Consider the following 109,062-nt stretch of genomic DNA (forward strand, 5'->3'; position numbering starts at 1 on the left):
CCATACTAAAAGTACGATGCCTAAAACGATTAATATTATTCCAATTGTTCTGCTCATGATAGTTTTTTTGTTAAGAACAACTAAAGGGTAATGAATGTTTTAGCTACTTAAAATGTGTAATAAAGTTAGCTTTCTTGAGTAATGAGAGTTATAGGTTATCTAATTCGTTTTCATTATTCTACTTCAAAGAAATCGGCTAATCCTCCTAAATAGTATTCATCAATTCCGCTTGTAAAATCATCATAATCTTCGTCTGGAATATTGGTTTGAACAAATTCTAAAGAAGTTCCTTTTTTATCAGCATGAAGCTTTATGGTAACGATAGAAGGTTCGTTATCATCGCCAAAATACCATTGTTGCACAATTTTCCTTGGTGCATCAAACTCAATGTTTTTACCTACAATATCGCCGTCCCAGAACGAAAATTCTGTTCCTTCTTCTTCAGTAAATTCAACCTCGGCACCGGTCCACAATTGTATGCTTTGCGCTTTGGTTAAGGCAAGATATACCTCTTCGGGAGGAGCAGGGAGTGCGTAGTATTTCTTAAAAGTCTTCATTATTTGAATGCGTTTAATCCAGTTACGTCCATACCAGTTATTAACAAGTGCACATCGTGTGTTCCTTCGTAGGTTACTACCGATTCTAAGTTCATCATGTGGCGCATAATTGGGTATTCCCCTGTAATTCCCATTCCACCAAGCATCTGACGAGCATTTCTAGCAATAACTAAAGCAATTTCAACACTATTTCGTTTCGCCATCGATATTTGTTCGGCAGTAGCTCTATTTTCGCTTTTTAACACCCCTAAGCGCCAAACCAATAATTGTCCTTTCGTAATTTCGGTAATCATCTCTGCTAGTTTCTTCTGTTGCAATTGAAAACCACCGATAGGTTTCCCGAACTGAATACGTTCTTTAGAATACCGTAGTGCCGTATCATAACAATCCATTGCTGCTCCTAAAGCACCCCAAGCAATGCCATAACGGGCTTGATTTAAGCAGCCAAGTGGACCTTTTAATCCTTTAATGTCTGGAAAAATATTTTCTTTCGGCACTTTCACATTGTCGAACACCAATTCGCCGGTTGCCGAGGCTCTTAGACTCCATTTTCCATGGGTTTCGGGTGTACTAAATCCTTCCATGCCGCGCTCTACTACCATGCCTCTAATTTTTCCTTCATCATCTTTTGCCCAAACCACTGCAATATCGGCAAATGGCGCATTAGAAATCCACATTTTTGCGCCATTTAATAGGTAATGATCACCTTTATCTTTAATATTGGTAACCATTCCGCCAGGATTAGAGCCGTGATCAGGTTCTGTTAAACCAAAGCAGCCCATCAATTCTCCCGTGGCCAATTTAGGAAGGTATTTTTTTCGTTGTTCTTCAGTTCCGTAAGCATAAATTGGGTACATCACCAATGAACCTTGTACCGAAGCTGTAGATCGAATGCCTGAATCGCCACGTTCTAATTCTTGCATTATGATGCCATAGGCGGTATAATCTAAGCCAGCACCACCATATTCTACAGGAATAGTCGGGCCGAAAGCGCCAATTTCTCCTAAACCTTTAAGTAAATGCTTCGGAAATTCTGCTTTTTGGGCACAATCTTCGATTATTGGACTTACCTCTTTTTTAACCCAATCTCTTGCCGATTGGCGGATGAGTTTATGTTCTTCAGATAATAATTCGTCTATAAGATAATAGTCTGGGGCTTCGTAAAGGTCTTTCTTGGCTGATTTACTCATATTTTACACTATATTTGGTTTATATGTTGCTCATCAAAGGTAATAATTTTAACCCCTATTTAAATTAAATGTTTACACAAACTGTCGCGCTTAAAGATGTTAGTTGTTACGCCTTTCATGGCTTTTATCCTGAAGAACAGTTAACAGGTAGTCATTTTTTAGTAAGTATTGAAGTAACTTTTTCTCCGGCTAACGAAACGGAGGATTTGCAAAAGACTGTTAATTATGAGGTGATTAATGCTGTTATTTTAGAAGAAATGAAGAATACCCAGAAATTATTGGAGACGGTAGTTAAAAATATGATGGATAAGATTTTAATTGCCTACCCGTTTTTGCTAACTGCAGAAGTGGGCATACGGAAATTGCATCCGCCGATGTTAGGAGAGGTTGGTAGTTCATTTGTGGGATTAAAGTATGCTAATTAGCTAATTCCCGAATTTACAAATTCGCTAATTATAGCTGCTCGAACGCAATCATTTTATTTCTTTCCTTATCGGGAATGTTAGCCGGTTTTTTTGTGCTGTAGTCGAAAGCTACGCAGATAGTTTTTCCTTTACTGCAGGTAATTTCTTTTCCATTAACGTTTTTCACGATAAGATATTCGAGATCGAAACTGGAGGTGCCAATTCTAGACGTACGCACGTACATGCTCACGTTGTCATTTAGTAAGATAGGGGCGATGTAATCGATAGAGGCTTGGCCAATTACAACTCCGGTTTTATGCCAGTCCCAGTTTATGGCGTGCTCCCAGTATTTAGTTCTTCCTATCTCCATGTATGTAAAATAGACGGCATTATTCACATGCCCCATCATATCTAAGTCGGCGAAACGCATTTCGATAGTTGTTTTATACTTAAAACTGTCGATGTGACTAATAATTACTGACTTATTGTCATTTGATTTTTCTTTTTTACGCCAAAATGTCTTAAAAAACATAGATTTTACGATTGGAATACGATTTGAATAGGAACAATTATACTTTAAAAAATTAATTAATAGGAGAAAATAAAGATGACTTTAGTAAAATTTAACAACAAAACCAGAAACACAGCACCTTACTTTAACAATGTTTTCGACTCTTTGTTTAGTGATGCATTAAATAAAAATTATGGGGTAAATAAAGTACCTAACGTGAATATTTACGAAGGCGAAACCGAATATAAAATCGAATTGGCAGCTCCAGGTTTAACGAAAGAAGATTTTAAAATCGATCTTAAAAAAGATAATCTTTCAGTTTGGGCAGAGAAAAAAACGGAGGAAGGCGCAGTTCAAAAAGACTATAGCCGCAAAGAATTCGAGTACAGTTCATTTGCAAGATCATTTGTATTGCCAGAAGGGGTAGATGCAGATAAAATTAGTGCAGAATATGTAAATGGGATATTAAACATCACCATTGGCAAAAAGGACGATGCGAAATTAACGCATAAAGAAATTGTAGTTTCATAGGCTACAAGTTTGAGTAAATAGGTTTGATTTTTCCCGAGAGGGATTTCCCGGATGGGAGAGAGTTTAAGGTTGATAGGGGCGCATCTAAAGATGCTGCCCTTATTTTTTGTCATGGTTATATTCAAATCCAAATCGTATGGCATCTTCAAGTATAGCGAGGTTAATGTCGCTTAACTTTTTAAATTTAATGCAATAGCCTGTTACGCTCGCTTTTCCAATTGAATCTCCATAGGCTTTTTTTAGATGTTCCTTATCATCAATACCTAGGATATAAATAGAGATTCCGCTTGAATTTGCGCTTAACCCAATTCGATAAAACACTTTGGTTTTTTTATCGGCATAATGTATGGTGTAAAAGCCATAACCTATGTTTGGATTTGAGACAATTTTGCCCGTATCGTCTTTACCATCTAAAAACCATAGTTTGCAGCTTGGTAAAATGTTAAGAATTAACTCGTGTAGGGTGTACAGATCAGTACGTTTTGGTTCGGCTATGCTTTTGATGTAATGTTCGATGTTTTCCTTAATGCTCATGTGAATCATTCCTTAAAGTGTTTAGTTATTCATTATTGGTTGGTAATAAAGTATAATTGCCCCACTTTTGAAGGTTTTCGTTTTTATTAACTTAAAGATAGTGCTGTTGTGTACGTTTTCAAATAGTTGTAATCCCTTTCCAGTAATCACAGGATGTACGCAAAGTTGGTACTCATCAATTAGGTTAAGTTTCATTAACTGGATAATTAAACTCCCACTGCCTATAAGAATGTCTTTTCCGGGTTCTTTTTTGAGCGACGATACGTGTTCTTCAAGGTTGTTGTTTGCCAGCGTTGCAGTTTTCCAATTTGTTATGGTTTGATCGGTGGGCTTTAGTGTATGCGAAAAAACAATTTTTGGGATTTTGTCCATCACAAATGCAAAGTCGTCCATAGATTTTTCGCCCGAAGGCTTTATAACTAAATCTTGCCAGAATTGCATCAGCTCATACGTTATCCTGCCATACAATATAACACCAGCGTTACTTAACAGTTCGGCATAATGTTGATGTATTTCTTCATCGGCCAATCCGGCTCTATGATCGAAATTTCCATCGATGGTCATGTTAATTGCGGCAATTATCTTTCTCATAGTTTGGATTTAATATAGTTTATTCTTTCGAAAAGCAAGGTAATACTTGTTCTTTAAAATAAGGTTCTTGGTTTACCCAAAACATATAGTTCACTTTCAAAAAATCTTTTGCAAATGCTTGCAGCATGGGAACAAGATTTTGTTGTGGTTTATTTTTTGAATCCTCTTTTTCATTACCTGTTTTGCCAAAGTAATTGCCATCCTGCACTGCAATTCCAATCGGAACGGTATAATTGGCTTCGTGCATTAAGGCTAGCGCATGGTTTAGTTGGCCTTTTCGTGTAACCATTAAATCTGGCCCGCCTAATCCAACGCCAATTTCTTCCCCATATTGATATAAGCTACGAAGATAACCTTTATCGTCCCACGGCAACCATTCTCCAGGCATAAAATTGGCGTAAATCAGGGTTGTTGTAGAGGGAAATACTTTTTTTAAGGCAAGCATATTTTCTTTTAATCCAGCTACATAGCCACGATCAGAAAAGCTCGGATCTATTTTTTTATTTACATCTATTGCAGTTTCTTGAAGATTTATGCCCGCTATTTTTCCATCAACTTCTTTTCCTAATGCCAGCAGCAGTAGCGCAAATCGTTCTCGTACATTTTTGTTCCAGCGTTTTGCAATCCATCCGCTAGGTTTGCCCGAATCATCTCGGCCCATTACCGCACCACCTCCATATTCATCAGTAAATAAATAATCTGGAATTGCTTTATAGTTTGGATTAAAGGTAACATCTTGCAGCTGAACAAATAGCTCTTTTCCATACTTTTTAAGATAAGCCATATCTTCCTTTAAAATTGAAAAGTCGTATTTCCCTTTTTGTGGTTCAAAATCTCTCCACGAATACATAATTTGAGCTCCTTTAAAGCGTGGATGTAAAAGAAAGGGATGATTAATGATCAGTTCTCTGTCTCTCGAGAAGTATACGAAGTGTTTTATATTGTCTTTTGCAATCGGACAAGGCGCGTTTACATATTTTTTATACGCATTTGCATAACGTTCGCTTTGATTTGGCTGTTGTGCGGCAGCCCCGATAGACAGCGCAGTAAATGAAAGAAATACGATTAGCTGTCTGCCTTTCATGTTAGGAATTTTAGGGCTGTTGACGTAAATGGCACTGCTGGATTATAGATGGGTACATGCTCACCGCCTGGTATTATCCATAACGTTGCATTCGGTATTGCGCGACTGATGGTTTCAGGGATTTCGACCGGAAAAAATTGATCGCATTCCCCATGCACAATTAAGGTACGGGCCGTAATTGTCGATAACCTTTGTTCAGTGAAATTCATATCATCGAAATTTTCGGCGAAGGCATTAAAGTTTGAAAGGAGTTGATGGATTTGTTCTTCACCACGTTTTGCGCATTCTCGATACATGTTTATCACCTCTTGAGGCATGGTATTAAAAGAAGCCCTGCGCATAATGGCCCTTGCCTGATCTGGGAAATGAGAAGTTGTGCTAATCAATACCATTTCTTTAATACGTTTCGGTTCACTTGTAGCCATGTGTAGTAAAACCATCCCTCCGGTGCTCATTCCCATGGCCGAGAATTCATCAATTTCCAATTTGTCGAGTAAGCCAAATACATCATTTGCCGCTTGGCCATGCGTAAATTTTCCCTCAGGATTGGTAGAATAGCCATGTCCTCGCAAATCTATACTAATAAGTTTGTAGTGTTCCGAAAGTTCAGAGATAAAAGGATGCCAGTTCTGCGAGCAACCACCAAAGCCATGCAAAAGCACGAGGGGTTTTCCACTTCCGTATTCCTCGTAATACATTTCTATGTTTCCAACTTGGATGGAATGACCTTTAGCATTAGTTTGTTTTGGGGCGTAGGTATTTGGCATTACATTTCCTATCTATCTACCGTATAATTTAGTTCAGTTACCCCCGAATTAAATTGTTTAGTGCTAAGTAATTTTAATTTTATTTTGTCTTTAATATCTGTAAACAATGGAATGCCCTCGCCAAGAATAATTGGATTAACAAATAGCCAATACCCATCGATTAGATTCAGTTTCATCAGTGAATGTGTAGCAGTGGGGCTACCAAAAACTAAAATGTCTTCGTTCCCGCCGTCAACTAATTGTTTTATTTGGTTTATAATGTCTGAAATGTCGTCGTTAATAATTTTTGTATTGCTTAAGTCTTCTTCATTCAATGTTTTTGAGAGCACAATTTTTTGCACTTTTGCATACCATTTTGAATGTTCGATGTCGTGATTGCTTGCCGTCGGACTATCGCCTGCCGTAGGCCAGTAATTCTCCATCATCTGATAGGTTACTCTTCCGTACAATGCTGTGTTGCCTTTACTTATCCGTTTGCCTACATGTTCAAAAATTTCCTCATCAACGGTAATCCAGTTCATTTCTCCATTTGGTCCTGCCACAAAACCGTCGAGCGATATGTGCATAAAAGATATTATTTTTTTCATCTGTATAAATTATTAATACTTGGCTTACTGATTTTCATTTGTATTAATGAGCTCGTAAACTCGGTTTGTTTTCAATAGTGATGAAGCTATCATGATTTATTTTTCACCTGTGTTTATTTTATTTGGTGTTCAAGAGCTCACCAGCTCGGGTCATTTCACTTTGTGATTTTGAAAATCATGATGGTCTCATGTGGTATGGTGTTTTTTAGTTTGTTTTTTCGACATTAAGTTGTTCGGCTAATCCGATGAGGAGCCCTTCTATTCCCCGAATATAGCAGAGGCGATACACGTCGCCAAACTGAACCACTTCTCCAACAAGTACAGCGCCGTGTTTTTCAAGTCGGGACAGCAATTCGTCGAGGTTGTCTACCCTAAACATGATTCGGAGGTAACCTAAGGAATTCACTGGGGCAGTTCTATGATCTGCTATCGTTTGAGGGGTTAAAAATCGAGAAAGTTCAAGTCGCGTATGGCCATCGGGTGTAACCATCATGGCAATTTCTACGGTTTGATTACCCAATCCGGTTACTTGGCCGGCCCATTCCCCTTCAACCATCATTCTGCCTTCGAGCCTAAGCCCTATTTCTTCAAAAAAGGAAATTGCGTTGTCGAGCGATTCGACAACGATGCCTACATTGTGCATTTCAATTAATTTACTTTTGTTCATGGGCTTACAGGGCTAGTTTGGGAAAGTGTTAATGTAAAAATACTAAAATTAGGGTTTTGTGTGTCTGTCTCTTTCGATTTTACAAAATTTACTTTCGTCAATAGTTTAGTGGAGTTCAGATTTTCGTTATGCGTAAAAGCTACAATTTTATGAACTTTCAACGTTTGAAAAGCATAATTTATCACGACTTCGATTGCTTCTTTCATTATTCCCTGGCCTTGAAATTTTGTCAAAAGTTCATATCCAATTTCACAACTATTTTTCTCGATTGAAAAGTTATAGAGGCAAATTGTTCCAACGAATTTTGTTGTGCTTGTTAAGCTAATTGCCCAATAGATGGCATTGTTATTTTTAACGTTCTCATCAATCATGTTGATGAAGTTTATGGCTTCATCAACTGTCTGGCTTGGTGCTCGCCCAAGATATTTGTTTACTTCAGCATCAGAACGTAGTGCAAATACATCCTGTTGGTCGTCAACTAACAATTGCCTGAGGGTTAACCTTTCAGTTTTTAAAGTAGGAAAAGGCGTGAAATTTCTGTTTACCATCTTTATTAGTTATGGAGGTCAAATTATTCGTCGTTTTTAAGTGTTAAAAGCTTATCTAGTTGGTTTAAAGTTGCGGTAAAGCCTTCTTTGAAGCCCATTTCGATCATTTTTTCCATACGTTCAAGCGATTCATTAAAAATAGTAATACTTACTTTAGTTATTCCATTTTCTTCACTGAAAGTGAGATTCCATTCTGAACCTGGAAGTTGGGCATTTTCATGTTCGTCTGCGAACGCATTTAAGAATTTGAAATTGGTTTTTGGGTTGATGGAAGAATATTTCTGAATAGCCCAATTCTCATGTCCTTCGGGGCTTACCATGGCATAAAATCGTCGTCCGCCTACTTCAAAATTCATTTCTTTAGTTTTCGAGGCATAAGGTTTGGGTGCCCACCATTGATCGAGAATTTCGGGTTTTGTGAAGGCGTCCCATACCAATGAAAGTTCTGCGTTAAATTCCCTGTTTATTAATGCTGTTTTTGTTGATTTGTTGAGTGTAAAGTCAAGTAGGTTGTTCATTTTTTTTGTTTTTTAAGGGTTAATAATACGTCGTCTAGTTGATTAAATCGGGTTTCCCAGATTTTTTTGAATTGTTCAATCCATTTATCCATTTCTTTCATCTTTTCAATTTCAAGAGAATAGTAGATTTCTCTACCTTGATGTTCTTGTTTTACCAGGTCGCATTCGGTTAAGATGCGGAGGTGTTTAGAAACCGCTTGTCGCGTGGTGTTGAAGTTTTCGGCAATGGCATTTGGTGTCATGGCCTGTACTGCAATTAAGACCATTATAGCCCGTCTTGTGGGGTCGGCAACTGCTTGAAAAATATCTCTGCGCATATTAGTTTATTTAAGTTCTGAAAGTATCAACTTTTTCTGTTTAAGCGTGTTGGTCATTGCCTTTTCTCTAACTTTAGGATCATTACTATTGATGAGATCAAAATATTCTACAGGTACCACTTGCCACGATAAACCATATTTATCTTTACACCAGCCACAAGATCCTTCTTCACCACCGTTTGCGGTTAGTGCGTTCCAATAATAATCTACCTCAGCCTGGTCTTTGCAATTAATAACAAAGGATACCGATTCGTTAAATTTGAAGTATGGACCTGCGGCAAGGATGTTAAACTCTATATTTCCTATTTCCATAACCGCTGTTTCGAATGTAGAAAGGCCACCTTGTTCTTTTGCTTGGGGTGGATTTTTGTATTGGCGAAATTCTTTCATTTTACCATTTTTGAAAATAGAGAGGTAATAATTTACTACAGCTTTGGCATCTTTATCTACCCAGAGGCAAGGCGTTATTTTTTGCGTAATCTTATCCGTTTTTTTTGTTAACGTTTGATGGGAGAGGGTGTCGTTATTTTTGCGGGTATTTTGCTGAGAATTCCCGCAACTCATAAGAAGTGCTATCACAATAGCGGTTAAAAATTTGAGGGTATACTTTTTCATTTTTTTATTTATTTAATGTTGATAATAAGTTGTCTAATTCTTTTAATGTCATTATGAAGCCTTCTTTAAAGCCCATTTGAATTATCATTTCCAGGTGAGCAAGTGTTTTATTTTTTATGATGATACTAACCTTTGTAATTCCATTTTGGTTACTAAAATTCAATTCCCATTCTGAAGTTGGCAATTCGGTATTGATATTTTCGTCTTTGTCGGTAAAAGAAGACAACCATCTTATTTGGGTTTTGGGATGTATTGAAGTGTATTTTTTCAATCCCCAATATTCTTGTCCTTCAGGCCATATCATGGCATAAAATCTTCGACCGCCTACTTCAAAGTTCATTACTTTGGTTTTTGAAATCAACGGCTTAGGGGCCCACCATTGGTCGAGGATTTCTTGTTTTGTGAAAGCATCCCATACCAATGAAAGTTCTGCATTAAATTCTCTAGTTATGAATACTGAATTGGTTGCTTTGTCTACTGTAAAGTCAAATTGTAAATTATTCATATTTATAGCTGTTTATTTATATATGCAACTAATCGATTGCAAATATACACGCAACTTTTCGGTTTCACAAATTTTTTGATAAATTTTTTTAAGTTTTCTAGAAATGTTTTATAAGGTGTTGCTGCTTTTCTTATCCATAGTTATAAATAAGAGATCGCCAAAGTCGTTTTGACAGTGTGTCTGTATTTGCTCGAATTCGTTGTTATCAAGGTCATTTTTAAGTTTTTTCAACCCTTGTTTACTTCGTTAAGGTTTGCTAATGATGAAAACGATGAGATTCCGTTTCGGATGCGTTCGTCGAAATAGCATTCGGGTTTATTTTTACCAACATATAAAAAACAGTCTTTGAGGTCGTCTTTGATAAAATACTTTTCAATGCCACTAATTTTTAGTTTTGCTTCGTCCGCTGCTTTTTTTATCCTATTGAGCGAGGGCATTTGAGCAATGGAAGCATTAAGCATTTTAGGAAAATAATGGTTGAGCTAATATAGGAACCCTTGTTATAAGCAGTCTATTCGCCTTTAATGAGTTCGTCTATTTCTTCTTTGAGCTTCGGAAGATGATTAGTCAATACAGACCAAATGTTTTCATCTGAAATATTATCGTAAGCGTGAATAACCTGATTTCTTAAGCCAACTATTGATTTCGCGTTTGTTATTTTTAAAAGGAATGCACTATCCCTTGTCAGAATCCTATTTATTGCCTCGCCAATAATTTCAAGTCTCTTTCTACCGCTCTCTTAAGCATAAGATTTTGGCGATATGCAAAGAAATCCTTAGGTTCTTCGAGAAAATATCCGTCAATTTCTTCTATAGCAATTTTTATATCATAAAGCCATTTTAAAATTCTCTCATCCATAAACAAGTTCCTTTGATCTGTTTATTGATCTGATAAGAATTGGATTTTTTAACGTTTGCTCTTCAACAAGGTCAATTTCTCGTCCAAATAAATTCTTTAGACTCTCTTTAAAATCGAAATAGTTGTCAAAGTATTCTTTTAATTCAATTGATTTGAATTTTACGAGAAAGTCTATGTCACTTTTAGCATTGAAGTTTGAATTAAGAGCAGAGCCAAAAAGATACATCTTGTCCACATTGTAGGTGTTACAAAGTTGATTTAGACTTTCGATATGGTTGTCAATTAATTTCATTATTCAAATTTAGCGAAAAATTATTTATGAATGTTTGGTGTTGCAATTTTAACGCAATAAAGGTTTGCGCCGTGGTGGATATGCGCCCAGAATGACCGCTAACGCCCCGGGGCTTGGCGACAGTTGGCGGTTACGATAAATTCATTAAAAGATTGGGAAGGTGAAAAAGATTTCCCGCCAATTTAGCCAAACCCTTGTTAGTGGCAGTGGCTATTTAATGGTAAGGGAAATTTTTCGTCCTAAACCGATTTCCAAAATTCTATAAAGTGTTGAAAGTTGGATGTCGCTATGCCCATTTTCAATTCTTGAAATGAAACTTTTCTTAGTTCCAGTTTTTGTAGCTAATTGCTCTTGGGTCATCTTGGCCAACCGTCTTTCCTCTTTTATCACTTCGCCAATTGCAAAAGCCTTCGCTTTAATTTCAAAATCAGTTCTTTTTTCTGAGCCGATTGGTCCATATTGAACATTCAAATGTTCTTCAAAAGTTGTTACATTTTTGTACTTTTTATCCTTGTTTTCCATTTCTTTTTTCATTTAAATAATCAGCCTTGATCCTAAGTGCCTTTTCAATTTCCTTCGTTGGTGTCTTTTGAGTCTTTTTCTGAAAACCATTGAAGAGAACAACAATTTTTCCTTCGTCAAAACAACAGAAAATTCTATAAATGTTACTTTTCAGTTCAATTCGAACTTCATAAAGTCCGTCAGTTCCCGACATGTGCTGAAAGAATTTTTTTGGCACCCGTTCAGTAACAGTTATCAGAAATAGAACCTGATCAATTTTCTCTTTGACCTTATCTGGCTGCTCTCTGAAAAAGTCAAGAAAGTAGTCCTTATAATATATCAATTTTCTGACTGGTTCCATTTTCAAAGTTAACTAATAATGGAACAAAACGCAAATGAAATTTGTAATAAGATATGTTATGACACCACGGTGGGTATGCGCCCTGCATCGCACCTAACGTTCCGGGGCTTGGCGCAAGTTGGCGGTTACGATAAATTTTTAAGGCGGTAGAAAGTTTGTAGATTATTCACCGCCAATTTCGCCAAACCCTTGTTGGTGGCAGTATGGGCTATAGTTCGATAGATATTTTAACCTTTCCACCAAGTCCCTTTTCTACAATGTCAAATAGGGTTTTTAAAGTCAGATTGCTTCCGTTGTTTTCAATCCTAGAAATATATTCACGTTTCCTGTCTACTAGTTCTCCAAGTTCGCTTTGGGTTAAGTGTTTATCTTCTCTTGCCTTGCGCAGCATCAGACCAATTTTAAAACTTGCAAAATCTCTGTCAAGTTCGTCTCGTCTTTCCGTTCCCTTTTTTCCGTAGACTGTATCTTTGACTTCTTTCCAGCTTTTAGTTTCCATTTTTCTTATTTTTTTGTTCGTAGTATTCTGCCATTAGGCGCAATCCCTTTTCAATTTCGTTTTTTGGTGTTTTCTGTGTCTTTTTCTGAAATCCGTTTAATAGGATAACCAATTTGTCATTATCGAAGAAACAGAACACTCTCCAAATATTGGAACCCAATTGGATCCGTGCTTCGTAAAGTCCATCAGTCCCAACAAGAAATCTAAGATAATTCGATGGCACACGTTCAAGAGTTTCGATAGCTTCGATAATTTTGAATATCTTATCCTGAACTTTTTTAGGCTGTTCAAGTAGGAATTTTTCAAAGTAATCCTTAAAAGCTATAACTTCTCTGACCTTCATGAACAAAGGTAACTTATAAGTTACTACTAAACAAATTTATTTTCAATGGAAGGTGGGAATGGAGTATGCGTTTTGCATTGCCACTAACGCCCCGAGGCTTTACGAAGTTGGCGGTTACGTTAAATTTACTAAAAACTGTGAGGGTTGAAGAGGATTTCCCGCCAATTTTGCAAAACCTTTGTTAGGCGTATTTAATATATGATTTCTTTATTCGCCCTCAAGCCATAAATGACCATCTTCTTTTACATATATTATATAGCGATTATCAATTAAATCAATATTATCGATCCAGTCTTTAATTCTATATCTTTTTGATTGGGGAACAGGCATTTTCAAACGACTAACAACATTATCTGTATCAATAATGCTCTTATAAAAATACATTTCTAATTGATATAAAGCCCCAAGGGCATCCAGAATATTTTTTTGGTTTGCTTTTTTGTAATTTTCAATTCCGTTATTTGTTAATGTTCTTTTATGTTTTAAGTCATTATAATCTTTCCACCAATCTGGTTTTTTGTTTTGTTTCCAATTGACAAAAGGCTTCAATTCTATATTTTTTGAAAAAACTATAATTTCATTTGAAAAATCTTGAAGATTGAGATTTATAATATCTTTGTATTTTCCAATATTTCCATCATTTACTGTAAAACTATACCATTGATTATATTCAATAAATTCTTTAAAAACAACATCAATTTCGCTACAGATTGAAAATAATATTTTCATATAGGTTATCGAAAAAGTATTAGTATTCTGTGGATCGACAGGAATTATTTTTTCAATAGAAGTAAAGTCTTCCTCAAGTGCTAAGAAATAATCCCAAAATTTTATTTTAAAATCTTCTTTATTGTTAATCATATCTTTAATATTGATTTTTATTTAAAACGCTATGGTATTTTAAAGATTTAAACTTTTCAGATAGTAATTTCCCATTTTTTTGAGCTACTGAAATAATACTTTTCGTATTAGCCTTCTCAACTATTTCCTTTATTTCAGGAGTTAATGATACTAAGTCTTTATAAAGGTCAAGATTTTGCTCTATCACTTTGAAAGATTCATTGCGTGTTCTTTCAGCGGTTTCATTACGAATTTTACTTATAACTTGTTGAAATTCAAAGTGTGTTTCATCTGTAGCTTTGAGTAGATAAGTGCATTCTGAAAAATCGGAATTTTTATTGTATAATTCACTTCCACTTACTCCTGAATTAACATGTAGTTTAATCGAATAGATTGTTGAGCCTAAACTATCATCGAAATTAGAGCCACTAGAATTGTCGTTCAAGTCATAAACCACATCTTTATAATATACATTTAATAGAAATAAGGCACATGTCACATCAATCAAATATTTTATGTTTCCGAAGTTGATGGAGTTACCTCTATCATGCTTCAAGTTTTGATATGCATTATTCCATGTATAAGTTAATCGTTGAGAGCCTGTTCTTTTTTCAGTTTTTAAGAAAGGCCTAACTTCTTTTTTTGTTACAAAGCAGTTATAAGAACTGATCAATACAATTTTATCTTCTAAATTCCATAATGAATTCAGATAATGTAGCGCATCTTCATCATAGCGTATGTTATTTATTTTTGTTCCTTCGTAAAGTTTATATAATTCTTTTGATAGTGATTCTATTTCTGTGGAAGACCTTAAAATTAAGTCAGTTATCTTAGAAGAATATACATTTAACTGAAAGTCGTCAATATGTATTGCAAACATTAGATTATTAAATTCACTCTCTATATTTTTATATACTGGCCAATATATATTGCTGTTCATTGTTATGATATATTAAATGTTATTGATAAATCTACACAACTTTATGGCATTTAAAAATTATCCGATTTTATCCGTTTATCCTCCGTCTAGCAAAAATCTAGATCGCATCTTTATGATGCGTGTTTCACTGGAGAAGTCCAGTTAATTTATATATTTACCATATCCAGGCGAGCAGTTGAAAGTACTGTAGTTTTTCCGTACTCCGGTGATACACGCGGCGACCTGGACTTTTATTTTTTTACAATGCGTGTATCAAAAAATCAAGAAGTATTGGGTTTAATCCCAAAAACCAAAAAAATCATTCAAGAACTCCAACCAAACAAAATCTGTAAATGTGGTGCTTGTGAGCCAAGAAAACCCAAACTTCCTGAAGGAGTGAGGCGGTTAAAAATTCAACCAAAACACATGCAGTACACCTGGGCTACGGCTGTTGTACCACAAATATTATTACAAGGTGAGTGGTTACGTAAAACATGTTTTGAATACAACAACAACGTAATTATTACCCAAGAGGAAGGAAAGCTAATTATTGAGTTGGAGAAAGAGAATTAGATTAATCTGTCGGGCGATTGCCCGACAGATTAATAAAACTTGAAAGGTTTTGCAACTTGAGGTGTATGCGCCCAGAGTTACGCCTAACGCCCCGGGGCTTGGCGCAAGTTGGTGGCTACATTAATTCCTATGCGATATAACAGGTTGTATTTGAATTTCCGTCAATTTCGCCAAACCACCTGTTAGGCGTATTAATAATTTTTATTTTTAATGTTCTCAGCTACCTTATCCAACGTTTTTAATTTTTTATCAAGTATTTCTTTCTCGGATTTTGATAAACTATCGAGATTTAAATCTAGAATTTTATTTACACGCAAATCCGATTCATTTTGAACGAAATCATCCATTTTTTCAACATTAATAAGAACATCATTAGAAATTATTTTTTCTAAAAATATTTGATAATACACTTCATTTATTTTGAGGCTTGAAAATTCTAGTCTGCGTTTTTTTTCTAGAGTTAAAAAAGGTAAAAATTGATCTATCTTTTTTTGTACTTCTAATAAAATTTCACGTTCTATTTTGGCAGCTTTTTTAATTAGCACTATTGATGTTTCATCTGATTGCATACGATATTCTATGGGTCATTGTATGATTTTATATTTTTGAATTTTCATTTCTAATCTTATAATAAATTCTGAGTGATTGTTGAAATTTGTTAATCTTCTTGAAATGTTGATGCCTCATTGAAATCTTTGTATTAAGATATTCAAAAAGATAATCAAGAAGCACTGCAGTAGTTATTAGACTTCCAAGAAGCAATATTCCATTAACACCTTTGACTTTAATGGTAATTAGATAAATACTTCCTGTTATACATACTCCGTAAGTAAAAATTATTCTTATAAATTCAAACTGAAATCTCTTATTATATTCTTTGAATTCTGTTTCAGAGATGTCAAAGTCTTTTGGTTCTGGATGAGGATAGTTCTTGCCAAATCTTTTTGTATATGGATAGTCTTTATGCGTTTTGACATAATTGTCTAGTTTCTCTATGTACGGGTATAATTTTTGGAGACCAGTAAACAAAATCCCACCTGTAAACAACCCAAGAATATAACCAAATGTTATTCCAATTTCACCAATATATTTTTCGGATAATAAAGCTACTCCGATCGTAACCCCAATGATCGCTAGCTTCAACCCGAGATATCCAATAATGGATACGATAAAGGATAATGTTGATAGTAGTAGATATTTAGTTTTTCTCATCGGACTTAAATATATCTTAAAGCTACAAAATATTAAAGTCTTAAAAAGTTTATCCGTTTATCTCCGATTAATAAATTTCTATTTCCTATCTTTATAATGCGAACGTCGCTGGGGCAATCCAGTTGACAAATTTTATTAACAATATCCAGGCGAGCAGTTGAAAGTACTGTGCTTTTCCGGTCTCCGGCGACGTTCGCAGCGACCTGGTATTTTAAAATTTTTCTATTATGCGAACGTCGAAAAATCCAAAAGTTACCCAAGAACTCCAACCAAACAAAATTTGTAAATGCGGTGCTTGTGAAACAAGAAAGCCTAAACTTCCAGATGGCCAACGTCGATTAAAAATCCAACCAAAGCACATGCAATCTACTTGGAGCGAGTCAATTGTTCCTCAAATATTATTGCAAGGGGAGTGGTTGCGAAAGACTGGTTTTGAATACAACGACCATGTAATTATTATCCAAAAGAAAGGGAAGCTAATTATTGAGTTGGAGAAAGAAAATTAAATGATTTTCTGACTATGGTTTCCCGTAAAATTTTGCAATCTAAAAAGAATATTTTTCGACCTTATTAATTTAGATAATAATATGGCAAATTTTAAAAAGAGCGATTTAAAGCTTAAGTATTCTTGGACTGCATCCGCAGAAAGCGACAACGCTAAAATTACTGGTTTTCCTGACAAGGTGCTTCTTGACAGACATGAAGGTTATGAAGTCCTTCCTTTTCTTAATAGATACATGACGGATAAGTCATGGACTAGTCAGTCAACTCTAAACAAACTAGAAGATGCACTACGGGACAAACTTCCAAGCTCAACCCGGAGTCATGCTAATGTTAAGAAGTGGTTAAATGAGAATTTTAGCCTATGATCTAAGATCAAGCAATAAGAGAATTTGTCGGGCAATTTGCCCGACATTTTTTTAAACTTGAAAGGTTTTGCGCAATGAGGGGTATGCGCCCAGGCTTGCCACAAACTCTCAAATAGACGAATCCCTCTTCCTTTATTCTTCAAACTCAACATCCTACTAATAAGTAACCTAGTTGATAAATTTAGATTCGCTTTCTTTATTGTTTTCAAATATAATTTATTTTAAATCATACACACATCAGGTCACATTTTAAAAAACAATAACCTAAAGCAAGAGAGGAACAATAATTGACCTACTCAACGATTTTTCGTAGTTTTGCCCCATGGAAAGAGAAATCTTTGATACCAAGCGAAAAGCATTAAAAATAAACCTAAACGAAAAAATCTATGGCACTTTTGCCGAAATTGGAGCTGGACAAGAAGTAGCACGTAATTTTTTTACTGCTGGTGCTGCGGCGGGTACCGTTGCTAAAACTATGTCGGCCTACGATATGGCCTTCAGTGATGCCATTTACGGAGCGGAAGCATCGGGGAGGTATGTAAGCCAAAATAGGCTTTTACGTATGCTCGAACATGAATTTAGCTTGCTTAACGAACGTTTGTTAGCTGAAAAATATGAGAACAGAACGTTTTTCGCCTTCGCAAATACCGTAACAACACTTAATTTTAAACGTACCAACGAGCCACACGGCTGGGTAGGCATTCGCTTTCAGACGGAAGCGGGTGGCTTGCCAAACGAAATATTTTTTCATGTTCGCTTACTCGATACCGATGTAAATATGCAACAGCGTGTATTGGGTATTATCGGCGTAAATTTGGTGTATGCAGCTTTTTATCATCATCATGAGCCAAAAGTAATGATCGAATCGTTAGCAGACAATTTAACGGTGGGATCGGTAGAAATTGATTTAATTTCGGTTAAAGGGCCAGTTTTTAAGGATGTAAATAATACTTTGTTAAATTTGTATCTAATCATGAAAGATTTTTCTGCTGCCGCAATTTTTGATTCGGATGGGCATCCTCGCCAAGCAAAGGATTTACTCTATAAAAAGGATATCATGATTTTGCGTACCAAATTCGGGCAAAAATCATTACCAAACTTTAATTTGTTTAATAAAGCCACCGACCAGTTTAAGCGCACCAACAAAGTTGAAGAAGGAAATCTTGCCATGATGATCGAAGTGCTATTAACCAATGTCTTAACCGACGGGCAAGAAACACCCGATGATATCGATTTGGAAGCCGTTGCGAAAAGAGCAGAAGACATGTGCAATACAGGGAATTTGGTGATTGTCTCGAACTTTACTCGTCACAATAGACTGGCGAAATATTTGGGTAGATGTAAACCAAAAAGCGTAGGTATTTCTACCAACATTAACAATCTTAAGTTTGTATTTAACTCGACAAACTTTGGCGAAAATTATTCTAGTCAGCTTTTGGCATACGTAAGCGATATGTTTACTCAAAATGTTAAGCTTTTTGCCTACCCATTTATCGATAAAAAAACAAATACTGTTATTTCTACCACAAATATGCCAGTAACGCCAGATGCCAAGCCCTTGTTCGATTTCTTATTACTTAATGGCTATATCACCGATATTAACGATTACAGCGAAGACGATGTTAAAACGGTGTAATGAGTACTCTGCATCCGAGAAATAAACATCATGATCGCTACGATTTTAAACGCTTAGTTAAATCTACGCCAGAACTTGCCGCTTTTGTAAGCGTGAATAAATATGGTGATGAATCGATAGATTTTGCAAATCCTGATGCCGTAAAATGCTTAAATAAATCACTTTTAGCGTATTTTTATACTATCAAATATTGGGATATCCCTGAAGGTTATCTTTGCCCACCCATTCCGGGGCGAGCAGATTATATCCATTACTCTGCAGATTTGCTAGCTTCATCAAATAATGACATTATCCCAAAAGGAAATAAAATTAAGGTATTAGATATTGGAGTGGGGGCAAATTGTGTGTATCCAATTATTGGTCATCAAGAATATGGGTGGACTTTTACAGGGTCAGAAATCGACCTCATAGCATTGCAATCTGCAACAAATATCGTTAATGTTAATCCTTCGCTTACTCAGGCAATCGAAATAAAACATCAACCTAACAAACATGCCATCTTCAAAGGAATTATCCATAAAGAAAAACGCTTCGATCTAAGCATTTGTAACCCGCCTTTCCATGCTTCGGCCGCCGATGCCTTAGCAGGCACGCAGAGAAAGGTGAGAAACCTGGGAAACAAAAATTACGTAAAACCAACGCTAAATTTTGGTGGTAAAGCTGGAGAATTGTGGACTGAAGGTGGTGAGAGTGGCTTTATCTCGAAGATGATCGATGAAAGTAAAGTATTTAGCAAACAAGTTTTATGGTTTACCAGCTTAGTTTCGAAGAGCGAAAATCTCCCTGCTGTTTATGCAATGTTAAAACGCGCAGATACTGCTGATGTACGCACTAATAGTATGGTTACTGGTAATAAAGTAAGTAGAATTGTGGCATGGACCTTTTTATCAGTTAAAGAACAGGAAGATTGGGTTAAAAACTGGTAGTACCGTCATGTTAAAAACTGATAGTACCGTCATATCGAACGCAGCGTAGCGAGGAGATATCTATAGCATTTTTTCTTTAGTTCTGTCATTATTTCACTTGCTCTAAATGACTATTTACGTAAAAATTTTCTTTATCTTGCATTATGAAACTAAATCGATTTACCCTCATCCTTTTTCTTATCCCGCTATTTTCTCAAGCCCAAAAATCGGGGAATCCCTTGTTTCCAGGATGGTATGCAGATCCTGAAGGCCAGGTGTTCGGTAAAACCTATTGGATTTACCCTACCTATTCGGCAAAATATAAGGAGCAGGTGTTTATGGATGCTTTTTCGTCGAAAGATTTAGTGACTTGGAAAAAGCATGAACGCATTATCGATACGGCGGCCATTAAGTGGGCCAATAAAGCTATGTGGGCACCATCGATAATCAAAAAAGACAATAAGTATTATCTGTTTTTCGGAGCGAATGATATACAGAGCGATAAAGAAATAGGCGGAATTGGTGTGGCCGTGGCCGATAAACCAGATGGTCCCTTTAAAGACCATATTGGTAAACCTTTAGTTGCTCAGTTTTACAATAAGGCACAACCTATTGATCAATTTGTTTTTAAAGATAAAGATAATCAGCATTACTTAATTTATGGGGGCTGGTCGCATTGCAATATCGCAAAACTGAATAACGATTTTACAGGCTTCGTACCTCATCCGGATGGGTCTACCTTCAAAGAAATAACTCCAGAGGGCTACGTGGAGGGGCCATTTATGTTTATCCGGAATGGAAAATATTATTTTATGTGGTCTGAAGGAGGGTGGACAGGGCCTAATTATTTTGTAGCCTATGCTATGGCCGATTCGCCATTAGGTCCTTTTAAACGAATTGGACGAATTTTAACGCAAGACCCTTCAATAGCTACTGGCGCGGGACATCATTCGGTAATTCAAAATCCTAAAACCAAAAAATATTACATCATCTATCATAGAAGACCATTAGGCGAAAAAGATGGTAACCACAGAGTAACCTGTATCGACGAAATGTCGTTCGATGAAAATGGTTTGATTAACCCAGTTAAAATTTCGAAAGAGGGGGTAGAAAAAAGTAAGTTATAAGTAAATATCTTTAACCACAATCTCCATTCTTCTCTCGGGCATAGCCAAAGGCTTGAAGCCGTATTGTGCATACAAGCCATGCGCGTCGAGCGTGCCCAAGGTATAGGTCCTTAAGCCCTGCAAATCGGGATGGAACATCATCAACGACATTAATTTTTTGGAAAGGCCTAAACCGCGGTAGTTGGTCTCTACGTACACATCGCACAAATACGCAAAAGTGGCCTTATCGGTAACCCAGCGTGCAAAACCCACCTGCTTGGTGCCTTTATAGATGCCAAAGCACAACGAATTGGATATGGATGTTTTTACCGTATCAAAAGGAATATTCTTCGCCCAGTACGATTCTTCGCTCAAATATCGATGCACAGCAACCACATCGATCAACTTAGAATCGTCTGAGAAAATAAAATCGTTTTCAGAAATCTCCATACAAACCAACTAATAAACCCAAAATTAATTCCTCATATTGATGAACTGGAGTGGCTGACCGAAATCTTCACCTCTGCATAGCGAAATTACTTTTTGCAAGTCGTCTATATTTTTGCTCTGTACCCGAACTTGATCATCCATCATCGAAGCTTGTACTTTTAAGTTGCTCGCTTTAATTTTGGCAACAATTTTTTTCGCAGCTTCTTTATCCAAGCCCTCTTTAATTTTGATCTCTTTTCGGATCATATTGCCCGATGCTGCAGATTCTTTGCCGAAATCCAAACTTTTTGGGTCTAAACTTTGTTTCATCATACGGGAAATAATTGAATCGGTTATAGCTTTCAAACGCATATCATCTTCAGTAACGATTGTAATTACGTTTGTCTTCTTTTCTAATTCTATAGTACTATTAGAGCCATTAAAATCATAACGATTTAAAATCTCTTTTTTAGCATTGTTGATGGCATTATCTAAGGTTTGCGCATCTACTTTGCTTACGATATCGAAAGTAGGCATGAGTATAGCTTTTTTAATTAAAATGAATAGATTTATGAAATAATCGTTTAAATTACAAAATAACACAAAATAAACAGATATGAACTGAAGATGTTCAAATAATTATAAATATAAATTCACAACGAATAAATTAAAAATAAATGAAAACCAATAAAACAAAACCAACTAAAAAAGCTACCAAGAAATCTGCTAAAAAGCAGTTGGAGCATACCTTAACTGAGCGGTTTTTAGAAGCTGTGAAAAGTTTAGGTCATAATGCTGAAGTTATTGGCGAAGATATCGCCAATGCGAGTAAAGTAGTGGCAAAAAAGCTTTCTAAGAAATTCCAGGAAGCGAAAAATGCAGTAGAAACTAAGCTCGAAGAAATTAAAGCCGAAAAGAAACCTGCTGCTAAAAAGGTTAAAATGGCGAAGAAAGACGCTCAGAAATTAATGAAGAAAGTAGATAAAACGGTTACCAAAGTGGTAAAAAAAGCAGCAAAAAAAGCTCGACCAGCCGTAAGTAGCGTAAAAGTTGATGCTATTGCTACCGAGAAAAAAGCTGAGGAAGCCATTAAAACAACTGCACGAAAAGTTGCTACTAAAGCAAAAGCACCTGTAAAAAAATCCGCATCAAAAGCAACTTCAACAGCTACAGCTGCTAAAGCAGCAGCCAACACTGCTACGAAAACTCCAGTTAAAAAGGCTCCAGTTAAAAAAGCACCTGCTAAGAAAGCAACTCCGGCTACGAAGAAATAATTCACGGATTTATTTGTTCACTAGTTCATTGATTGTGCACCTACCAAATGAAATAATGACTAATTAATCAATGAACTAAAAGTTAACACTAACTTAACAGTAAAATATGCAATTTTGGAAATCCTCTGATTAAACCCGGAGGATTTTTTTAATTTTTTAAGCAATAGCTAACAAGAGAAAAAATATTATAAAAATATGAAATGGCGAAGAAAAAGCTACCGTTTTTAAATCGAGAAATTAGCTGGTTACATTTTAATGAGCGCGTACTTCAAGAAGCGGCCGACGAAAGTGTTCCCTTAATTGAACGAATTAAATTTCTTTCCATATTTTCTTCAAACTTAGAAGAGTTCTATCGGGTTAGGGTGGCCACCATGTCGAGGCTAAGCAATTTAAACGATAAGGCCAAGGAAGTATTAGGCTTAAATCCTAAAAAGATACTTAACGAAATCAAAAACATTGTAGTTAAGCACGAGCGAAAATTTGAATCGCTCTTTCAAGAAATATTAATTAACCAGCTTGCAAAGAATAGAATTTTTATCTTAAACGAAACTCAGCTTAACGTAACACGTGGCGAGTTTGTGAAAAGCCACTTCATCAATAGAATTCTATCCAATCTGGTTCCCATTCTAATCGACTTAGATAAACCTTTTCCAGAATTAAAAGACAGGTACTTGTATTTTTTTGTACGCTTAACAAAAATAGGCACTAAGAAAAATGAAAAATACGCGCTGATCGAACTACCCGAAAATTTACCACGGTTTTTAGTTTTGCCCGAAACCAATGGCTTAAAATTTATCATCCTTGCAGAAGATATTATTAAATATTGTCTCGATGACGTTTTTTTCGTGTTTAATTACGACCAAATTGAAGCCTTTTCTATTCAACTTACCCGTGATGCAGAGCTCGATATCGACAAAAATATTAGTGATAAATTTATCGAAGAACTAAAAAGCAGTCTGGATAAACGCAAAAAAGGGAAACCGATGCGTTTATTATACGATACCGAAATGCCATTCGAAATGCTGAGCGTGCTCATTTCAAAGATGAAAATAGAAGCCGAAAGCCTAATACCTGGTAATCGATACCATCGTTTTGGCGACTTTATAGCCTTCCCTAATGTTGGTGATAGTTCGTTGGAATACACACCCACACTCCCTTTAAAAGTGAAAGGATTGCACCGCACCGAGAGTATTTTTAATAAGCTGGCCGCCCGCGATTATTTGATTAACCTTCCCTATCAATCGTACGATTACATTATTTTATTTCTGCGTGAAGCGGCAATAGATCCTAAAGTAACCGAAATTAACATCACCTTATACCGCTTGGCCGAAAATTCGAAAGTTATCAATGCCTTAATTAACGCAGCCAAGAACGGTAAAAAAGTAAACTGCTTAGTAGAGCTAAAAGCACGATTCGACGAAAAAGCGAATATCTTTTGGACCAATAAGCTTGAAGAAGAAGGTGTAAATGTTAATTATGGGTTAACAGACTATAAAGTACACTCAAAAATTTGCTTGGTTAAGCGAATCGAAAAGAGAAGAACCGTGTATTACGCCAATCTAGCGACTGGTAATTTTAACGAGAAAACTGCAAGGATTTATGGTGACCATAGTATTTTTACCGCAAAGAAAGAAATTACCTCAGATTTGGTAAAGCTGTTTGCTGCATTAAATAAAAAAACCTTAGCGAAAGGTTTTAAACACTTAATTGTATCCCCATTAGAGAGTAGAAACAAAATTTATAATTTAATTAACAGAGAGATAAAAATTGCTAAAAGCGGTAAACCTGCGTATTTAATTTTTAAAGTAAACAGCTTGGCCGATGAGGGGGTAATCGAAAAATTATATGAAGCCAGCAATGCTGGAGTTAAAATTAAGTTAATTGTTCGTGGCATTTGCTGTTTAATACCAGGAGAGAAAGGATTTAGCGAAAACATAACGGTAATTAGCATTATAGATAAGTATTTGGAACATGCTCGGGTGTTTATTTATGGCAATGACGGTAAAGAAGAGATGTACTTATCGTCTGCCGATTTAATGAGCCGAAACTTTGAGCATCGTGTAGAAGTAGGTTTTCCGGTATTGGATAAAGAGGTTAAACAAGAAATTAGAGATATTATTGAGTTTCAGCTTCAAGACAATGTGAAGGCGAGGGATATTACCAAATTGAACAACAATAAATACCATAAGAACCGATTAACGACAAAAATTAGAGCACAGGTTCAGACCTATAATTACTTAAAAAATAAACATCAATAACGCTCATGCTACGATACGCCGCCATAGATATAGGATCAAATGCTGTTAGATTATTAATTGCAGATATTTCTCAAAACGAAAAGGGGAATAGCTTCAAGAAAAATACCTTGGTGCGCGTACCCCTGCGCTTGGGCGACGATGCTTTTTTAGATCATAAAATATCGCCAAAAAAAATCGACGATTTGGTGAAAACCATGTCGGCCTTTAAAAATTTAATGGATGTATATCATGTAAAAGCCTATTTGGCCTGTGCTACATCTGCCATGCGCGAAGCCGAAAATGGATTATCGATTATTAAGAAAATAAAGGAAGAAGCAGGTGTCGATTTAGAGATTATTGAAGGGCAAAGAGAAGCAAATATCATTTATGCAAACCATATTGAGAATGATTTAGATCATAAAAAGAGTTATTTATACATCGATGTGGGTGGAGGAAGTACCGAATTATCGGTTTTCGTAAATAAGCAACCCTTGGCATCGAAATCTTTTAATATTGGAACCATTCGGATCCTCGACAATCAAGATAAGGATGAAACGTGGGACGAAATGCGAAACTGGGTGAAACTGCATACCAAAGATTTAAAAAATTTAGCAGGCATTGGTACCGGGGGAAATATTAATAAACTCTTCCGCATGTCGGGCGAAAAAGATGATATGCCATTAACATTCTTAAAATTAAAAGCCCTTTATAACGAGCTAAATGGTTATTCTTTAAAGGAAAGAATTACTATAATGAAATTAAACCAAGATCGGGCAGATGTAATTATCCCAGCCTGCGAGATTTTCCTAACCTTGATGAAATGGACAGGAATAAAACAAATTTACGTGCCCAAAGTTGGGATGGTAGATGGGATTATTAACCTGCTGATAGAAGAAAACCTCGTAGGTTTTTAAAATCTACGAGGTTTAACTGCTAACAATTGTTCTAAACGTTAAATTTATTCTCGGCCTTCTTACCAGTTTTGTAGGTGGTAACCGATGTAACCAATTACTTTGCGTAGTGCCCTTCATCACCAATAAACTGCCATGTTCTAAAACGAGGTATACCGTTTCTTTGGTTTCTTTATGTTTAAAGCCAAATTTTCGCTCAGCGCCAAAGCTTAAGGAAGCAATTGCCCCATTTTTTTTAAGATCTTTTTCGCCATCGCTATGCCAGGCCATGCCTTCATCACCATTGTGATAGAGATTAAGTAGGCAAGAATTATAGGTTTCGCCAGATTTTTCTTCACAAATTGCCTTTAGCTCCAATAATTGATTCGTCCACCTTAACGCTTGTTTGGTAGTGTTCGAATAAGTGTATTCAAAAGGTTGATCTCCATACCAAGCCACTTTTCTTTTGGTTAAAATATGTTTTCCGAAAATAATGGCTTCATCGTTTTTCCATTCAATTTGATCAAGAAGATAATCGTAGAAAGAATTTGCTTTAAGCAGGCCCATACTTCTTCCGTAATACGTTACTGTTCCGTCATAAGGCAAAAGATTTAAATTCGGATTAGGGGTGCTGTTGAATAAATCCATGATAACTACCGTAAAAACACGGTATAATTTAGGGTGTTTTTACGGTTAAAGATAGGAGTTGTTCGGATTAAATTTGATAAAAAACCTAACAAAATGAATCTCACAAAAACATTAAGATCGCAAGGTTATGATTTAATTGGCGGACCAATTCGAAATCATAATGCATTACAACTTTGGTTAAAAGAGCCATCTGAAGAGGCGCAATATCAATATGCAACTGTTGGGCATGCATTTGTAAGCCCAGTTGTTTTAACGGAAATAGAAAGTCCATCTTTAGCTGTTAATGCCACAACTAAAGACGAATATGGGTTTAATATTGGCTTAACGGTACTCGACGAGCTGTTAAAATCAATCGGATTGGCTACACTCGAACTTTCTGCAAAGCTTAAATTTGGGAAAACAGTAACGATAAGTTATGATCATGCACTCACCCGAGAATGCACTAGAGGTAACGTAGAAGATTACTTATCACAAGCGGATTTTGTACATGCCAATCCTGTATTATTAAAACATGCCAATAGAAACCGTATCCTGATCATTACAGGAGTAATTATGGCAAAAAACCTACTGGTTGATATTGAGACTGATTTTACAGTAGATGCAGCGGTGGTTGCAGAACTAAATAAAGTTGCAACTGGTAAATTAAATTTCAGCATCGCCTCGAATACAAAGTTAAAAATGACTTCTAGTGGTGATCAATACTTTCCCATTGCAGTGAAGGCCTATCGAATAGATTTCGACAGAAATGTATTTCAACGTTTAACCTTAATGACAGATAATCGAAACATTTTTTAATACGAGTTAATTTTATTATGTTATGAGCAATACAAATTACAAACTGATTTCCTATTGCGCAGTACGAAGAGTAATTGGATTTCTCGGTATACTGCTTCCAATTGTATTATTTTTTAATAGTAGCTATTGTAGTTTACCGCTAGAAAAATCTATTAGTGCCTATTATTACTCGAACTTAGGAGATGTTTTTGTAGCGATACTAATTGCATTGGCTATGTTTTTATTTTCTTATCGAGGATATGAAGAACAATTGGATAATTGGATCACTAATATTGCAGCCTTGGCGGCAATAGGCGTTGCATTTTTTCCATGTAACGGGGTAGAAAAGCTATGTGTAATCTGTAATCATATTCGACTATCGAAAGAGACATACACTACTATTCATTATATTTCGGCAAGTATTTTCTTTATTTCTTTATCCATTTTATTGCTAGTATATTTCACCAAGTCTGACAAAAAAGATAAAGCAGATAAAACGGAAGAGAAAAGATTAAGAAATATGATTTATAGAGGGTGTGGTGCAATAATGGTAATTTGCTTATTAATTATTGCGGCTTTCAAATTCTTTAATCTGGGGAATGAACGAATATTTTGGCCCGAATCGGTTGCGTTATTTGCTTTTGGATTTGCATGGTTGGTAAAAGGAGAGTTATTGTTAGGGGATAAATAACAACATATTATTTTATTTCGACGGTTATGTGGTGAAGATCAGGGTTGGTAGTAAAGTTTACTTACTTTTAGTTTAGTATTTAATTAAAAGTAAGTTTATTTCCTGCCTTTTCATCTATAAACCAATCTAAATTGCCATTCATTGGCTTAATGAGCTGCGCGGGATAATGGTCGAAATTCTTTTCTTCATCGCCAATTACGTGTTTCAAGGCCTCGGCCTTATTTTCGCCAAAGGTAATAAAAGCAATGTTTTTGGCTTTATTAATTAACGGTGCAGTTAAACTGATGCGGAAAGTGTTTAATTTTTCTACCCAAACGGCTGCTACGGTTTCTTCTTGGTTATGCACTAGGTCGGTACCTGGAAATATCGAGGCGGTGTGCGCATCATCGCCCATGCCTAATAAGATAAGATCAAAAACAATTTCTTCTTCGTTAAAATGATTTTCTATCACCTTTTTATAGGTACTAGCGGCATATTCTGGTATTAAAGTAGTATCTACATAAAAAATATGGCTTTCTGGGGTTTGAAGGTTGTTAAACAAATTTTCCTTTGCCATCAGACCATTATAATCTTTATGGGCAGGTAACACATTTCGTTCATCACCAAAAAAGAAATATACTTTGCTCCAGTCTATTTTATCTTTGTATGTGGTTGACAATTGCTGATAGAGCGCTTTAGGCGAATTGCCCCCTGTTAACACGAAGTCGAATCTGCCTTTTGTAGCGATTGCAGTATTGCCAATTTCGATAACGTAAGCAATTAGGGCTTCGTTGAGTTCGGGTACGGATTTGAAAATGTTTAGATTCATTTTTATTTTTTTAACACATAGAAACAGAGTCTTCACAGAGAAACTGAGTACTTCTTCACAGGATGCATAATTTTTTTACCGCAGAGGCGCAAAGAACGTAAATTTTTTACGTTTTCGGTAGTTCTCTCGTCGTTCGTTCCTCACTCGCTCGAGATGACGACTTACCGCGCCAGCCACACAACCCACAACCAGACAACTCGCAACCCACTATTTAAATCACTCTTTCTCCTTCAACGGCAACTTAAACCAGTTATATCCGTCTTTTGCAATCAGCGCTTCGGCATCTTCTGGTCCCCAGCTATCGGCTTGGTAATTGGGGAAACTTAGTGAAGTTTTATTTTCCCAAGCATTTAAAATTGGCATTACCAATTCCCATGCCGTTTCTACTTGGTCGCCTCGCATAAATAAAGTTTGATCGCCATTCATGGCATCTAACAATAACGTTTCGTAAGCTTCTGGTGTATCGGTATCGTAAGTTCCTTTATAATCGAAAACCATGTCGACCGGATTAAGTCTCATTTTTACCCCAGGTCGTTTAGCCTGCACTTGCAAACGAATGCTCATTTCGGGCTGGATGCTAATGATCAACCTATTTTGTTGCCAATTTTCTGTAGCTCCCGATGAAAAGATATGGTGCGGAACATCTTTAAATTGGATCGTAATAATGGATGAGGTTTGATTTAATCTTTTTCCTGTACGTAAGTAAAAAGGGATGCCTTGCCAACGCCAGTTATCGATAAAGAATTTGATGGCAGCAAAAGTTTCGGTGTTGGAATGCGCATCTACTCCATTTTCATGTCGGTAGCCTGGCACTTCTTTACCCTCTACCCAACCTTTACTGTATTGGCCGCGAACCGCATTTGCGCTAATTTCTTCTGGTTTAAACGGGCGCATGGCCTGTAAAACCTCAACTTTTCGGTTTCTAATTTCGTCGGCATCGAAGCTAATGGGTGCCTCCATTCCAACCAAGCACAATAATTGCAACAAGTGATTTTGAATCATATCGCGCAAAGCGCCTGCACCTTCATAATAACCACCTCTATCGCCAACACCTAACTGCTCAGTTACTGAAATCTGTACATGCTCGATATATGTTCTGTTCCACAACGGCTCAAAAAGTGAATTGGCAAAACGAAAAGCCATCATGTTTTGAACGGTTTCTTTACCCAAATAATGATCGATACGATAAATTTGTTTCTCAGTAAAGATTTTACTTAAAAGTAAATTTAGTTCTTTCGCACTTTCTAAATCGTGACCAAATGGTTTTTCGATTACAATGCGACTATTATCTTCATCTTCCGTTAATTTATATTTACATAAACACTCTGCAATGAGCGGGAAAAAGTTTGGAGCAACGGCTAAATAGTAAATAATTTGTGTTTCCTTACCATATTCTTTTTGCAGTTCTTCTATGGTTTTTTTAAGGCCCTCGAATGTATCTGGCGTGTTAATATCGGTAGCGCAGTAACGAACATTGGGCTCAAAAGTCTGCCAAGTTTCTTGCTTTACTTTTCCGTTTCTAGAGAATTCGTTTACGTTCTCTAAAATTACGTCTCTATATTTTTTGTCGGTAAATTTGGTTCTACCGGTACCAATAATCGAGAAATTTTCGGGCATGTAGCCTTCTGTAAATAAATTGTAAAGCGCTGGTGCTAATTTACGCTTGTTTAAGTCGCCGGTTCCACCAAAAATTACAAATATGGTAGGGTTGAGCTTATTTTTCTTTTTCATCGGTATATTATCTTTTTAATCGGTGATGAAGCTAGCATGAGCATATTCACTTCTGTATAAGGGATGCTCATGATGGTTTCATTTTTAAGAGGTTGCAATGTTGTAAAGTTGTAAAGTGGAAATGTTACTATAGTTTGCATTTCTCATTACGCAGTACTTACCTCTCATAGCTATTTTAAATTATTCCAATCTGCGTGAAAAATACCTTCACTATCAATACGCTCAAAAGTGTGCGCACCAAAGAAATCGCGTTGTGCTTGGGTTAAATTCGAAGGCATTCTCTGGGTTTTTAAGGTGTCGAAATAGGTTAGTGAAGCTGCAAAAGCAGGAATTGCAATTCCTGATTGAATGGCCGAACATACTACATTACGAGTTCCTTTTAACCCATAATTTAATTTTTGTTGAATGGCATCATCAACATATAAATGTGCCAAATTAGGTTGTTTTTTATAGGCTTGATAAATATCTTCTAGAAATGTTGCTCTAATGATACATCCACCGCGCCATATCTTAGCAATTTCGGCCAAGTTAAGTTCATATTGATATTGAACCGAAGCTGCGGTTAGCAAATGCATGCCTTGTGCATAAGCAGATGCCATCGCAAAATAAAAAGCTTCTTCCAAATCATTAATCAATGCTTCATCTGCTTCGATTGCTGTACTTGGTGTATACACTTCACTTAATGCCGTACGTAAAGCTTTAAGTTTTGAGAGGTTTCGACTAGACACAGCTGAGTCTATTGTTGGAATGGGCACTTCTAAATCCATGGCTACCTGCGAGGTCCATTTTCCAGTTCCTTTAGATTTTGCCTCGTCTTTAATTTCATCAACTAACAGATTTCCCGTTTTTTCATCAACAAAGCGAAAAACATCTTTGGTAATTTCCATTAAAAATGATTTTAGTCGGCCTTCGTTCCATTTTTCGAATACGTGTTGAATTTGGCTGTTGTTATAGTTTAGTCCATTTTTAAGAATATCATAGGTTTCGGCAAGCAATTGCATTATGGCATATTCGATTCCATTGTGGGTCATTTTTACGAAGTGGCCGGAGGCACCGGGACCAATATAGGCAACACAAGGTTCGCCATTTACTTTGGCCGATACGGCCTCGAGCATTTCTTTAACTACACTATATGCTTTTTTATCGCCACCTGGCATCATGCTCGGACCAAAACGTGCACCTTCTTCGCCTCCCGAAATGCCCATTCCGAAGAAATGAATACCTTTTTCTTTTAATTCGAGTGCTCGGCGACTGGTATCTGTAAAATACGAATTTCCACTATCGATAATAATATCGCCTTCGGCAAGTAGGGGTTGAAGTTCGGCAATAACGCTATCTACAATCGGACCTGCTGGCACTAATAAAATTAACGTGCGAGGCGATTGCAAGCTAGCTACGAACTGATTAATGTCAGCAAAACCTTTAAGTTGGTGTGCTTTACCTTCTTCTTCAAAAAATTGAAGCATTTTTTCGCTTTTGTCATATCCAGTAACCTTAAATCCGTTATCGGCCATGTTGAACAATAAATTACGTCCCATGGTTCCTAAGCCAACCATGCCGAATTGATATTGTGCTATTTGATTGTTATCCATTTTTTGATTCGATTATACTTTCTAAAATTAGCTTACTTTCTTTAAAATTTCGGTGAACGAATGCATTAATTCCCATTTGTTTGGCGATGGCTACATGAATAGACCGGTCGTCGAAATATAAACATTCATGTGCTTCTTGTTGTGCGATACCTAATGCTAACTTGAATATGCAAGGGTCTGGTTTAGAAAAGCCAACCTCACAAGAGGAAATAAAGGCATCGAAGCACTGGTGTAAACCAAATTTTTTTATTCGATAGTCGTTAAATTCTTTTCCCTCGTTGTTGATTGAAAATATTTTAATATTGTTTTTCCTTTTCCAATCAATTAACCAGGGTAAAAACTCGGGTAACTGTGTTGTTTTTGAAAACATAAACGCTTTAAAATCCTCTCTAGAAAATGTGCGTTCAGTACTAAATACAACCGATTCGAGGTATTGATCTAAGGTTAATTTTCCATTTTCGAACAATGGAAATGCTACAGAATGATCTTTTTGAAATTGAATAGGTTCTAAATTATACTTTTCTATGGCTTGCATACGTGCAGTATGATTCCACCCGTCACTTAATAATACGCCTCCAATATCCAAAAAAACTACTTTAATGGCATTCATTTTGTTTTAGGATAGGTGGTGTGGATGTGATATTTTTCTTTGGCCTGCCATAATTTTGCGCCGCCTTTTATGCCGTCTTTATTTGAAACCAACTTAATGTTTTTATCTAGATCGAAATTAATTTCGTTAGAGTTTCCTCCTCCGATATACAATTTATCGTAGTTGAACACTGTTTTATAGATTTCGATAATATATTGCAAACGTTTATTCCATTTTTTCTTGCCTACAGCATGAAATCCACGGTCGCCGATAAAATCGTCGTAATCTTCGGTTTTACTAATTGGAAGGTGAGAAAGTTCTAAATGGGGCAATAATTCGCCATCAAATAGGAGTGAGGTGCCGAATCCGGTACCTAATGTAAATACAATTTCGAAACCTTTTCCACTTACAATCCCTAACCCTTGCTGGTCGGCATCGTTAATTAAGCGTACAGGTTTGCCGAAAAGATTAGCTACTTGCTGTGCTAAGTCTACATTGGCCCATTTATTTAAAGCAAGGTTAGGAGCAGTTTGAACAATACCCATTTTTACATAACCCGGAAAACCAATAGCTATTTTTTCGAAGTTTTTAAAATCTTTAGTTAGCATTTTTATGCCGTCTAAAATTGCTTCTGGAGTAGATTTTTTAGGGGTAGGTGTTTTTTTAAACTCGGTTAATAATTTTCCTTTCGGATTCATTAAACACGCTTTAATATTTGTGCCACCGATATCGATCGATAAAATATCACCCTGAGGAATTTTGGTTTTCGTAGCCATAAATTATGTTTTTGAGTACAGCTACAAAAGTACAATCAATACTTAGGTTAGTGGTAATAAATCTGTCTAAATTATTAACAAGAGTTAGCGAATGTTGATTAATTTACAAATACCTGAGCCACCATTGCGAGTGAGTAGCCTTATAACTTTGAAACCAAATACATGGCTTGTAGAGAATGGCAATAACACTAAGCCAAATTAAATAGACTATACCTAAGTTAAACCCAAGGTTTGGTGGGTGAAAAAGAAATGGAATTTGTGGGTTAACGACGTCTTTTGTGCCATATCCGCTGGCAAAAAATACAATTACCAATATAAAATGAATGAGATAAAAATGAATTACGTAGTAGAAAAAGGGAACGTTTCCATACACCATCATCAATCTGGCAAACCTATTTTTAAGATTTTCGATTTGCGATAAGAGCATAATGGTGAGGCCGAGTGTCATCCCATAATACTGCAACGAAGGCGGGTATTTGCTCACATTTAAGAAGGAGAAGAAAGTTTTAATTGGTTCTATATATTCTTTTCGAGGGGTTGGGTTGCCATACCAACCGAAATAACGTAACACCAAGAACGATAAAAATAGAGCAAGACCGATATAAAATAAGCGCTTTCTGCGTGTGGTGGCATCGAATTCTTTGTTGTACCAGTGCCCTATTGAGAAGCCAAGGAACATTGCACCTGTCCACGGTAAAATAACATAAAATAGACCTATAGAATGGGTTTCGCTTACCGGAATAAATGTGCCACTACTGGTTAAGGTAGCGGCTATGAGCCTCCCAGCAAAAGTAGTAGCATCTGGTAGGGTGATGTAATTTAAAAGGTTATGTCCGAAGAATAAGATTAAACCAACAACTGATACTACTCGATGTGAGATTTTGCTTAAGATGCCAAGTAAAATCATGCTCCAGCCAATAGCCCAGATTACCTGAAGGATAATCACATTATACAGTGGATTAAAGGTTAAACCTAGCGTAATGATGCCAATTTCTACGAAAAGCAGCCAAAAACCCCTTTTTATTAAAAAATTTCCTGCTTGCTTAGGATCCTTGTTTTTTGAGGATAAATAAGCCGAAATGCCCGAAAGGAAAACAAAGGTTGGAGCGCATAAATGCGTTATCCACCGTGTAAAAAAAAGAGAAAGATAGGTATTATCTGGATTCATCGGATCGGTAGTCATACCACCAAGGAGAAAAAAATCGCGGGTATGGTCTAATGCCATTACAATCATTACAAATCCTCGAAGGATATCAATAGACAGTATACGTTTGTTTTCGGTGGTCATGAGCAACTGATTTTTATCTAAATTAAGATTAATTAGCTAATTAAAAGAACCTTAGCTTTTTTATCAATGCATGTTCCGATTAACGCTTCGCTTTCTATGTCTTTGAAATAAAGCGTATCATTTTTAAATGATTTCTTCACTTTATAATAGATAAAAAGACAGTCGATCCAATTTAGGGCCACTTTTTTGTCTGTCCAAAGGCTAGTCTTCAAATAAACGGTATTACTTTCTAGCCGAATAAGATTTTTGCTTTCCAAAGCTGTAACATTTGCAATAATTTTTGCAGTTTGTTGAGCAAGGTTTGCTGGGGAAGCAATTTTTTTGTTGGCGTAGATCATGGGTGTTAGTAATTCCACCTCACAAAAGCTTCCATTGCTTCGTATTCTGCCAAGCCTAATTGATTATACGATTTTGCGGTTTCGCTGGTACGTTGTTCTGCACGAACCCAGAATTCTCTTGCATCATCGCCCGGAAAAACGGGTATATCTTTTTGCGATTGGTGTTTAAAAATGGCGTGTCTTTTTCGAAGCACTTCGTTTGGAGATAGGGGTACGGCCATTTGAATTTCGTGCATTTCGAATTCGTGCCAAGCACCTCGATATAACCATAACCAACAATCGGTTATCCAATTTTCTGTGTTCTTTAAGCGTTTTAGGGCAGAAATAAGGATATCAAAACAAATTTTATGCGTTCCATGGGGGTCGGCAAAATCGCCTGCGGCGAAAATCTGATGAGGTTGAACCTGCTTTAAAAGCGCCATGGTTTTGAGAATGTCGTCTTCGTAAGAAACAGCTTCTCTGGTTTTAAATTTATCGTAAAAAGGTAGGTCCAAGAAATGGATATTTGTATCTTTCGTTCCTGCAAATCGCGCACCTGCAACGGCTTCTCCTTTTCTAATTAATCCTTTAACCGTAAGTATTTCGGGTAAATCGATCTGATTAGGACTTTTAGTTTTGAAGAAATCTCTAATTAGGTTATATTTTTCTTCGAGGGCAGCCGTATTCTCGCCCAATGATTTGTGGAAATCGATCGCAAATTCGTAATAACGCAACACATCGTCGTCCCAAACCGCAGTATTTCCAGAAGTTTGGTAGGCAACATGCACATCGTGACCCTGATCGGCCAGTCTTATAAATGTGCCGCCCATCGAAATTACGTCATCATCGGGATGAGGAGAAAAAATAATGCTTCTTTTTGTGGCGGGGTTGGCTCTTTCGGGGCGCTGACTATCATCGGCATTTGGTTTCCCCCCGGGCCAGCCGGTAATGGCATGCTGAAGCTGGTTAAAAATTTGGATGTTGATGTCGTAAACAGGCCCTTTTTCGGTTGCCAGTTGCGCCATGCCATTGGTGTTATAATCTTCTTCAGTTAGCTTTAAAATGGGCTTTTGCAAATGTTTTGCTAACCATATTACAGCTTTTTTAGTGATTTGCCGATCCCATATAATATCGCGGACCAACCATGGTTTGTTAAAACGGGTTAATGCAGAAGCGGCTTCCTCATCTACAATAAATTCTACATTTTCTGATAGTTGTAAGTAGGTAGCAGGTACTTCAGAAGAGATTTCGCCTTCCACAGCGGCTTTTACAATGCCAGCTTTCTTTTCATTCCAAGCAACGATTACAATCTCGCGCGCTTTAAAAATGGTACCTACGCCCATGGTGATGGCTTTTTTAGGTACGTTCTCTTTTCCACCAAAATCTTTGGAAGCATCTCTTCTTGTTAAATCGTTAAGCGAAACTAAGCGTGTTCCTGAATTTGGTGCCGAACCCGGTTCGTTAAAACCAATGTGCCCGGTTCTTCCAATTCCTAACAATTGAAAGTCTAGTCCCCCATAATCGTTAATCAGTTTTTCGTATTTTAAACAGAATTCGGCAACTTCTTCTTCTTTTAACGTACCGTCTGGGATATGAATATGGTTGGGCTTTATATCAATATGATCGAACAGGTGGTGCTTCATAAAGGCGACATAGCTTTGTTCGCTATCAGGTTTCATTGGGAAGTACTCGTCTAAGTTAAACGTAATCACATTGTGGAAGCTTAATCCCTCTTCTTTATGCTTACGGACCAGTTCTCTATAGATTAAAATTGGCGATGCCCCGGTAGCTAAACCTAAAACCACATGTTGTGCTGCAGCTTGTTTGGTAACGATTAACGCAGCAATTTTGTTTGCAATGGCTACTGAAGCCTCTTTTTGATTGACAAATACAGTTACAGGGATTTTTTCGAAGCGGGTTTCTTCTAGCAGATTTAAACGGGACATACAATTGATATTTTACTCAAACTTAGTAAACAATAGCAAAATAGCAATGAACTTTTTAAAATATTTATTAAGTTTTCTGATTTTTGAGCCTAGTACTTCTTTTTTTACCATCTGATATAGCGCATTTTATATCGCTTATTTTAACATTAAGAAATTTAGGGGCCTTAAGGCAGAATTTTAATTTGGTTTTTGAACCATCTAAGACACCTATGAGAACCTAAGGCGGCATGCATTAAACTTTGTCTTGACGTTACAATCTAAGGCATTCTAAGGTGGTAAATATTTTAACCTGATTTTCTAAGCTGTCTAAGCTGGTAAAAAAGTAGTTAGTTAACTCTTAGCTATTGAAGAAAAGAAATCCCTTTCTTTCCCGAAATTCTGCATTACTAATATCGATGCGCCAATTAATTCGGCATCAAATCCTAATTTACTTACCTTAATGTCGGTATCGGCGAATAATCTGGGAATGCAGTATTTATTTAGGGCTTGTTGAATAGGGGCGAGCATAAGCTTTGCTACTTTTACACCTCTACCACTTAAAACGATTACTTTAGGGTTCATGATGTGAATGAGTATAGAGAGGCCTCTTCCGATTTTATAGGCTGCGTCTGAAATCAATTCGATGGCATATTGATCGCCCTTATTTGCTTCTTTTAGGACAGCATTTCCAACTTCAACAGTCGAATTTAATGTCTCGATGTAGGCTAAGCTTGAGACACGACCTTCTTTAATGCCAATTATTGCTTTTTCGGCAACCGCAAGTAACGACGCTACAGCCTCTAAACAGCCTTGTTTGCCACAAGAACAAAGTATATTTTCTTCTGAAATTGGGATGTGACCAATTTCTCCCGAAAAGCCGTTATGACCTCTAAATAGGCTTCCATTAATGATCATTCCCAATCCAATTCCCCAGCCCATATTAATTACCATGGCATCCAAGGTCGATTTTGCCGCGCCAAACTTTAATTCGGCGAGTGTAATTAAGCTCGAATCGTTATCAATAAAGGCTGGTATGCCTAATTCATCGAGCAAATGCTGCTTTAGTGTTTTCTTATTTGTTTCGAGATAAGTATAGTTTATGCCTTTGCTAACGTTGATGAACCCTGGCATCCCTATCCCAATGCCTATGAATTTATGACTTGAGATATTCGATTTTTTGATGTAATCTTTTAAATGTTGCGTAAGCTCACTAAGTGCAGTTTTGTTGTTTTGCAGCTTAAGTTCAACAACGGCGAGTGGTAAAATGTAGTCGTTATGCAAATCGACAATACCAATTCTAGTTGATAATTGATCCATAGCAACCACCACCATAAACAATTTATCTTTAACAAGCGAATACATCAAAGGCCTTCTTCCGCCACTCGATGGAGCATAACCCTCTTCGATCACATAGTCCATGTCAATAAGTTCATTCACTACTTTAGTAACTAAGGGGATGCTTTTTTTTGTGGCTAGGCTAAGCTGGTTGCACGACGAAGATTTACGGTAATAAAGCTCGTGTATCAGATCATAATGTAGTTTAGAGGTCTTTTTTGTTAGGGTCGACATTAGGTTGACTTTTTTTGAGGCTTTACCAAAGGTAATAATTTTAACTGCTGAAAGGAATGTGATTTATAAAATTGATGTTACTTTTTAAAATATTTATAAAGTATTCCAAACTTTTATCATTTTTGTAGGAGGTGTTAATTAGCAAATTAGCTAATTAGCTGATTAGTTAATTAAAACCAATGATAGTAATAGCCGACAGTGGTTCGACCAAAACGAGTTGGGCAGTATTAAGCAATGCCGATGAACCAAAGCAATTTAGTACAGAAGGCTATAATCCGTATTATGTAGACGCTGCATACATAGAAGAATCGATCGTTAAGAATTTTTCATACCAGCTTGAAGCCGATAAGGTGGAGCAAGTTTATTTTTATGGCGCAGGATGTGCTGGAGGTAAGGACGAGGTTGTAAAAAAGGCATTAACTGCTATTTTTCCAAATGCCAGTATCTTTGTAGAGTCGGATTTATTAGCAGCAGCAAAATCGCTTTTGGGCAACAAGGAGGGATTTATCTCCATCTTGGGAACAGGAACAAACACGGGTATTTATAGCAATGGAAAAATTATAAGCCAGGTTAACTCTTTAGGTTTTTGGTTAGGTGATGAGGGAAGTGGAGCCTATTTAGGGAAAAAATTATTATCGTTATTTGCACGAAGAGCCCTGCCCATCGCACTTATGGAAGCCTTTGAAAACGATTATGGATTAACACCTTCTAGTGTTATTCCAACTTTTTATGATGTTGAACTACAAAACAGGTACACTGCAAAATTCACGATCTTTTTGCACAAGCATCTCGAAAACATTTACATTAGAAAACTGGTAAAACAGGCATTTGTCGACTTTTTTGAAAACATTGTATGCTTGTATCCCAATTACAGAAATTACGCTTTAAATAGCATTGGTTCTGTAGGACTTACTTTTTTAGATCAACTTAAAGAAGTGGCCTATAGCTATGGGATGAATGTAGGCAAAATTAATAAATCGCCTATTGAAGGACTTATCGAGTATCATCAAAAAGCTATGCTATAAATAACTTAAGCAAACATTAATGCCGAACTGCGGTTATAAATAGAACTAAACAGTTTGTTATGGCACTCGAAAAGAAAAAAACAGATCGTAAAGAAAGCAATGCGATTAAGGTTCCTCAAACTCCAAAAATAGAAGTAGACGACATCGATCTAGGCGATGCAGATGGGAGTAGTAGTAATTCGGGAATGGATAATTTTAAACAAAAAGAAAGTGTTGAATTTCCAAACAATAGGGGCAGGATTGATGACTTGTAAGATGTATTTACGCAACGCTTAGAGTTTTTTTCTTCGTTAAATTATTAACTCTCCACATTAAGAAGATGCTTACCAACGAAATGCCAATGATGACGTAACCTACAGTGTTATAATGTTGTAGCGGACTACTTTTACTCGGTTGTGTTACAATTATACCAGCAACTGCAGCAGCTACTCCGCCAGCAATCTGTTGTAACGACGCATTTACGCTCATAAAAGCCCCGCGGTCTTGCATATCGGGTATGGCGCTGGTTAAGGCAGAAGAGGGAATCATTCTGCTCATAATCCCCATCATCATCAACACATTTAAAATGACAACAATATAGAAAGGTGTGATGGATAAATTGGTATACACCACACACATGATCATCATCCAAACCGAAGCCAATGCAAAAATTTTAAACTTATCTATTTTATCACTCAATTTGCCAATCATGGGCATAATTAGTAAGGAGGCAACTCCAGAAATCATAAATAATATAGGTAATTGTTCATACGAAAGCCCTAAATTATTTACTGCAAAAGCACTTCCAAAAGGCATCATCATAAAGCCACCAATAGATAGGAGTGCTGTTGAGGTAAAACCAACCCGATAATTGGCTTTAGCAACCGTATGCCAGAGATGAGTAAAGGCAGATTTATCACGCTGTATTAATAAATGTTGGGTAATGGGCTTTAATTTAATCGAAATAAAAATTGCAATCGCTATACTCAATACGGCAACCATCCAAAATGGAGCTTCCCAACCCCATGCATTAGCTAAATATAAACCGATAGGAACACCTAGTACCTGACTTCCGCCAAAACCCATTTGAATAAAACCCATCACTCTACCCCGTTGGTTTAAAGCAAAAAGATCGGTAATAATGGCCATAGAAATGGAACCAATAACCCCTCCAAACAAACCTGTTATAATTCTTGCCGCCACTAATTCTGCATAAGTATGTGCTAAACCGCAAAATATAGTGCCACCAATAAACCCGATATAGAAAAACAGAAGAAGCTTTTTGCGATCGAAACGATCGGCAAAACCAGCGGTTAAAAGGCCCGATATCCCGGCACTAAATGCATACGCTGAAACAGCAAAGCCAAATGCTGAAGGTTTTAAGGTTAAGGATTTCATTAGCATATCGCCCAATGGCGACATCACCATGAAATCTAAAATAACGGTAAACTGCGTAATTGCTAAAATGAAGATTACAAATTTCTGATAGCCTGATAAAGGGAGCGGTGGATGATTTTCCATTAGCCTACCCATTTTCCGCTTTTCTTTAAATAGCGAATACTTAAGTAATAAATGGCTAATATTATGCATGCTACTCCCATTAACCTATTCCTAAGTTCCGCATCATTATGCGTTAACTGTGGGTAATAATATAAGAGAATCACTACGATGCCCAACATCCAAACGGTTTGGGTATTATATTCTTTCGTTAACCAACGTTTTCCGTTAAATTTCATGCTGCCAATAGTGCTTCCTATTCCATTAAAATTAATTAACCATCGGCTTACTTTTTTGCAATATGCATCGAACTGTGCGCCAAATTTACCTCTCAAGAAATTTTCCTCGGCTAAAACTATGGCTTGATAAATAAATAGGAACAAGGGGATAAAAACAGCCATAAACAATAAGGAGTTAATTAAGATACCTACACCCACCAACATTAAAATGTTTCCTACATATAATGGATTACGGCAATGTTTAAATATACCCTCGGTTACCAAATCATCGGCATGTACTTTTTTATCTTTTCCACCTCTAACAATATAGGCTAAGGCGATCGTTACCCCGCGGATGAGTTGTCCTGATATTGTAATAAATAAACCAATAATTAATGGGTATAATTGGTAGTTTGGACCAAATTTCTCTTCAGTAAAAAGGGCTGAAGAAGGAATAAATAAAGCAAGATATAGAAAGATGAATAAGAAGTTTCTATACTTGAAGAAGAAGTTGCCTATTGTGATCATTATTTAGTTTTTGATAGCGATAAAACCAGAAAAATTATACCATTTAAAGAAGGTTTCGGTGTGCGAAAAGCCTGCTTCTCTGAGCATGGTAATGTTCTCACTTAATTTGTAGGGGATAAGTACATTTTCTAGGGCTTCTCTTTTTTGAGAGATTTCCATTTCACTGTAATGATTACGACGTTTGTAATCGTAATAGTATTTGATGAAATTACGGTTAAATAAGCTATCTTCTGCTAATACTTTCTCTGAAATAATTAATACACCACCCGGTACGAGTCCGTCGAAAATACGTTTCAATAATTTTTCTCTATAAATTGGGCGTACAAATTGAAGGGTTAAGCATAAAATTACAACTGAAGCATTTTCTATCTTAATCTCTTGATGTAAGTCGCCTAACACCAGCTCGTACTCGCGATTAAAGTTTGCTTCTTGTAATTTTAAGTTACATTTTTTAAGCATTTCTGCCGAATCGTCTATCCCTACAAACTTAATGTTATCACTTACAAAAGGGTTTAAGCCAATCATGGTGGTACCGGTAGAGCAGCCGAGGTCGATCACATTGGTATTGGGTAGTGCATGTTCAGCGGCTAATTCAATTATCATTCGCTGTATCTCATTATAGTAGGGAACAGAACGTTCAACCATGTCGTCGAATGCATTGGCAACTGTTGCGCCAAACTTAAAATCAGATGGCTTTTTTATCTCTTCACTAAATACTTTATCTAAGTTTTCTTTATTCTTCATGTCGAATTAATTAGCGTTTAACTCCTGTCACGAATTAACGGTCGAAAGGTAGGAAAAAACGTAGATAATTTAAGGATGAAAAGTGGATTATTTAGCTGCTTCTTTTTCTTTTATGATTTCTTCTTTTTCGGCGATGATTTTATTCTTTTTAAGATCAATTCGAATAAGGTTATACACGCTCATATACACGTTAGCGATCCACACGATAGAAAATCCGGAAATAAGGTAACCTCTCCAATCGGTAAAGATTAAGGTGTAATGGGTGATGAAGAGCATGGCCAGGGTAATGTAATGACTAAAGCAATATTCGCAAGTAAAAAGATAGAAGAACTTTCGTTTCCAAAGGGTATTACAGGATTTCGATTTTCCGATGCAATAATCGCGGGGTTCTCTAAAAATTTCTTCCTTCGTAACCGTCCAGGCAATACAGGCTACTGGAATGGCAAAAATAAGGGCGTAATAAAATGGAGCATTCATGTTAGATAAACGAATAAAGAGCTAAAATGTTTAAGCCATACTGATGTCATCTAATTTAATTTCTTGGTTTTAACGAAAATCCACTTCTATCTTTGCTGTCTATGGGCACAAGAAATTTAGCGTCATTAACGTATTCAATACTCGATTTAGCTACTGTTATACAAGGTAAGACGCCAGCCGACACGTTTAAACGAAGCGTAGATTTGGCTCGTCACGCCGAAGATTGGGGTTACGAGCGGTATTGGTTTGCCGAGCATCATAACATGATTAGTGTGGCAAGTTCGGCAACATCCTTACTTATTGGACATATAGCCGAGAAAACTACCAAGATAAGGGTTGGTTCTGGGGGCATAATGTTGCCTAACCACTCTCCATTAGTTATTGCAGAGCAGTTTGGTACTTTAGCTACCTTATATCCAGATCGTATTGATTTAGGTTTGGGAAGGGCGCCGGGAACAGATCAGCTTACGGCAATGGCGATAAGGGGCGAACGTTTTAATGCAGCGAACGATTTTCCGACCGATGTTCGGAAACTGCAAATGTATTTATCGGTAGAAAATAGGCATGCTAAAGTGCGTGCCATTCCGGGCGAAGGGACTGATGTACCTATTTGGATTTTGGGATCCAGTACCGATAGTGCATATTTGGCAGCAGCTTTTGGTTTACCTTATGCCTTCGCGAGTCATTTTGCACCGCAACAATTTTTAACGGCCATTAAAATCTATAGGGATAATTTTAAACCTTCGGCACAATTGCAACAACCCTATGTTATGGCTTGTGTAAATGCAGTGGTTGCCGATTCTGATACCGAAGCCGAGCGTTTATCAACCTCGTTAAAACAGCTATTTATTGGCGTGATCTCTGGAAAACGGCAATTATTACAAGAACCCGTTGCTACGATGGAGGGCATTTGGAACGAGATGGAAGAGGAAGCTGTAAATCAAATGTTAACAGTTTCGTTTATTGGTGGTAAGGAAACGGTGAAAGCAGATCTCGAGTCGTTTTTACAGCAAACCCATGTTGATGAAGTGATGATAACTTCTCATATTTACGATCATGCAGCTAGGTTAAGGAGTTATAAGCTGTTGGCGGAGATTTTTAGTACTTTTAAGAATGAAAGTTAATTTGCTTACGTTATTATTAGTTTTTTCAATGGTGGCAAGTGTTCATGCCCAGGTTGGGGAAAATACATCGCTGTTTGTACAGGACAGCTTAAAATTAATTTCGTCGCAGTTTAAATTTACGGAGGGTGCTTCTGTTGATAAAATGGGAAATGTGTTCTTTACCGATCAGCCAAGTAATCAGATATGGAAGTATGGAATTGATGGTAAATTAAGTTTATTTCTTGCTAACGCTGGACGATCTAATGGTACTTATTTCGATAAAAAGGGAAATTTGATTGCTTGTGCAGATGAGCATAATGAAATTTGGTCGATTAGCCCGAAAGGGAAAGTTAAATTGCTATATAAAAATCCAATTGGCGCAAATTTAAATGGCCCGAATGATGTTTGGTTGGATGCAAAAGGAGGGATGTATTTTACCGATCCCTATTATCAACGAGCGTATTGGATTAGGCAAAAGCCTGATATTAAAGGTGAAAAAGTATACTATTTACCTAAAGGGAAAAATAATATCATCACTGTGGATAGCGATTTGGTACGTCCAAATGGTATAGTGGGAACACCAAACGGAAAAATACTGTATGTTGCCGATGCACTTTCGGCCAAAATTTATCAATATGCTATTCAAGCCGATGCCACTTTATCGAATCGAAAACTCTTTGTGGCTCAACGATCGGATGGGATGACATTGGATGAAAGGGGCAATCTTTACCTTACAGGAAAAAATGGAGTAGCTATTTATTCATCAACAGGCGAGCATATTGGCACCATAAAAATTCCAGAACCGCATACTGCAAATCTTTGCTTTGGAGGAAAAAACAAGGATATTTTGTTTATTACAGCATCGAAATCGGTTTATGTTTTGAAAATGAATGTCAAAGGAGTAGAGTAGGTAGGTTGTAGTTAGTACGAGTAAGTAGTTTCAATCTTTATTGGATTCGTCAGCAACTTATGTATTGGACATTTATCGGCAATTTGCATTAGGCGTTCACGTTGTTGATCAGTTAAATCTCCTTGGAATTCTATTTTACGCATAATGGTGGTGCTTTTATCCATTTCTACTTCTGGGCAAATGGCAAGTTCAATTTTAATATGAGTTAAGGGAATTTCTTTTCGATCGGCATACATTCTTATGGTTATTGCTGTACAACTTCCTAGGCTTGCTAGTAAAAGGGCTCCTGGGTTCATTCCTTCATCAGTTCCCCCTAATGTTTCAGGTTCATCGGCATAGATGAAATGACCGCCAGCAAATACTTTTGTTTTATAGTTAGATTGGTCGAGTTCGGTTATTGCAGTAATTAATGTATTGCTCATTGTTGTAGATTAATAGCTAAATTTACAATAAATAGCCTATAAAATGGAAGAACAAATGGAAATGCATCAACGATTGATTATTTTTCAATCTTTTACCGGAAAAGAAATTACACAATCCCCATCACACTTCATGAATTGGTTAAAGCCAACACTTATTGCCGCCGAAAGGGGTTCATTGCATTGTAGTTATATCGTAAGAAAGGAAATGACCAATCCTTATGGAATACTACATGGTGGCATTACCGCAGGTATTATTGATGATTTAATTGGAGCAACGGTATATATTTTAGGTCTAAACGCTCGTTATACTACTGTTAACAATAACATCGATTATTTTGCTTCGGCCAACGAGGGTGATGAGATTACTGCAAAAACAAGTGTGGTAAAGCAAGGAAGAACGATTATTAACTTGCAGTGCGAAATTTATCTTCCAGTTAAGAATCGATTAATTGCAAAAGGCTATTCGAATATGTTAAATATTGGGTAAAAGATGGAAATGGTGGTTAGCATTTTTTGGAGTATGATTTCTTGTTAAATAGTTAACGCTCAAGAAACATTCTGAATAGACATTTGTTTATTCGGTACCTAAAACCAAATGTACGATGTTGAGCGATTATTTAAACCTTCAGTTTGATGTTAAAGGCAAAACTTTTAAAGGATTTTGCATGAGAATTCACGACGATTTTCATTTAACTTATGCGGTTATTCTCGAAGATTGCCATTCTTTTTGTGTTTGGCTTGATGAAAAGACATCAGAATGGTGTTATTCGAAATATGCAATTATCGATAAAATGGTTTTAGACGAGATTATTGGTAGGTTAGGAATAGCTGATTAGTTAATTAATTCTTATCCAAAAAATAAATACGCAAGCCCAATCGCAGTACAAACCCCAACTAAATCGGCCAATAACATAGCGCCGACTGCATAACGTGTATTTTTAATGCTAACCGAACCAAAATAAACGGCGATTACATAAAATGTAGTGTCTGCTGCTCCTTGAAAAATACCGGATAATTTACTTGCAAATGAATCGGGTCCGTAGGCCGTCATGGTATCTACCATCATACCTCTAGCTGCTCCACCACTAAGTGGTCGAATTAATGCGGTAGGTAAAGCTTCTACAAATCGAGTGTCGGCGCCCAAAAAGGCAAAAACGTGCTTAATGCCTGTAATGACTACATCGAAGGTGCCACTTGTTCTTAACATACTTATGGCAACGAGCATCCCTACTAAATAAGGAATAATTTTAACAGCGGTTTCGAATCCATTTTTAGCACCATCAATAAAGGCATCAAATACATCTATTTTTTTATAAAGTCCACCCAAAACAATTAAAAGAAACACCAATAATATAAGGCCATTGCTTAATAAACCAGAGAATGATTTAATGCCATCGGCATTTAGAGAAGTAACATAGCCAACTAAAACAGCAATAATTAACGAAAGGCTTAAAATCCATCCGATAATAACGGGTTGAAATAAGTTTATTTTTTGTTTGATGGACACAACCGTCATTGCTGCTAGTGTACCCACGAAGGTTACAATTAAACAAGGGATAAAAACATCGGTAGGGTCTGATGCATTTTGCGATGCTCTAATGGCGATCACACTTACAGGAATCAAGCTCAAGCCTGCAGCGTGTAAACACAGAAACATTAATTGCGAGTTACTCGCTGTATCTTTGCTAGGATTTAGTTCTTGCAAGCTCTCCATGGCTTTTAAGCCAAAAGGGGTAGCTGCATTATCTAAGCCAAGTAAATTAGCCGAGAAATTCATAATCATGTGACCCATAGAAGGGTGGCCTTTAGGAATTTCAGGAAATAGTTTGGAAAAAAATGGGCCAACAATTCTAGATAATAATCGAATTCCTCCGGCGCGTTCCGCGATGCTCATAAAGCCCATAAATAGTGCTAAAATTCCGATTAACTTGATGCAAAGCTCTACGGCAGTCCAACAGGTTTGAATTACCCCATCAACCTTAGTTAAATTTGTAACATCATCGGCCTTGCCGCTAACCATCCAACTTAAAATTTCGGTTTGTCCGAAAAAGAAACATTTAATGCAGGCTACTACAATAGCCACAATGATAAAGCCAGACCAAATTTTGCTTAATGTCATTTAATTTTTATTTAGCGTGTTTGAATGTAGTAATTTTTAAAGCAATATTCCATTTTGGAAGTGTAAAACCCTCTCATTTTCGTTAAACAATTCGAAATGTGCGTTTTTGTTAAAAATAATTTCTCCATTAAAGGTGAAGTTTGAAGATGAAAAAGTTTGATAGGCATCGCAAAAACTTAAATCGCCAATATCTTGAATGCTATAGGTTTTCACGGTTTTTTTACCCTCATCAGTGGGGCACTCATCGTAATTAATGCCCACACTAGTTCGTATTCCATTGAGGAATAATCCATGAATAAGGAAGTGGAAAATCTGTTTATTGTTTTTAGGAATTAAAAAATACTGATCGGTATTTTTATTTTGATAGCTTTTTGTAGCAATAGAAACCAATCCTTTTAACATTGCTGTAAAATAATGTATTCTGATTTCTTGTTTTTCAGGATCGTTTTTTAATCCACCTGCTTCGATTAAAATGGTACTAGTTCCCAATTTTTGAAAATTATCTCCAAAGGCTCTTGGTTCGTATTCATCATCAAACAACCCCATTTGGCCAGGAAGAATTGGTGCTAGGGCTTCGAACATATCGGCAATCACTAACATTGCTTTTTCTCGCGTAGGGTTAATACTGAGTTCTTGATCTATTGCTGGTGATAGGAAAGAAAGGGTGGCGGGTTGAAGCGATCCGGTTACACTCCATAGTGTGATTTGATCGTGTAGCGTAAACCCAAATTCAGGGCTAATGGTATCTCTATAATTTTTTAGAATTTTTGCTTCTGGCGTAAGGCATTGTAAAAAATCGCGATTAATGTCTATTTGTTGTGCGCTTCGTCGGATAAATTTTTCTGCGCCATCTGGGTTAAGGAGGGGAATGAAATGCAATTCGCAGTTTTCAGATAACTGTTGGCAAATTTCGTTCTTTTGCTGTAAAAAATTGAACAAGTCGAATATGGCCATGGTTCCTGTGGCTTCATCGCCATGCATTTGGCTCCACAGTAAGATTTTAGTCTTCCCTTTTCCCCATTTTATTGCATGTATGCTTCGGCCTTCGAATGAGTTACCAAGTTGAGTAACATCGAAGGCTGAAGGTAGTTTTTCGAGTAGCGAAACCACGTCGCTATGTTTTAAAAAACGGTTTTTTAATTCGCGGGCCTTGACGTTAGTGTATTCTTTAAGGATTAATTCAATATCCATTATTTATAGGCTTAATGGAAGTTAACTAAGGTTTTTCATCTGTTAACTCAAAACCCCATGTTTTTCCTTTTTCGGTGGCTGGAATACCGTTTACCATCCAAACGGGCGCTTTAGCACCTTTTAAATAATAATCGAAAAATTGTCCTAAACGCACCGAGATGTCTTTTCTATTTTGTCGTTGAACCAAATTATGCGCTTCGTTATTATAACTCAATAACCAAGCTGGTTTGCCTAAACGTTTTAACGCGGTAAACATTTCGATACCTTGATACCAAGGCACAGCCCCATCGGCGTCGTTAGACATGATGGCTACTGGAGTTTTAACTTTAGGTAAATGAAATAAAGGAGAGTTTTCAATGTATAATTCTGGTTTATCCCATAAGCTTGCGCCAATTCTACTTTGTCCTTTTTCGTATTGTCCTTGTCTGTTAATTCCGCTTTCCCAACGAATACCACCATAAGCCGAAGTCATGTTTGCTACAGGTGCCCCAGCCCATGCGGCTGCATACATGTTGGTTGCAGTAATAAGATACGCTACTTGATAACCACCCCAGCTTTGTCCTTGAATACCAATTTTAGTACCATCTACCCAGGTGTTTTTCTTTAAGTTTTCTACTCCAGAATTAATAAATTCTTCGGCAGATTTGCCTGGATGGCCAGTTTCGTAGCTAATATCTGGGGTGAATACTAAATAACCATTGCTTACAAAATACGGGATGTTTATACTTGATGCCGAAGGGGCAGGGGATTTATAGGTATATAGACCGTCTGATAATTTTTCGTAGAAGTAAACGATCATTGGATATTTTTTGGTCGGATCGAAATTTTCTGGTTTGTAGAGTACGCCTTCTGATTTAAATCCTTTTGGCGTTGTCCATTTTACCAATTCGGCAGTACCCCAATTGTAGTTGGCTTGTTGCAGATTTGTACTTGCTATTTTAGTTGAGGTTTTAAGGTCTTTCGAAATATAAACTTCTGGAGAAGTGGTATAGTTTCCTTTATCGAAAATATAGATTTCCGCATTTTTAGCTTTTGCTAAATTAGAATATTTTGCGGCCGACATTACCACCAATTCCGGGTTTTTGTTGTCGTTTATTGCTTTACGATAAAAGCCATTTTCTTTTGTAGTATTGTTAAATGCATCTAGCCATAGCACTTCTTTTTTGTTAAAAAATCTGAAATCCGGATCTGTTCGTTCAACGCGGAAGGTGAGGTTGTTTAGTCGACCAACACCATTTGTTAAATTTTTAGGCGCCGATTTCCCGTCTGGCGAAAATTGCCAAATGTCGTAGCGATCGTACAACAAAACAGCTTTATCCTCTTCTGTCCACCCGGCAACTCCATAGCTATTAGGTTCGTCGGGCACATCATTTTCTTCGTCGAAGAACTTAACCGTCATTCCGGTATTTAATGTGGTTACTTTTCCGGTGGCTACTTGATAGGTGTTCCAAAGCAAGGTTTTTTTATCGAAATATAAAATATAATTACCATCGGGCGATGCAGAAACATTACCGTCGAAGCCTTCTAATATCTTTTTTCGCGCTGCGGTTTTTACATCCACTAAGTAATAATCTCTCAGCGAGCCAGCCATCCATTGCGAGGGGATACGGTTTCCATAATCGGTAGAAGCAAGTACGAATGTTGCATTTCCTTCGTTTACGAGTGTAGCATCCGGTAATTTAACATCTGTTAAGGGTACAATTTTAGGGTCTCCGTATATATCGATTACAGATAGGTAGCTTTTCTTTAATTCGCGATCAACGTTTTTCAATTGCATCGATTGCAGATAATCGTCTTTATAACCCCAAATGTCTAATTTTGCATGTTCGAAATCGATTAATGTAGTATCTTTTGGTTTTTTAACAGGTGAGATGCCGAAAAATAGTTTATTTCCGTCTTTGCTAAAAGTGATTTTTCCGTCGCCGCTTACTGCATAATTTTGAGGCATTCCGGCAATAATTTTATCAACCAAGATTTGTGCGGTATCGAGGGTTAAAGAATTGTAGTAAATGTTGAAATCTTTAATCTCTGCTTTTTCTGGACTGGTTTCACCTATAAATGCTAGATGCTCACTTTCTTCGTCGAAGATGAAAGATTTGAAGTTTCCTTTTCCTTTTACTAAGGTTTTTACTATGCCCGTTTCGGTGTTGAGTAAAAACACACCTTGCTGGGCGGTTTTATCTTTTTTAGACCCAGATGCGGCATAAACCAATTTCTTTCCATCTTTACTAAAACCATAATCGGTTACAAATTTAAAGGTACGTTCTACACCAGTAGTTAAATTTTTTAGGATAAGGTCGGTACCTTCTTTTGCTGCAGTTGCGGGTTCATCATCTGCAAAATAGGCTAAATTAGCATCATTTTTCGATTCAGTGGCTGTTGTTGGTCTTTTTCTAGTGGTGTCTACTGCTTTTTCTAGATGATAAGCCAATAACGCAGCACCATTTTCTGGGAATTTAAATGATTTAACTCGTGGGATTTTTGTGACTGCCAAATTAGTTAAATTTGCTATACCTAAGGTATCTTTTGTCATTTCATCCGGTTTCTTCTTTTTTATTTTTGCCATTCTGATGTCTTTGTAGAATGGTTTAATGGAAAAAGCAGCAAATTTCGAATCAGGACTAAATAATGGAGACGCACTACCGAAGCTTCCAGGAGCTGTTGCTCGAGCTATTTTTAGTTTTTGAGGGGTTGAGCTATGTTGAAAATACAAATTCGCATCACCTTCTTGCTGATTAATGTTATACGCTGCCCAATTTCCATCATTGGAAAATTGCTTTGCACTTAAAGACTCCCATGTATCATAAACTGAATGATCTATGGGCTTTTTTTGTGCATACGCTATGCTTGCGAACAATAAAAAAAGAATTGTTAATTTTTTTTGCATGGTTTTATTGAAGTTAGTTGATCTGGTGCTATCGAAAGCTAAAAATTGTAAAATTTAGGCACATTTTCACTATGTGTATATCAAATTTTACAAAGTTAGAGATTGGAGAGGTGAGATATGAATAAAAAAGCCATATTTTGATTTATATCAAAATATGGCTTATGCATACAGTTACGCAATTCGCACCTGCAACACACAACAGAACTACTTTTTCTTTTCTTGAATCTTTGCTTGCTGCTGTGTACGCATGTAATCGTCTAACCTGGCTTGAAACTTAGATTTCTTTTTCTCGGTTTGTGGCTTAGTTTTATTCTCTTGTAAAATAGCATGTATTTTTTCGTCATTAACCATCCTTCTGATTAAATACTGTTGAGCAAAAGTTAACATGTTAGCTAAGAAGTAATAATAATTTAAACCAGCAGGATAGCTATTTAAAACGCCTAAGAAAATGATAGGCATAATATAGCCGATATACTTCATTTGGCCAGTAGCACCAGAAATTTGGTTGTTAAAATAAGTATAAATCAATGTAGAGATGGTCATCAAAACACACATTAAACTTAAATGGTCGCCTATAAAGGGCACAGTAAATCCGAACTTGATAAAATCATCATATGTTGATAAATCTTTCATCCATAAAAAGGTTTCACCTCTTAATTCGAACAAATTAGGGAAGAAGAAGAAGAAGGCCATTACAAAAGGTAATTGCAATAGCATGGGTAAACATCCTCCTAATGGATTTACCCCTACCTTTTTGTAGAGTTTTAAATATTCTTGTTGAAGTAAAGTTGCATTGTCTTCACCTACTTTAGCCTTAATCTCGTCCATTTCTGGTTTTAAAATTCTCATTTTGGCCATCGAGATGTATGATTTGTAAGTTAATGGCGACATTGCTAATTTTAAGAGAATGGTTAGCACCAAGATAATTAACCCATAACCCCAGTTAAAGCTTTCTAAAAAGTTAAATACTGGTAAAACAATCCACCTATTAATGTATTTTAATGGCCAGTAACCCATATCCACCTGTTTCTCTATATCTTGACCTTGTTTTTTTAAGGTGGAGAATTTATTGGTGCCGAAATAAAACTTCATGGCATAGCTTTGTGCGGCTAATTGATTGAATGGTAGTTGCATATTGGCGCCGTACCATTTAACCTTACCGGGTTCTGTAGTCACTTTTACTTCCAAGTTTCCTTTTTCGAAAGGAACTTGTGGGATTAAAACTGCCGAGAAAAAGTGTTGCTTAAACGAAAACCATTCTACCTTACCTTCGGTTAAATCTACTTTCTCATCTTTAGCGATGCTTAGATGGTCTGGGTTTTTTTCTAGGTATTTATAGTAAGGTGCGGAATGTTCTTGCTCTTTTTTGGCCGATTTCTCTTGTTCTAATAAAGTTGTTTCCCAGTTTAAACTAACAGCATTACCTTGTACTATACCATTTAAACCATTTAGGTTTACATTAAAAGCTACATTACTGCTTGCATCTTTAAGGTCATAAACAAATTCAATGTATTTATCAGCACTGTAATTGGCGCGCATACTCAAGCTATTGCCGTTTTTAGTACCGGTAAAATAAAGTGTATTTGTGTTTAAAATTTTACCGTCGATATTTAAATTTAAGCCAAATCTATTCTCGTTGCCGTTAAATAGAATAACTGGCTTTCCGTTGTAAGTTTTAACATTTTTAACTTCAACGCTTTTTATTTTCCCCCCAACATTAGTGAAGGTTAATTTTAATAAATCATTTTCGAGTATCGATAAAGCTTCGGTGCCGTTAAGATTAGCGCCAAATGGGCCTGATAACGCAGCAGAATCTTGTTTTACAGCAACGGGCGCAGTTACAGCAGCCGATGAGGTAGTGGTAGGCTTAGCGCCAGCTTTCTTAAGCGAATCTGCCGTAACCTTTTCTCTTTCTTTCTTTATATCAGCTTCGCTGGGTTTCATGAAGAAAACAGCTGCTCCTAAAATCACCATGATCAGGAACAGGCCTGTAAATGTATTTCTATCCATTATTTTATTTTAAACGTATTATTTATCTATTGTTATAGTTTGTTTTCAGCAGTTAGATGGAGCTTGCACTTATTAGGCGCGGTTTGTCTTATTTTTAGCGTGCTCCATTGCAGCGGCCACAAATTTAACAAAAAGTGGGTGAGGATTTGCAACTGTTGATTTTAATTCTGGGTGAAATTGTCCACCAATAAAGAAAGGATGGTTTTTAAGCTCAATAATTTCTACTAAGTTACTATCTGGATTAATACCCGAAGCAATCATTCCTGCTTCTTCATATTGTTTTAAATAAGCGTTATTAAATTCGTAACGATGTCTGTGTCTTTCAGTTATGTGTTGTTTGCCATAGGCGGCAAAGGCTCTCGTTCCTTTCTTAATATCACAAGGATAGGCACCTAAACGCATGGTTCCTCCTTTTGTTGTAATATTTTTCTGTTCTTCCATCATGTTGATGACTTGATGCGCAGAATTTTCGTCTATTTCAGTAGTATTTGCATTTTTTAAGCCTAAAACATTCCGTCCGTACTCGATTACTGCACATTGCATCCCTAAACAAATACCGAAGAATGGAATTTCATTTTCCCGAACGTATTTAATGGCTTCAATTTTGCCTTCAATGCCCCTGCTTCCGAAGCCTGGAGCAACTAATACGCCCTGTAAATGCCCTAATTTCTCTTTTACGTTATCAGGGTAGATACTTTCAGAAGGAATATACTCTACTCTAACTTTGCACTCGTTTCGTGCACCCGCGTGGATAAAGGCCTCGGTGATCGATTTATAGGCATCGGGTAGTTCTACATATTTACCTACTAAACCAATTTTAACATCGGCAGTAGGGTTTTTAAGTCGACCTAAGAAATCCTTCCAGCTTTCCATATCTGGTTCGGCTTTAGAAGGAAGTTTTAATTTGCTTAATACGGTTTTATCTAAAGCTTCTTTCATCATTAACAAAGGAACACTATAGATAGACGAAGCATCGATTGATTCGATTACTGCATTTACGTTTACATTACAGAATAACGCAATTTTTTTACGAATATCCATGCTAATGTGATGTTCGGTACGGCAGACTAAAATATCGGGCTGAATACCATATTCTAATAGTGCTTTAACCGAGTGTTGTGTAGGCTTCGTTTTTAGCTCTCCAGCTGCAGCTAGGAATGGAATTAAGGTTAAATGGATTACAATTGCATTGGTAGAGCCTTCTTCCCATTTAAACTGACGTACAGCTTCGATAAATGGCAGCGATTCGATATCCCCAACGGTACCTCCTAATTCGGTGATTACAATATCGTAATTACCACTATCTCCCAAAATACGCATGTTTCGTTTAATTTCGTCGGTAATGTGGGGTACAACTTGTACGGTTTTTCCTAAATAATCTCCAGCTCTTTCTTTGTTGATTACATTTTGATAAATACGTCCAGTAGTGATGTTGTTGGCTTGCGAGGTTGGAGTGTTTAGAAAACGCTCGTAATGGCCTAAGTCTAAATCTGTTTCTGCACCATCTTCGGTTACATAGCATTCGCCATGTTCATAAGGGTTTAAGGTTCCCGGATCGATATTAATATATGGATCGAATTTTTGGATGGTTACACGGTAACCTCTTGCTTGTAAAAGTTTGGCTAATGAAGCGGAGATGATGCCCTTTCCTAATGAGGAAGTTACACCGCCCGTAACAAAAATATACTTAGTCATGTTTGTGAGTTTGTGAAATTAAAAGGTTTTTTTACGCCTTTTTAATTGTTTTTGTACGGGATACAAAGGTAAGGAAAAATCTTGTTTATAGGGTTAAAATGTGAATTATTTTTTGATTAATCCTTGCCTATAAAGTAAACCCGTACAAACTTTTCTTAATGTCTTCTATTTTTGTGGGATTTTTTTTGTCGTCGTAAAGCGTATAGAGATCGATCAGCTTTTTAAATTCTTTTTCTGTATCGGTTTTTTTGCCTTTTGTAGGCGGATTAATGGCTAAAATAGGGATGTTTTTCGCTTCGATTTTTGTGGCAAACCAAGTTGTGTTATACCTCGGTATGGCTAATCCCAATATCAATCCTGGTAAACCGGTAAACCCTTCAGGGCCGCCTTTTAATAGAATTTCGTCGGTATAAAAAGCAATAACGGTAACGGTATCATTTATTAATGCTACTGCTTTTCGGCATTCATAACCCGCAATTTGCCTAACATCGTTCATGATTTTCCAATTCAGATGGGGTATAGTATCTTTTAGAATAAAATCTTCACCGTTAACTGGTTTTCTTATTATCCTAGCTTTTTTGCCGAAATCGGTAAAAAGTTCATTCGTATTTTCGGTAGCAATAAAAAAGAAGTTATTATCGCCAAGTGTTTCTTTAGGTTTAATTTTATAGATCGCACTACTATCGTTAAAATTATATTCCCACAAAGAGGTTCTGTATTTGCTCATTTTATCCTTTGCATCGTCAGAGATCCAATCATTTTTGGCGAGTTGCTGTTTCTGGTTGATCTTTTTTTCGAAGGTTATTTTTGCACTTTTAATAAAAACAATTTGTGCTTTTGAAAGCTGAAATGTTAAGATTAAAATTAATGTTAGCGCTAAATGTTTCATTCTGGAGTAATATATATTATTTCTATGCTATTTATTATCTTTTTTAACAAAGTTGCCTGATAAATTATAGGTTAACCCAATTAAAACATATCGTGGTATAAAGGAATTAGTGCTTTCACTTATGTTGTTGCCTCCAACATATCTATTATAGCCTATTTTTTGTGCGAGGATATCAGAAACAGATAGTTTTATTTCCAATTCTTGAGCTTTTAACATTTTTTGTGATAAATAGGCATTCCATATTGCAATATTAATAGGCGTACTGAACGAAGCGTTTGCTGGCTGATAAGACAGCGATACTGAAGTATTAAATTCGGTATGATAAGGGAGTTCAATATTGCCAGAAATCTCATGGTTATGATTAAAGCTTTTGCCATTATTTATGGCTCCAATGGATGAGGTATTATTCGAAAAAGTTGCGGATGGACTATAGTCTATCTGAACTTTGTCGCCATAATAACTAAATTGGGGTCTCAAACTTATGCTATTATTCGTGTTTTTATTAAGCCTATTATTTAGAATCGAAACGGAATTAGATAAATTGTAATTTAAATTTAAGCTGGCGTTAAAATGTAATTTACTAAAGCTTTTATTATAGCTCGCACCCGCGTACATGCTATTGCTTCCGTTTAAATTTACAAAGGTGCTTACCGTTTTGTTAACATTGTCTACACTCCTAGAACTTACAACTGCATTTTTGGTGAATCCATATCCAATATATGCATACATATACATTTGAGATTTTTGCTGATAGGTATTAAAATTTAAGCCCACATTATTGTTAAAAGATGGTTTTAAATTAGGATTTCCTACGATTTGGTAAAGTGGATCATTAATTTGACGAATTGGCTGCAATTGGTCTAGTCTAGGCTGTTGCGTATTGCCGTTATAATTTAAGGATAAGCTTGAGTTTTTGCCCAGTTTATAGTTTAAATTACTTTGTGGAGCCCAATTTAAGTAGTTACGATTAAATTTATTGTTTCGGTCTAAATCATTAAGCTCAAAAATAGTTTGGGTAGCTTCAGCACCACCAGACAAGGTAAACTTTTTTGCGCGGTATTGTAGTATTGCCCTTCCAATATTCGAGAAATTATTAAAATCGAAATTGTTGCTTAGCGAATCGATCCGTTTATTGTTCAATGATTTATCAAAAACCAGCTTATGGCTATTGGATGCTACTGTTTTAAAACTATAAGCAGTTTGTAAGGTAAATTGCTTATTCAGGGGTTCACTAAAAGATATACGAGTTGCAAAAGAAGTTTCACTACCTGAATCGTCGTTCAAAAAATTTTGGTTATCCGTTCTGTTAACTACTCCATTTGCGTCGTAATAGTTGGTCACATTCAGATTATCTATTAAGCCGTTACTGTTTTTAGTTTCTGGCTGTAGATCGATTGATAATGTTCGTCCTCTTTTTGCAAATTTTTTAGCATAATTTATGTTGCCATTGAAAACGTTAGCATGACTAGTGCCATTACTTGATTGATTGCTGTTGTTTACAAAAAGCCCTGTTGTTCCCCTTGTTTCGCTAGTATTTGTAGTTGTACCAAGGGTATTGTTTTTACTGCCTGCAAATGATATTTGCAAAGTTGCTAAAGAATCTAACTTAAAATTAACATTCCCTTTTAGGCTTTGGCCCGTTTTGGTGTTATCGCTGGTTGAATTTCCGGCGCTAAAAAAGTTCGTTCCATTTGGTAACAAAGATTGATTTTTTGAGGTATTTCTATCCAAGACATTATTATTAATTCCTCTATAATTTAACTTCAAAGCAAGTTTGTTATCATTCCATTTATCAGAGAAATGTGCTCCATAGTTAATAATATCTGGCAAACCATTTGTTGGCGAAAACCTATCGTCGTTATTTCCGCCATAACTAATCATCACAGTGCTGCCATCATCACCCACTTCGATTACATCGTAATCGTTACCTTTTAATTTGCTCATTGAGGCACTAGCTTTGGAATCTTTGTTCAAATTGGAATTAAAGCCAAAAACAGCAGCTTTCAATTTGCCTTTATACATGCCTGCCATACCACCAATATTCTTAAAATGACTTAAATCGCTATTCGCGTCTAAGGTACTTAGGTACCCATTTTTCGCATTGTCTTTAAGTAAAATATTCACCACTTTTTCTTTAGCGTCGCCTTCTTTAATGCCAGAAAGTTCTTCTTCTTTTGATTTTTTATCGTAAACCTGAACCTCTTTTACAGCATTTGCTTTTAAATATTTAGAAGCCAGAAGAGGGTCGTCGCCAAAGAATTCTTCACCATCCACCAACAGTGTGTTTACCTCTTTTCCACCAGCTTTTATCGTTCCATCTTTATCGACCTCAATTCCGGGTAAGCGTCTTAACAAATCTTGTACATTCGCATTTGGTTTAACCGCAAAACTATCGGCTTGATAGGTGATGGTATCCCCTTTTAAGGTAATGGCCTGCTTTTTTGCTTGAATAATAACCTCATTAAGCAAATTCGCTTTGGTTTCCATTTGAATTGCGCCAATGTTAAAATGCGAGCTGTCTGTTAATCGAATATCTCTCACATAATCGGCCATTCTTGGATAAGAAATTCGAAGGTTATATAGCCCTTTTTGGAGATTAGGAAGCTCGAATTTGCCTTCAGCATTTGCACGTGCTGATTTCACTAGAATGGAATCTGCACTTCTAATGAGCATAATTACACTATGTTGTAGTTTCCTTTTTTCAAGGGTGTCTACTACACTGCCTGTGATGACAGCGTGCTGAGCGACGGAATAAAAAAAAGAGAGGGATAAAATGGATAGGATGAAGAGCTTCTTAATCATGAAAACGAGGAGAACTAGATGTTTAGTAAATGTAGGAATTTTAAGTTGACATATAAAATTTAAAGGGATGTAACCTATTTACTCATCTAATCATCCTATTGGCATTACCCTAAAAATATAACGATGAAACGAACCAGTATTTTATTTATTGTATTGATGTTATTAAATACGTTTGCTGTATTTGCAATGTCTACACCCGTAACCTGTTTACTTAAGGGCAGGGTAGAGAAACGTACAAGTAAGGCATTGTACCTTATGAAAGCGACTACTGACCCTCAAACAATCAACAAAATTCGTATTCCAATCGTGAATAACACCTTTGAGTACAAATTATATGCTGAGGAACAGGAGGCTTACCAATTGATTTTTGAAGAAGAATTAGACGAAATGGCTTATAAATCGATTATTTTCTTTCCAGATGCTTCGGAAATAAAGCTCACGTTGTATCCGATGGCAGAAGGTGATGATAAAAATAGCATTATTGGTGGTTTTCTAAACCAATCTTATTCACAGCACTTGAAGGAATTTTCTCTTGCATTTAAATCGAGTTATTTGATGGTACGGCAAAAACGGCGAGCCGCTATTGCGAGTAAATCCTATTATAGTGTTGCCTACGATAGCTTATCTTTACTTGCTAAAGGCGCAGAAAAAGAGAAGTTGCCGTTGCTTTTAATTGAAATGTTTAATCTTCAAAAAAACAATGCTGATTTAAGCGCAACGGGGATGGCAATAAAACTGGAAGAACAAGATATTCTAGAAAAAATGTATATGAAACGCTATGCGTATATTAAGCACCATTCTACGCCAGTTTCCTATTATATGTTATACGACGATTTTAGTCGTCATCATGAAAATGCCTATATCAGTAAACTAAGTAGTTCTGCATATGCTAGTCTGGCCAAAGCCATGCCAGAACATCCATATACTAAGAAATTAGATTATTTGATCAATGGTTTTAAGTTACAGAAGGGAGCGCGCTTTGTAGACTTTAAGGCTCCAGATCTTAATGGAAAATCGTATCAACTTTCGTCGGTTATGAAAGGAAAAGTTACCTTACTTAACCTTTGGGCATCGTGGTGTGGACCTTGCATCTCCAAAACACGAGAAGTTTTGCCGCTTTACCATGAATTTAAAGATAAAGGATTTGAGGTTATCGGTGTGGCCAGGGAATTTAAGGATTTAGAAAACCTGAAAATTGCCCTCGATCGCGAAAAACACCCTTGGTTAACGTTGGTTGATTTGGAAGATAAACACATGATTTGGAATAAATATGGCCTTACTAATTCAGGAGGCAGCATGGTGCTGTTGGATGAAAAAGGAGTTATATTGGCAATAAACCCCACGGCGAAGGAACTAGAAGGTATTTTAAGTGGAATTTTGAATTAACACGTGAGGAATAACTAAACTTAATAATATGAATGACATTGAACAATACATTGGAATGGCCTTTGTTTTTATGGTAACACTTTGCTTTTTCTTAGCTTGGTTCTTTTGGCAGCGTGCACGGCATCGGGAGCTGATGTTAATGATTGAAAAAGGGTTAAATCCATCAGAGCATACGCAGAGCATTGGTCAGGTATTGCGAAAGGTAGCCATACTACTTTTGGGCTTTGCTGCTGGTTCCATTGTGATCGAAATAATGGAGGCCCTTGAGCTTAGGTCGCTTATTAGTGATAGTGGATATTTTGCAGTATTCGCTATTTTTATCGGAATTGCACTGTTAATTATTACTCGATCTCCAGGACCGAGCAAAAACGACTAATTCTTATGGATGTTGTGTACATTCGTAAGGTTCTAAATGGTGATACAGAAGCGTTCAGTCATTTTATTACAACCTATAAGCATATGGCTTTTACCATTGCCTTATCGGTGCTAAAAGATGAATTCCTAGCAGAAGAGGCTGTTCAAAAATCTTTCATTGTCACTTTTAGTAGCTTAAGTAAGTTTCATCAGCAATCTAAATTTAGTACCTGGTTTTATCGGATTGTGACCAATGAATCATTAATGATGCTTCGAAAATTAAAACGAGAGCCTTTGAAATTTATGACAGATTTTGAACATGAAATTATTGACGAGGATACCATACTACATCTTGAACAAAAGGAATTGGTGCATTTGGTAAATGAGGGATTAAAACATCTTCCTCCAAACGAAAGCTTAGCCCTTAGATTGTTTTATCTTGATGAAGAAAGCGTTAAAAATGTATGTGAAATTACGGGGTGGACACCGGCAAATACAAAGGTTATCTTGCACCGAGCTAGAAAGCACCTTCAAATTGTAATTAATAAACTTAGAGATTAGACATGGATAATCAGTTAGAAAAGGCACTAAAAAATAGCTTGGTGGAATTGCCATTTAGTGATTTCGATCAGCGGATGATGCAGGAAATCAGAAAGGAGGCTATTGTACTTGAGAAAACCAAGAAGGATAGGAATATTGCTTCTCTATTTTTTATGTTGGGCTGTTTTTTTGGGATGTGTTGCGCTGGCTTGGCTGCATTTAGTAAAGAAGTGAGCGGAATGGACTTAAAGACTGTATGGCAAGCGGCTACCGTTATTTTAGGTTTTCTGTTTATAAATAGTTTTTACACTATTGTTTACAAAAAAATAGCTAGAAATACTTTGACAAACTTTTAAAGTTTGTCAAAGCATTAATTTTTACTATTTTTCGATCATTTTAAAATATTTCACATAATCTACTTCCAGTTTTTGAGGAAAGATGGTGTCGTCTATTCCTTGTGCACCTCCCCAGTCGCCCCCAACAGCAACATTGAGCAAGAGGTGAAATCGTTTATCGAAAGGCCAAACTTTATAGCCTGTACCTTCGTTTACAAATTCGAAAACCAGCGTGTTATCATAATATCCGCGAACAGCATACGGAGTCCAATCTACTCGATACAGATGAAAAGCAGTACTTGCATCTGAGATTAATTTGGTGCTGGTTTTTTGTGTGTTAATTTTAAAATAATAGGCTTCGGTATGGGTTGTAAAATGCACGTTATTTTGATCGTATCCCACATGCTCCATAATGTCTATTTCGCCCGATTTTGGCCAATCTCCATACGCTCTGTCGGTTGGTAACATCCAAATTGCGGGCCAAGTACCTCTACCAGAAGGTAATTTTGCTTTTATTTCAAATCTGCCATACAGTACATCCAATTTATTTCGTGTAACTAAACGTGTTGACGTGTAGGCCATTCCATTCATGTTTTCTTTTTTGGCCGTTATGGTTAACTTCCCATCTGCTACAGTTGCGTTCGAATTAGTATAGTATTGCTTTTCGTTGTTTCCCCAGCCCGATCCCCCTAAATCGTAATCCCATTTGCTGGTTTCGGGTAAGCCGGTATAATCGAATTCATCTGTCCAAGACGCTGCGGTTTCAAATGCCCATTGTTTATCCACAACTTCGGCAGCCTTTGGCGGAAGAATAATCGCTTCATCTTCTTTTTTGGATGTGCAAGATTGACAAGACAAAATACATCCCATTGAGAGCGCAACAAGAAAATACAATTGTTTTATAGGTCTAACCATCATTTTAAAAAATTTGTGAAGTCCAATCGAACGATTGGACTTCATGTTTTTGTTTATTTAAATTCAAAGTCGTCTATATAGAAGATACCTGGGTTTGGATGTCCTTCGCCACCTAATTGGACTACAATTTTATCGTATAACGTTTGTGCTGATGAACCTGAATAATCGAATTCTAATTGTACCCATGTATTGTATTGCGATGGCAAAATGGTTTTTACGATTTCGATTTGTGTTTGCCAAGCATTGCCACCAAGTAGTGAATTCTGTAATTTAACAGAAACTGTTGGCTTCACTTTGGTGAAGTCGTTAGCTCCCGGAACGAATACTTTTAGCCTGATTTTGTTTTTAGCCGCTAAATCGAAACGATAAGGCAAAGTTACATTTAGGTTGCCGTATTGACCATCGTCTCCGGTTCTTTTCTCATAATATCCCACTTTAGCAGAGGTGTTTCCCAATTTTAGTGGGTTATCATAGCCTCTCACATAATCCATATTCTCAGCGCCCCATGTAAAGGTGGTCGTATTTTGGAAATCATCTGTTAAGTTTGCTGCTTGCATCGGTTTTTGAACAGGGGGAACTACTGGGCGGGTATATCCTTTTCGAATCAATTTTAAGTACCATGCATTGCCTGCATTTGATTTATCACCAGATCTTAACCACATTTCGTCTGCCGTTAGCGATAAAATCTGATATTGAGACACGCCTAAATAATAAGCTATGAAACCGTTGTTGCTAATGGTGATAAATTTGTTGCCATTTACTGTGGTAACCAACCAGGTTAAATTGGTAGGAGGGGTGTAATTTACGGTTGGATCATCAGAGCCCGTTGGTCCGCCAATACCCGGCGCATTAGATGCGTTAGCAAACGTATTTCCATTATTTGCATAGGTATATTTTAGCGCATTCATGTTAAACGTCATTTCGTCGTCGTAAAAGCCATTACTTGCTTTTTCGTTTGGTCCTGCCTGATACCAATCTGGGAATTGGGAACCAATTGGGCCTACACCTAGGTGCCCTTGTTGCGTTTGATCAATAACCCATGTTTTTCCTGTAGCATTTGCTAAACCACCCGATAGCAAGTCGAACGCTGGGTCGGTTAACATAGCAGGATTAGTATTGGCTATGGTAATGGTTTTCGTACTTGAGGCATAGCCTCCGTCTGTCACAATCGTTAATTTAACGGTATACGTGCCCGCGAGGGGATAGGAGGCTTGTGCTGTACTTCCTTCGGCTGTAGCACCATTTCCAAAGTCCCATATCGCTTTAAAGCCAGGTGATTCGTTCTTAAAGGTAATTACGTTTGCATTCGTAGCGGAAGGTGTGTTAGAGAATTTTACCTGATCTGCTGTGGGAGCCGCACCAAGTGCTCGAACTGAATCGTCCTTTTTGCACGATGCCATGAACGTTAACATCAAACTTAGGCATAGCCAGAGCGATGTTTTTATGGTATTTTTATATATTTTCATTTCTATATAATCTTTTAATAATTAATTATAACCAGGATTTTGTTTAATGATACCTTTGGTAACATCGATTTCTGTTTGAGGAATAGGAATAAATTCACTTTTTCCCACTTTGAAGCCAACGGGACCTAAAACAGCTGCTGCTTTACCGGTACGTACCAAATCGAAGAAACGATGTCCTTCAGTAGCCAATTCCAATCTACGCTCAGCATAAATGTTATCAAGTGTAGGTGGAATTGATGCTAAACCAACTCTGGCTCTAACTGCGTCTAGTAGTTCTTTAGCGCGAGTTGCACTCCCTCCACTTCTAACTAAGGCTTCTGCTTGCATCAAATAGGTATCTGCTAAGCGGATTTCGATTTCATTAATCGGCCAATTTTGTTCGGCCACACCGCTAGCAGAGCGAAATGCTTTCAACGGGGCATATTTTTTAATGAAGTAATCGGTATTTTGGTAACGCGCATTGTAGGTTGCTCCAGCGGCTTTTAAAGCTTTACCATCAATAATGGTAGCTGCAAATCGTGGATCATTTTTCATTACATTTACCAGATCTTCGGTAACTGGGCAAAATCCCCAACCACTGCTAAACGTATCTCCATTATAGCTATCCATCCCGATAAACTGTGTGCCTACATTTCCTTCTCCACCGTTAATCCAACCCCAATCAGACCACGCTGCGTTATTTGAGTGTGGAATTTCGTAAATCGATTCTGAATTGAATTTGTTTGCAGGATTAAAAATCTCGGCGTAGTTGGTTTGCAAGGCATAACCGTATGGATTTCCAATTCTATTGATGTCTTCGAATAAACTGGCTGCTTCTGCGAGCTTGGTATTGTCGTTTTGATACAGCAGTACTTTCGCTAATTGTGCTTTTGCAGCGCCCATAGAAACTCTACCCTTTTCGCCTGATGAAATTGTTGTTGGCAATCCTGGAAACGCATCTCTCAAATCTTTTTCGATTTGTGCATAGATTTGTGCAGGGGTAGATTGCTCTTGCTTATACAGATCTTCTGTAGGTAGAAGTGTAGTGATTAGAGGTACTTTCCCGAAAAGCCTTACTAGGTCGAAATAAAAATAAGCTCGTAAGAATTTTGCTTCGGCGGTTACCCTGGTTTTGAAGTTAGTACTTAAGCCAGTTGCCTTTTCAATTTTACTTAAAATTAAGTTTGCTCTATTAATTCCAGTAAAGTTTTTAGACCATAAACCACCTTGCGGACCAATTCTTGAATCCATGTTAAAATTATCAAAAGCTACCCAGTTTGGCTGGTCTGAAGCATTACTACCACCAGCCCAACAATCGTCTGATGCTGCACTAAGTAAAGGCATTTTCATGGTATAGCCACCAGTTGTTCCCCATTGTGTAACATCGTATACTGCGATAATGCCTTGCATTACTTCGGTTTCATTTTTGTAGAAATTGTCTTCTAAAGCAGTTCCTTTAGGAGTTAATTCTAGAAAATCTTTTTTACATGATACTAAAATTTGCATCATCGCAACTATTGCGAATGTGCCCATTATATATTTCTTTTTCATCATTCTATAATTATTAAAAACCAACATTTATACCCGCAAAGAACGTTCTTGCTTGTGGATAGAAGCCACGATCTACACCGTAGCTGCCCCCGCCAATTTCTGGATCGTAACCTGTGTATTTGGTAAATGTTACCAAGTTGTTAGCCATTACGTAGAATCTAATTTTATTTAACGCTGCTCGTTTAACTAATGCTACTGGTAAACTGTAGCCAATTTGTAGGGTTTTAATTCTAAAATACGACCCATCTTCGATAAATAAACTCGATACACGGCTATAATTTTTGTTATCATCTTGTAAGGTTAGGCGTGGTGTTACATTGCTTGTTCCTTCGCCCACCCAGCGGTTTAAAATGCTTGTTGTGTAGTTTGCAGTTGGTAAATCAAATCGCCTGATGGCATTGAAAATTTGATTGCCGGCAATACCTTGTCCCAGTACAACCATATCAAAACCTTTATAACTAGCGTTAAATGTTAAACCATAGGTGAAATCTGGTGTGGGATCTCCAATTATCTCTCTATCATTATCACTAATTAATCCATCGCCATTTAAATCGCGGAATTTAATATCACCAGGCTTAGCACCAGGCTGGATCATCGTACCTGCAGCATTTTTATAATCGTTAATTTGCTGTTGGTTTTGAAATAGGCCATCGCTCTGGAAGCCATAGAAAGAGCCTATGGCGTGTCCCACTTTTGTACGTGTAACCTCTAATCCCTGAGGTGTAACGGTTTGTCCGCCCAAGAATTCTTTATCATCTCCTAAGAAATCGATGTTGTTTTTTAATAATGAGCCGTTTGCTGCTATTCTAAATGAGAAGTCGCCTAGTTTTTTATTAAATCCTAACTCGAGTTCAAAACCTTTGTTCGAAAGATCGGCAATATTACCGATAGGACCAGAGTTACCCACATAGCCTGGTACTGCAATTTGCAGTAGCATGCCGCTGGTTTTTTTATGGTACCAATCTGCAGTTAACGTAAAGTTTCTAAATAAAGTTGCATCTAAACCGATATTTAGCTGTGAAGTTTCTTCCCATTTCAAATCTGGATTGGATAAAGCATCAGGACTAACGCCATTATTTAAACCAGCAGAAGTGCCTAGCGTGTAATTTCTACCACCGCTTACAGTAGATAGATACCTGAAATCGCCAATGTTATCATTACCCGTAACTCCATACGAGCCTCTGAATTTTAAGAAATTAACAGCATTACTTTGTGGAAAGAACCCCTCTCTACTAGCTACCCAACCTATTGAAGCAGATGGGAAGTAGCCATATTTGTTATTCGGACCAAAGCGTGATGAGCCGTCTCTACGAACGATACCGGTAAACAGGTACTTTTCATTATAGTTATAAGTTAAACGGCCAAACATTGAGTTCAATGTATTTAGGTATTCACCTCCATAATAAACATCATTTGCTCTTGCCACTGGAAATTGTAAGGAAGCATCTTTAATATTGCTAACTGGAATACCTTCTTTTGTTCCGCCCTGTGTTTCGCCTCTATTTTTTTGCGCAGAATAGCCTAATAGCGCGGTAAAATTGTGTTTATCAATTGCTTTGGTATAACTTAATGTGTTTTCTAGCGACCAAAATAATCCTCTATTAATATTTCTGTTATACGAAGTAATTGTAGTTTGGTTAATCGAATTTAGATAGTATATAGGGGTAAAGCCATCACCTCCCCAGAACGCTAAATCTACACCGCCTTGCGATTTGATTTTTAGTCCTTTGATAAGTTCTGCTTCAACAAAAACATTTCCCACCACTTTGTCAGACCATGAACGGCCTTGGGCAACTGCTAATGCGGCTACCGGATTTAAGATTTCGGATTGTGCATAAGAAGAAATACCATAAGGGAAGCCTTCTGAGTTACGCACTACTGGGTTGCCTGTGTATAGTGGTAAATTAAATTTCAAAGGGTCAGTTTCGACGATTGGTGTAATAGGGTCGATATTAATTGCTCTATTTAGCGGAGATCCATATTCGGTATTGGTACTTACGCCTACAGCATTAATTCGTGTATAACCTATGGTTTGTCCGAATTTAATGCCTTTTGTGATCTGATGTTCGGAGTTGAAACGAGCGGTAAAGCGTTTGAAATTTGAATTGCTCGTTGCAACAATGCCATCTTGATCGAAATAGCCGAATGAACTGTAATAAGTAGATTTTTCATTTCCGCCACTTAGACTTAACTCGTGGTTTTGTATGTTTGCGCTATTGTTAAATACAGCCGCTTGCCAATCGGTACCTACTCCCAGGTCAGATGGATTTGTGAAACGAGGAACAGCTGTTGGGTTTGCAGCTAATTGAGCCTCATTATATAAGGTTGCGTATTGCGTAGCGTTTAACAGATCTAATTTTCGTGACGGAGCTTGTGTACCTAAATAGATATTGTAGTTCACATTCAGCTTCCCATTTTTATTCCCTTTTTTAGTGGTTACAATTACTACTCCATTTGCGGCTCTCGAACCATAAATGGCAGCAGAAGCCGCATCTTTTAATACCTCTATCGACTCGATATCTGCTTGATTTAAGAATTCGATACCTCCTCCAATTTGCACACCATCTACAATATAAAGGGCATCGCTATTATTTATGGATGTTGTACCTCTAATTCTAAGGGTAGCCCCATCACCCGGTTGGCCAGAGCTTGTTGTAATTGTTAAGCCGGATGTTCGGCCTTGCAATGCTTGCTCGATACGCGTTATGGGCATGTTCTCGAGATCGGATGATTTAACTTGCGAAATGGCCCCGGTAACTACACTTTTCTTTTGTGTTCCGTAGCCCACAACCACCACTTCAGAAAGGTCTCCCACCTCATCTGCCATAATAATTGAGATCGGTTTGCTGTCTACTACTGTAAATGTTTGTGTAGCTAAACCAAGTTGAGAAAAGACAAGGATACTTCCTTTTGGAGCACGCATGGAAAAATCTCCGGTTGAATTGGTGGCGACACCTGTTTTTGTACCTTGTATAACAACTGAAACCCCAGGTAAGGGTGCTCCGTCAGTTTTGGAGGTTACTTTTCCCGAGACATCTATTTCTTGTGCCCACAAGCTGGCCGAAAAAAATAGGGAAAATAGCAAAAGAATGAACGTAGATTTTCCTTTCATAACAAATAATTTAAGTTTATATTTTGGTTGTTTTTTAGCTACTATATATCAATGGTTAGTCGATTAATTTCGCAATAGTGAATGAACAAATATAGAGATGCATTTACCAAAAGCCTAAAATCGAGCCACAACAATACCCATACAAGAGCCACTTTTTTCTGCATAATTTGTAAGAATTCGCAATAGTGCACTACAACATTGAAAATTTTGCTATCTTCATGTGCCAAATATTTTCGGTTTCAGACCCAGTTGTATGAAAGGTATTCGATTACTTATTTTAATGCTCCTATTTTTCTCCTTTTCGATAAAAGGTCAGGATCCAATTGGGCTACCTCAAGTAACCAGTTACGGCGGGATTGATTATGGAGCGGGTACACAGAACTGGGGTATTGCGCAAGATAAAAATGGGGTTTTATTTTTTGCAAACAACGAAGGGTTACTCACCTTTAACGGCACCTACTGGAAACGATATCCATTCCCTAATAAAACTATCCTGAGGTCTGTTAAAATTGATCGAACAGGAAGAATATTTGTTGGTGCGCAAGACGAAATTGGTTATTATCATCCCAATAAAAATGGGGTGCTAACCTATTATTCGCTTAAGCCTTTAATTCCAAAATTAGATCGGCAATTTGCCGACGTGTGGAATATTGATATTGTTGGTGACGCCATATATTTTAGAACAGTTACAAAAATTTTTCGCCTGCTAAACCGTAAAATCGACGTTTACAATACCCCGTTAACCTGGGTGTATATGGGTTCGGTTAACAATGAACTATTCGCCCATGAAATAAACATTGGAATTAAAACCTTTAAGGATGGAAAATGGATGGTTCGATGTAAAGATCCGCGCATAATTAACTCGGGTGTTACCGCTGTTTTGCCTTACAGTGGCGATACCTTATTATTAGCTACCCTAAAGGATGGGCTTTTTTTATTAGTTGGTGATAAACTTATTAAAAAGACCACCAAATTGGATAAAATTTTTTATGATGACCGTATAAATTGCGCAATTCAAATTAATCCAAATTTATATGCAATTGGTACTACTTCTGCAGCCTTATTAATTGTAGATCGTAATGGCGTATTACAACAGCAATTTTCTTACGCCGAAGGTTTGTTAAATAATAATATACGTAGTGTTTTACTAGATCATCATCGAAATTTATGGGTCGGTTTAGATGATGGAATTTCGTTTATTGCCTTTAATAGTGCCATTAAACATATCTATCCGGATAAAAACAAACAAATATCGAGTTATGCAAGTAGGATTTTTGAAAACAAACTGTATATAGGTACCTCGAACGGGTTATTTTCTGCTCCAATTAGTTTAACCAAATCTGATATCAGTGCAAATAAAGCGAAGTTTGAAGAGGTTAAGAACACAAAGGGGCAAACCTGGGGCTTGACAGAAATTAATGAACATCTTTTATTAGCAAAAGAGGATGGTGCGTTTGATGTTAAGGGAAATGAGGCATTTTCTTTGTACAAAGATTTAGGAACATGGCTTTATCGACCAATTGGAAAAGATAAGGTGATTGCTGGAACCTATACGGGTTTACAAATGCTCGATTTTAAAAATAATGAATTTGTAAACAATAGAAACTTATCTTCCTTAAACGAGCCACTCCGATTTGTTGTGATTGATCACAAGGTTAATTGTATTTGGGCGTCACATCCTTATAGGGGGATATTTAAGATGGATCTATCGCCTGACAAGAAGCATATCATAAAAACTACATTATTAACAGAGGAAGATGGGTTGCCCTTAACACTTTACAATTATGTGTTTGCGCTTAAGGATAAAATTGTTTTTGCAACTTCCCAAGGCATTTATGAGTATAATCCGGTAAAAAAGAAGTTTTATGTAAGCAATTTTTTTCGTCCTATTTTTAAGAAATTGCCCTTGCAATGTTTAGTTCAGGATAAGCAAGGTAAGTTATGGTTTGTGTCAGATAAAAAGGTTGGGGTGGTTGATTTTGGTCGTAAATCGAACAAACAAGGTTTTACTATTGTAGAACTTCCAGAATTGAGGTTGCAAATTGTAGCTGGCTTTGAGCATATTTATCCCTATGATGATAACAATATATTTATCGGAGCAAACAAGGGCCTGTTGCATTTGGATTATAAAAAATATGCGGCTAATATTTATAAGCCAAATGTGCTACTAGGCCAAATTAGTATTATTGGCGCCAAAGATAGCATTCTGTTTGGTGGCTATTTTGATAAGGAACATAAGCAGGGTGGTGTTTTAGCAAAACTGCCTTACGCCTTTAATTCGCTACATTTCGAATTTGGTTCTACACTATTCGAGCAGAGGGAAAATATAGAGTTTAGCTATCAGCTCAAAGGTTTTGAAGATAGCTGGTCTACTTGGAGCAGCAAAAGTGAGAAAGATTATACCAATCTTAAACACGGAACCTATACGTTTACGGTTAAAGCACGAAATAATTTGGGTAACGAATCGCTGCCGGTTAGTTACCGTTTTACCATTGACCCGGCTTGGTACGAAAGCAATCTGGCTTATGTAATTTACTTCATCTTTTTTGTGTTTCTTTTATACTTGTTAAAGAAATTTCAGGAAAAAGAGCATCAAAAAGAGCAGGATAAGTTGCGGCAGCAACACCAGCTCGAAATTGAACGTAATGAACAGATGATTACAAAGTTGGAGAAGGAGCAATTGGAGGCCGATGTTGAATTTAAAAATAAGGAATTAGCCAGTACTACCATGCATTTGGTGCAACGTGGTAAATTGCTTTCAAAGATAGGTGATGAATTGATGCCTTTGGTAAAACAGACCACCAATACCGATGCTGCTGACGACCTTAAAAAAGTAATTCGATTATTAAATGAGGCAAAGAAGCTTGATCATGATTGGGATCAATTTGCTGTCCATTTTGATCATGTACACGCTAATTTTTTAAGTAATTTGAAAGATAGATTCCCCAATTTGAGTTCAAATGATTTAAAATTATGTGCCTATTTGAAGCTTAATTTGTCGTCGAAAGAAATTGCTCAATTGTTAAATATTACACCAAGAGCTGTTGAGGTTAGTCGTTATCGCTTAAGAAAAAAATTAGGTCTTACACCTGAAATTAATTTATTTGATTTTTTATTTAAGTAGATAATATATCTTCACTTTATTTTCTTTTGCCGACCATGCGATGTAAACTTTTGCCTCTCTTCCTAAACGATAATTAAAACCATTTAACTGCGTGTGTTTAAGTTCTTCGTAAAAAACGTTGTCGGGTACGTTTTTATCGGGTTTTTCGGTAGGCAACACTGCTGGCCATAGAAAATGTTCTTCGTCAAAAAAGTAGGCGACTTCATTTTTTAAGAAATTTACTTTATCGGCTTCTGTTTTTAAGTTTTCGTTTGCTTTTAAGAGCTCATCTGCATTAATGCTGGTATGATAAATTTCTTCACCTTTATAAGAGATTATTTTGAAGACAATTGCACTGCCTTTGGTGGTTGTACCTTGCCAAGAAACGTTAAAGGAGTCTAGTTTAACGGTATCGGTAAATGGAGTGGTGGTGGTTTTTTCAAATTTCAATGAATCGCCAGTGCCTTTTGAGTTTGAAGTAGAATTGCATGCAATGAAAAGAGAAAAAGCTATAGCAACTAAAAAAAAGACACGGTTCATATCTTTAAAAATTTATTTTCAGTAGGTCGTTTGGCGAATCGATAGCTATAGTTTCGATATCGGTTAGCTTGGTTTTAATTTGGTACCCATTTTCAATCCATCTTAACTGCTCTAAACTTTCGGCAAGTTCTAAAGTTGATGGAGTAAGTTGAGTTATTTCTAATAAAGTTGACGTTTTGTAGCCATAAATGCCAATATGCTTATAATATTGATGAAGGTGTGTAGGATTGCGAAGGTAGGGAATTGGGTGTCTACTAAAGTAAAGCGCTTGGTGTTGGTTGCCAACTACTACTTTGGGAATATTGGGATTAAATAATTCCTCTTCGCTATGAATTTCTTTGATTAAGGTGGCCAATTTTACATTTTTGTCGTCAAAACAATCGCTTATGAGGTTAATTTGTTTGGGGTCGATAAAAGGTTCATCGCCTTGTATATTGATCACTATATCATAACCTGGAAGGTTTTTCACCACTTCGGCACAGCGATCGGTACCACTTTGATGTGATGATGCAGTCATTACAAACTCGCCTCCAAAACGAGTTACTTCTGCAGCTATTCTTTCATCGTCTGTAGCCACCACTACTTTATTTAGGTTAGCGAGCATCGATTGTTCGTATACCCGCTGTATCATGGTCTTCCCCTTTATATCTACTAAGGGTTTACCCGGAAAGCGGGTTGAAGCATAGCGGGCAGGAATGATGCCTAGACTATTCATTTAAAAAAGTCCATTAATTTCTGCTTCTATGGCTTGAATTATTATTCCCAAATCTTCGGGGTTATTCGTAAAATCTAATTTGTCTTTATCTAAGATTAGTAACTTACCTGAATTATAGCTTTTAATCCAAGTTTCGTACTTTTCATTTAACTTAGAAAGATAATCGATACGAATACTCGCCTCATATTCTCTTCCTCTACGTTGGATATTGTTAACCAATGTAGGTACCGAAGCGCGCAAATACACCAATAAATCGGGTGGCTTGATAAAAGAGGTAATATTTTCGAAGATGGCTTTGTAATTATCATGATCTCGAGTGGTCATTAGACCCATTTCGTGAAGATTTTCTGCAAAAATATAGGCGTCTTCATAGATGGTACGATCTTGAATTACATTTCTTTTGTTGGTTTCTATTTCAACAATTTGATGAAAACGGCTGTTTAAGAAATAAATCTGTAAGTTAAAACTCCAACGTTTCATATCGCTATAAAAATCTTCCAAATAAGGATTATTATCTACGGCTTCATAAAGCGCTTCCCATCCATAATTTTTGGCAAGTAAACCAGTTAGTGTAGTTTTACCTGCGCCAATGTTTCCAACAATTGCTATGTGCATACTTCTATTTAGATGTGAGATATGAGATGTGAGAAGTTAGAAAGAGTTGCCAAATCTCATATCTAATGTCTCATGTCTCAAATCTAAAGATTAAAAACTTTTAAAACCAATAATTTCTCTTACTTCTCGTATTGTTTTTTGTGCGCTTTCTCTTGCTTTTAAGGCCCCATGCTTGGCTACTTGACGAAGGTAAGCTGTATCAGCAGCAATTTCGTTAATTCTTTCGCGCATTGGTGTAGTGGTTACGATCATATCTTCGGCCAATTGCTTCTTAAAATCGCCATACCTAATGGCCATTTTGTTATACTGTTCCTCGAAATGGGTTAGGGTATCGGTTGATGATACAATTTTCATCAAGTCGAATAAATTCTGTATGGCTTCTGGCTTCTCTTGAAATTCGGAGGTAGGTCCACCATCTGTAACCGCTTTTAATACTTTTTTGCGAATAATTTCTGGGCTATCGGATAAATAAACAGCGTTATTTTCGCCTTCAGATTTACCCATTTTGCCTTTTCCATCTAAACCTGGCACTTTTACTAAACTTTTCGAATAGGTAAACGCATACGGTTCAGGAAAATATTCGTTTTGGTATAAACGATTAAATCGGTTACCGAATGTTCGGGCCATTTCTAGGTGCTGTTCTTGATCTTTACCTACGGGCACTTTAGTGGCACGGTGGATTAAAATATCTGCTGCCATTAATACAGGATAAGTTAATAAACCTGCATTAACATTATCGGGATTTGCACGAACTTTGTCTTTAAACGAAGTACTCCGTTCTAGTTCGCCCATGTAGGCATTCATATTTAAATACAAATAAAGCTCAGCAATTTCTGGAACGTCTGATTGAATATAAATTGTAGTTTCTTCTGGATCGATACCACAGGCTAAATATTCGACCAACACATCCTTTACGTGGCCATGTAAATCTTGTGGCGTAGGGTGGGTGGTTAACGAGTGTAGATCGGCTATAAAAAAATAGCAATTGTACTCGTGTTGCATTTGTACAAAGCTTTTTACGGCGCCGTAATAATTTCCAATGTGCAATTTTCCGGTAGAACGAATCCCGCTCACAACTGTTTCTTTGATCATGGGTCGAAATTAAGAAATTTTTTCGTTAGCTTATTAGCTAATTAGCACATTAGCTAATGAACCTCTAGCTTATACCCTTTATTATGGATGTTAATTAATTGTAGGCTGGTGTCATCCTCTAATTTCTTTCTTAATCGCGAAACAAAAACATCGAGGCTTCGGCCTACAATAACGCCTTCGTCTTCCCAGATTTCTTTTTGGAGACGACTTCTTTCTACCATTATATTAGGTGATTTTGCGAATATGGAAAGCAATTTATTTTCTTTTAACGTAAGCGCTATTTTTATTCCTTCTATACTAATTGTTTTATCAACTTCATTATATACAGTGTTGCCCAACCGTACAGTTTTTAAGGGAACTTGGGTTGGTTTATTTCCTGATTTTGTAATCAGCAAACCCACAAATGCTAGCCAAGGTAAACTTCCTAATAAATAACCTTTTTGTCGGGTACTCATTCCTGTACTTTGAAATTTAATGTTGATGTAATAACAATTTTTAGGTTGATACCTACCCGTGCAGGCAATGATATCGTCTTTTATGTTTCCCAAAATGGCATAGCCGAAAACTACCTCTTTTTTATCGCAACTCACTACATTAACAAGGTAATCGTTCCCTAAGCTGTTGCTTGCTAACGAACGTTTAACAATAGCTACTAATGAATCGGATTTAAAGCTAAATTCGTTTTCGAACGTAAGCCTATATTCGTTCTCTGCTATTTTTTTTACTGGAAAAACACGAGAAAGGCTATCTCCAGATTGTAACAGGAGTTCGTGCCCAATTTTCCGTAATCTAATTTCTTGCTTTGCTAAGTCGAAACTGTCATCATCAGCTATGCTAAAAGCACAAAACAAGGTAATGGTTAAGAGCGATAGTGTGGCAAAAATGTAAATGATTTTTCGTTTCATAAAAATAAATTAAACCCTATCAGAAAGATGATATCTTCGATTCAACATCTTACAGCTAACTCTTCTATCTTAATGGTAAGAAAATAAGCTAAACAAATTTAAGGGTTAAGTTCAATAAAATTACACATTAGGACCTTGTTTAACTATAATAGCTGCTGAATTTACAAATTTTACATTTCTTTTTACATCAAAAACGCGGTTAATGCTGCGCTAACCATTTAGGTTTGTGATTTAAATTAAACTTAGTTTTATGATTCAAACACAACGTAAATCGGCTTTAGGTGCGTTTCTGGTTTTAACCCTTTTATTGGCCTCTTTTTTAACTTTTGCCCAATCGGCAACCTACCAACTCGATATAAAGCAAAGCAAACTGTTTTGGAAGGGAACAAAAACCATTGGCACCAAACACTATGGCTATCTGCTTTTTAACTTAGGCTGGCTTCGTACCAATGTTGCGGGTAAACTTAGCGATGGCATGTTTAACATTAATATGAAAAGTATTAAAAGTACTGAACATAAAGATAACGCAAAAAATAACGGTATTGAGAAAGAGTTAAATGGAAGTGCATTTTTTGAAACTTCAAAATATCCAGCATCTCTCATTTCTATACATACTATTATGCCAACACCTGTATCTTCTCAATATAGGGTAGATGGTGATTTAACTATCAAGAAAACCAAGCATCCCATATCATTTCTTGCTACCATAAAGCAAAATGGAAATATACTATTAGCCAATGCTAATCTAACAATAGATAGGGTAAAATGGGGTATTCATCAGGAGAAAGCAACGAGTATAACCGATCAGTTTCTTGGAGGTATTAAAGATAAAATGATAGAAGATGAAATTCCGATTGTATTGAGATTGGTATTTATCAAAAAATGAGAAAATAATTAGCATATTCTTAAACTTAAAAGGATATGAGTTGTTAAATAAAAGATAGTCTTTTTTTTATTTAATACCAATTTTATGAGCACACAAGAAGTTGCCAACAGATTAGTTGAACTTTGTCGCGAAGGGAGATTTCATGAAGCTATTGATGAGCTTTATGATAAAAATATAATTAGTAAGGAACCAAATAATTCAGACACTACCGAAGGTTTTGAAGCTGTAAAAGCAAAAACAGAGAAATTTGAAGCAAGCATTGAAGAAATACATCATTCTATTATTTCTGATCCCCTTATTGCCCTAGATCATTTTGCCTGTGTTATGGATATCGACGCCACTTACAAAGAGCACGGAAGGATAACCATGAGCGAGATCTGCGTGTACGAAGTAAGAGACGGAAAGATTATTACTGATAGCTTTTTTTATAATATGTAGAAGATTAAAGCCTATATTTGGTTAATTCTATACCTTTAAAAATGCAGCATAAGGCCTTATCGCTCCGACCATTTATTGGCGCTAAAGATTTCGAGATTTCAAGACAGTTTTATCGTGAACTAGGTTTTAAAGAAACTCTTTTATCGCACGATATGTGCGTTTTTGAAACGGGAAATATCAGTTTTTACTTACAAAGGGCATATGTTAAAGACTGGATTGATAATACCATGCTATTTCTTGAAGTAGATGATGTTGATCGCTATTATGAAGAACTTTTGGCATTAAACCTACCTGCTAAATATGTAAATGTAAAACTCATCCCTGTTCGAAATGACTATTGGGGAAGGGAGTGTTTCTTGCACGATCCTTCTGGAATACTTTGGCATTTTGGGGCGTTTAAAAAATAATCATGGAAAAATTTGAAGTTAAAGCATACGGTACACTATCGGAAACCGCCGATTTAAAACCAATAAAAATTGAACGCAGAACAGTAACCGCTACGGATATCGAAATCGAAATTTTGTATTGTGGGGTATGCCATTCTGATTTACATACCGCAAGAAATGATTGGGGAGGTACCGTTTATCCAGCGGTGCCAGGTCATGAAATTGTTGGGCGAATAACAAAGGTAGGCCCTAAAGTAAACAAATTTAAAATTGGTGATATTGCTGCGGTAGGTTGCATGGTCGATTCGTGTAGAGAATGTGCAAGCTGTAAGCAAGATTTAGAGCAATATTGTATACCTGGTTTTACCGGAACGTACAATGGGAAGGATAAATATTTGGGAGGTCGAACATTTGGCGGTTATTCTGCTACAATTGTCGTAAATGAGCATTTTGTACTCAAAGTTCCTGAAAACCTCAACTTGGCTGCTGTAGCTCCCTTGCTTTGTGCAGGTATCACCACTTGGTCGCCTTTACGCCATTGGAATGTGGGAAAAGACAGTCGAGTTGCGATTGTAGGTTTAGGTGGATTGGGCCATATGGCGATTAAGCTAGCTAAAGCACTTGGTGCATCTGTTACCTTATTTTCAAGATCTCCCGAAAAGCAAAAAGATGCATTCGATTTGGGTGCAGATCAGGTAATTATTTCTACTGATAGTGAGCATATGGCGAGCGTTAAAGGTAAATTCGATTTAATTATCGATACAGTTCCTTCTTTACACGATGTAAATCCTTATATTCCAACACTAAATCTTAATGGTGCCATAGTTTTAGTTGGTTATTTGGGTGGGCTAGACCCTGTGCTAAATACGGTTCCGTTGATTATGGGACGGAAATCGGTAGCTGGTTCTCTTATTGGTGGTATTGCCGAAACCCAGGAGATGCTCGATTTTTGTGGTAAGCACGGTATTGTTTCTGAGATTGAATTAATAAAGATGGACGAGATAAATGAGGCTTATGATCGTATGTTAAAAAGTGACGTACAGTATCGTTTTGTGATAGATATGGGAACGTTGAACGGTTAACGATTTAATTTTGTTCGTGTCCAAACATAATCTCATTGTTGCTGTTATCATCCGAGAATAAAATTGGAAAATGATAACGCCAAATAGACAAACAAAAAGAAGGAGAATAGCCATACTTGGCGGAGGACCCAGTGGGCTATTTTTATTTCAAAGGTTACTCGCATCTAAGAATAAGGATATTGAAATAGACATCTTTGAAAGAAGAAGTCGTCTAGGAGCTGGCATGCCCTATAGCAGTTGTGGTGCAAACAACGAACACATTACGAATGTTTCTGAAAACGAAATTCCGGAGCTCGTTACCTCCATTGCCGAATGGGCAAAAACAGTACCTCGCGAAATTCTAGATCAGTATCACATCGATCCTGATAATTTTAATGAATATAAGGTGCTTCCCCGTTTGTTTTTTGGGATGTATCTAACGGCTCAGTTCGACCTTTTACTTGAAAAGGCTAAATCAATTGATATTAAAACTGCCGTTCATTTAGAATGCCATGTAGAAGATGTTATCGATAAGCCCGAATTAAACGAAACATGGGTGGCTGTAAAAGAAATCGGAATTTTGAAATTTGATGCCGTAATTATATGTACCGGGCATCATTGGCCAAAGAAACACGAAGGAGATGTGCCTAGGTATTTCGATGCCCCTTATCCACCAGCTAAACTGAACTTACACCTGAATCATAATGTAGCCATACGAGGCTCTTCGCTTACGGCAATTGATGCCATTCGTACTATTGCGAGAAGTAATGGAACATTTTTTAAAAATGAAGATCAAAATTTAACTTACCAAGTTTTTGAACACAGCGCTAACTTTAAAATTAGCATGCATTCTAGAAGTGGGATGTTGCCAGCTGTCAGGTTTCATCTTGAAGACTCTCATTTATCGAATGATTCGTTGCTAAGTGCTGACGAAATTGCAGCACATATTAAAAAAAACGATGGATTTTTGTCGCTCGATTACTTGTTTGAAAAAGATTTTATTGAAATTTTTAGGGAAAAGGACAATGAATTCTACCAGCAGATTAAGGGCATGAAACTAGAAGATTTTGTGGCCGAAATGATGCAACTTCGCGAACAATTAGATCCTTTTCAACTCTTAAGTGCAGAATATGTACAAGCCGCTAAATCGATTAAGCGAAAAGAAACTATTTATTGGAAGGAAATGCTTGGTGTGCTAAGTTTTGCCATGAATTATCCAGCAAAATACTTATCTGCTGAAGATATGCAAAGGCTACAGCATACCTTATTACCATTAATTTCGATTGTAATTGCGTACGTTCCGCAAAGTTCTTGTGAAGAATTACTGGCGTTACACCAAGCGGGTGCTTTAGAGTTGGTAGCTGTTGGCGAAGATAGCGAAGTTGTACCTGAGCGAGAAAACGGAGGGGCAGTTTATCATGGTAAATATTACCCAACCTATATCGACTGTGTAGGGCAACCTCATCTAAATTACTCGCAATTCCCATTTAAAAGCATGCTTACGAATAAAACCATTAGTCCAGCACGCCTACGTTTCAAATCGGAAGAGGAGGGGAGATTGGCTTTCGAAAGTGGAAAAAAAGAAGTAGAAAAGGGAGAGGATGGAACGTATTATTTGCATGTTTCGGGTATCGCTATAAATGATAGCTTTCAGGTGTTGGATTCTTATGGTGCCTACAGCGATCGTATTTATATGATGGCGGTTCCTTATATGGGCGGATTAAATCCTGATTATTCGGGATTAGATTTCTGTGAAGAGGCTTCTAAACGGATTGTTGGAAGGATGTTAGGTTAAATAAAAATAAACCTTAAATTAGTTTTTTAAATTAAAAATTATAATGAAACAGAAAATTCTCTTCGTACTAAGTCTTCTATTTGGCTTGATGTTTATAAATGCAGGGCTAAACAAGTTTTTAAACTACATGCCTTATGATCCGAAGGCCATACCTGCAGAGATGATGAAAGATATGGGTGCATTTATGGAAATTTCTTGGTTAATGCCGCTGATTGGTTTTGCTGAAATTATAGGGGGTATACTTTTTATTCTTCCCAAAACACGAGCATTAGGGGCGATTGTAATATTTCCCGTAATGGTAGGAATTCTATTAACGCACACACTAGTAGCCCCGTCTAATTTGCCAATCGCTTTAGTTCTATTTGCTATAAATCTGTGGGTAATTTTCGAAAATAGAGAAAAATATCTTCCTATGGTTAGGTAAGCTCGAGTGACGGCATGAAAATTGTTACCTTTATGGTTTAATCCCCATTAATGAAAACGATTTTGCTGGTTGACGATAATAGGGAACATTTAGAACTCCTTACTTTTTTGCTTGAAGACGAAGGGTTTCGGGTAATGGCATTGACTACCGCGGTAGATATCTATTCGGTAATCGAAAAATTTAAACCTCAGCTCATTTTCTTGGATGTGATGCTCGATGGAGAGAATGGAATGGAAATATGTTCGAGGCTCAAGGCCGACACCACACTTGCTTCAATCAAAATTGTACTTATGACTGCTTCTTTAACGTTCCAAAAGCTGCATCAAATTGTAGCAAGGGCAGATCATTATCTGCCCAAGCCTTTTGATTTTGATGAGGTTATTCGTTTAGCGAATGAACTAACGGATTAATTATTTCACTGGCAAAAAAATAAAAAAACTAGAACCTTCGTCTAACTTACTTTCAAAGCTTATCCTGCCACCTTGGTGTTCCATAAACTCTTTACATAAAACCAAACCTAAGCCAACGCCTTTTTCGTTATTTGTGCCATACGAAGGCTCTGCTTTTACAGAGAAAATATTTTCTATTTTATCTTGCGGAATACCTTTTCCATTATCACTAACCGTTAGCCTGCATTCATTAGCTATCAATTGAGCATCGATAGTAATTTTTCCATTGTTGGATGTAAATTTTATAGCATTGCTAAGTAGATTACGCACCACAAGTTGAAGCATGTCTACGTCTGCAGTTACCATTAGCTTGGGAGGAATAGTATAACTAAAGTCTATTTCTTTTTTAAGTGCATGTGTTTTTTCCATCTCTAACGTATTTAGCAATACCTCGAGGAGGTTTACTTTTATCATTTGCACATTAGTACCCGTTAGTTGCGATTTTGACCAATGCAACAAATTGGAAAGCATTTCCACAGCATTGTTGGTCGAATTTAATAGCTCTTTTTCTAATGCAGGGCGCTCTAAACTATCTATTTCATTCATTAAAGCAAGGTAATTTTGGATGTTTAATAAAGGGGTACGCAGGTCGTGCGAGATGATAGACATTAACTTGCTTTTTTCGATATTACTTTTCTCAAGGGCTAAGGTTTTTTCTTCTGTGGCATTCCTTTCTACGTCATAACTCCGTCTAATAAATTTAATGATGAGATATGTTAAAATAACAGGTAATGGAAATGCTGTTATGCGATCGATAAATTGCCCTTTACCTGCAATAAATGGATGTTTAACCAAAGTGGGGAAATAAAATTCGATGGTGTGGATGATTATAAAACCTATCAAATACACAATTAGCCAGATTATATGTTGTCGGTAAGGAGAGATTGCAAATATCAATAGTAGGTAAGCAGGCCATATTAAATCGGTAGAACCGTCTATTCCCGAGTTGGTAAAATAATTGAGGCCAAATATTACAATGCCGGCTAAACCGAATATTATATTATTATGTGGCTTACCCCGAAATCTAGAATGATAATACTGGTAAGAAAAGAATAAACCAAATACAAGTGCCGATAGCGAACCGAAGTAAAGTTTAGCATAGAGATTGTAAGGAACATATAACGAAGCCAATACAATTAATCCAGCACTAATGGAATGGAATATTCTGCTTTCTAATGGAAACTCATCAGGACTTCCTATTAGTTTGCGCCAAAAATTGTTTTTTAAATTATGATTTCTGTAATTAAATTTCGGCATGAATAAATCTATAGATTTCTTATATACTACAAAGAAAGAAATAAATTAGAAAGATATGGTTGCCTATAGGTAGATAAATATTTCATAGCTTTAACAATACGAAAAAAAGAATGAAAAACTTAATTTATTTACTACTACTTGTAACTGCACTCACTGCAAAATCGCAAACGATAAAACTACCTGATTCGCTGTATTCAGGAAAGCAGGGAGAATTTCATGTGCAGGGGGTGGCAGTTGATAAGGTTGGAGGCTACGTGTATTTTTCTTTTACCAATAAACTGGTGAAAATGGATGTTTCTGGTAAAGTAATTGGTAGTGTAACTGGTTTTGTTGGTCACCTAGGAGATTTAGATTTGGCAGATGATGGAAAAATTTACGGCTCCTTAGAATACAAAAATGATGCAATTGGTAAGGGGATACAAAAGGAATTAGGGATTAAAGCCATTAATGAGGATGGTTTTTATATTGCCATATTTGATGGATCGCGAATAATACGCGAGAATATGAATGCCGAAAAAGAAGATTTAATACGGACCGTTTACATTAAAGAAGCTGTTGATGATTATGTGGCAAATGTGAATGTGGGGAATAAAGAAATGGTCCACCGTTTTGCCTGTTCGGGGATAGATGGCGTTGCATTTGCGCCAGAAATAGGAAGTGCGAATGCTGCCAAAAAGTTTCTATATGTAGCTTACGGAGTATATGGCGATACGACTAGAAATGATAATGATCATCAGGTTATATTGCAATACGATGTTACAGATTGGTGGAAATATGCAAAAAATCTGTCACAAGACCAATTGCATCACTCGGGTCCCCAAAAACCCCTTAACAAGTATTTTTTAAAAACGGGGAATACTCGTTATGGTATCCAAAATTTAGCCTATGATAGCTATAGTGGGAATTTTTTTGCCGCAGTTTATAAAGGAGCTAAAAAAGAATTTCCAAATTACGATTTGTTTGTAATTGATGGCAAGAAGAGGCCCGTGGATACTTACATTCCTTCGGATAATAAAACTATAAAAGTGAAAACACTTTCTTTGTTGGCAGACGGACCGAAAGATGAAAATTCGGGCATTCGAGGCTGGAAATTTAAATATGGAGCAACAGGTTTATGTCCAATAGGGGATGGATTATTCTATATTTCTCACGATTTGAAAACAAAAGACGGACAGCAACAAACAACTATTTTCAAATACAAATGGGTAGGGGATGGAAAAAAAGCGTTTGAATTGGTAAAGTGATTGTTTTACAATTCCTGTCTGATTCAAATTTCTAGCTGCCAAATTCAAACTGGCCTATAAAATACTAGTTCAAAAGCCCTTAATTTGGTTATAAATCATACCACATATCATGCGAAATCGTATACTTTTTTTGCTTCTCTTTTTTTTAGCTTTTTTTTCAAAGGCTCAAAAGCAGGAGCTTAATCTCGATGATATTCATCCTGTATTTAAGCACGACAGCCACGGCGATTCTATTCGAAAATATTTCACAAGCACCTTTTACAGTAAAGGGAAAACGGGTTTAATGATTAGTGTATTTTTTAGTAACAAATTAGAAGTTAACAATAAAGATATTTTACAGAAAATTCCACAATTAAAGAAGTACAAAAACCATCGTGATGGGATTTATGAGGTAGCATTAAATGGTACCAGTGGTAGCAACGCCATACCGATATTTGACACTTCAGGCATAATTGTTACCGTGAACGGAATTAACCAGAAAAATGCACACTTGTATGAATTTCGCGTGGTAGAAAACAATGAGAGGGTTATTGTACCGTGGAGGAAACCAAAGTTATTCGTACCGGTATATTGGATGAGTAGAATTGCTGATCCAAATAAGGTAGATGAAGTAACTGCTTATTTAGGGCACTTTAACGAAAAATATAATAAGGCATTAACGATAGAGGTTAGAAAAAAGGCGTTGCCAGATAGCATTATTGTTTCAGTAGCCGCCTATTGGGTAAAATGGAAACCAAAAGTAGTTGGGGTATTTACTTTCGATGAACTTCCTAAATTTTTAAGCATTTTTCATCAGCAATGGGGCAGTCAGATGCTAAGAAATAGCTACAATAAAAATTGGAAAAGCGATACCAGTTTGCTAAAGCTTAAAAATGTATTTAACCATGACGATAATAATTTAATATTTTATTTAGACGATATTATCAGTTCTAAAAAAGTGACTGAATATAATTTGGTAAATGGAAGTGACAGCACAGGTTGGAAGTCGAACGATTTCGATTTTAACCTCATCTGGCTTAAGAGTCTTAATCCTGGCCAGTATAAATTAAAATTACGCTACAGTATGCAGCCTGAGCACGTTGCAATTTATCATTTCACGATACATGCAGCGTGGTACCAAACTTTATGGGCAAAAATTGGATTAAGTCTGCTTGTTATTTTAGCCATAGGCTTTGTAGTGTTATTATGGCGTTCGAGAAAGCAAACCGAAAGATTAAAGACCCAAAGAAACTTAAAGCAGTTGGTACAAACCGAACTAAAATCTATCCGTTCGCAATTTAATCCCCATTTTGTATTTAATGCCCTGAGCTCCATTCAAGGACTTATTACCAAGAACGATTCGGAAAATGCGTCGAAGTATTTGTTGGAATTTAGTAATCTGATGCGGGACTCGCTTAAGGCGAGTACCCGTGAATTTGTAAGTATTGCTAGCGAAATTAAGATCCTCGAAAACTATTTAAAACTAGAAAAATTACGCTTCGGATTTAATTATCAAATTGAAACCAGCTCCTTGATAGACAGCAATGCCGTAGAAATTCCGAGTCTCTTTTTACAGCCTCTACTAGAGAATGCCGTAAAACATGGCATATCATCATTGCAAGAAAAGGGTTGGCTATTCCTCACTTTCGAAAAAGACGCCAATGATATGGTGGTTAGGGTAAAAGATAATGGTAAAGGATTTATCGATACTGAAAATTTTTCGGGTTTTGGGTTAGTACTCACTAAAGAAAGAATTAAATTATTAAACCAAACGTTAAATGAGCAGCATATCGAATTTTCGGTACAACGCGTAAACGATGAAACCCAAGTAATTATATATTTTAAAAATTGGTTATTATGATTAGCGCTGTAATTATAGACGATGAGAAAAACAACATCGAGAATATCGTTGGCCTACTTCAAAAACTCGAATTGCAAATTACTGTTGTAGGCACAGCTACAAATGCAGACGACGCTATTAAAACCATTTTGGCCACTAGCCCTGATCTACTGTTCCTCGACATTCAGATGCCCGTTAAAGATGGCTTTGATGTGCTAAAGGCATTGCCCCATCATCAGTTTGAAGTCGTTTTTGTAACTGCATTCGATCAATATGGTATTCAAGCTGTTAAATTCTCGGCCATCGATTACCTGCTTAAACCTGTTAATCCTGATGAATTGTTAGCTGCAGTTCGTAAAGTAGAAGCAAAATTAAGCAGGAAAAAGGAAAACCTCCAGCTCGAAAATCTGATGGACCTTATTCGAGATAAAGATGCAAAGAAAGAACACAAGTTAGCATTGGCATCGACCAAAGAAATCAGATTTGTATATACCAGCGATATTATTCGTTGCGAATCTTCAAATGCCTATACCGAGTTCTTTTTGGCTGATGGGAAAAATATTATGGTATCGCGACCAATTTTTGAATACGAAGAACTCTTAACGAGTTATGATTTTATTCGTTGCCATCAATCTCATTTGGTAAATAAGAAGTTTATCAAAAGCTTAATTAAAGAAGATTCTGGATATCTATTATTGGACGATAATACACGAGTACCCATCTCTAGGAACAAAAAGGAAAACGTACTTAATGCTTTACATACTATTAAAAAATAAACCCAAATAAAACCAATACACAAACAAATGAAAAAATTATTATTTCTCTTATTGTCGCTTATTTGCGTTCAATTACAAGCACAGCAGGTTTCTCTAGCCTTAGAGGATAAAAAAATGGATGCCTACTTAATGGAGCGAAAACTTCCAACACTAACTATCCAAATTAATCGCCTGCCAGATAGTGTAAAAAAAGTACCAATTACCTACACTTTAGTTCAGATTGGTGTAGGGATGCAAACTACCCGATACGCAGAGACGGATGAAGCAGGTATGGTAAAAATTGTTTTTGATCAGAATTTTCCAAACCAGCAGGCCTGGTTAAGTGTAGGCGATTATTTGTATGCCGGGATTTATGTAAATGATGGATTAACCGTTACCATCGATGCGAGTAAACTGCCAAAAGACGGCGCATATATGATTGGAGATGGCGTGGTGTATTCAGGTGTAGATGGGCAACTGAACACCGTGATGAATAAGAATGTATTGTTTAGAAAGAAGGAAAAGGAGGCACTTTCTACCAAACTTAGAGACTTATCACATACAAGAAAAAAATACACGTCTGAGTCTTTTTTTGTAAAAGTCGATTCAATTAAAATGGCTTTCAGCGCGATCAACAACGAATTCATCGCCAATTTCAAGAATTATGCTTGGGCCATTAAAAATGAAACCTTATCTGAAATGTATGGAAACCTATGTGTTTCTTACTGGGGAGATGTAATGCCTGATGCACTTTTTAAAGAAATTAGCACTTATCAACCCCGTTTTACGAGTAACGATGGGGTTTTGTTCTATAGGTATCTCGATACGTACACTCGTTATCTTAAGACTGGAAACAAGGATAACACACTAGCACATACCCTGTTGCGCTACGATAGTTTGTATACGCAACAAAAATCTGATATTTTAAAATTAGTGTTGTTAGAATCAGAGAAAGATGTTTTTTCCAGGTCTTATGCTACAATTATTAATAGCATAAAAGTAAACTGGTGCAAAAAACAAGCAAATGATGAGTTGTTGAAAGCTAATCTTAATCAAAAAAGAATTGATAACTTATTTGCCTCCTCAACCAAAATTGAAACGGCCACAATCGGTACTCCGCTTATTAAAATGCCTTTTGATGCCGAACTGTATCGTTTAGATAATATAAAGAGCATCGATGATTTCTTAATTAACCTCAAACAGAAGTTTCCGAATAAGGCATTTATCTTCGATTTTTGGGCAACCTGGTGTGGACCATGCCTGTCAGACCTACCTTCGAGCAAAAAACTCCATGAAGCCAATAAAGACTTAGCTGTAGAATACATTTATCTGTGTACGAGTGGCGGCTCGAATATAGATGCTTGGAAAAACAAAGTTGCGGACCTGCAAATCCCCGGCACTCATATTTTTGTTGATGAGAAAATTATTGCCCAGTTAAAAGGTTTATTTAATGCAAGTAGCGGATTTCCGGCTTATGTAGTTATGGATGCGAAAGGACAGGTAAATGCTAAAAGTATTACGAGAATGGGCGCATTAAATCGCGAAAGCTTGAAAATGGCGACGGGATTGTAAGATTTTCTATAAAAAAGCCTTGGGGATTTTCCAAGGCCTTTTATGTAACCCCAAACGTATTGAAGTGGAACCACTTTATAGTAGGATTTCATATCATTTTTACGCTATTCTACTTTCATCGCTTGCATTCTATTACCTTTATCATCAATTTCAAAGCCAATTATCTTATTGTTGTTATCTTTTATAAATTTCACTTCCGATCCAGCCATTTCCAACATAAAAAAATCAGTATCAGAAGTAAAATACAATTTGTATTTCGTTTTACTGTCTAGTTTTAATACCAAGCCATCTTTTTCCATGATGATATTGAATGTATTTCTATATAGTTTGTAGTTTCCTATATACGACGTCAATATTTCATTATTTACGTTAACAACTGTTTTATTTTTTGGTGTATAAAAATCTTTCCAGTTATAGACAGAAGCCAGGGAATTGATTACCTCGGATAGCACACTCCAATTATCGCTATTAGCCATCACTACCGCTCCATTCCCGCTTTCCATGCTCCCAAAGTACGCAGCCACAAAGCCCTCATCTGAACCATCATGGTTAAAATATTTTTCATTGCCTTTTTGAACAATAAATACGCCTAATGCAGAAGAATTGTCAATGTAGGGGGTTAATCTAAGTTGGTTAGTTTCTGAGGAAAGTACTTTATTGCTTTTCCCTTTTAACGATAGTTGTGTTTCTATAATGTATCTAGCCAGATCTGTAGGGCTTGTCCATAAACCAGCAGCGGCTTGTTCGGGATAAACATGATACTTTCCCTTAACTTCTGTTCCGTCATTATAATAGCCTGTCGCTAATAAATTTTCTTTGTTTGCAGGTGGCGGTTGGGTGTAAAAACTATTGCTCATTCCCATTGGGTTTAATACATTTTTTCGCATGTACGTATCATAAGGTTGCCCTGTTACATCTTGCAATATTAGCTGCGATATAGTTGTTCCTCCACCTGAATATTGATGCTTGATAGATGGCTGATACATTGACCGGATGGCTTTGCTGTTAGCAGGCTTTTCTCCGTTTAAAATTTGTATCAGCGTAGGTATTGTGTCTCCTCTTTCATAACCGTCAAATCCGTGTACCGTTAATCCAGCTGTATGGCTTAACAGATTTGCTATTGTTATTTTTTTTCCTTTTGATAGGGAGTCATAGGGGAATTTCCATGATTTCAGGTAAATATTGATATCAGAATCAAGGTTTAATTTGCCTTCCTGCATTAATTTTAAGATGCCGACCCCGTTTAAGGATTTGCTGATCGATCCCGCCTGGAACAATGTGCTCGTGGTAACAGGCCGTTGGCCCGCACTATCTGCCCAACCATATCCTTTTGCCCACTCGATTTTATAATCCTTTATCAAAGCGACACTCACTCCGTTTATATTATTACTTTTCATCCTCTCGGCAAGTGTAAATTGTTTATTTCCTATTTGAACCCATAGGCCTAAATTGTTTTCAAACTTTTTGATTTTTGCCTGTACCTCTTTTGAATATGTTCGATTATTTTGTCCGAATAACACAAAAGAGTTTACTAAAAGTAACACTAGCACCATGGCTTTGATGAGCGCGAATAATTTTTTCATATTTTTTATTGTGTAAAATTTGATCTAACGAAATTACGCTGATACCTTTCAGACTTGGGAATTTAGACTGTAAATAAAAATGTAAACTTTGTAAATAAAAGCTTGAACCCATTTTTTAGTTTAAATAGAGAATTTATAGGATACTATTATGAATTTTAATGAGATGCGATAGAGGATTACTATTGGAAAGATTGGACCTAGACCATTTACTTTCTAAAGATTTAAGCTAGTTTTAAACGAGAAAAGCCCTAGATTTCTCTAAGGCTTTTTCTGTACCCAGCGCCGGAGTCGAACCGGCACGGTTTCCCACAGGTGTTTGAGACCAGCGCGTCTACCAATTCCGCCAGCTGGGCATTTGCTTATTCAGCGGGATGCAAATGTATTAAATAGGTTAGGAATAAACAAGATAAAAACTAAAAACAACTAACTAAAAAACAAAACAATTAAAAAATCAACTAATTAGTTGAGGTTAAACTTCTCATTAGCAACCTTTACTGCATTCGATGTGGTGATAATAGCAACGATTAAAATCCCTATTATAATGGCCAGAGCGAATTGAATGTTCGAATAAAGATTACTGCCAGAGGCTACATAATTCGAGTTTTTAATTAACTCTTCACCAACATTACGTTGAATTTGGGTTAGTTCAGTTAATTTCTTTGCGATAGCGTTGAACGATGTAGTGGTTTGTTTTCTAAATTCTTCTTTGGTTACGTCTGTAGAAGTGTTTAGTAACTTGTTCTCTAATTGGTTATTTGCTTTTAATTGCCTTTTTAACTCGTCGAGGTATTTTTTTTCCTGTGGGGTTAGAAACGTTTTCTCGTATTTGGCAATTAGGGAATTAATATTTGCATCGTGAATGCCTAGTTTTTTTATGAGCTCGATTTTTGATTCTGATTTTTCTTGAATCTTGCTTTCTATTAGGTAGCGCTTAGCATATAAGTTTTCTGCTAAATAAAATAAATCGGTAGCTGGAATCAATCGATCATTATACATCGAAACGAAGGCGTTGTTCATTTCTTTGATGCTTTTATCTTCCAATACCCTAATCAATAAGGTACAAATCATCACTCCAAAAAGGAAGATGGCAATTTTTGATTTTTGTTTTACCGTATGTTTAAAAGCCATGCTAAGGAATTAAAGTATAAAATTCTTAAAAGTAAGCAAAAAATATCCATTTAGATTTTTTCGCTGCGCCTAGGATTTTTCTTATTTATCCTTCGGTTCTTAAAATCTTAAGCGGTGGCTGATTTAAAATCTTCCTTGTACTCCACAGTCCTGTGATCACTACCAATAAAACTATACCTGTAAAAATTAACAAGAGCGGTACAAGCGGTGGAGCAAACGATGCATCAAAACTAAAACGTGCTAACAACCAGCTACTGCTTAAAGCTAAAATTAAACCTGCTGCGGTGGCTAAGCTGCCTAAAAATAAATATTCGATGGCATTAATGGCTAAAATCTGTTTCCGGCTGGCGCCTAACGTACGCAGCAAAATACTTTCTTTAATCCGTTGATTTTTGCTCGTCCACACAGCCGACAACAAAACAATCCACCCCGTAACCATGCTAAAACCTGCCATAAAGCGAATTACAAAACCTATTTTGCTTAATAATTCGTCCAATAACTTCAACACTAATGCTAAATCGATTACTGAAACATTGGGGAAAGCACGAACTACTGCCCCTTGGTATTTTGCCGACAGTTCGCTCGATGGCACTTTTGTCATCAAGACATGAAACTGAGGCGCAGACTCTAAAACTCCCGCTGGAAATACCACTCTAAAATTGGTTTGCATCCTGCTCCAGTTTACTTCACGTAAACTTCCTACCACGGTGGGTATTAGCATCCCTTGAACATTAAATACAATTTTATCTTTTAGCTTCACGTTTATGCTTCGCGCATAGCGTTCTTCTAACGAAACGTATATTGGTGCATTGGCCGATGCTACTTTGCCCGTAAACACCCCAGCAACTACTTTTTCGGCCACAGTTAAGGTGTCTTGATAGGTAGCTCTAAGTTCACCCCTAAAAGCTCGTGTATTGGTACTGTCTTTCCCAAGTTTTTTGCCATTTATTTCTTCGATTCTCATCGTTATGATGGGTACTTGGTTCATTAAAGGTAAGTGATAGGATTGGGTTAATGCATTTAACGACTCCTTTTGTGTGCTTTGAATATCAAATAACAACATATTAGGTTGGTTGTCGCTCGACGAAAGGGTAACTCTGCTCATTAAAATACCTTGTACGAAAAACAGTGTACAAATAAATGCTGTAGACAACCCGATAGCAACCGTTAGCATTAGGGTTTGATTATTTGGTCGGTACAGATTCGCAAAACCTTGTCGCCATAAATAACTTAGTGATGCAGGCATTAATTTGCGCACTAAAAACATTAACAATTTTGAGAAAGCCACTAATAACAAGAAAGCCGATACTATTCCTATCGTAAATGCAATAGTTTGTGCTAACGATTTCATTTGTAAATAGGTAAAACCCAGAACAAAGAGTAACATTAAGAGATAAACCACCCATTTTAATGGATCTCTTTTAACCGTAGCATTTTCGAAAGAAGCACGAATGGCATTTAAGGGCGAAATCTTTCTCACGCTCAATAGCGACGGCATGGCAAACAGTATTGAAATAATCAGTCCTAATGCAATACCTTGCCCAATGGCTGGCCACGAAACTTGCATGGTAATGGTAATCGGCAAAAAGTCTTTCAATACAATGGGCAGTAAAAACTGTACAAGTGTACCTAAAACTGCACCTATAATAGCGCCAATCAATCCGATGATCGAGATTTGTATAACGTAAATTAAAAAGGCATCTCTTGCTTTTAGCCCTAAACAGCGCAGGGTGGCAATAGCACTTAATTTTTCTTGAATATACACATGGATGGCACTACCAACGCCTATGCAACCTAATAGTAACGCGATAAAGCCCGATAGGGCCATAAAACGGCTCATGTCTCTAAATGATTGTCCGGTTTCTGCCTTTTTCGATTCAACGGTTTCTAAATCTAAGTCTTCCTTTTGTGCGAGTGGTTCCCAGGTCTTAATTACCTTTGCTAGCGAATCGGCATTGTTGTATTTATAATAGAATTTATAGGTAATGCGACTACCAATTTTAGTTAACCCCGTCTCTGGTAAATACTTATAAGGTATGTATACTATAGGAGCGATGCTGGCCGAGATGCCGGTTTGACCAGGCGCTTTTTCGAGGAGGCCTGAAATAGCGAAGTTGAGTTCGCCTACTTTAATAGAATCGCCAATTTTGGCATTAAATTGGAGCATTAATGTTTTATCTACTAATGCATTTCTGCCTTTCTGAAAACTTTTAGCTGCATTTACTGGTAAAGTTTCTATTGACCCATAAAATGGATAATTACCTGCTAAGGCTTTCATTTGTACCAATCTACTGCCTTGAGAATTGATAAAATAAATCATCGAAGCGAATGTATTTTCGCGCGACATTTCATCGCCCATTTTAGAAAGCTTTTCGGCCGTTTTAAGTGCAATTGGACGCTTACTTTCAATTACTAAATCGGCACCTGTTAATTCTTTGGCCTGATTATCAATATCGCGCTGTAGATTATCCTTAAACGAATACACTGCAACCAATGCCGCAATACCGAGTACGATCGACGAAATAAATAGCAATAAACGCGAACGGTTTTTTCGGCTATCGCGCCAAGCCATTTTAAAAAGCCATCCTATACCTACCTTATGCATGGGTTAACCTTTCGTCGGCAATAATGCTTCCTCCTTTAATTTTAACAATTCGATTGGTACGTGCGGCTAATTCAGCATCGTGGGTAACGATTACTAAAGTAGTACCAGCATCTTTATTTAAGTCGAACAAGAGTTTGATGATCTTTTCACTGGTTTCGGCATCGAGGTTACCCGTAGGCTCGTCGGCAAATAAAATGTTGGGTTGATTAGAAAATGCCCGTGCCAACGATACTCTTTGTTGTTCGCCACCCGATAATTGAACTGGATAATGATGAGAACGAGAAGCTAAGCCCACTTTTTCTAACAGATCTAACGCAATGGCTTTTGTATTTTTTGCTCCTCTTAGTTCTAAGGGTACCATAACATTTTCTAAGGCTGTTAGGGTAGGCAAGAGCTGGAAATTTTGAAAAATAAAGCCTATATATTGATTGCGTACCGATGCACGCTCATCTTCGTTAAGCCCTTCTAAAGCAATGCCGTTTAATGCAACTGAACCCGTTGTTGCTCCATCTAAACCTGCGCATAACCCTAATAAGGTTGTTTTTCCACTACCTGACGGACCGGTGATGGCTACTGTTTCGCCTTTGGTGATGGTTAAATTTATTTCTTCTAATACGGTAAGAGTTTTGTTGGCGCTTTGATAGGTCTTACTTAGGTGTTTTATTTCGAGTATGGTTTCCAAGGGCTGGTGATTAAGTTTTTAACTATATTTCGTCAATAAAAAACGTTTTTCAATGGTAGAGGAGAATTAGATAAATATATCTAAGTTTGAAGACGCTCTCTAATCTGGTTAAAGATAATTGATTTTAAGATTTAGACTTTTAAAAAATAGATATGTTACGAAAATATGTGTTTTGCATGATGGTTTTAGCGGTTGTTATTGCGGCTTGCAACAGCGAGAGAAATACTGGCGAAAAGGATAGTAAGGATAGTTTGGCGGCACAGGTCACATCTTCTTCGACTAAGAATATCTTATTTTTTGGTACCAGTTTAACCGCCGGTTTAGGTCTCGATCCTTCAGAAGCGTATCCGGCATTGATCCAAAACCGTATCGATTCGTTAAAGTTGCCTTATAAAGTAATTAATGCGGGGTTAAGTGGCGAAACTTCTGCCGCAGGCAAAAGTAGGATAGATTGGTTATTGAAACAACCTGTTCATGTTTTTGTGCTCGAACTTGGAGCAAATGATGGTTTAAGAGGCATCGAGGTAGCCGAAACCAATAAAAACCTGCAATTTATTATCGACAAGGTTAAGGCAAAATATCCTGATGTTAAATTGGTAATGGCGGGCATGCAGGTGCCACCGAACATGGGTAATCCGTATGCCAGTGACTTTAAGAATATGTTTCCGGCATTGGCCAAAAAAAATAATATGGTCCTAATTCCTTTCTTATTGGATAAGGTAGGTGGGGTGCCGAAGTTAAACCAAGCTGATGGCATACATCCTACCGCAGAAGGTGATAGAATTTTGGCCGAGAATGTTTGGGTTAAGTTGGTTGATGTGTTGTGAGTTGGGGGTTGTGAGCTGCGGGTCTGGGTTTTACTCAATGTGCTAAAAATTATGCTATCTGCACCTCGCTACGCGCCCTCGAGTCTTTAGGAAGGGGAGTAGTTGTTTTTGCTTGGAAATAGCTATTCTTAACCTTAGTTCAACAATATGGGAAGTGAAGCCCCTTCTGCGAAACGTCTTCATCTTGTGTTCTGGCAAACAACAACGTACTATCCAATTTAAAGATTCGGAGCCGGGATCTTTTTGGTCACTTTTTCTATCAAGAGAAATAAGTGGCGATGAGCCGAAAAACTAAACCTTTTTCTCTGTTCCAGATTTAGTGGCTACGATATTTTTTTTTCTAAAACGAGGTACCTTTAGTGGACTTTTCTCAGGTCTTTCATCACCCAATAAAACACCCCATTGTTTAAATTGCTCTGAACGGTCGAAAATAATTTTCAGCACTGCTATAATTGGCAAGGATAGAAACATCCCCGATACTCCGGCTATGGTGCCGCCCAATAGCACCCCTAAAATAGAGAACAAGGCATTTATCTTTACTTTTGAGCCTACAATACGCGGCATTAAAATGTTGTTGTCTAAAAATTGAACAACCGCTATTACCCCTAAAACCGTGATTACCGGCCACAGTTCGGTTGATGAAGTAAGCGTTAGCAATACCCCAATTAAATTGCCAATTAGCGCACCCACATAAGGAATAAGGTTTAAGATGGCAAAAATTACTCCGATTAACAAGGCGTGTTTTATACCAATTAGCATCAAAATACCACCTAACAAAACGGTCATGTACGATACCTGGATAAGCAACCCAACTAAGTAGCTTTTAATGATCGATTCGGTTTCATAAACAACTTCTTTTACCTTGGCATGATCATCCGTTTTAAACCACATAAAGGTAAAACGCAATAAAATATCTTTATAAAATAAGATTAGGTAGATGTAGATGGGCAATAAGCCAACAAATATAAAAATACCACTTAGGGTTACCGCTGCACCACTTGCAGCTTTACCCCCCATGGTTAGCAAATCATCACTCTTGGTTTTTAGAAACTCGGTTTGTTTTTCAGACTTAACGCCCGTAAAGCTTTCGATCCATTCTTTTAGCGATTGTAAATGTTTCGATACATTTTGTTTAATCTGAGGAAAATCGTCGACCAGAATACTTATTTGCGCTGAGAAAAACCATACAATGCCTGCGATAAAAATGAGCATGAAAAGAATAGGTAGAATGATAGCGAGTGTTTCTGGAAACTTTTTCCGTATCAAGAACCTATAGATGGGCAACAGCATAATGCTGATAAAAAATGCCATAATTATGGGCATAATAATATCGCGCCCAACTACCAACACGGTAATTATGAGGACGATACCTAAAAGTTCTATCGACCTTTTAACAGTTAAGGGGAGCGGATTAGTCATAATTTAGAATGGTTTTAGCTTTAAACACTAAAATACGGAATTTGTTTGGTTTGGACTTATTTTATTGGCGCCCATAATAAGCCTAAATTGTATCCAAATCCAAACCCCCACCAATATCTTTTGTTGTAATCCCATTTTGATGCGGCTGTACCAAAGGCTATATCTTTCCCTACAAACAATCCAAATCTAAAATTAGAAATGGAGGTCATTATGCCAACACCTGGAGAAACTGCTCCTATAGCTTGTTTTATTTTTAGGGGTTCAAGAGCTGATAAAGTATTAGTTGAATCTATTTCAACCCTTGAGGCACTTAAAAATGGGCCGATTGATACAAGCCATTTCGAAGGTTCTTTATCTTCATTTTTTCGGTACATATATTTTATTTTGCCAAAAGAAATACCCATATACAAACCAACATTTAGATCTGCGGTAAATTGACTGGAAATTTGTTTTGTATTTTTGGTGAATTCTGGAGTATACTTAAAGGGGATGGTTAAGGCTCCACCCTCCAAGCATGAAAATCTGAAGGACGCATACTGTCTGTTTGCCAATTTAATGTAATATTTTCCATCTCTTTCGTATTTGCTTCCAAGCCAATAATTAATATGTAGTTTTGATTTATCGTCCTTATCAATGGCAATTGTAGCTCTACCCTCTAAAGATTTTGCTATTGGGATATCCTTGCTAGTTAGAATTAGCTGATCTTGTTTTAGCGTATCTTTATAATCTGCTGTATATTCTATTTCATTTACTTTGAATTTTTTTTGCGAGTTTATTACTGTTCCCTTAGCCAACCTAATGCTATCGGCATTCTTGGTGGTAATATCTTGAATAACCTTGTGTTTCTTTTGTATTTTAACACGGTAACGAAACTGGGCTGATTGTGCAGCTGCAAAAAACGTGGTTGCAGCTGTTAAAATGATAATTAAAGTAATTTTCTTTTTCATAAAAAGCGATTTTAAAATTATTGTAAATAAGTTGTTTGACTAACCAAAATTAGTTGCCACTTGGATTAAAGACCAGCGTAAAATCACGGAATATGATACCGTTAATTATGGTAAGTTCTTGAGGATTATACGGTTGTTAGCGAAAATAAATAAATTGAACTTGCGGAAGTAATTACAACTAAAGTTATATTTAGATATCTAATAATTTCTCACATTTAAATTAAACGTTATGCCAGTTAAATTAAACAGTGGCCAAGGAGCCAAACCAATTGTTTTAGACGAGATTAAAATAATGATTGCCCACTATAGGGCTTCGATGAATCCAGGAGATGCCAAATCGGGATGGATTAGCAAGGATGAAATTTTAGCGCTATTAGAAGATAATGAGGGCACGGGAATAAGAGTATATTATGGTCGTCATGATACTAAGGATCAAAAATATCCTGATATGCATAATCTTATTTTCGTCGCTACAAAAAGTTCAGATCCAAGTGTGGCTCCACAATGGTATAACACCGTAGATCAGTTAGACGAGAGTCTTAACAGTGTAAGTTTTAACACTAGAGTAGGTGAATATGATGGAATGGGAGCGGAGTCGATACCACTTTGCCCTAGCAATTGTCCGACAGCGCCTACACTTTAAATCATACCTATTAAATGCTACAAATTGTTATCGGATCATTAACCATGATCACTGCATTTATAGTTTCAGTTAGGTATTACAGAGAGTTGGATCCTAAATGGCTCCAACTTTTTGTATGGTTTACGATTGTCCAAATTTTGTTCCAATTTGGTGGCTACTATTATGTGATCTTAACAGGAATTAGAGATAATATTTTTCTTTACAATATTAATATCTTTATTGAATACGGTTTTTATCTCTTCTTGTTTTTTAAAGCGGTTAAAGGTGTTTGGGCAAAAAGAATTACATTGGTCATGTTGGTTGGTTTTACGTTGCTATATCTATTTGAGGTATTCATCAAACATCCTTTTGTTATACAGGGTTCAACTTACAATTCTTTGATGTGTAATATTGGTGAATTTTTAACGATCATTGGCTGTTTTATCTTCCTTGTAGAATTGATGCTCACAGATGAATACGTTCATATTGTACAAATACCGATGTTTTGGGTTACTACGGGAATAATGATCCAAATTGTCGGTATATTTATGTTAATGTCCTTTTCAGATTATATTACACTACATCAACTAGATCCTGATGGGTGGTTGTATGGAACAATTACCACCGTTTGTTGTGTGATCCAGTACGGATTAATTACCATAGGATTGTTAGCAAGAAAAATATGGGCAGAAAGCAAATTATAATTGCCATTTTATTGGTGTCTTTATTGTTAATCTTTCTTGTAGGTTTTTTGTGCTTGATGTTTTATTTGCAGCGAAGAAAAAGCAATAAGTTTATTAATGAAAGAGAAGAGATGAAAAGGCAGTTCAATGAGCAACTGCTTAAATCTCAGTTAGAAATTCAGGAAATGAGTTTTAATGCTATTAGTATGGAAATTCATGATAATGTTGGACAAACTTTAAGCCTGTTAAAAATGCAGCTTAATATTATGGGGCAGCAACAGGTGCTCGAACAAAAGCTCCTTGCCGAAGCTAAAAATAGTGTAAGTAAAGCCATGGGAGATTTAAGAGATATTGCAAAAGGATTAAATACAGAGCGAATAGAAATGACGTCCATCTTGGATCTCGTTTCAGATGAACTTGCAAAAATTAATAATACAGGAGGGATTAGCGTAGCGATAGAGATAGAAAATAAAGAAATTGAAATTAAGACAGAAAAGAAATTAATCCTCTTCAGAATCATTCAAGAATGTTTACAAAATATCATTAAACATGCTGATGCTACAGAAGTAAAGGTGCTGTTCCGTTATCCGACCGATCAATTAAATATCGTAATTATAGATAACGGCAAAGGATTTAATCCGGAGAAAGTACTTGTTAATCCAAAGGGCCTAGGCCTAAAAAATATCCTTAACCGTGCCCATATTATTGGAGGCAGTGCGATTATAGAGAGTGTAATTAAACAAGGCACCATTGTTTCAATTTTTAGTCCTTATGAATGATAAAATTAAAATAGCGATTGTAGATGACCATGCGCTTTTTCGTAAAAGCTTACATGTATTGATCGATTTATTTCCTCGTTATCAAGTAATTTTCGATGCTGCGAATGGAAAAGATTTTATTGATCAATTGGCCCCTCACAACTTGCCTCACATTGTGCTGATGGATATTAATATGCCAGTTATGGACGGTTATACTACTACACTTTGGTTAAAAGAAAATTATCCAACTATTAATGTAATTGCTCTTAGCACAATGGATGCAGAAACGGCAATTATTAAAATGATTAAAAGTGGAGCTAAAGGATATGTCTTAAAGGATGCAGATCCAGAAGAATTAAAGCTTGCTTTTGACGAAGTATTAAGTAGAGGTTATTTTTACAATGATTTAGTAACCAGAAAGGTAATGAACTCTATTAGACAGTTAACCGAAACCGATAGCGAAATTAATTTATTTGTTAAGCTAAGTCAAAGAGAGGTCGATTTTCTTCGATTCACTTGTACAGAGCTCACCTATAAAGAAATTGCCGATAAAATGAACGTAAGTGTAAGAACAATAGAAGGGTATAGAGATCTATTGTGTGAAAAATTAAACTTAAAGAGTAGAATTGGGCTAGCAGTTTATGCGATCAAAAATAATCTTCACCAAAACATTTCTTGATAATAAAGCATTAGTGATGTGCTTTCATTTTTCCATCAATGGTTGTTAATGCGTTTTTTAATTTCGTCAATGCGCCTGTAATGGCTAAATCGTAGGTTTCACCAAATGTAGTACCAATTACAGCGGGTTTACCTTTTAGGTGGGCTTCAATTACGCATTTTTTGTCGTTTTGTCCGTCTTTGTTTCCATTTTCGTCAGACAAGTGAACTTGAACACTCGAAATGTGATCTTCAAATCTAGCTAATGCGCTGGTAAGTTGTTCTTCGATTTGATTTTGGTATTCGGCGTGGATGGTTAGGTTTTTGTCGGTGTTTATTTGAATGTTCATGATATTTGTTTTTGTTTAGAAAACAGCGAAAGTACTGGCTTGTTTGAAATTAATTTGCGTTTTCTTGTAAAATTTTGCCAACCAGTTACAAAATGTAATCCCATGCCGTTTAAAAAATCTTATTTTTGTAGAAAATTTTAGCCCACAAGCCTCGCAACACGCAACCCACAACCCAGAACAGAAATGGAAGATACGATCATTGCCTTATCAACCCCACCCGGTAGTGGTGCCATTGGTGTAATCCGTTTATCAGGGCCCAATGCTATTTCACTGGTGAATGAGGTATTTGCAGGTAAAAATCTCGAAGTACAAGCTTCACACACCTTGCATTTCGGGTTAATTAAAAACGGAGAAGCTATTATTGATGAAGTGGTTGCAGGTTTGTTTATCGCCCCAAAATCGTATACTAAAGAAAATGTGGTCGAGATTTCGTGCCATGGATCGAACTATATTATTCAACAGATTATGAATTTGTTGATTAGCAAGGGAGCCAGAGCAGCTAAACCTGGCGAGTTTACCTTGCGAGCCTTTTTAAATGGAGCATTTGATTTGAGTCAAGCCGAGGCTGTGGCCGATTTAATTGCTTCTGATAGCAAAGCTTCGCACGATGTTGCTTTACAGCAAATGCGAGGTGGTTTTTCTAATGAGTTAAAGAATTTACGTGAACAGCTTATTCATTTTGCTTCCATGATTGAGCTGGAGCTTGATTTTGCCGAAGAAGATGTAGAATTTGCTAACCGCGATCAGTTAAGGGAATTGGTCTCACTACTCAACACGCACATCTCAATACTCATCTCTTCTTTTGAAGTGGGTAATGTTATTAAAAATGGGGTGCCTGTGGTAATTGCAGGTAAGCCAAACGTGGGTAAATCAACTTTGTTAAATGCGCTATTAAATGAAGAACGAGCAATCGTATCTGACATTGCCGGTACCACACGCGATACGATAGAAGATGAGTTAAATATTAATGGGGTTGTTTTTCGCTTTATAGATACGGCGGGCATACGGGATACGGCAGATATTATCGAAGCTAAGGGTGTAGAGCGGACGTTGGAGAAGATGAAGCAGGCCAAGTTGATTATTTATATGGCCGATGCTGGGCAAAGTGTTAGCGATGTAGAGGAGCAAGTTTCGGGTTTGAGTAGCGCAGGAGTGCCGTACCTGGTCTTGCTGAACAAGGCCGATTTGTTGGATGCGCAACATCGGGAGGCGTTTGGCGCATTAGCTGTACATTTTATTTCGGCTCGCGAGAAGCAGGGTATAGAAGAGCTTAAAAATATCTTATTGGATAAGGTGAACTTGCATCATATTAATACTTCTGAAACTTTGGTAACTAATATTCGCCATGTGGAGGCGTTAACCCAGGCACAAAATGCCCTTTTAAGGGTTATGGATAATATCGATAATCCGGTTACCTCAGATTTTTTGGCGATGGATATTAAGCAAGCGTTACATTATTTAGGTGAGATTACGGGGCAGGTTACTACGGATGATTTGTTGGAAAATATTTTTATGAAGTTTTGCATCGGCAAGTAAACGCACAAAAATAGACAAACAAAAACAACTTTAAACCGCTTATAATCAATGATTTAAGCGGTTTTTTCTTTGTGCAGACTTTTCGGTTTTTTGTCCCTTTTTGTCCGTTTTTGTCCCTGGTTTGTCCCTTTTTTTTGGACTAATCGCAAAGCGAAAATCACTGGGGGAGATTACTTCACTTATTTACCCTTAAGTACCCTTAAATATCCTTATGGGTAGGGTGAATTATTCAAAAGGGGGATTACCGGGTGAATTACCACGGATGACCTGTTCGGTCAATATCTGCCACTACAGTGTTTTATTTTGTGATTTCGATCACACTTTCCGGAATTCAGGATCAGTTATTTTGAATTTTCGGATGGGACTGGTACGCCTTAATTTTTTTAATTATAAGAACATGAGTTCCAACATCCGAGTACACAGGATCTGCCAGTATTGCCAGAACGATTTCGAGGCCAGGACTACAGTAACCAAATACTGTAGTGACCGATGTTCAAAGGCGGCATACAAGGCCATCAAAAGAAGGGAGAAGATGATCGCAAGCGAAGTGGAAATGAAGCAGGTTAAGGAAAAGCCCCTGCAGGATCTGCGAAACAAGGAATTCCTTACGGTGAGGCAGGCTGCGCAGCTATTGAACAGTTCAGCAAAGACGGTCTATAACCTGATCGATTTGGGAAGGATCAATGCGGTCAACCTGTCCCAGCGCAAGACGCTGATCCTTCGTGCTCAGATCGATATGCTGTTCGAACCGATACTACCAGAGGTAGACCTGCGCAGCCCGCCAAAGCCCAAAAAGGTAAAGATCTCAGAGGCCTACCACATGGCCGAGATCCAGCTAAGGTACAATATCTCTGAAAAGGCGCTCTTCGACATCATCAGGCGCAACAACATCCCAAAGCTGGCCAAGGGCTGGCATGTATATGTGCCCAAGGATGAAATTGACCAGATTTTTAACCCAACCAAAAAGTAAAGCTTATGTCAAAGGTAACATTGAGACAGAGAACGCTCTCCACCGGAAGGATCACCTTCTTTTTAGATTTTTATCCACCGCTTAGAAACCCCTCTTCGGGTAAGCCCTTGCGAAAGGAATACTTGAAGCTGTATATGGTAAGTGAGCCAAAGAGCGAAGCGGACAGGATGTTCAACAAGCAGACCCTGGTCCTTGCGGAGAACATCAGGGCCAAAAGGCAGATGGCCATCCAGAACAACGACTATGGGTTTTTGGACAAGGAAAGATTGACGGGAAGCTTCATGGATTTCTATCGTGAAATCGTCCGCAAGAAGGGAGGAATGAACTGCGATACCTGGTTCATGTCCCAAAGGTACCTCGCCAGTTTTTCAGGAGAGGATTTGAGGTTCTTCCATTTAACCGTCGGCTTCTGCGAGGACTACAAGGAATACCTGCTGGGTGCTCCCGCAATCAATGCTCGCAAGAAGAAGATCTCCAACAATACGGCGCTGAAATATTATAACATGTTTCGTTATGTATTGCGCTCGGCCTACAAGCACCAAATGCTAACCGAGAATATCTATGACCGCACCAGTTCGATCCGAGAGCACGACACCCACAGGGAGTTTCTAACGATCGAGGAATTCCAGAAATTAGTATCTACAAAAGCCTCGCCGGACATAATGAAACGTGCCTCTATCGTTTCGGGACTAACGGGAATGCGGTTTTCGGACATCAAAGGACTGATCTGGTCTGAGGTCCGTGGGAGCCAGGGAGATTATTACATCCAGTTCAAGCAGAAAAAGACAAAAGGTGCAGAGGTGCTGCCGATTTCTGACCAGACCTTTTCGCTGCTGGGCAAGAGAAAAGAACTTGGTGACAAGGTTTTTCCGAAACTGGACTATAACCAGACCAGGCAGTTCCTGCCGGGCTGGCTGCAAAGGGCAGGGATCACCAAGCACATTACCTTTCACAGTTTTAGGCACACTTTTGCAACCCTCCAACTTTCAATGGGAACGGACATCTTTACGGTTTCCAAGCTCCTTGGTCACAAGGACATCAAGACCACACAGATCTATACCAAGATCATAGACTCCAAAAAGAAGGAAGCGGCGACAAGGATCCATCTGGAACTTTAATAGGTGTAGATCCTTTTTTTGAATCGGCCGGCGAGCTTCTCGTCGGCCAGGTTTTTTAGGTGGAAATTGGTCTGGTCCTTATTGCTCTCAATATATTCTTCAAGTTCTTTTCGGTTGAACAATAATTTTTTACCAAGCTTGAAGGCAGGGATTTCTCCTCGGCAGACCTTGGAATAAATGGTAGCTTTTGCAAGGCCAAGGATCATTGAAGCAGCGGAGATGTCAATATTTCCGGCGGGTTCCGCTTTTTGAGATTGCGGTGCGAGTAGAGCTTTTTCCAATCTTTCCAATTTTTCAAGTATAAGTTGCACTGCCTCGGGCAAGTTTTCGAACGTAAGCTTTTCCATCTTCCTCAAATTTTGATGAATTTAACATTACGTTCGAGCTCAAATTAGATATCCTTTTGGAGATGGTCAGAGATAAATAGTTTAATTGTTATAGGGCTTCTGATACAATATTTTTTGCACCTTTTGATTTTTCGTTATCTGCGAAGGCTCTCAATCGTTTAGCTATGAGAGCAGTAAGGGTTATTATAATACTTACACCAGAGAAGAAGCTGACCAATATTTTAGATGGATGTTTTTTTATGTCGAGTTCATGTGCTTCCTGATTTCGGATATCTTTCATCAACTTGACAATATGATAATCTTCTTTTGAAATTTGGTTGTCTAATTTCGCAAACTCAATGTAATCAGCAAAAACTGCATTTTTTCCCGGCTGATTTTTATACCATGTTCTGAATTTTTCGTCATCCTTGTAGAGTTTTTTTAAAAGATTTTCAATGATTTTGGTAAGCTTCATCACTGCACCTTCCTGTTGTTGGATGTTGATCAGTCCGATAATCTGCGCAAGCTCATTCTTGATATCCTGACCGAGGTCATTATTCTGATGGATGAGTTCCTGCAATTGCTGCTTGATGGATTCGTTCAGGTTTTCGTTTTCATCAACCTTCAGGGTAAGTTCTTCAATTTCTTTTTTCTTGCTTTCCCTGTCGATGAGCAGCCAGATCAGTATGAAGCCAAAAGCGATGATAATACTTTGTTGGAATTTGTTTGACATTGAGCGTTTTTTATTGATCTAATATAATATGCGATTTAGCGTTTTGGATTTTTATTTTTCCACAATCTCACTACCCACTTTTATATTACAACCCTGAAAGTGAGGTTGAGCCTTGGTTTCATAGCTCTGGTAGATTTTGCTATACGATGGTCCCATTTTGCTTGTAGATCACCCTTCATAAGCAGCAGCGAGCCATGTTCCAGTCTTACTGAATATTTTTCTCTGTGATCAACCTTGTTGCGGATATCAAATGAGCGGACCTGGCCAAAGGTTACTGAAGCAATAGTAGGATGGGTGCCAAGTGCACTTTCGTTGTCACTGTGCCAGGCGACCGAATCGTTTCCATCGCGGTAATAGTTCAGAAGCACGCTGTTGAATGTGACCCCTGCAATAGGCTCAACGATTCGCTTTATCATCAGCAGTTCAGGTGTCCAGATATTTGGTGCCGATTTTCTTAATGATGTGTAGTCATAAGTTTCCGCATCAGCATACCATGCCGAAAGCCTGGGAGTAATCACCTGTTTATCGTAAATGCTGACCACTTTCTGCGTCCATGGGGTTTCAGTGATAAAACGTTCCATCAATTGATTGCCCAGTTCATCATCGAATACATTTGGTATATATTCAAGTACCTCTGTTGGAAGCCCTGCACTCTGTCCAGCTTCCTTGAAAAAACTTAATTGTTCCATTTCTTTCTTATTTAAAATTCCTGCCCCCGTCGAATATTTCTTGGGGCGTTGCCTGCCTGACCTGTGAGCGTTTGTTCTCAGTTGGGTACTGCGGTGATTTCTCATCGGCACGGGACAATGTCAGTATCGGCAATTGGTCATCATCCTTAGCGGTCAGCCCTTTGAGCAGCTTGGTAAAATCAAAGCATTTTGAAACAATAACGTTCACCACGCCACTTTCCTTTTGCACTTTGCCCTCTACCATCAGAAGCCGTGAGTGCAAAATCTCTTTGCGATAGGTCTCAAACAGTTTTTCAAAGACCACCAGGTTAGAAAACCCGGTTTCATCTTCAATGGAGATAAAGCAGACCCCGCCCGCTGTTCCAGGCCGCTGCCTTACGATGACCAGCCCGGCTACCTTTGCGATACGTCCGTTTTCAGTGTCGCGGATTTCCTGCGAGGACTTTACATTAAACAGCCTGAGCTTTTCCCTGACCAAACTAACAGGATGCGCTTTCAGCGAAAGTGCGGTAGAAGCATAGTCCTGTACCACATGTTCGCCCTTGCTCATTAGCGGCAAGGAAATCTGTTGCTCTTTGTCCGATTCGGATGCTTGTCCTTCAAACAGAGCCACAGGTCTGTCTTTTAACGCGGAAACTTCCCACAAAGCCTGCCTGCGGTCTAGTCCCAAGGAGCGAAAGGCATCCGCATCGGCGAGCCGCTCCATGGCACCCATCGAAACACCTGCATCTAACAGCGAATGTAGGTTATCGTAGCCCAAGCCCCTTCCCAGCACCAACGCCTCCATGTCATCTTCACGAATGCCAGAAATCTGCCTAAAGCCTAACCGCAAAGCACAATATTTGCCAGATTTTTCTTCCAAATGATTATTCCATCCAGAAACATTCACATCAATTTGCCGAACCTCTACGCCGTGGTTCCTTGCATCGATGACCAGCTGGGCGGGCTGGTAAAAGCCCATCGGCATCGAGTTTAGGATCGCGCAGGCAAAGACATCCGGGTAATAACACTTGAGCCAGCATGAAACATAGACCAGTAGTGCAAAACTGGCCGCATGGCTTTCTGGGAACCCGTAAGATCCAAACCCTTCCAATTGCTTGAATACCCGTCTTGCAAATTCTTCGCTATAGCCTTTCATTGTCATGCCATCGACCAGTTTCTTTTCAAACTTGGTCACCATGCCGTGCATCTTAAAGGTGGCCATTGACCTACGAAGTTCATCCGCTTCGGCCGGGGTAAAACCAGCGGCTACGATAGCAATCTTCATGGCCTGTTCCTGAAAGAGCGGAACGCCAAGCGTTTTTCCCAAGATGTCCTCGAGCTCCTTTGATGGATATTCTACAGGTTCTTCTCCATTCCGGCGCCGCAAGTAGGGATGCACCATATCTCCCTGAATTGGACCGGGACGGACGATGGCTACTTCGATCACAAGGTCGTAAAAACAGCTTGGGCGAAGCCTCGGCAGCATCTGCTGCTGGGCACGGCTCTCGATCTGGAACACCCCAATGGTATCGGCTTCGCTGATCATTTCATAAACCTTGGGATCATCTTCCTTGTTAATGGAAGCGAGCGTTAAATCGAGGTCATAATGCTTTTTGGCCAGATCAAATCCCTTTCTAATGCAGGTGAGCATGCCAAGCGCCAGCACGTCGATTTTCAGAAAACCAAGCGCATCGATGTCATCCTTGTTCCACTCGATATTGGTGCGGTCTTCCATGCGGGCATGGAAAATGGGGCAGAGGTCGGTCAGTTTGCCACGGGTGATCACAAAGCCTCCGGTATGCTGGCCGAGCTGCCTCGGAAAGCCCATCATCTGGCGGGTCAGGTCCAAAACCTTGACCAATAGCGGATCGCGGGGATTAAGGCCCTGCTCAGAAACCCTATTGCTCTCAAACCATTCGTCGGTAAATTCCCAGATCGAGGCCGATAACCTGTCGATGGTATCAGTGGACAGGCCCATAGCCTTTGCCACATCCCTTAGCGCTCCCTTTTGGTGGAGCTGGGTAACGGTCGCTACAATTGCTGCACGGTCCCTTCCATATTTGGTATAAATGTACTGGATAACTTCTTCGCGGCGTTCGTGCTCAAAATCTACGTCAATATCAGGCGGCTCGTTACGAGCAGAGGAAATAAAGCGTTCAAATAGCAAATCGAACTTGGTCGGATCGACAGAGGTAATGCCCAGACAGTAGCAAATGGTGGAGTTTGCCGCGGAACCTCTTCCCTGACATAAAATTTTCTGTTCCCTTGCGAAGCGCACAATGTCATAAACGGTGAGGAAATAACTTGCATAGTTCATCTCCTTGACGAACTTCATCTCATGGTTGATGTTGTCCAGCACCTTTTGGGGAAGGGGGAGCCCGAACATTTCCTCGGCTCCCTTCCAGGTCAGGTATTCGAGTTCTTCCTGCGGCTCGCGGTCGCCCGAGAGGATTTCTTCGGGGTAGACGTATTCCAAGGAATCCAAGCTGAACTGGCATTTCTCGGCGATTTCCAGTGTCCGCTCGATCGCATCGGGATAGGGGCGGAACAATCGCTGCATTTCCTCAACTGGTTTTAGGTGGCGTTCGGCGTTCATCATCAGCCGAAAGCCGGCATTATGGATGGTGCACTTTTCCCGCACGCAGGTGAGGATGTCCTGCAGTTCCCGCCTGGAGGGGCAGTGGTAATACACATCATTGGTAGCTACCATGGGAACGTTCAGCCCTTTGGAAAGTTCATCCAGTCTAAATAGTCTTTTCTGGTCCTGGCCTTGGTAAGATCTGTTTGCCGCTAAATAGAGCGAACCGTTTAAGTTTTCTTTGTATTCTTTTAGGGCTTGGCTAAAGCTGGGCTCAAAAGCAAAGCCCTTGCCCAGCCCATCAGGGGGAATGGCGATGAAAAGGATACCTTCTTTATTTGCAAAGACATCATTGCGGTATAAAAAGCACTTCCCTTTTTCGGCGCGGAAGTTACCTTCGCTGAGCATTGCTGAAAGCCTGCCGTAGGCCTCTCGGTTAGTCGGATAGGCGAGAAGGCTTGGTCCGTCCAAAAGGTCCAACCGGCAGGCCGGGATAATTTCAATGTTATGCTTTCTGGCTGCGGAATGCGCACGCACGATCCCAGCCATCGTGTTCACATCGGTGATGGCGATCTTGGGGTAGCCGAAGGCGGCAGCCTGCTCGATGAGCTCCTCAGGGTGAGAGGCGCCCCTTAAAAAGCTGAAGTTGGAAGTGACCTGTAGTTCGCAGTAGCCCATAATCGTTTTCTCCTATCTCTTTCTTCTATGCAAAAAATCCGTGCAGGAACCACTGGGATCCTTCTTCGTTATAGTGGCCCGAGCGGAAGACCCAGTAACGGCGTCCCTTATCGTCCTCCAAGATATAATAGTCACGGTGCTCGCCCTTTGCCATCCACCATTCCTGCTCGATGCGCTCGGGGCCATCGGCTTTTCTTACCTGATGGAGTTCGTCCTTATAGCGGAAGTTCATCGGCGGGTAGTCGGGGATGGGAGCCGTGACCTGTATGGCAGCAGGTTTCTGGAGCATTTCCATGGGACGTGGATTGCTCTTCTGCCATTTGATATCTGTCTTTTCATCCAGTGATACCGCTGGTCGAAGGGAACGTTCCGGCCAGTAATGGGCTTGCGGAATATATCTTCTAATGGCCTGTGGGCCGATCTTTCCTGCTAGTCTATCTAGGAGCTGGGCCAGGTTCTGGTCTGCAAGGCCTGGTTTTCCGCTCCATAGCTTTTCCTGATGGATCAGTACGGGTTCGGTCTTGGTGGCGGTCAGGATAAAAAGCTCGATGCCAAGGGCCGGTTCGATCTTATCGATCTTGAGCTCGAACAGTTTAGCTAAGTGTTTTATATTGTGGGTAGGT

114 protein-coding genes, 1 tRNA gene and 1 pseudogene (1 of these 116 only partly in view) are annotated in these 109,062 nt (G+C 37.5%); 42 read left to right on the forward strand and 74 right to left on the reverse strand.

Annotated elements, in window-relative coordinates:
- The 3 genes from WG904_RS18500 to WG904_RS18510 form a co-directional block, all read right to left on the reverse strand.
- A protein-coding gene (locus WG904_RS18500) for a hypothetical protein (protein WP_339580834.1) crosses the window boundary here: on the reverse strand, positions 1–57 show its 5' end (the start). The gene continues 159 nt to the left of window position 1, outside the view; the window shows 57 of its 216 coding nt (coding positions 1–57); its start codon is at positions 55–57; its stop codon lies off the left edge, out of view.
- Between the two features lie 116 nt (positions 58–173).
- Positions 174–557, reverse strand: coding sequence for an SRPBCC domain-containing protein (locus tag WG904_RS18505; protein ID WP_339580835.1), 384 nt, complete (start codon positions 555–557; stop codon positions 174–176).
- Positions 557–1,747: an acyl-CoA dehydrogenase family protein gene (locus WG904_RS18510; RefSeq protein WP_339580836.1), complete on the reverse strand. Its 1,191-nt coding sequence runs from the start codon at positions 1,745–1,747 to the stop codon at positions 557–559. The genes WG904_RS18505 and WG904_RS18510 overlap by 1 nt, the downstream gene beginning before the upstream one ends.
- A 68-nt stretch (positions 1,748–1,815) precedes the next feature.
- Here WG904_RS18510 and WG904_RS18515 point away from each other — a divergent pair, with 68 nt between their 5' ends.
- Positions 1,816–2,172, forward strand: a complete 357-nt coding sequence (locus WG904_RS18515) for a dihydroneopterin aldolase (RefSeq protein WP_339580837.1) — start codon at positions 1,816–1,818, stop codon at positions 2,170–2,172.
- Between the two features lie 28 nt (positions 2,173–2,200).
- On the opposite strand, the gene WG904_RS18520 is transcribed toward WG904_RS18515, so the two are convergent.
- Positions 2,201–2,683, reverse strand: coding sequence for an acyl-CoA thioesterase (locus tag WG904_RS18520; RefSeq protein ID WP_339580838.1), 483 nt, complete (start codon positions 2,681–2,683; stop codon positions 2,201–2,203).
- A gap of 75 nt (positions 2,684–2,758) precedes the next feature.
- Here WG904_RS18520 and WG904_RS18525 point away from each other — a divergent pair, with 75 nt between their 5' ends.
- Positions 2,759–3,193, forward strand: a complete 435-nt coding sequence (locus WG904_RS18525; protein WP_339580839.1) for an Hsp20/alpha crystallin family protein — start codon at positions 2,759–2,761, stop codon at positions 3,191–3,193.
- 99 nt (positions 3,194–3,292) lie between these two features.
- Here the strand turns inward: WG904_RS18525 and WG904_RS18530 are convergent, their stop codons facing one another.
- From WG904_RS18530 to WG904_RS18625, 21 genes are all read right to left on the reverse strand, one after another.
- On the reverse strand, positions 3,293–3,727 hold the full coding sequence (locus WG904_RS18530) for a DUF1801 domain-containing protein (RefSeq protein ID WP_339580840.1): 435 nt from the start codon (positions 3,725–3,727) through the stop codon (positions 3,293–3,295).
- A 21-nt stretch (positions 3,728–3,748) separates the two neighbouring features.
- Complete coding sequence (locus WG904_RS18535; protein ID WP_339580841.1) at positions 3,749–4,318, reverse strand: dihydrofolate reductase family protein; 570 nt, start codon at positions 4,316–4,318, stop codon at positions 3,749–3,751.
- 19 nt (positions 4,319–4,337) lie between these two features.
- Positions 4,338–5,402: a hypothetical protein gene (locus tag WG904_RS18540; protein ID WP_339580842.1), complete on the reverse strand. Its 1,065-nt coding sequence runs from the start codon at positions 5,400–5,402 to the stop codon at positions 4,338–4,340.
- The gene (locus WG904_RS18545; protein ID WP_339580843.1) at positions 5,399–6,169 is read right to left on the reverse strand and encodes an alpha/beta fold hydrolase; all 771 of its coding nucleotides are present in this window, start codon (positions 6,167–6,169) and stop codon (positions 5,399–5,401) included. Before WG904_RS18545 ends, WG904_RS18540 begins: the two co-directional genes overlap by 4 nt.
- Before the next feature lie 8 nt (positions 6,170–6,177).
- Positions 6,178–6,756: a dihydrofolate reductase family protein gene (locus WG904_RS18550; protein WP_339580844.1), complete on the reverse strand. Its 579-nt coding sequence runs from the start codon at positions 6,754–6,756 to the stop codon at positions 6,178–6,180.
- Between the two features lie 205 nt (positions 6,757–6,961).
- Positions 6,962–7,423, reverse strand: a complete 462-nt coding sequence (locus WG904_RS18555; RefSeq protein ID WP_339580845.1) for a VOC family protein — start codon at positions 7,421–7,423, stop codon at positions 6,962–6,964.
- Positions 7,420–7,971 (reverse strand): GNAT family N-acetyltransferase, encoded by a 552-nt coding sequence (locus WG904_RS18560; protein ID WP_339580846.1) that lies wholly within the window; start codon positions 7,969–7,971, stop codon positions 7,420–7,422. The genes WG904_RS18555 and WG904_RS18560 overlap by 4 nt, the downstream gene beginning before the upstream one ends.
- A 23-nt stretch (positions 7,972–7,994) precedes the next feature.
- Complete coding sequence (locus WG904_RS18565; protein WP_339580847.1) at positions 7,995–8,489, reverse strand: SRPBCC family protein; 495 nt, start codon at positions 8,487–8,489, stop codon at positions 7,995–7,997.
- On the reverse strand, positions 8,486–8,806 hold the full coding sequence (locus WG904_RS18570; RefSeq protein WP_339580848.1) for an ArsR/SmtB family transcription factor: 321 nt from the start codon (positions 8,804–8,806) through the stop codon (positions 8,486–8,488). Before WG904_RS18570 ends, WG904_RS18565 begins: the two co-directional genes overlap by 4 nt.
- Before the next feature lie 6 nt (positions 8,807–8,812).
- The gene (locus WG904_RS18575; protein ID WP_339580849.1) at positions 8,813–9,421 is read right to left on the reverse strand and encodes a VOC family protein; all 609 of its coding nucleotides are present in this window, start codon (positions 9,419–9,421) and stop codon (positions 8,813–8,815) included.
- Positions 9,422–9,425: 4 nt separating this feature from the next.
- A complete protein-coding gene (locus WG904_RS18580; RefSeq protein WP_339580850.1) occupies positions 9,426–9,926 on the reverse strand; it encodes an SRPBCC family protein in 501 nt (166 codons plus the stop codon).
- Positions 9,927–10,153: 227 nt separating this feature from the next.
- Positions 10,154–10,387: a hypothetical protein gene (locus tag WG904_RS18585; RefSeq protein WP_339580851.1), complete on the reverse strand. Its 234-nt coding sequence runs from the start codon at positions 10,385–10,387 to the stop codon at positions 10,154–10,156.
- Positions 10,388–10,437: 50 nt separating this feature from the next.
- Positions 10,438–10,641: a HepT-like ribonuclease domain-containing protein gene (locus WG904_RS19680; protein WP_431844438.1), complete on the reverse strand. Its 204-nt coding sequence runs from the start codon at positions 10,639–10,641 to the stop codon at positions 10,438–10,440.
- Entirely contained in the window at positions 10,623–10,784 is a 162-nt protein-coding gene (locus WG904_RS18590) for a hypothetical protein (protein ID WP_339580852.1), read from the reverse strand. Before WG904_RS18590 ends, WG904_RS19680 begins: the two co-directional genes overlap by 19 nt.
- Positions 10,777–11,076 (reverse strand): nucleotidyltransferase family protein, encoded by a 300-nt coding sequence (locus WG904_RS18595; RefSeq protein WP_339580853.1) that lies wholly within the window; start codon positions 11,074–11,076, stop codon positions 10,777–10,779. The genes WG904_RS18590 and WG904_RS18595 overlap by 8 nt, the downstream gene beginning before the upstream one ends.
- Positions 11,077–11,286: 210 nt before the next feature.
- A complete protein-coding gene (locus tag WG904_RS18600; protein WP_339580854.1) occupies positions 11,287–11,610 on the reverse strand; it encodes a helix-turn-helix domain-containing protein in 324 nt (107 codons plus the stop codon).
- Positions 11,582–11,938: a type II toxin-antitoxin system RelE/ParE family toxin gene (locus WG904_RS18605; RefSeq protein WP_339580855.1), complete on the reverse strand. Its 357-nt coding sequence runs from the start codon at positions 11,936–11,938 to the stop codon at positions 11,582–11,584. The genes WG904_RS18600 and WG904_RS18605 overlap by 29 nt, the downstream gene beginning before the upstream one ends.
- 208 nt (positions 11,939–12,146) lie before the next feature.
- Entirely contained in the window at positions 12,147–12,437 is a 291-nt protein-coding gene (locus WG904_RS18610; RefSeq protein ID WP_339580856.1) for a helix-turn-helix domain-containing protein, read from the reverse strand.
- Positions 12,427–12,780, reverse strand: coding sequence for a type II toxin-antitoxin system RelE/ParE family toxin (locus WG904_RS18615; protein WP_339580857.1), 354 nt, complete (start codon positions 12,778–12,780; stop codon positions 12,427–12,429). Before WG904_RS18615 ends, WG904_RS18610 begins: the two co-directional genes overlap by 11 nt.
- A 207-nt stretch (positions 12,781–12,987) precedes the next feature.
- Positions 12,988–13,641: a hypothetical protein gene (locus WG904_RS18620; RefSeq protein WP_339580858.1), complete on the reverse strand. Its 654-nt coding sequence runs from the start codon at positions 13,639–13,641 to the stop codon at positions 12,988–12,990.
- A gap of 4 nt (positions 13,642–13,645) precedes the next feature.
- A complete protein-coding gene (locus WG904_RS18625; protein ID WP_339580859.1) occupies positions 13,646–14,560 on the reverse strand; it encodes a hypothetical protein in 915 nt (304 codons plus the stop codon).
- A 243-nt stretch (positions 14,561–14,803) separates the two neighbouring features.
- Between WG904_RS18625 and WG904_RS18630 the strand changes: the two genes are divergently transcribed.
- Positions 14,804–15,112, forward strand: a complete 309-nt coding sequence (locus tag WG904_RS18630) for a SymE family type I addiction module toxin (RefSeq protein ID WP_339580860.1) — start codon at positions 14,804–14,806, stop codon at positions 15,110–15,112.
- 191 nt (positions 15,113–15,303) lie between these two features.
- Here the strand turns inward: WG904_RS18630 and WG904_RS18635 are convergent, their stop codons facing one another.
- Together WG904_RS18635 and WG904_RS18640 are read right to left on the reverse strand one after the other, a co-directional pair.
- Complete coding sequence (locus tag WG904_RS18635; RefSeq protein WP_339580861.1) at positions 15,304–15,681, reverse strand: hypothetical protein; 378 nt, start codon at positions 15,679–15,681, stop codon at positions 15,304–15,306.
- A gap of 28 nt (positions 15,682–15,709) precedes the next feature.
- A complete protein-coding gene (locus WG904_RS18640) occupies positions 15,710–16,324 on the reverse strand; it encodes a hypothetical protein (RefSeq protein WP_339580862.1) in 615 nt (204 codons plus the stop codon).
- Between the two features lie 227 nt (positions 16,325–16,551).
- Between WG904_RS18640 and WG904_RS18645 the strand changes: the two genes are divergently transcribed.
- The 4 genes from WG904_RS18645 to WG904_RS18660 all read left to right on the forward strand — a co-directional run bounded on the left by WG904_RS18645 (position 16,552) and on the right by WG904_RS18660 (position 20,861).
- Entirely contained in the window at positions 16,552–16,830 is a 279-nt protein-coding gene (locus WG904_RS18645) for a SymE family type I addiction module toxin (RefSeq protein WP_339580863.1), read from the forward strand.
- Between the two features lie 685 nt (positions 16,831–17,515).
- Positions 17,516–18,829, forward strand: coding sequence for a nicotinamide mononucleotide adenylyltransferase (locus tag WG904_RS18650; protein WP_339580864.1), 1,314 nt, complete (start codon positions 17,516–17,518; stop codon positions 18,827–18,829).
- Positions 18,829–19,755: a 23S rRNA (adenine(1618)-N(6))-methyltransferase RlmF gene (rlmF, locus tag WG904_RS18655; protein ID WP_339580865.1), complete on the forward strand. Its 927-nt coding sequence runs from the start codon at positions 18,829–18,831 to the stop codon at positions 19,753–19,755. Before WG904_RS18650 ends, rlmF begins: the two co-directional genes overlap by 1 nt.
- Positions 19,756–19,898: 143 nt before the next feature.
- Positions 19,899–20,861: a glycoside hydrolase family 43 protein gene (locus tag WG904_RS18660; protein ID WP_339580866.1), complete on the forward strand. Its 963-nt coding sequence runs from the start codon at positions 19,899–19,901 to the stop codon at positions 20,859–20,861.
- Here WG904_RS18660 and WG904_RS18665 read toward each other — a convergent pair.
- Together WG904_RS18665 and WG904_RS18670 are read right to left on the reverse strand one after the other, a co-directional pair.
- Positions 20,856–21,290 carry a GNAT family N-acetyltransferase gene (locus tag WG904_RS18665; RefSeq protein ID WP_339580867.1) on the reverse strand — a complete coding sequence of 145 codons (435 nt, stop codon included), beginning with the start codon at positions 21,288–21,290 and terminating at the stop codon, positions 20,856–20,858. The two genes, WG904_RS18660 and WG904_RS18665, sit on opposite strands and share 6 nt — an antisense overlap.
- A 24-nt stretch (positions 21,291–21,314) precedes the next feature.
- The gene (locus WG904_RS18670; protein ID WP_339580868.1) at positions 21,315–21,806 is read right to left on the reverse strand and encodes a YajQ family cyclic di-GMP-binding protein; all 492 of its coding nucleotides are present in this window, start codon (positions 21,804–21,806) and stop codon (positions 21,315–21,317) included.
- Between the two features lie 140 nt (positions 21,807–21,946).
- On the opposite strand from WG904_RS18670, the gene WG904_RS18675 reads away from it, so the two are divergent.
- From WG904_RS18675 to WG904_RS18685, 3 genes are all read left to right on the forward strand, one after another.
- The gene (locus WG904_RS18675) at positions 21,947–22,543 is read left to right on the forward strand and encodes a hypothetical protein (protein ID WP_339580869.1); all 597 of its coding nucleotides are present in this window, start codon (positions 21,947–21,949) and stop codon (positions 22,541–22,543) included.
- 200 nt (positions 22,544–22,743) lie between these two features.
- Positions 22,744–24,801: a polyphosphate kinase 1 gene (gene ppk1 / locus WG904_RS18680; protein ID WP_339580870.1), complete on the forward strand. Its 2,058-nt coding sequence runs from the start codon at positions 22,744–22,746 to the stop codon at positions 24,799–24,801.
- A gap of 5 nt (positions 24,802–24,806) precedes the next feature.
- Positions 24,807–25,694 carry a Ppx/GppA phosphatase family protein gene (locus tag WG904_RS18685; RefSeq protein ID WP_339580871.1) on the forward strand — a complete coding sequence of 296 codons (888 nt, stop codon included), beginning with the start codon at positions 24,807–24,809 and terminating at the stop codon, positions 25,692–25,694.
- Positions 25,695–25,706: 12 nt separating this feature from the next.
- On the opposite strand, the gene WG904_RS18690 is transcribed toward WG904_RS18685, so the two are convergent.
- Positions 25,707–26,318 (reverse strand): alpha-ketoglutarate-dependent dioxygenase AlkB family protein, encoded by a 612-nt coding sequence (locus WG904_RS18690; protein WP_339580872.1) that lies wholly within the window; start codon positions 26,316–26,318, stop codon positions 25,707–25,709.
- Between the two features lie 93 nt (positions 26,319–26,411).
- Here WG904_RS18690 and WG904_RS18695 point away from each other — a divergent pair, with 93 nt between their 5' ends.
- Positions 26,412–27,113: a gasdermin gene (locus WG904_RS18695; protein ID WP_339580873.1), complete on the forward strand. Its 702-nt coding sequence runs from the start codon at positions 26,412–26,414 to the stop codon at positions 27,111–27,113.
- A 22-nt stretch (positions 27,114–27,135) separates the two neighbouring features.
- Positions 27,136–27,783: a DUF7103 family protein gene (locus WG904_RS18700; protein ID WP_339580874.1), complete on the forward strand. Its 648-nt coding sequence runs from the start codon at positions 27,136–27,138 to the stop codon at positions 27,781–27,783.
- A 79-nt stretch (positions 27,784–27,862) separates the two neighbouring features.
- Here the strand turns inward: WG904_RS18700 and pgl are convergent, their stop codons facing one another.
- The 9 genes from pgl to WG904_RS18745 all read right to left on the reverse strand — a co-directional run bounded on the left by pgl (position 27,863) and on the right by WG904_RS18745 (position 38,378).
- Positions 27,863–28,591 (reverse strand): 6-phosphogluconolactonase, encoded by a 729-nt coding sequence (gene pgl, locus WG904_RS18705; RefSeq protein WP_339580875.1) that lies wholly within the window; start codon positions 28,589–28,591, stop codon positions 27,863–27,865.
- 216 nt (positions 28,592–28,807) lie between these two features.
- Complete coding sequence (gene zwf, locus WG904_RS18710) at positions 28,808–30,322, reverse strand: glucose-6-phosphate dehydrogenase (protein ID WP_339580876.1); 1,515 nt, start codon at positions 30,320–30,322, stop codon at positions 28,808–28,810.
- 170 nt (positions 30,323–30,492) lie between these two features.
- Positions 30,493–31,914 carry an NADP-dependent phosphogluconate dehydrogenase gene (gene gndA / locus WG904_RS18715; protein ID WP_339580877.1) on the reverse strand — a complete coding sequence of 474 codons (1,422 nt, stop codon included), beginning with the start codon at positions 31,912–31,914 and terminating at the stop codon, positions 30,493–30,495.
- On the reverse strand, positions 31,907–32,524 hold the full coding sequence (locus tag WG904_RS18720; RefSeq protein WP_339580878.1) for an HAD-IA family hydrolase: 618 nt from the start codon (positions 32,522–32,524) through the stop codon (positions 31,907–31,909). Before WG904_RS18720 ends, gndA begins: the two co-directional genes overlap by 8 nt.
- A complete protein-coding gene (locus WG904_RS18725; protein ID WP_339580879.1) occupies positions 32,521–33,279 on the reverse strand; it encodes an ROK family protein in 759 nt (252 codons plus the stop codon). Before WG904_RS18725 ends, WG904_RS18720 begins: the two co-directional genes overlap by 4 nt.
- Before the next feature lie 103 nt (positions 33,280–33,382).
- Positions 33,383–34,567, reverse strand: a complete 1,185-nt coding sequence (locus tag WG904_RS18730; RefSeq protein ID WP_339580880.1) for an acetyltransferase domain-containing protein — start codon at positions 34,565–34,567, stop codon at positions 33,383–33,385.
- A 32-nt stretch (positions 34,568–34,599) separates the two neighbouring features.
- Positions 34,600–34,905, reverse strand: a complete 306-nt coding sequence (locus WG904_RS18735; protein WP_339580881.1) for a hypothetical protein — start codon at positions 34,903–34,905, stop codon at positions 34,600–34,602.
- Positions 34,906–34,910: 5 nt separating this feature from the next.
- Positions 34,911–36,830: a glucosamine-6-phosphate deaminase gene (gene nagB / locus WG904_RS18740; protein ID WP_339580882.1), complete on the reverse strand. Its 1,920-nt coding sequence runs from the start codon at positions 36,828–36,830 to the stop codon at positions 34,911–34,913.
- Between the two features lie 330 nt (positions 36,831–37,160).
- Positions 37,161–38,378 (reverse strand): ROK family protein, encoded by a 1,218-nt coding sequence (locus WG904_RS18745; RefSeq protein ID WP_339580883.1) that lies wholly within the window; start codon positions 38,376–38,378, stop codon positions 37,161–37,163.
- A 179-nt stretch (positions 38,379–38,557) separates the two neighbouring features.
- Here WG904_RS18745 and WG904_RS18750 point away from each other — a divergent pair, with 179 nt between their 5' ends.
- Positions 38,558–39,403 (forward strand): N-acetylglucosamine kinase, encoded by an 846-nt coding sequence (locus WG904_RS18750; RefSeq protein WP_339580884.1) that lies wholly within the window; start codon positions 38,558–38,560, stop codon positions 39,401–39,403.
- Positions 39,404–39,462: 59 nt separating this feature from the next.
- Positions 39,463–39,657 (forward strand): hypothetical protein, encoded by a 195-nt coding sequence (locus tag WG904_RS18755; protein ID WP_339580885.1) that lies wholly within the window; start codon positions 39,463–39,465, stop codon positions 39,655–39,657.
- 7 nt (positions 39,658–39,664) lie between these two features.
- On the opposite strand, the gene WG904_RS18760 is transcribed toward WG904_RS18755, so the two are convergent.
- The 4 genes from WG904_RS18760 to WG904_RS18775 form a co-directional block, all read right to left on the reverse strand.
- Positions 39,665–40,903 (reverse strand): MFS transporter, encoded by a 1,239-nt coding sequence (locus tag WG904_RS18760; protein ID WP_339580886.1) that lies wholly within the window; start codon positions 40,901–40,903, stop codon positions 39,665–39,667.
- Entirely contained in the window at positions 40,903–41,625 is a 723-nt protein-coding gene (locus WG904_RS18765) for a methyltransferase family protein (RefSeq protein WP_339580887.1), read from the reverse strand. Before WG904_RS18765 ends, WG904_RS18760 begins: the two co-directional genes overlap by 1 nt.
- A gap of 3 nt (positions 41,626–41,628) precedes the next feature.
- Positions 41,629–42,369, reverse strand: a complete 741-nt coding sequence (cmoA, locus tag WG904_RS18770) for a carboxy-S-adenosyl-L-methionine synthase CmoA (RefSeq protein WP_339580888.1) — start codon at positions 42,367–42,369, stop codon at positions 41,629–41,631.
- Positions 42,370–42,456: 87 nt separating this feature from the next.
- The gene (locus WG904_RS18775) at positions 42,457–42,846 is read right to left on the reverse strand and encodes a hypothetical protein (RefSeq protein ID WP_339580889.1); all 390 of its coding nucleotides are present in this window, start codon (positions 42,844–42,846) and stop codon (positions 42,457–42,459) included.
- A gap of 101 nt (positions 42,847–42,947) precedes the next feature.
- Here WG904_RS18775 and WG904_RS18780 point away from each other — a divergent pair, with 101 nt between their 5' ends.
- On the forward strand, positions 42,948–43,970 hold the full coding sequence (locus WG904_RS18780) for an LLM class flavin-dependent oxidoreductase (protein ID WP_339580890.1): 1,023 nt from the start codon (positions 42,948–42,950) through the stop codon (positions 43,968–43,970).
- Positions 43,960–44,859 (forward strand): SMP-30/gluconolactonase/LRE family protein, encoded by a 900-nt coding sequence (locus tag WG904_RS18785; RefSeq protein WP_339580891.1) that lies wholly within the window; start codon positions 43,960–43,962, stop codon positions 44,857–44,859. Before WG904_RS18780 ends, WG904_RS18785 begins: the two co-directional genes overlap by 11 nt.
- A gap of 11 nt (positions 44,860–44,870) precedes the next feature.
- On the opposite strand, the gene WG904_RS18790 is transcribed toward WG904_RS18785, so the two are convergent.
- Positions 44,871–45,281, reverse strand: a complete 411-nt coding sequence (locus WG904_RS18790) for an OsmC family protein (protein WP_339580892.1) — start codon at positions 45,279–45,281, stop codon at positions 44,871–44,873.
- Between the two features lie 43 nt (positions 45,282–45,324).
- Here WG904_RS18790 and WG904_RS18795 point away from each other — a divergent pair, with 43 nt between their 5' ends.
- Positions 45,325–45,768: a PaaI family thioesterase gene (locus WG904_RS18795; RefSeq protein ID WP_339580893.1), complete on the forward strand. Its 444-nt coding sequence runs from the start codon at positions 45,325–45,327 to the stop codon at positions 45,766–45,768.
- A gap of 178 nt (positions 45,769–45,946) precedes the next feature.
- On the forward strand, positions 45,947–46,117 hold the full coding sequence (locus WG904_RS18800; RefSeq protein WP_339580894.1) for a hypothetical protein: 171 nt from the start codon (positions 45,947–45,949) through the stop codon (positions 46,115–46,117).
- A gap of 11 nt (positions 46,118–46,128) precedes the next feature.
- Here WG904_RS18800 and WG904_RS18805 read toward each other — a convergent pair whose 3' ends face one another.
- From WG904_RS18805 to WG904_RS18835, 7 genes are all read right to left on the reverse strand, one after another.
- Positions 46,129–47,400 (reverse strand): nucleoside recognition domain-containing protein, encoded by a 1,272-nt coding sequence (locus tag WG904_RS18805; RefSeq protein WP_339580895.1) that lies wholly within the window; start codon positions 47,398–47,400, stop codon positions 46,129–46,131.
- A gap of 36 nt (positions 47,401–47,436) precedes the next feature.
- On the reverse strand, positions 47,437–48,591 hold the full coding sequence (locus tag WG904_RS18810; protein ID WP_339580896.1) for a M14 family zinc carboxypeptidase: 1,155 nt from the start codon (positions 48,589–48,591) through the stop codon (positions 47,437–47,439).
- A gap of 25 nt (positions 48,592–48,616) precedes the next feature.
- Entirely contained in the window at positions 48,617–51,478 is a 2,862-nt protein-coding gene (locus tag WG904_RS18815) for a S9 family peptidase (RefSeq protein ID WP_339580897.1), read from the reverse strand.
- Positions 51,479–51,682: 204 nt separating this feature from the next.
- Positions 51,683–53,488 (reverse strand): membrane protein insertase YidC, encoded by a 1,806-nt coding sequence (gene yidC / locus WG904_RS18820; RefSeq protein ID WP_339580898.1) that lies wholly within the window; start codon positions 53,486–53,488, stop codon positions 51,683–51,685.
- 72 nt (positions 53,489–53,560) lie between these two features.
- A complete protein-coding gene (gene pyrG, locus WG904_RS18825) occupies positions 53,561–55,183 on the reverse strand; it encodes a CTP synthase (protein ID WP_339580899.1) in 1,623 nt (540 codons plus the stop codon).
- 127 nt (positions 55,184–55,310) lie between these two features.
- Positions 55,311–56,072 carry a GLPGLI family protein gene (locus tag WG904_RS18830; RefSeq protein ID WP_339580900.1) on the reverse strand — a complete coding sequence of 254 codons (762 nt, stop codon included), beginning with the start codon at positions 56,070–56,072 and terminating at the stop codon, positions 55,311–55,313.
- A 27-nt stretch (positions 56,073–56,099) separates the two neighbouring features.
- Positions 56,100–58,874: an outer membrane beta-barrel protein gene (locus WG904_RS18835; RefSeq protein ID WP_339580901.1), complete on the reverse strand. Its 2,775-nt coding sequence runs from the start codon at positions 58,872–58,874 to the stop codon at positions 56,100–56,102.
- 123 nt (positions 58,875–58,997) lie between these two features.
- Here WG904_RS18835 and WG904_RS18840 point away from each other — a divergent pair, with 123 nt between their 5' ends.
- From WG904_RS18840 to WG904_RS18855, 4 genes are read left to right on the forward strand one after another with little or no spacing between them, the layout of a single operon-like run.
- Positions 58,998–60,260: a TlpA disulfide reductase family protein gene (locus WG904_RS18840; RefSeq protein WP_339580902.1), complete on the forward strand. Its 1,263-nt coding sequence runs from the start codon at positions 58,998–59,000 to the stop codon at positions 60,258–60,260.
- Positions 60,261–60,288: 28 nt separating this feature from the next.
- Positions 60,289–60,636: a DUF6249 domain-containing protein gene (locus tag WG904_RS18845; RefSeq protein ID WP_339580903.1), complete on the forward strand. Its 348-nt coding sequence runs from the start codon at positions 60,289–60,291 to the stop codon at positions 60,634–60,636.
- Between the two features lie 5 nt (positions 60,637–60,641).
- Entirely contained in the window at positions 60,642–61,175 is a 534-nt protein-coding gene (locus WG904_RS18850; RefSeq protein WP_339580904.1) for an RNA polymerase sigma factor, read from the forward strand.
- 2 nt (positions 61,176–61,177) lie between these two features.
- Complete coding sequence (locus WG904_RS18855; RefSeq protein ID WP_339580905.1) at positions 61,178–61,510, forward strand: hypothetical protein; 333 nt, start codon at positions 61,178–61,180, stop codon at positions 61,508–61,510.
- Positions 61,511–61,534: 24 nt separating this feature from the next.
- Here the strand turns inward: WG904_RS18855 and WG904_RS18860 are convergent, their stop codons facing one another.
- The 4 genes from WG904_RS18860 to WG904_RS18875 are packed head-to-tail and all read right to left on the reverse strand — an operon-like array spanning position 61,535 to position 68,512.
- Positions 61,535–62,449 carry a glycoside hydrolase family 16 protein gene (locus WG904_RS18860; protein ID WP_339580906.1) on the reverse strand — a complete coding sequence of 305 codons (915 nt, stop codon included), beginning with the start codon at positions 62,447–62,449 and terminating at the stop codon, positions 61,535–61,537.
- 8 nt (positions 62,450–62,457) lie between these two features.
- Positions 62,458–63,870 carry a PKD domain-containing protein gene (locus WG904_RS18865; RefSeq protein WP_339580907.1) on the reverse strand — a complete coding sequence of 471 codons (1,413 nt, stop codon included), beginning with the start codon at positions 63,868–63,870 and terminating at the stop codon, positions 62,458–62,460.
- Between the two features lie 21 nt (positions 63,871–63,891).
- The gene (locus WG904_RS18870; RefSeq protein ID WP_339580908.1) at positions 63,892–65,400 is read right to left on the reverse strand and encodes a RagB/SusD family nutrient uptake outer membrane protein; all 1,509 of its coding nucleotides are present in this window, start codon (positions 65,398–65,400) and stop codon (positions 63,892–63,894) included.
- A 13-nt stretch (positions 65,401–65,413) separates the two neighbouring features.
- On the reverse strand, positions 65,414–68,512 hold the full coding sequence (locus tag WG904_RS18875) for a SusC/RagA family TonB-linked outer membrane protein (RefSeq protein ID WP_339580909.1): 3,099 nt from the start codon (positions 68,510–68,512) through the stop codon (positions 65,414–65,416).
- Positions 68,513–68,765: 253 nt separating this feature from the next.
- Between WG904_RS18875 and WG904_RS18880 the strand changes: the two genes are divergently transcribed.
- Positions 68,766–71,636, forward strand: coding sequence for a triple tyrosine motif-containing protein (locus WG904_RS18880; protein ID WP_339580910.1), 2,871 nt, complete (start codon positions 68,766–68,768; stop codon positions 71,634–71,636).
- Here the strand turns inward: WG904_RS18880 and WG904_RS18885 are convergent.
- The 5 genes from WG904_RS18885 to WG904_RS18905 all read right to left on the reverse strand — a co-directional run bounded on the left by WG904_RS18885 (position 71,625) and on the right by WG904_RS18905 (position 75,482).
- Positions 71,625–72,155 (reverse strand): hypothetical protein, encoded by a 531-nt coding sequence (locus tag WG904_RS18885; RefSeq protein WP_339580911.1) that lies wholly within the window; start codon positions 72,153–72,155, stop codon positions 71,625–71,627. The genes WG904_RS18880 and WG904_RS18885 overlap by 12 nt on opposite strands.
- Positions 72,156–72,159: 4 nt before the next feature.
- On the reverse strand, positions 72,160–72,870 hold the full coding sequence (gene kdsB, locus WG904_RS18890; RefSeq protein WP_339580912.1) for a 3-deoxy-manno-octulosonate cytidylyltransferase: 711 nt from the start codon (positions 72,868–72,870) through the stop codon (positions 72,160–72,162).
- Positions 72,871–73,485, reverse strand: coding sequence for a deoxynucleoside kinase (locus tag WG904_RS18895; protein WP_339580913.1), 615 nt, complete (start codon positions 73,483–73,485; stop codon positions 72,871–72,873).
- A gap of 90 nt (positions 73,486–73,575) precedes the next feature.
- Positions 73,576–74,577, reverse strand: coding sequence for a tryptophan--tRNA ligase (gene trpS, locus WG904_RS18900; RefSeq protein WP_339580914.1), 1,002 nt, complete (start codon positions 74,575–74,577; stop codon positions 73,576–73,578).
- A 53-nt stretch (positions 74,578–74,630) separates the two neighbouring features.
- Complete coding sequence (locus WG904_RS18905; RefSeq protein ID WP_339580915.1) at positions 74,631–75,482, reverse strand: helix-turn-helix domain-containing protein; 852 nt, start codon at positions 75,480–75,482, stop codon at positions 74,631–74,633.
- Between the two features lie 250 nt (positions 75,483–75,732).
- Here WG904_RS18905 and WG904_RS18910 point away from each other — a divergent pair, with 250 nt between their 5' ends.
- The 7 genes from WG904_RS18910 (at position 75,733) to WG904_RS18940 (ending at position 80,882) form a co-directional block, all read left to right on the forward strand.
- Positions 75,733–76,368: a YceI family protein gene (locus tag WG904_RS18910; RefSeq protein WP_339580916.1), complete on the forward strand. Its 636-nt coding sequence runs from the start codon at positions 75,733–75,735 to the stop codon at positions 76,366–76,368.
- Between the two features lie 84 nt (positions 76,369–76,452).
- A complete protein-coding gene (locus WG904_RS18915) occupies positions 76,453–76,806 on the forward strand; it encodes a SnoaL-like domain-containing protein (protein ID WP_339580917.1) in 354 nt (117 codons plus the stop codon).
- A gap of 41 nt (positions 76,807–76,847) precedes the next feature.
- The gene (locus WG904_RS18920; protein WP_339580918.1) at positions 76,848–77,213 is read left to right on the forward strand and encodes a VOC family protein; all 366 of its coding nucleotides are present in this window, start codon (positions 76,848–76,850) and stop codon (positions 77,211–77,213) included.
- Positions 77,214–77,215: 2 nt separating this feature from the next.
- Entirely contained in the window at positions 77,216–78,274 is a 1,059-nt protein-coding gene (locus WG904_RS18925) for an NAD(P)-dependent alcohol dehydrogenase (protein ID WP_339580919.1), read from the forward strand.
- 70 nt (positions 78,275–78,344) lie between these two features.
- Entirely contained in the window at positions 78,345–80,048 is a 1,704-nt protein-coding gene (locus tag WG904_RS18930) for an FAD/NAD(P)-binding protein (RefSeq protein WP_339580920.1), read from the forward strand.
- 43 nt (positions 80,049–80,091) lie between these two features.
- Complete coding sequence (locus tag WG904_RS18935) at positions 80,092–80,472, forward strand: DoxX family protein (protein ID WP_339580921.1); 381 nt, start codon at positions 80,092–80,094, stop codon at positions 80,470–80,472.
- Between the two features lie 50 nt (positions 80,473–80,522).
- A complete protein-coding gene (locus WG904_RS18940) occupies positions 80,523–80,882 on the forward strand; it encodes a response regulator (RefSeq protein ID WP_339580922.1) in 360 nt (119 codons plus the stop codon).
- Here WG904_RS18940 and WG904_RS18945 read toward each other — a convergent pair whose 3' ends face one another.
- Complete coding sequence (locus tag WG904_RS18945; protein ID WP_339580923.1) at positions 80,883–82,178, reverse strand: sensor histidine kinase; 1,296 nt, start codon at positions 82,176–82,178, stop codon at positions 80,883–80,885.
- Positions 82,179–82,288: 110 nt separating this feature from the next.
- Here WG904_RS18945 and WG904_RS18950 point away from each other — a divergent pair, with 110 nt between their 5' ends.
- The 4 genes from WG904_RS18950 (at position 82,289) to WG904_RS18965 (ending at position 87,568) form a co-directional block, all read left to right on the forward strand.
- Complete coding sequence (locus WG904_RS18950) at positions 82,289–83,422, forward strand: hypothetical protein (protein ID WP_339580924.1); 1,134 nt, start codon at positions 82,289–82,291, stop codon at positions 83,420–83,422.
- A gap of 109 nt (positions 83,423–83,531) precedes the next feature.
- Positions 83,532–85,262: a sensor histidine kinase gene (locus WG904_RS18955; protein ID WP_339580925.1), complete on the forward strand. Its 1,731-nt coding sequence runs from the start codon at positions 83,532–83,534 to the stop codon at positions 85,260–85,262.
- Positions 85,259–86,017: a LytR/AlgR family response regulator transcription factor gene (locus WG904_RS18960; RefSeq protein ID WP_339580926.1), complete on the forward strand. Its 759-nt coding sequence runs from the start codon at positions 85,259–85,261 to the stop codon at positions 86,015–86,017. Before WG904_RS18955 ends, WG904_RS18960 begins: the two co-directional genes overlap by 4 nt.
- Before the next feature lie 27 nt (positions 86,018–86,044).
- Positions 86,045–87,568 carry a TlpA family protein disulfide reductase gene (locus tag WG904_RS18965; protein WP_339580927.1) on the forward strand — a complete coding sequence of 508 codons (1,524 nt, stop codon included), beginning with the start codon at positions 86,045–86,047 and terminating at the stop codon, positions 87,566–87,568.
- Positions 87,569–87,672: 104 nt separating this feature from the next.
- On the opposite strand, the gene WG904_RS18970 is transcribed toward WG904_RS18965, so the two are convergent.
- From WG904_RS18970 to WG904_RS18990, 5 genes are all read right to left on the reverse strand, one after another.
- On the reverse strand, positions 87,673–89,151 hold the full coding sequence (locus tag WG904_RS18970) for a serine hydrolase domain-containing protein (protein WP_339580928.1): 1,479 nt from the start codon (positions 89,149–89,151) through the stop codon (positions 87,673–87,675).
- A gap of 273 nt (positions 89,152–89,424) precedes the next feature.
- A tRNA-Leu gene (locus WG904_RS18975) sits at positions 89,425–89,504 on the reverse strand.
- Between the two features lie 106 nt (positions 89,505–89,610).
- Positions 89,611–90,279 (reverse strand): MCP four helix bundle domain-containing protein, encoded by a 669-nt coding sequence (locus WG904_RS18980; RefSeq protein WP_339580929.1) that lies wholly within the window; start codon positions 90,277–90,279, stop codon positions 89,611–89,613.
- Between the two features lie 85 nt (positions 90,280–90,364).
- Positions 90,365–92,884 carry an ABC transporter permease gene (locus WG904_RS18985; RefSeq protein WP_339580930.1) on the reverse strand — a complete coding sequence of 840 codons (2,520 nt, stop codon included), beginning with the start codon at positions 92,882–92,884 and terminating at the stop codon, positions 90,365–90,367.
- The gene (locus WG904_RS18990) at positions 92,877–93,566 is read right to left on the reverse strand and encodes an ABC transporter ATP-binding protein (protein ID WP_339580931.1); all 690 of its coding nucleotides are present in this window, start codon (positions 93,564–93,566) and stop codon (positions 92,877–92,879) included. Before WG904_RS18990 ends, WG904_RS18985 begins: the two co-directional genes overlap by 8 nt.
- A gap of 152 nt (positions 93,567–93,718) precedes the next feature.
- Between WG904_RS18990 and WG904_RS18995 the strand changes: the two genes are divergently transcribed.
- Complete coding sequence (locus WG904_RS18995; protein WP_339580932.1) at positions 93,719–94,393, forward strand: arylesterase; 675 nt, start codon at positions 93,719–93,721, stop codon at positions 94,391–94,393.
- A 291-nt stretch (positions 94,394–94,684) separates the two neighbouring features.
- On the opposite strand, the gene WG904_RS19000 is transcribed toward WG904_RS18995, so the two are convergent.
- Both WG904_RS19000 and WG904_RS19005 read right to left on the reverse strand, forming a co-directional pair.
- A complete protein-coding gene (locus tag WG904_RS19000; protein ID WP_339580933.1) occupies positions 94,685–95,812 on the reverse strand; it encodes an AI-2E family transporter in 1,128 nt (375 codons plus the stop codon).
- Positions 95,813–95,868: 56 nt separating this feature from the next.
- A complete protein-coding gene (locus tag WG904_RS19005) occupies positions 95,869–96,759 on the reverse strand; it encodes a hypothetical protein (RefSeq protein ID WP_339580934.1) in 891 nt (296 codons plus the stop codon).
- 229 nt (positions 96,760–96,988) lie between these two features.
- Here WG904_RS19005 and WG904_RS19010 point away from each other — a divergent pair, with 229 nt between their 5' ends.
- The 4 genes from WG904_RS19010 (at position 96,989) to WG904_RS19025 (ending at position 99,501) form a co-directional block, all read left to right on the forward strand.
- On the forward strand, positions 96,989–97,402 hold the full coding sequence (locus tag WG904_RS19010; RefSeq protein WP_339580935.1) for a hypothetical protein: 414 nt from the start codon (positions 96,989–96,991) through the stop codon (positions 97,400–97,402).
- A gap of 14 nt (positions 97,403–97,416) precedes the next feature.
- Complete coding sequence (locus tag WG904_RS19015; protein ID WP_339580936.1) at positions 97,417–98,085, forward strand: hypothetical protein; 669 nt, start codon at positions 97,417–97,419, stop codon at positions 98,083–98,085.
- A gap of 110 nt (positions 98,086–98,195) precedes the next feature.
- Positions 98,196–98,843 carry a sensor histidine kinase gene (locus tag WG904_RS19020; protein WP_339580937.1) on the forward strand — a complete coding sequence of 216 codons (648 nt, stop codon included), beginning with the start codon at positions 98,196–98,198 and terminating at the stop codon, positions 98,841–98,843.
- Positions 98,836–99,501 (forward strand): response regulator, encoded by a 666-nt coding sequence (locus tag WG904_RS19025; protein ID WP_339580938.1) that lies wholly within the window; start codon positions 98,836–98,838, stop codon positions 99,499–99,501. The genes WG904_RS19020 and WG904_RS19025 overlap by 8 nt, the downstream gene beginning before the upstream one ends.
- A gap of 10 nt (positions 99,502–99,511) precedes the next feature.
- Here WG904_RS19025 and WG904_RS19030 read toward each other — a convergent pair whose 3' ends face one another.
- On the reverse strand, positions 99,512–99,829 hold the full coding sequence (locus tag WG904_RS19030) for an HPF/RaiA family ribosome-associated protein (RefSeq protein ID WP_339580939.1): 318 nt from the start codon (positions 99,827–99,829) through the stop codon (positions 99,512–99,514).
- A 183-nt stretch (positions 99,830–100,012) separates the two neighbouring features.
- On the opposite strand from WG904_RS19030, the gene mnmE reads away from it, so the two are divergent.
- From mnmE to WG904_RS19045, 3 genes are all read left to right on the forward strand, one after another.
- Positions 100,013–101,365, forward strand: coding sequence for a tRNA uridine-5-carboxymethylaminomethyl(34) synthesis GTPase MnmE (gene mnmE, locus WG904_RS19035; RefSeq protein ID WP_339580940.1), 1,353 nt, complete (start codon positions 100,013–100,015; stop codon positions 101,363–101,365).
- Positions 101,366–101,762: 397 nt separating this feature from the next.
- Positions 101,763–102,335, forward strand: coding sequence for a helix-turn-helix domain-containing protein (locus tag WG904_RS19040; RefSeq protein ID WP_339580941.1), 573 nt, complete (start codon positions 101,763–101,765; stop codon positions 102,333–102,335).
- Between the two features lie 5 nt (positions 102,336–102,340).
- Positions 102,341–103,453 (forward strand): site-specific integrase, encoded by a 1,113-nt coding sequence (locus WG904_RS19045; RefSeq protein ID WP_339580942.1) that lies wholly within the window; start codon positions 102,341–102,343, stop codon positions 103,451–103,453.
- On the opposite strand, the gene WG904_RS19050 is transcribed toward WG904_RS19045, so the two are convergent.
- The 5 genes and pseudogenes from WG904_RS19050 to WG904_RS19070 form a co-directional block, all read right to left on the reverse strand.
- On the reverse strand, positions 103,450–103,800 hold the full coding sequence (locus tag WG904_RS19050) for a helix-turn-helix domain-containing protein (RefSeq protein WP_339580943.1): 351 nt from the start codon (positions 103,798–103,800) through the stop codon (positions 103,450–103,452). The two genes, WG904_RS19045 and WG904_RS19050, sit on opposite strands and share 4 nt — an antisense overlap.
- 88 nt (positions 103,801–103,888) lie before the next feature.
- Positions 103,889–104,512: a hypothetical protein gene (locus tag WG904_RS19055; RefSeq protein ID WP_339580944.1), complete on the reverse strand. Its 624-nt coding sequence runs from the start codon at positions 104,510–104,512 to the stop codon at positions 103,889–103,891.
- An 80-nt stretch (positions 104,513–104,592) separates the two neighbouring features.
- Positions 104,593–105,201 carry an alpha-ketoglutarate-dependent dioxygenase AlkB family protein gene (locus tag WG904_RS19060; RefSeq protein ID WP_339580945.1) on the reverse strand — a complete coding sequence of 203 codons (609 nt, stop codon included), beginning with the start codon at positions 105,199–105,201 and terminating at the stop codon, positions 104,593–104,595.
- 7 nt (positions 105,202–105,208) lie between these two features.
- On the reverse strand, positions 105,209–108,439 hold the full coding sequence (locus WG904_RS19065; RefSeq protein ID WP_339580946.1) for an error-prone DNA polymerase: 3,231 nt from the start codon (positions 108,437–108,439) through the stop codon (positions 105,209–105,211).
- Between the two features lie 25 nt (positions 108,440–108,464).
- Positions 108,465–109,062 (reverse strand): annotated as a pseudogene (locus WG904_RS19070) (Y-family DNA polymerase); the annotation flags it as partial.

The sequence above is a fragment of the Pedobacter anseongensis genome (genome assembly GCF_037482965.1).
Taxonomy (GTDB): Bacteria; Bacteroidota; Bacteroidia; order Sphingobacteriales; family Sphingobacteriaceae; genus Pedobacter; species Pedobacter anseongensis.

Bases quoted from the DNA above. Each gene is read 5' to 3' on its own strand.
- WG904_RS18670 (WP_339580868.1), bottom strand. From the start codon at position 21,806: ATGCCTACTTTCGATATCGTAAGCAAAGTAGATGCGCAAACCTTAGAT.
- WG904_RS18870 (WP_339580908.1), bottom strand. From the start codon at position 65,400: ATGAAAAAGAAATATATAATGGGCACATTCGCAATAGTTGCGATGATG.
- WG904_RS18585 (WP_339580851.1), bottom strand. From the start codon at position 10,387: ATGCTTAATGCTTCCATTGCTCAAATGCCCTCGCTCAATAGGATAAAA.
- WG904_RS18620 (WP_339580858.1), bottom strand. From the start codon at position 13,641: ATGATTAACAATAAAGAAGATTTTAAAATAAAATTTTGGGATTATTTC.
- WG904_RS18735 (WP_339580881.1), bottom strand. From the start codon at position 34,905: ATGATCTACGCCAACAAAAAAATTGCTTCCCCAGCAAACCTTGCTCAA.
- WG904_RS18995 (WP_339580932.1), top strand. From the start codon at position 93,719: ATGTTACGAAAATATGTGTTTTGCATGATGGTTTTAGCGGTTGTTATT.
- WG904_RS18640 (WP_339580862.1), bottom strand. From the start codon at position 16,324: ATGAGAAAAACTAAATATCTACTACTATCAACATTATCCTTTATCGTA.
- WG904_RS18885 (WP_339580911.1), bottom strand. From the start codon at position 72,155: ATGAACCGTGTCTTTTTTTTAGTTGCTATAGCTTTTTCTCTTTTCATT.
- WG904_RS18850 (WP_339580904.1), top strand. From the start codon at position 60,642: ATGGATGTTGTGTACATTCGTAAGGTTCTAAATGGTGATACAGAAGCG.
- WG904_RS18550 (WP_339580844.1), bottom strand. From the start codon at position 6,756: ATGAAAAAAATAATATCTTTTATGCACATATCGCTCGACGGTTTTGTG.
- cmoA (WP_339580888.1), bottom strand. From the start codon at position 42,369: ATGAAGAATAAAGAAAACTTAGATAAAGTATTTAGTGAAGAGATAAAA.
- WG904_RS18650 (WP_339580864.1), top strand. From the start codon at position 17,516: ATGGAAAGAGAAATCTTTGATACCAAGCGAAAAGCATTAAAAATAAAC.
- WG904_RS19000 (WP_339580933.1), bottom strand. From the start codon at position 95,812: ATGACTAATCCGCTCCCCTTAACTGTTAAAAGGTCGATAGAACTTTTA.
- WG904_RS18685 (WP_339580871.1), top strand. From the start codon at position 24,807: ATGCTACGATACGCCGCCATAGATATAGGATCAAATGCTGTTAGATTA.
- WG904_RS18935 (WP_339580921.1), top strand. From the start codon at position 80,092: ATGAAACAGAAAATTCTCTTCGTACTAAGTCTTCTATTTGGCTTGATG.
- trpS (WP_339580914.1), bottom strand. From the start codon at position 74,577: ATGATCAAAGAAACAGTTGTGAGCGGGATTCGTTCTACCGGAAAATTG.
- WG904_RS18540 (WP_339580842.1), bottom strand. From the start codon at position 5,402: ATGAAAGGCAGACAGCTAATCGTATTTCTTTCATTTACTGCGCTGTCT.
- WG904_RS18855 (WP_339580905.1), top strand. From the start codon at position 61,178: ATGGATAATCAGTTAGAAAAGGCACTAAAAAATAGCTTGGTGGAATTG.
- WG904_RS18950 (WP_339580924.1), top strand. From the start codon at position 82,289: ATGAAAAACTTAATTTATTTACTACTACTTGTAACTGCACTCACTGCA.
- WG904_RS18555 (WP_339580845.1), bottom strand. From the start codon at position 7,423: ATGAACAAAAGTAAATTAATTGAAATGCACAATGTAGGCATCGTTGTC.
- WG904_RS18835 (WP_339580901.1), bottom strand. From the start codon at position 58,874: ATGATTAAGAAGCTCTTCATCCTATCCATTTTATCCCTCTCTTTTTTT.
- WG904_RS18960 (WP_339580926.1), top strand. From the start codon at position 85,259: ATGATTAGCGCTGTAATTATAGACGATGAGAAAAACAACATCGAGAAT.
- WG904_RS19020 (WP_339580937.1), top strand. From the start codon at position 98,196: ATGAAAAGGCAGTTCAATGAGCAACTGCTTAAATCTCAGTTAGAAATT.
- WG904_RS19055 (WP_339580944.1), bottom strand. From the start codon at position 104,512: ATGTCAAACAAATTCCAACAAAGTATTATCATCGCTTTTGGCTTCATA.
- WG904_RS18510 (WP_339580836.1), bottom strand. From the start codon at position 1,747: ATGAGTAAATCAGCCAAGAAAGACCTTTACGAAGCCCCAGACTATTAT.
- WG904_RS19025 (WP_339580938.1), top strand. From the start codon at position 98,836: ATGAATGATAAAATTAAAATAGCGATTGTAGATGACCATGCGCTTTTT.
- WG904_RS18675 (WP_339580869.1), top strand. From the start codon at position 21,947: ATGAAAACCAATAAAACAAAACCAACTAAAAAAGCTACCAAGAAATCT.
- WG904_RS18545 (WP_339580843.1), bottom strand. From the start codon at position 6,169: ATGCCAAATACCTACGCCCCAAAACAAACTAATGCTAAAGGTCATTCC.
- WG904_RS18980 (WP_339580929.1), bottom strand. From the start codon at position 90,279: ATGGCTTTTAAACATACGGTAAAACAAAAATCAAAAATTGCCATCTTC.
- WG904_RS18610 (WP_339580856.1), bottom strand. From the start codon at position 12,437: ATGGAAACTAAAAGCTGGAAAGAAGTCAAAGATACAGTCTACGGAAAA.
- WG904_RS18720 (WP_339580878.1), bottom strand. From the start codon at position 32,524: ATGAATGCCATTAAAGTAGTTTTTTTGGATATTGGAGGCGTATTATTA.
- WG904_RS18630 (WP_339580860.1), top strand. From the start codon at position 14,804: ATGCGTGTATCAAAAAATCAAGAAGTATTGGGTTTAATCCCAAAAACC.
- WG904_RS18535 (WP_339580841.1), bottom strand. From the start codon at position 4,318: ATGAGAAAGATAATTGCCGCAATTAACATGACCATCGATGGAAATTTC.
- WG904_RS18525 (WP_339580839.1), top strand. From the start codon at position 2,759: ATGACTTTAGTAAAATTTAACAACAAAACCAGAAACACAGCACCTTAC.
- WG904_RS18600 (WP_339580854.1), bottom strand. From the start codon at position 11,610: ATGAAAAAAGAAATGGAAAACAAGGATAAAAAGTACAAAAATGTAACA.
- WG904_RS18595 (WP_339580853.1), bottom strand. From the start codon at position 11,076: ATGAAATTAATTGACAACCATATCGAAAGTCTAAATCAACTTTGTAAC.
- mnmE (WP_339580940.1), top strand. From the start codon at position 100,013: ATGGAAGATACGATCATTGCCTTATCAACCCCACCCGGTAGTGGTGCC.
- WG904_RS19060 (WP_339580945.1), bottom strand. From the start codon at position 105,201: ATGGAACAATTAAGTTTTTTCAAGGAAGCTGGACAGAGTGCAGGGCTT.
- WG904_RS18965 (WP_339580927.1), top strand. From the start codon at position 86,045: ATGAAAAAATTATTATTTCTCTTATTGTCGCTTATTTGCGTTCAATTA.
- WG904_RS18700 (WP_339580874.1), top strand. From the start codon at position 27,136: ATGAGCAATACAAATTACAAACTGATTTCCTATTGCGCAGTACGAAGA.
- WG904_RS18970 (WP_339580928.1), bottom strand. From the start codon at position 89,151: ATGAAAAAATTATTCGCGCTCATCAAAGCCATGGTGCTAGTGTTACTT.
- WG904_RS18805 (WP_339580895.1), bottom strand. From the start codon at position 47,400: ATGACATTAAGCAAAATTTGGTCTGGCTTTATCATTGTGGCTATTGTA.
- WG904_RS19045 (WP_339580942.1), top strand. From the start codon at position 102,341: ATGTCAAAGGTAACATTGAGACAGAGAACGCTCTCCACCGGAAGGATC.
- WG904_RS18755 (WP_339580885.1), top strand. From the start codon at position 39,463: ATGGCACTCGAAAAGAAAAAAACAGATCGTAAAGAAAGCAATGCGATT.
- WG904_RS18800 (WP_339580894.1), top strand. From the start codon at position 45,947: ATGAGAATTCACGACGATTTTCATTTAACTTATGCGGTTATTCTCGAA.
- WG904_RS18940 (WP_339580922.1), top strand. From the start codon at position 80,523: ATGAAAACGATTTTGCTGGTTGACGATAATAGGGAACATTTAGAACTC.
- WG904_RS18625 (WP_339580859.1), bottom strand. From the start codon at position 14,560: ATGAACAGCAATATATATTGGCCAGTATATAAAAATATAGAGAGTGAA.
- WG904_RS18815 (WP_339580897.1), bottom strand. From the start codon at position 51,478: ATGCAAAAAAAATTAACAATTCTTTTTTTATTGTTCGCAAGCATAGCG.
- WG904_RS18660 (WP_339580866.1), top strand. From the start codon at position 19,899: ATGAAACTAAATCGATTTACCCTCATCCTTTTTCTTATCCCGCTATTT.
- WG904_RS18605 (WP_339580855.1), bottom strand. From the start codon at position 11,938: ATGGAACCAGTCAGAAAATTGATATATTATAAGGACTACTTTCTTGAC.
- WG904_RS18920 (WP_339580918.1), top strand. From the start codon at position 76,848: ATGCAGCATAAGGCCTTATCGCTCCGACCATTTATTGGCGCTAAAGAT.
- WG904_RS18985 (WP_339580930.1), bottom strand. From the start codon at position 92,884: ATGCATAAGGTAGGTATAGGATGGCTTTTTAAAATGGCTTGGCGCGAT.
- WG904_RS18895 (WP_339580913.1), bottom strand. From the start codon at position 73,485: ATGCACATAGCAATTGTTGGAAACATTGGCGCAGGTAAAACTACACTA.
- WG904_RS18830 (WP_339580900.1), bottom strand. From the start codon at position 56,072: ATGAAACATTTAGCGCTAACATTAATTTTAATCTTAACATTTCAGCTT.
- WG904_RS18520 (WP_339580838.1), bottom strand. From the start codon at position 2,683: ATGTTTTTTAAGACATTTTGGCGTAAAAAAGAAAAATCAAATGACAAT.
- WG904_RS18615 (WP_339580857.1), bottom strand. From the start codon at position 12,780: ATGAAGGTCAGAGAAGTTATAGCTTTTAAGGATTACTTTGAAAAATTC.
- WG904_RS18665 (WP_339580867.1), bottom strand. From the start codon at position 21,290: ATGGAGATTTCTGAAAACGATTTTATTTTCTCAGACGATTCTAAGTTG.
- kdsB (WP_339580912.1), bottom strand. From the start codon at position 72,870: ATGAATAGTCTAGGCATCATTCCTGCCCGCTATGCTTCAACCCGCTTT.
- WG904_RS18690 (WP_339580872.1), bottom strand. From the start codon at position 26,318: ATGGATTTATTCAACAGCACCCCTAATCCGAATTTAAATCTTTTGCCT.
- rlmF (WP_339580865.1), top strand. From the start codon at position 18,829: ATGAGTACTCTGCATCCGAGAAATAAACATCATGATCGCTACGATTTT.
- WG904_RS18780 (WP_339580890.1), top strand. From the start codon at position 42,948: ATGGGCACAAGAAATTTAGCGTCATTAACGTATTCAATACTCGATTTA.
- WG904_RS18775 (WP_339580889.1), bottom strand. From the start codon at position 42,846: ATGAATGCTCCATTTTATTACGCCCTTATTTTTGCCATTCCAGTAGCC.
- WG904_RS18865 (WP_339580907.1), bottom strand. From the start codon at position 63,870: ATGAAAATATATAAAAATACCATAAAAACATCGCTCTGGCTATGCCTA.
- pyrG (WP_339580899.1), bottom strand. From the start codon at position 55,183: ATGACTAAGTATATTTTTGTTACGGGCGGTGTAACTTCCTCATTAGGA.
- WG904_RS18505 (WP_339580835.1), bottom strand. From the start codon at position 557: ATGAAGACTTTTAAGAAATACTACGCACTCCCTGCTCCTCCCGAAGAG.
- WG904_RS19005 (WP_339580934.1), bottom strand. From the start codon at position 96,759: ATGAAAAAGAAAATTACTTTAATTATCATTTTAACAGCTGCAACCACG.
- WG904_RS18750 (WP_339580884.1), top strand. From the start codon at position 38,558: ATGATAGTAATAGCCGACAGTGGTTCGACCAAAACGAGTTGGGCAGTA.
- ppk1 (WP_339580870.1), top strand. From the start codon at position 22,744: ATGGCGAAGAAAAAGCTACCGTTTTTAAATCGAGAAATTAGCTGGTTA.
- WG904_RS18875 (WP_339580909.1), bottom strand. From the start codon at position 68,512: ATGAAAGGAAAATCTACGTTCATTCTTTTGCTATTTTCCCTATTTTTT.
- WG904_RS18760 (WP_339580886.1), bottom strand. From the start codon at position 40,903: ATGGAAAATCATCCACCGCTCCCTTTATCAGGCTATCAGAAATTTGTA.
- WG904_RS18915 (WP_339580917.1), top strand. From the start codon at position 76,453: ATGAGCACACAAGAAGTTGCCAACAGATTAGTTGAACTTTGTCGCGAA.
- WG904_RS18570 (WP_339580848.1), bottom strand. From the start codon at position 8,806: ATGCGCAGAGATATTTTTCAAGCAGTTGCCGACCCCACAAGACGGGCT.
- WG904_RS18860 (WP_339580906.1), bottom strand. From the start codon at position 62,449: ATGAAGTCCAATCGTTCGATTGGACTTCACAAATTTTTTAAAATGATG.
- WG904_RS18695 (WP_339580873.1), top strand. From the start codon at position 26,412: ATGAATCTCACAAAAACATTAAGATCGCAAGGTTATGATTTAATTGGC.
- WG904_RS18930 (WP_339580920.1), top strand. From the start codon at position 78,345: ATGATAACGCCAAATAGACAAACAAAAAGAAGGAGAATAGCCATACTT.
- WG904_RS18840 (WP_339580902.1), top strand. From the start codon at position 58,998: ATGAAACGAACCAGTATTTTATTTATTGTATTGATGTTATTAAATACG.
- WG904_RS18910 (WP_339580916.1), top strand. From the start codon at position 75,733: ATGATTCAAACACAACGTAAATCGGCTTTAGGTGCGTTTCTGGTTTTA.
- WG904_RS19010 (WP_339580935.1), top strand. From the start codon at position 96,989: ATGCCAGTTAAATTAAACAGTGGCCAAGGAGCCAAACCAATTGTTTTA.
- WG904_RS18810 (WP_339580896.1), bottom strand. From the start codon at position 48,591: ATGGATATTGAATTAATCCTTAAAGAATACACTAACGTCAAGGCCCGC.
- WG904_RS18955 (WP_339580925.1), top strand. From the start codon at position 83,532: ATGCGAAATCGTATACTTTTTTTGCTTCTCTTTTTTTTAGCTTTTTTT.
- WG904_RS19015 (WP_339580936.1), top strand. From the start codon at position 97,417: ATGCTACAAATTGTTATCGGATCATTAACCATGATCACTGCATTTATA.
- WG904_RS18795 (WP_339580893.1), top strand. From the start codon at position 45,325: ATGGAAGAACAAATGGAAATGCATCAACGATTGATTATTTTTCAATCT.
- WG904_RS18530 (WP_339580840.1), bottom strand. From the start codon at position 3,727: ATGAGCATTAAGGAAAACATCGAACATTACATCAAAAGCATAGCCGAA.
- WG904_RS18880 (WP_339580910.1), top strand. From the start codon at position 68,766: ATGAAAGGTATTCGATTACTTATTTTAATGCTCCTATTTTTCTCCTTT.
- WG904_RS18575 (WP_339580849.1), bottom strand. From the start codon at position 9,421: ATGAAAAAGTATACCCTCAAATTTTTAACCGCTATTGTGATAGCACTT.
- WG904_RS18745 (WP_339580883.1), bottom strand. From the start codon at position 38,378: ATGTCGACCCTAACAAAAAAGACCTCTAAACTACATTATGATCTGATA.
- WG904_RS18565 (WP_339580847.1), bottom strand. From the start codon at position 8,489: ATGAACAACCTACTTGACTTTACACTCAACAAATCAACAAAAACAGCA.
- WG904_RS18785 (WP_339580891.1), top strand. From the start codon at position 43,960: ATGAAAGTTAATTTGCTTACGTTATTATTAGTTTTTTCAATGGTGGCA.
- gndA (WP_339580877.1), bottom strand. From the start codon at position 31,914: ATGGATAACAATCAAATAGCACAATATCAATTCGGCATGGTTGGCTTA.
- WG904_RS19040 (WP_339580941.1), top strand. From the start codon at position 101,763: ATGAGTTCCAACATCCGAGTACACAGGATCTGCCAGTATTGCCAGAAC.
- WG904_RS19065 (WP_339580946.1), bottom strand. From the start codon at position 108,439: ATGGGCTACTGCGAACTACAGGTCACTTCCAACTTCAGCTTTTTAAGG.
- WG904_RS18765 (WP_339580887.1), bottom strand. From the start codon at position 41,625: ATGATCACAATAGGCAACTTCTTCTTCAAGTATAGAAACTTCTTATTC.
- WG904_RS18635 (WP_339580861.1), bottom strand. From the start codon at position 15,681: ATGCAATCAGATGAAACATCAATAGTGCTAATTAAAAAAGCTGCCAAA.
- WG904_RS18790 (WP_339580892.1), bottom strand. From the start codon at position 45,281: ATGAGCAATACATTAATTACTGCAATAACCGAACTCGACCAATCTAAC.
- WG904_RS18645 (WP_339580863.1), top strand. From the start codon at position 16,552: ATGCGAACGTCGAAAAATCCAAAAGTTACCCAAGAACTCCAACCAAAC.
- WG904_RS18515 (WP_339580837.1), top strand. From the start codon at position 1,816: ATGTTTACACAAACTGTCGCGCTTAAAGATGTTAGTTGTTACGCCTTT.
- yidC (WP_339580898.1), bottom strand. From the start codon at position 53,488: ATGGATAGAAATACATTTACAGGCCTGTTCCTGATCATGGTGATTTTA.
- WG904_RS18590 (WP_339580852.1), bottom strand. From the start codon at position 10,784: ATGGATGAGAGAATTTTAAAATGGCTTTATGATATAAAAATTGCTATA.
- WG904_RS18580 (WP_339580850.1), bottom strand. From the start codon at position 9,926: ATGAATAATTTACAATTTGACTTTACAGTAGACAAAGCAACCAATTCA.
- WG904_RS18845 (WP_339580903.1), top strand. From the start codon at position 60,289: ATGAATGACATTGAACAATACATTGGAATGGCCTTTGTTTTTATGGTA.
- WG904_RS18725 (WP_339580879.1), bottom strand. From the start codon at position 33,279: ATGGCTACGAAAACCAAAATTCCTCAGGGTGATATTTTATCGATCGAT.
- nagB (WP_339580882.1), bottom strand. From the start codon at position 36,830: ATGTCCCGTTTAAATCTGCTAGAAGAAACCCGCTTCGAAAAAATCCCT.
- WG904_RS18945 (WP_339580923.1), bottom strand. From the start codon at position 82,178: ATGCCGAAATTTAATTACAGAAATCATAATTTAAAAAACAATTTTTGG.
- WG904_RS19050 (WP_339580943.1), bottom strand. From the start codon at position 103,800: ATGGAAAAGCTTACGTTCGAAAACTTGCCCGAGGCAGTGCAACTTATA.
- pgl (WP_339580875.1), bottom strand. From the start codon at position 28,591: ATGAATCTAAACATTTTCAAATCCGTACCCGAACTCAACGAAGCCCTA.
- WG904_RS18560 (WP_339580846.1), bottom strand. From the start codon at position 7,971: ATGGTAAACAGAAATTTCACGCCTTTTCCTACTTTAAAAACTGAAAGG.
- WG904_RS18925 (WP_339580919.1), top strand. From the start codon at position 77,216: ATGGAAAAATTTGAAGTTAAAGCATACGGTACACTATCGGAAACCGCC.
- WG904_RS18905 (WP_339580915.1), bottom strand. From the start codon at position 75,482: ATGAAACGAAAAATCATTTACATTTTTGCCACACTATCGCTCTTAACC.
- zwf (WP_339580876.1), bottom strand. From the start codon at position 30,322: ATGAAAAAGAAAAATAAGCTCAACCCTACCATATTTGTAATTTTTGGT.
- WG904_RS18730 (WP_339580880.1), bottom strand. From the start codon at position 34,567: ATGACCACCGAAAACAAACGTATACTGTCTATTGATATCCTTCGAGGA.
- WG904_RS19030 (WP_339580939.1), bottom strand. From the start codon at position 99,829: ATGAACATTCAAATAAACACCGACAAAAACCTAACCATCCACGCCGAA.